The sequence below is a fragment of the Legionella antarctica genome, from assembly GCF_011764505.1.
Classification (GTDB): Bacteria; Pseudomonadota; Gammaproteobacteria; order Legionellales; family Legionellaceae; genus Legionella; species Legionella antarctica.
The window spans coordinates 1,335,414-1,450,756 of record NZ_AP022839.1; the positions used below are offsets into that span (position 1 = coordinate 1,335,414).

The following is a 115,343-nucleotide window of genomic DNA, read 5'->3' on the forward strand; positions in this document are numbered from 1 at the left end:
GGAGAGCGTTACAATTGCAAATGGGGCGAATCAAACCGCTCGTTCGCTTATTGTTGCAGTTTGGTTTGCGTCAAATTGATCCTCATCAACATTTGCAAATTAATAAATATCAATTGATCCTGATGCAAGAGGCGGAATTGGCAATTGCTGCAACTAATGCACGTTGGCAAGGAGCTGAAGATTTTCGTGAAGAATTAACCCAACTAATTAAATTAACTAACCTGCCTGAAATTACTCCTCCAGTGGGCTTAAACGCCAATTTAAGAGACTATCAACAGTATGGATTAAACTGGTTACAATTTTTAAGAGCAAGTCGTTTTAATGGTATTTTGGCAGATGATATGGGCTTAGGTAAAACAATACAAACACTTGCCCATTTACAATATGAAAAAGAACAGGGCAGGCTGCAAAATGCTACCTTGATAGTAGCCCCAACCAGTCTTGTGGGTAATTGGCTGGCTGAGGCAAAACGCTTTACTCCTGAATTAACTGTTCTGATTTATCATGGCAGCGAAAGACATCAGGATAATTTTGATGATTACGATCTCGTGATTTCTACTTACGGATTAATTCATCGGGATAAAGAAAAATTTATTACATATTCTTTTTATTATCTTATTTTGGATGAAGCACAGTTTATAAAAAACGCACGGACTAAAACCACGCAAATTATTCAACAATTGAAGGCATCACATCGTTTATGTCTTACCGGGACACCTTTAGAAAATCATTTAGGTGAGCTGTGGTCGTTATTTCATTTTTTAATCCCCGGCCTCTTAGGTGATGCGAAACAATTCAGGCTCTGGTTTAGAACCCCCATAGAGAAATATGCTGATTTGGATAGAAGAGAATTATTAGCTAAAAGAGTTAAGCCATTCATGCTCCGAAGGACAAAAAATCAAGTGGCCAGTGAATTGCCTCCTAAAACCGAAATGATTCGCTCGATAGACATAGTTGGTCCGCAACGCGATCTGTACGAAGCAATTCGGATGAGTATGGAGAAGAAGGTCCGTGATGCAATCGCCAAACAAGGTTTAGGTAAAAGTCATATTTTATTATTAGATGCCCTGCTAAAATTGCGCCAAGTTTGCTGTGATCCCAGGTTGTTGTCTTTGCCCGAGGCAGCTATAGCTCATGGAACATCAAGTAAACTTGAGGCTTTAATGGAGTTGCTTGATAATCTGGTTGAAGAAGGGCGACGCGTACTGGTGTTTTCTCAATTCACCTCCATGCTGAAACTAATCGAAGAGCAATTAAATGCGAAACAATATGAGTACTTAAAATTAACTGGTCAAACGCAAAACAGACAGGCTTTAGTTGAGCAGTTTCAGGAAGGTAAAACACCTATCTTTTTAATTAGTCTAAAAGCGGGAGGAACGGGGCTTAATTTAACGCGTGCTGATACGGTAATTCATTACGACCCCTGGTGGAATCCGGCAGTTGAAGATCAAGCGACAGATAGAACCCATCGTATAGGTCAAGAAAATCCAGTATTTGTTTATAAATTAATAACATCAGGCACTGTCGAAGAGGCCATTTTAGGAATGCAAGAGAGAAAAAGACAGTTAGTTGATGGAATATTGTCTGCAGATTCCTCCAAGACTATGAGTTTGAGTGAAGAGGATCTTGCCCAATTTTTCATGCCCCTCACCTAAACGGCCAGATTTGGCCCATCCTGAATGATCTCACCCGGTAAAAAATTCTCACATACTTGATGTATGCTGGGCTTTTTAACTGGGTGAGATCGTTTATACTATCTCAGAATTTCCTTGGTTTGTGTCGTTAGATTGTCCAGCCTATGCTTCTAAAAGTTAGGGATGGTATTGGTTACAGAGTTATTTTAATCGTCGCACTGCTATTTTATAACAGGCACCTCTACCTACGTGTCGCGATTCATTTTATTTTTAATAAAAAACAGCATTAAAATTGGTAAATTTACGGATCATAGATTATGATTTAAGAGATTGAAATAATGGAGATAATAATGAAAGCATGGAACGTTATTTGTGGTTTTGTTTTAACAGTGTGTTATTTACCTTTGGTAATGGCAGCAGCGTCACCTGCAGGTACCTGGACTACCATTGATGATAAAACCGGTGCAAAAAGAGCAGTGGTTCGATTGTCCGAATCAGGGGGCACTTTAAATGGCACTATAATGAAAGTATACCCTCAAGCAGGTGATACTGGAATTTGCTCCAAGTGTCCAGGTGCTTTTAAAGGGAAAAAAATTCAAGGCCTGACTTTTGTCTGGGGATTAAAAGACCAAGGAAATGGAGTATGGGGTGGTGGTTCTATACTTGATCCCAAAACTGGTAAGATTTATAAAGCCAAGATGACGCTTAAAGGTAATAAACTTTATGTTAGAGGTTATGTTGGTATATCTATGCTCGGCAGAACTCAAACTTGGGTTAAATAAAATCAAGACTTAAAAATAAGTTACGAAAAGACACACATAGGTGTGTCTTTTTTTTTAAAGACTATTACAATGGTTATTCTTTATTGTGGTGTAATGTCATTACCACCTCCGTTCTCTTTAACTTAACTATTGTGTTGCGCTATGTTAGAACTGCAAAGTCCCAAAAAAACAGTTGATCCCTTGAAACGCCCTCCTCACTCAGCGGAGGCTGAGCAATCCATTATTGGCGGCCTAATGCTGGATAATCAGGTTTGGGATAAAATCAGCACCAAATTATGCGAGGCTGATTTTTATCGTACTGAGCATCGAATTTTATTTAGAGCTATAGGTGCTTTAGTCAAAAAGGACCAGCCCTTTGACGTAGTTACCTTGCTGGATGCCTTGAAAACCCATAATGAATTGGATGATGCAGGTGGTGAAGCTTATTTATTTGAATTGGCTAATAATACTCCTAGTGTAGCTAACGTTACTGCCTATGCGGATATAGTTCGAGAAAAATCAGTCCAACGACAACTTATCTCCGTTGCTACGGAAATTGCAGATTCTGCTTATAATCCAGCTGGTAGGGAAGTGCCTGAATTATTAGATTTTGCAGAAACTAAAGTATTTGCTATAGGTGAGCAAACTGCCGGCGATGGGGGGCCAGAGAACATTAAATCAATTCTTGTCCGCGCCGTAGAAAAGATTGATCAGTTATACCACAATGGGGACGCAATCACAGGCCTTGCTACAGGACTATCTGATTTAGATGAAATGACCTCTGGTTTGCAGCCTTCAGATTTAGTTATTGTTGCGGGCCGTCCCTCCATGGGTAAAACAACTTTAGTCATGAATATGGCAGAGCATGCTGCCATTAAAGCAGGTAAACCAGTACTTGTTTTTTCTATGGAAATGCCTGCTGATTCCTTAGCGATGAGGATGATGTCCTCTTTGGGTCGTATCGATCAGCATCGCATCAGAACGGGTAAATTAGATGATGATGATTGGCCTCGAGTTACTTCGGCGGTTCATATGCTTTCAGAGGCACCTTTATTTATTGATGATACACCCGCATTAAGTCCGGGAGAGATGAGGGCTCGTGCGCGACGCTTGGCAAAGGAGCATGGCTCTTTAGGACTCATCGTAGTGGATTACTTGCAATTAATGAAAGCGCCTGGATTTAGTGCCGATAATCGAACGGCGGAGATCTCCGAGATTTCACGAAGTCTTAAATCTCTTGCGAAAGAATTACAAGTTCCTGTCATTGCATTGTCACAGTTGAATCGAAGTCTTGAACAACGTGCTGATAAGCGTCCGGTAATGTCAGATTTAAGGGAATCAGGTGCTATTGAGCAAGATGCGGATTTGATCTGTTTTATTTATAGGGATGAGGTTTATAATGAAGACAGTCCCGAGAAAGGAACTGCGGAAATTATTATTGCCAAACAAAGAAATGGACCAATAGGTAAAGTGCGTGTGGCATTCATCGGTAAATTTACGCGATTTGAAGATTTAGCTTTTAATGGTTATCAAGGGGTAGATTAAGGTGACAAGACCTACCAAAGTACTTATAGAACCTGGTGCTTTAGTACATAATTTATTACAGATAAAACGCTTTGCTCCAAATAAGAAAGTGGTTGCTATGGTAAAGGCTAACGCATACGGCTGTGGTGTGAGTGCAGTTGTTCCTGTATTAGAAGGACAAGTAGACGCTTTTGGGGTTGCTTGTCTTGAAGAGGCACTGGCTATTCGGGCACTAGGTAGTAAAACGCATTGCATTCTTTTTCAGGGAGTCTTTAGCAATGATGAATATCATACTGCCGTGCAACATCAATTTGGTTGTGCACTACATAACGTACGGCAATTGCAGTGGCTTCTAAATACTCCTTTATCTAGCTCGATTAAGATATGGCTCAAGGTGAATACAGGGATGAATCGCTTGGGCTTTAAAGCTCAAGAGTTGCAGGACGTAATGCATGCTTTGCATACCTGCCCCTGGGTCGACAAGAGTATTACTCTAATGACTCATCTAGCTTGTGCGGATGAGCCTGAAAGGAGAGAAAATGCTCAGCAAATTTCTTCTTTTCAAAATATAGAGTTATCAGGAGTTAGCCAGCGTAGCATGGCAAATTCAGCAGCAATTATTGCTCTTCCTCAAGCTCATGCTGATGTAATTAGAGCAGGTATTATGTTATATGGCGTTTCTCCGTTTACCAATCAGAATGCTGAGCAGTTAGGCTTAATTCCTGTAATGCGTTTTAGGTCTGCAATTACTGCTATTCATCATAATCCTCCTCTTGCTCAAGTAGGCTATGGCGGAACCTGGAAGAGTAATAAACCTTCAGTTATTGGCGTTGTAGCGGCAGGCTATGGTGATGGATATCCCCGGCACATATCAGCAAATACTCCCGTGTGGGTCAAAGAGCGTGAGGTTGCTATTGTCGGCAGGGTATCTATGGACATGTTAACGATTGATTTAACCGATCGACCAGATGTTCAGATCGGTGATGATGTTGAACTTTGGGGAGAGCATATTCCAGTAGAACGTATTGCATCATCCGCGAGTACTATAGGCTATGAGCTACTTTGTAAAATTACTGAACGTGTGCGTCAAAATTAACCTGTGGATAATAACTGAGCGTGATGGTAGAATGGCAACCGGTTTGTAACCCTTAAATCAGGTGATATATGATGAAAAAATTAACTGTTGCATCGTTATCTTTATCGTTTTTGTTAGTCGGCTGTGCTTCAATGAATAATGAAGGTGTAGGTACCATCGGCGGTGGTGTAGTAGGCGGATTGCTGGGTAGTCAATTCGGTAGCGGCTCTGGCAAAGTGATGGCTGCGGCCGGTGGGGCTCTTCTAGGTGCATATTTGGGTGGTCAAATTGGTAAAACTATGGACAGACAAGACCGACTTGAAATGCAACGTGCTTTAGAAACAGCACCAACAGGTAGAGCAGTGGTTTGGTCTAATCCGGACACAGGGTATCGTTATACCGTAAAACCGACTCGGACTTATTATCACGCACAACAACCATGTCGTGAGTATATTACTAAAGCAATGATAGGCGGTAAGAATCAACAAATTTACGGTAAAGCATGTCGTCAAGCTGACGGCTCATGGCGCGTAGTTAATTCATAGCTATCGCGCACTGAATAATAAGCTACCCCATCTCCAAGAATAAAACGAGGCAGTTTGATTACTATTGAAATGCCTCGTTTGTATGTCATCCATTTGAAGTGAGTGCAAGTTTAATGAAACGCCCCACAAATCGTTAATTATGAAATCAAATCAACAACTCGAAACAGACAGTTAAAAATTCTCTCACCTCTAAATTAAGATAGTAATATCTCATTCTAGTCCGGTTATTGTGCTATATTTATACAGTATCTTTTAAATACTAATTTGCTTCATGGAGAGAGAAATGGCTCACTTAATTCATAGTGTGTTACCAAGGCCCCCAAGAAAAATTGTATACATTAAGGCAGATGACTGCGTAAAAAAATGTATTGATATAATGGCAGAGAATAATATCGGTGCCTTAGTCGTACTTGATAACGATGATAAATTGATTGGTATAGTGAGTGAGCGAGATATACTTTTTTCTTGCTTGCATAAGGGTATTGATATTAACAAAGCAAAGGCATCTGACGTAGTTTTTACTAAAGTAACAGTTCTTGCTACACATGATTTGGTTGAGAAAGCGATGCAGGTTATGACTGATACAAAGCGAAGGCATATCTTAATCTGCGAAAAAAATGAATTTATAGCCATTTTATCCATCGGCGATCTGCTCTATCACCTTTTGGAGGATAAGGCGAGAGAAGTAGAACATTTGGAAAACTATATTAATCAATAGTCAGCCCGTTTACTTTTGCTATGACCGGCAGAGAATTTGATTTCTTTATAGATAAGTAGATATAAGATATTGATTTTTATCAATATTATCTCGAGACTACAAGCGCCCAAATGAAATAAAATAAATGAATTAACTCATGCTTGTGTTGATTAAAAAAAATAGTTTTCTAGTCTAATTGTCTACAGCGATATTTCCCGCAATAAAATGATTGATTATTAAATTTGCGGAGAATCTCTCAGGAATTAAATCGCAGTAGGTAGAAAGACCAATTATCAATATGACCTAGATCCTTGAAAAACATAAAATTTCTCAAAATTAAAACGGAATGTTATAGTGTTGTTTTTATTATAAGCGAATATACTTATGTGGGCAGTATTTCGAATTTCATTAGTTCTTTTTATGCTTGGTTCCAGTTTATGGGCAAGTAGCTTATCACCACGCTGGTACATTCAGGAAGCTGATAAAAAGATTGTCATTAATGTAGAGTTGTTTCTTTCATCCACGTGCACTCATTGTCACAAAGCAGATGCTTTTTTTCAAAAAATAGAAAGTAGTTCACCTTGGTTGCATGTAACCCGATACACTATTGATAAAGACAAAAGTGATTTAAAACGGTTTAATCAATTATTAGAAGATCAGCAAATGAGCGATTTCGCAGTCCCTTCTATATTTTTTTGTAATTCCAGATGGGTAGGTTTTGGTACCGATGAAACAACTGGAAAAGATCTTCTTCACGCCCTTAATTACTGCAAGGAACAAATTGAAAAAAAAGGGAAGCTCACTTCAGCTAATGTTAATGTGCTCCGGCGTTGGGCTAATGCTAATTTGTTTGATGCGGGAATGACAGAAAATCCTACGGCAGTTAAATATATTACGGTTATTGCTTTAATGGATGCCTATAATCCTTGCGCCTTGTTTTGTCTCGGCGGTTTTTTTGCTCTTCTTTTTATGCAAGACAGTCGTAAAAGACAGATACTCTCTGGTTGCTTATTTATTTTAGCTTTAGGTGTTGTGCATTTTATCCAGCAGGTTTACACCAGTACTTTTTTTGAATCACTTCCTTGGTTAAGATGGCCTGCAGCCTTGGTTGGTTTATTTACCTTTTATATGGCAGGGCAATATTACAGACACCGATCTACAAGTAATCTCTTTTTCTTATTAGCGTTATTATTAGGCTTGATGTTACAGATTTATCAACAGACCTGTTTAATGAACTGGTCTTATATTTTTCAGCAGTGGTTATATAATCAACATTTATCGAACAAGAATATTGTATTATACCAATTGGCTTATCAAATTATGTATCTTGTTCCTTTAATATTTACCCTTATTTTATATGTGATTTTGATTAAGATTAAATACCTGGAAAAATTGAAGCAGCGATTAAATACTATTGGTCTATTATACATCATGGCTGTTGGTTTGTTTTTAATAATTTATCCTTGGGCTTTATCCAATCTGCTGCTGTCTTTATTCGTAATACTATGCGTGCTTATTGCTGGGTTGTTTTTAAGTAAATTTAACAGTTCTTCGCATACCTGGAAGAGCTGAGTAAAAAATATTTTTTTATGATTAATTTACAAAATAACCTTGATGGTAGAGTATAATAATTACTATAGAGAGAAGGCTTTATATGGATTCCGAGTCAGAATATAAAAATTTATTTCCCATTTCCTTAGAAGTAGAAAAAGGAAAAAAATATATTTGGTGTGGATGTGGGGAAAGCCAAACACCACCACTTTGCGATAAAAGAGATTGTGGTGATAAATCAGTTACCTATCTAGCAGAGCTTACAGAAGAACTCTGTTTTTGTAATTGTAAGTGCACCAAAAAGCCGCCATTATGTGATGGATCACATGCCAGGCTTTTACTTGAAGTCATAAAAAAGAGACAACTTTAGTAAACTGTAAAAGGACTTCTTAAATGATAGATCACGAATTAAAGAAAAAGATTGTTAATACAATTAGTACCTATGAGCTTAAATGCGACAAAATGCAACTGCAAATTAATGCGTTTAAAAATATTATCAATCAGTTAATTATCACTTCTGCAGGTCTGAATTATGAAATGGATGATCATCTTACTCAGCTTCGAAATCAGCTGGATGCTGAGTTTGATTATGACGCCTTAGAGAAAAAAGTAAGTTCTTTAGCCAAGATTCCCGAAAAAGTACAAAAGAAACAAACAGAAAATGCACGAATCCTTACAAACCTGATGAAACAGAGTACTGAATCTATTGGTCGATTGGCTAAAAGATCACATGATAAAAGAGCAGTTAGTAAATTGCAGAGAATGTTGGATGAGGAAATTGAAAGCCAGGTAATTCTTGTTCATTTTAATGAAGTGCTTACTCAATGTGTCTCTTCGGTTATAAGGGACCTGGAAGAAATTCCCCAAATATCAAAGCAGAATGGTTCTCAAGAGAAAGCCACCGAAATTAGCCCCAAAGTTAATGAAAGTTTACAACAACTTATAAATCATTTATCTATTCCTAAAGATTTGGATGCAAAAAGAGAGGATATTAAAATAAGTTTGGAAGAGCAGTTAAATGGAGAGAAGCTTAGTAAAATTATCGATGGATTAACCGAGTTAGTCGTTGATGCATTCAATGTTGAACAGGATCGTTTCAAGGGGTTTCTACAACAGTTAACGAATCAACTGCATGATTTTGATATTTACCTGAAAAATACAGCAGGTATCCATAATCAGGCTTCGAATGAGAGTCGTCAATTGGAGCATGGAATACAAGATCATATTGAGCAAATTAAAAATCATTTCGATAACTCCTGTACTATTGAGGAACTGTCTGTAAAGGTTCACAAAAATCTTAAAATGATATTGGGTAGAATAAAAAACTATCGCGATAGTGAAAAAAATAGAGAAATAGAATATCAAAAACAAGTAGTAGAATTGCAGGAAAAATTGTACGAATCAGAGCAAAATGCGGAAGAGATTAAGAGTATTCTTTCTTTTCAAAAATATAGAATTAATCACGATAGCCTGACTGGGTTACCAAACCGGGAATGTTATGAAGAACATGTGATCGACTCAATCCAGCGTTGGAAACAAAAATCTAAAGTACTATCACTTGCAATAGGTGATATAGACCATTTTAAGTACATCAATGATAACTTTGGTCATTTAGCCGGAGATAAAGTGCTTAAAAAAGTTGCTACGATTTTTAAGTCATCAATTCGCGATGCAGATTTTATTGCGCGAATCGGGGGGGAGGAATTTGTATTCATTTTCGAGAATACCTCCAGCAAGTCAGCTCAACGCATTTTGGAAAAATTACGTAAGCTAATTGAAGATTGCCAGTTTTTTTATCGTAATCAGAAAGTGGATGTTACCGTCTCGTTTGGCTTAACTACCATTATTGCGAACGATGACATGGAGGCGTTATTTATGCGTGCAGACAATGCAATGTATAAAGCAAAAAATGCAGGACGAAACCGCGTTGAAACTCTATAAAGCTTGGCGGATCGCTATAGATTTATGAACGAGTTTCGATGTCTTTTTTTCTCTGAGAAAATTCGACTTGATCTTGTAGCTATGATTTGGGATCATCATTACTCTTTGTTTTTCAGGTGACACCATGAGTAAACTGATAGATATTCCCATTGTTGTAGAAAGTGGCCAGAAATATAAAACCTCATATGGCGTAACGGCAATTAAAGATGGAGTAAAGTCTACAGGCCATGCTCATGAGCGCTTACCTAAACCAAAATGGTTACGAATTGTCAATCATACTACTCCTGCATATAACCAAGTGAAAGAACAAGTCCAAAAGCATCGACTAGCAACTGTATGTGAAGAAGCGAAATGTCCTAATATTGCCGAATGTTGGTCTCACGGTACTGCCACTATTATGCTCATGGGGGCGGTTTGTACTCGTGCTTGCCGTTTCTGCGCAGTAGATACAGGAAATCCCCAAGGTTGGCTTGATGCTCAAGAACCAGAAAATACAGCTAATACTGTTGCCTTAATGAACCTTGATTATGTTGTTTTGACTTCAGTAAATAGAGATGATTTACCTGATGGGGGAGCAAGCCATTATGCTCAAGCGATCAAAGCCATTAAAAGCCGTTCACCAAAAACTAAAGTTGAGGCTTTAACGCCAGACTTTCAAGGGGTAGAGAGGGATGTTGCTTTGCTGTTGGATAGTGGGGTAGATGTATTTGCACAAAATGTAGAGACAGTAGAGCGTTTGACTCATCCAGTAAGAGATAATAGAGCTGGATACCAGCAAACCTTGGATGTCCTGGCTTTTGCCAAACGATATAGACCTGAAGTTTTAACAAAGACCAGTTTAATGTTGGGATTGGGGGAAACAGATGAAGAAATCATCCAAACTATGGATGATTTACGCGCTCATAATGTGGATATTTTAACTCTGGGCCAATACTTACAACCCACTAAAAATCATCTACCTATTGCTCGTTATGTAACTCCAGAGACCTTTGCTGAGTTGAGACAAATCGGTTTGGAAAAAGGATTCTTCGAGGTCGCTTCGGGTCCGCTTGTTCGGTCAAGTTATCGAGCGGACAGAGTATTTAAGCGTGATAATCTGGGTTTGGATATACCCAAGTAGTATTCTCTTTCATTTTGATAAGATAGTGCTTACTAAAAGCATCCCGCTTTTTGACTTTCAGCCTGGTAAGTTATGTCAGGAGCAGACAGGTGTAGATCTCTTCTCCCATCCCAAGTGCCCTTGAGACTAAGCTTTTTTGCTTACCTCTTAAAGATACAAACCCGTATTAGCGCAGTGTAATACGGGAAAAATGTTCATATTAAAAACTAAAACATTTTTTGAAGCCATATCAATTACGCTAACTAATAGAGCGCTATCACAAAAAACTGATTATCTCCAGGCCTAATAGCTAACCCTAAGTCTCTAAGTCCTATTCTCTAAGTCCCTCGGCTTATCCGAGGGAGCCAGTAATCACACAGCCCTACCAGATCTATGGAGCACTTGGACAAGTCACGGGACGTAGGTAAATACCCCAGGGCAGTGCCATTAACCATGCTCAACCCTATTAATCTGCATTTGCTTTGTGACAAGTAGTGTGGCTAAAGTTCGAAAAGATGAAGCATAAAAATTCAAAAAGCTCAGTTTTTGTCTGCCAATGTTCTATTTACGACCCTCATGTGTTATAATTGCGCAAATAATTGTTTGTATAACGAAACACTAAAAATATACCTTTATACCGAGAACTCAATGAATTTTAAAGATTGGTGCCTGCAAGAATTTGGAATTTTAGATTTTACGGAAGGAAAAATTCCAAATAATTTATTTTTTCCTGCTCAATCTGGTATGTGCCTGAGTTACAGTGGAATTGCTCAAATAGACGGAAGTATTATTAACTCCACCTTCCAGCAAGGCATGGTAATTTCTTATAATGTTTATCACCAATTAAAGCAAAAAATGTATGAGTTTTTTCGTGAGCGTCATGGAGAGGATCGGAATGATTTTAAACACTGGTCAAATGGTTTTTTTACCCACTTAGGACTAAACTCAATACAAAAAAAAGAATACAAAGATCCTTCACCGATTCATCTCACTTTTAGAAGTCTGGAAGAGCAGAATAATTTTTTAAACAAATTTCAATGGTACAATCCCATAGACAGTTTTAATGTTTTATCTCAAAAATCTTCGCTGCAATTACCAGCTCATCTTATATCATATTTAATGCAATTGTATTATCAAAGTCCCTATGCAGAAATTAATAATCCTCAGTTGACCCCACTAATGGTAAGTCAAATAAGAAATTTGCAGGCTCTCCTTGAAATAATAGAAAAAAATAACTTGCGAGCACGACTGGATTGTGCGAATTTGTTATCCAAAGATCTCTCTAATTCGAGCAGTAACGGATCTGTTTTATATGATGATCATGCACAAAGTGCTTATGCAATCTCTTTAAGGGTCTATGCTGAATTAAACCGGGATAATTTATCGGAGTCCGAATATCGAAGTGTTAACTTCGTTGCTTCAATCCTCGCCGTATATGATGAACAGGGTAATATAAAACAATGTTTAAAAACTGATTCAAAATTTGTAAGATTCATTATTGATGTATATGATTCAAGCAGAGTGAATCATGTTAATAGTCACACACTAATGGATTTACCTCAGCAGCAACGGGAATATATTTTATCATTAATTAATCAAAATATTATCAATATGCTCTTGGGAAACTCTAGACATTATTATCCTGTATTGCGTTTTCTTCCAGACTCACAAATGCATTCTGAGACTGATGAGATGATTTTCCAAGGTGGAGGCGCGGCATATCATTCAGCAATTTTCAGGATTATTAAGGTAGGTATTTTGCGAAATGGTGAAAAAACAGGTCCTTATGATAAACCTCTTTTTTATGAGTATTATAAAGTAGAAGATAATTTAGGGGATGAGTGTCACGAGGTTGATTCAGTTAATGAGACCTGCACGGGGACTTATATTACCAAATTATCTCCTTTTATAATGAAGTCTGGGCAACTGGTGCCGATTGATATTAATCCATACCTGTATCCACACGACTATCAGCAGGCTATGGTACTTACTCTAAGTATAGTGGACCCCAAAAATGAGACAGTGGTGTAAAATAGAAACCATTGTTAAACGGGGTACCAAGTGGCTAAAAAAAAATTTACATCTGACTTCAAAGCAAAGGTAGCAATTGAGGCATTAAAAAGTCACAAGACGACCAATGAATTGGCATCTGAATTTGAGGTGCATGCAACACAAATCAATCTGTGGAAAAAACAATTACTGGATGGAAGCAAGCAATTGTTTAGCGGCAAGCATGACAAAGACATGGACTCCATCATACAAGAACGAGATCGATTATACACGCAAATAGGCCAGCTAGCGGTTGAGTTAGACTGGCTTAAAAAAAAGACCGGTCATCTAAGTTGAGCGTGCGGGAGAAGCGAGCCATGATTGATGTCAATCACCCTACACTCAGCATCGTACGCCAATGTGCATTGGTTAATTTGTCACGCGCTAGCTACTATCGCACTGCTGGCGAAGGAATATGTACCGAGAGCCCAGAGAATCTGGCTTTGATGGTCTTGATTGATGAGGAATACATGCGCCATCCTTTCTATGGAAGCAGAAAGATGCGTTCTTATTTACGTCGCCTTGGCCATGACGTTAACCGTAAGAGAGTGCAGCGTTTGATGCGGATCATGGGTCTGGTTTCAGTGGCACCAAAGCCGAATACGAGTAAAAAGAACAAGGAACAAAAGGTTTATCCCTACTTGCTACGTGGTTTAGTGATTGATCGACCCAATCAGGTTTGGTGCACCGATATTACCTACGTTAGGATGCAAGGAGGCTTTGTATATTTGGTGGCAATAATGGACTGGTATAGCCGCAAGGTGCTCTCTTGGAAGGTATCAAACAGCATGGATGATGACTTTTGTGTAAGCGCGTTGGAGAGCGCCATCAGGCTCCACGGCAGGCCTGATATTTTTAATACGGATCAAGGCTCCCAGTTTACCAGTAAGGCGTTTACCGATGTTTTAAAAGACCATGACATCAAAATTAGCATGGACGGGAAAGGTCGATGGATGGATAATGTGTTCATTGAACGGCTATGGCGTTCAGTCAAATATGAAGATATTTACATAAAAGAATACGGAACAGTTTTAGCACTACGAAATGGTTTAAGGGTGTATTTCAAGTTTTATAACGACGAAAGACCTCATCAATCATTTGGAATATACACGCCGTCAGAGGTTTATGCTGGCCTATATGAGGCTGCAGCGTAATGGAATGCCTGTGGATATGTGGACGCGTCCTGCGGATCAGCCATCGCCCTTCGGGACATGTGGACAAGCCATGGATAACAAAAAGACGTTATCCACCGCTTGACCACACTCGATGGCTTCGCGCCCACATACCCACAGGCTCAATAACAGGTGTTTCATTAACTGCTATTGTGGTTGACTCGTGTGCTACGCACCCTCGTCAACGAAAGAAAGTAGAATTAAAGTTATATCTTAAATTAAACGGATCGCTGTCTTGACAATGGGGTCCACTGTAAAGTGATTTAATTAATGTAGAGCGCCAAGTACTCTTCTATCCAAATGCATCCGTTTTAAAAAGAAATTCCACGAGTCCAAATCATGAAGAAAAAGAATGGCTTAGACTGAATGAGTTACGAAAAATTTTAAGGGGTCAACCTTATCCACTCCCATTAATTTATTATACGAAAGATCCATTGGATCCTTCAAAATGTTATCAACGCTCAGTTTTTAATCAGAGAAACTTTGTTCAAGAGGGGGGAAGTTGTCCTATTTTTTCTCTTAAAAGTTTAGTCACCAGTATTATTGGTATGGAACTTGCTACACTGCATAATAATTTTATGCAGCTGAATAATGGAGAATTACATATATTCAGGATAATAGAAAAAATAAAACAATTGCAGTTTCAGATAGCTCAATCTTTACCACCTCGTCCAACTCAAACTCCATTTAAAAGTCAAATAGCATTTTTTGGAGGAAACCTGCGCGGGATTGACATGTTGAGAAATACTTCTTTGCAAGGGACTCAGGGGATAAGCTCAATAACCGTAGCAACTGATCCCCTTGATGCTGCTAAGCGGATTTTTAAATTCCGATGTTCCGATCTCCAAATGTGTCGTTTTGTAGCGAATTCAATTACGTCAACTACCCACTATCCTGGGGTATTAATGAAGGGTAAAGAGTTAATTTTAGACGAGAAGCAGGTTAATTTATTGTGCACTAAGCTAAATATCGCATATGAGGTTTTCTTAAACTCATTACCCGTTGAAAAAGAAAATAACATATTCACTTTATCCATGTAACTTATGCTAATTCAATGCCCTTTCTTTTCATTATTCTTTGTAAAAGAAAGGCCAGATAATACATGAGAATACCGATGACCAAAGCACTAACCCCCCATAATTAAATAATCTACGTACCCTGATTATCAATTAAATCAGATTATCATTTCTTGGCAAGGACTACATCAATGATGTGAGTGTCATGATAAGGGAACGTAAAAATTTTACTGAAAAGACGTTTGAGTCTTTGAATTAAAAAGTATTTAGGAAGCATTCGTATGGAGAGACTGTTGAGGAACCAGGTTCCCTCAATCCCAAATAATGCCAGCTCATCAATGTTATTCAAGGTAATGGGAATTTCTAAACGATGATGATCGATTACTTCAAAATGATGTTGCTTAAAAGCCAATATTAATTCATCACGATTTGCGGCAACTGTTGTATTTTTAACTATAGATTTATAATAGTGTCCGACCACACTACTTAATATTGAATCCTGGGCAACAAACTCGGCTAGTTGTTGCTGGGCAACGGGAAATGAATCATATGTTGTGGTAATCATTGAAAAATGACCGTTAGCCCGAGTGAGTATCTTAGCCTCATCAAATAAAGAATTAATAGGGATATATGCATTGATAAAATGAGCAAGAACCAAATCCTGGCTATGAGGAGGTAAGAAACGGCCTGCATCTGTAGCGCTGCCTTCTATAGTTTTCAAAGGAAGTGCCTCACGTGCACGCTTTAACATTTCAGATGAAACATCAATGCCAGTAAAATCTGCTTTTGGCATTACCTGATGAAGTTTTTGCAAAAAGGCACCATCGCCAACCCCAAGATCAAGAACTTTATAATGTGGCTTGGTACCCAAATAAAATTTCTTCATCTGCTCGATAGCAACAAAATGACTCTCACTAATCGCACCAAAGCGATTCGCGCTAGCATAATTCTCAGCGATTTGGTTATACATGGCCTTCAAGGACATGCAAAAATTCCTGTTTTGTTCAATTTTTCAAGTATATCTCTAAATGGGGGCGATTTGCGACTGGTGTTTGAGGAAAAATTTTAAAAAGGTTTTTAAAATAATTACCAGATTTAACTTCCAACCCGACTGGTTTTATCAAGTTCGATTTTATTGTATACTTTCTGTTAATACAGTTAAGGAAAAAATTAGTATTAATTCAAAAATCGATTCTATTTTTTTAAGAACCCTTTCTTCCTATATTGCTATACTGACCGTTATTAATTGAAATTTAAATGCAGAGGTTCCTTCATGAGTTGCTTTATTATCGCAGAAGCAGGGGTAAATCATAATGGTGATATTCAATTAGCTAAAGAACTGGTTTATGCTGCTAAAGAAACTGGAGCAGATGCTGTTAAATTTCAAACCTTTACAGCTGATAATTTGGTTAATAAAACTGCTGAAAAAGCACAATATCAGAAAAATAATACATCTAAGGCTACAACCCAGTATGAAATGCTCAAGGCATTAGAAATATCAAATGAAACACACTATTTGCTAAGTGACCTTGCTCTATCTTTGGGTATCGAATTTATGTCTACTGGTTTTGACGAAGGAACCATCGATTTTTTAGTTACTTTAGGTATCAAGCGTCTTAAAGTTCCCTCTGGAGAAATCACTAATCTCCCATACCTGAAACATATTGCTAAAAAGGGTTTGCCTATTATTCTGTCCACTGGAATGTGTGACCTCACTGAGGTAAGGCAAGCTATCGATGTAATTTCGCCCTTTTATGGGAGTACTTTAAAGGACAATCTGATTTTATTACATTGCACTTCCAATTACCCTGCAGCGTATAAAGATGTTAATTTAAGAGCGATGCAAACTCTTGCTGATGAATTCAACTTGCCTGTCGGTTATTCAGATCATACTTTAGGAATTTTAATACCTACTTTGGCTGTAGGCTTAGGTGCTTGTGTGATAGAAAAACATTTCACCCTGGATAAGGCTTTGCCGGGTCCAGATCATGCTGCTTCGATGACACCTGAAGAAATGAAACAACTGGTGCAAGCAATACGAGATAGCGAGTGTGCATTGGGTAATGGTGAGAAAAAACCTTCTGATAGTGAGCTCCCTGTCAGAGATCTGGTCAGAAGAAGCGTAACATTAAAGCGCGACCTTTCTCAGGGAGCACAAATTGCCTTGGATGATTTGGTTTTGTTAAGACCTGGAAGTGGAATTAGCCCTGCACAATTACATAAAGTAATTGGAGCAAAGTTAAATTTGCATCTACCCGCTGGCAGTACTTTATTATGGGAACACGTTGAAAAACAATGTTAAGAAAAATAATTTATATTACAGGTACAAGAGCCGATTATGGACTCATGCGTGAAGTACTCAGAAGGCTGGAGGCCGCTGACGATATTGAGTTGTCAATTTGTGTTACCGGAATGCATCTCTCCAGTCTTTATGGTAATACTATAAAAGAAATTGAAGCGGATAATTTTAGAATCTGCGGCATTATTCCAGTTGATGCAGAAAATGCAACTCATGCTGCTATGGCTAGATCAATAGGTCATGAAATTATAGGCATGATAGAGGTGTTTGAGCGTGAAAGACCCGATCTGGTTTTATTATTAGGAGATAGGGGAGAAATGTTAGCGGCTGCAATTTCTGCTGTTCATCTAAATATTCCTATAGTACATGTGCATGGTGGAGAGCGATCAGGGACAGTTGATGAAATGATTAGACACTCCATTTCCAAGCTATCTCATTATCACTTTGTTGCAACGGAAAGCTCTAAAGAACGATTAATCAGAATGGGCGAAGTCCAAGCACATGTAATAGTTGTTGGTGCTCCTGGACTTGATGAAATTCATGGTTTTCCTCGAACAAATCGGGAATTATTTTATCAGCGTTTCAGGATTTCTTGTGATAAAAAAACAGTGTTATTGATATATCATCCCGTGGTGCAGGAATATAATGAGATTAAGTCTCAATTTCAGAATGTAATTAATGCGGCTTTGGCTCATAATCTACAGATTGTTTGTTTAGAGCCCAATTCAGATGCTGGTGGTCAATTGATTCGAACAGCATTGCAAGAATATGTTAATCATCAAGACGTACGAATCATTAAGCATCTGCAACGAGCAGAATTTATCAATTGTTTAGCCAACTCAGATCTAATGTTGGGAAATTCCAGCAGTGGAATTATAGAAGCTGCTTCATTTAATCTGGTCGCAGTAAATGTTGGAACGAGACAAAATCTAAGAGAATGTGGTGATAATATCATTCATGTTGAAAATTCTTTTGATTCTGTGTTTATTGGTATAAAAGAAGCATTAACAAGAGAAAAACAGAATTATAAAAATATATATGGGGATGGTCATACCAGCGAGAGATGTTATCAGTTGTTAAAAACCATCAATTTAGACTCTCAAATTTTAAATAAATGTAATGCATACTAATCAATTGAAAATAGTAGGATGTGGCGGACACAGTAAAGTAGTGATTGATGCTCTTTCATTGTGTAAACATTCATTTCAAATTTCTCTATGTGACAGCAATAAAGATTTATTGGGAAAAGAACTAAGTGGGTTATTAATAGATTCTACAATGGAGTCATTGGCTGATTTTGATGGTTTTATTCATGTTGCTATTGGGAATAATCAAGTAAGAAAGTCGATTTATAAATTAATTAATTTAAAGACTGGATTATTTACGGTTATTCATCCTGCGGCTGTAATTTCTAAATTGGCACGAATTGAAAACGGCTCATTTATAGCCGCTCGAGCGATTCTTGGTCCCGAAAGTTATATAGGCGAAGGTTGCATTGTTAATCATGGGGCTGTAGTGGACCATGAGGTTAAAATTGGATCTTACTCTCATATTGCACCCAATAGTACTTTAGGTGGCAATGTTACAGTAGGAGAAGGAGTATTAGTCGGTTCTGGAGCAGTAATATTACCCGGTATTACTATTGGCGATGGAGCAATTATTGCTGCTGGGGCTGTAGTAATTCAAAATGTAAAAGAAAATACCCTGGTTAAGGGTGTCCCTGCGGTATAAAAGGAATAACATGCTAGCCATAAAAGAGTTATATGTATACAAGACTTTTAGTTTAAAAGATGTTTTAAGTAAACTGGACAAAACTGGTCAAGGAGTTTTGTTTTTGGTGGATGCTAATGAGCGCCTGATAAGGACTATCACTGACGGTGATATTAGACGCCTCTTATTAAAAAGCTATTCTCTTGACTCGGATCTTAGTGATATACCGGCTCATACCTCCAAGACATTACCTGTATCGGCTACCATACAGGATGCTTATCATTTAATGCAGGAGTATGAATTGGATCATATTCCTTTAATAGATGAACTCGGTAGACCCATTCGTTTGATTCATAGAAGGGAGTTATCATCCAATATAGTCCTCTCTTCACCGCATATTGGAGAGCATGAACAACAATATGTACAAGAAGCCTTTGCCACCAATTGGGTTGCTCCTTTAGGCCCCAATGTTGACTCTTTTGAAAAAGAAGTTGCCAATTATATTAATATTAAATCAGCAGTAGCCTTAAGTTCCGGAACAGCTGCATTACATTTAGCTTTGGTGTTATTAGATGTTAAAGCAGGGGATGTTGTTTTTGCTTCCAGCTTCACCTTTGTTGCAACAGTAAATCCCATATTGTATCAAAATGCCACGCCTGTGTTTATTGATTCTGATTTAGAGACCTGGAACATGTCTCCTTTAGCATTGGAGCGTGCTTTAAAAGAAGCTAAAGCAAAGAATGAATTACCAAAAGCCGTCATTATCGTCAATTTATATGGACAAAGTGCAAATTACGAGGCTTTGTGTCAGTTATGTAACGCCTATAATGTACCTATTATTGAAGATGCTGCTGAGTCCTTAGGAGCTACACTAAATAATAAACATAGCGGTACCTTTGGTAAATTAGGTGTTTTTTCTTTTAACGGCAATAAAATCATTACTACTTCTGGTGGCGGGATGTTGGTATCAGAAGACGAAGAATTAATAGAAAGAGCCCGTTTTCTAGCCACACAAGCTCGGGATCCTGCTCCGCATTATGAGCACTCTGTAATTGGATACAACTATCGGATGAGTAATGTACTTGCAGGTATAGGACGAGGACAATTAAAAGTTTTAGAAAAACGTGTTGAATCAAGAAGAGCTGTTTTTGATCAGTATAAAGAAGCGTTCAAGTCAAAGGCTTTTATTGAAATGATGCCAGAAATTGCTAACGGATTTACTACTCATTGGCTGTCAACTATGTTGATTAAACCCGAATGTTCTTCTTTAAGACCAGAAAATATCATCGAACAAATGAAGCCATATAATATTGAAGCACGACGAACATGGAAACCTATGCATCGTCAGCCGTTATTTGCTGGCACTGAATATTATCCCCATACTGAGAATTTTAGTGTTTCAGATTATTTATTCGATCAAGGGATTTGTTTGCCTTCAGGATCTAATTTGAATCAACATGATATTGATAGAGTGATACATTGTTTAAATGACATATTTACTTATCATCAAAATAACTCTGTAACACTTTAGAAGATAGATAAATTTTTTAGCAAGAACATTAGGAGTTTTTGACAATTGTACCACAACCCGTCACTCCTAAGTGCCGGGCAAGCCGTGGGACTTAGGGGTACTGCCATTAAGTTAAGGGTTTTACCTCGATCCGTTCGGGCTGAGGAGAGGCGGTAGCCTCGTCTCGAAGCCTTGGTGCATAGGCTTCGAGACGGCGTAAACGCCTCCTCAGCCGGAACGGATCGAGATAAATTTGAACAAAAAATAACTTAATGGCCGCGGAACGTAGGGTATGAATGAATTGTCAATACACCTATTATCAAAATGATATTAATAAGGAATAACCATGTCTAAAGTGCTAGTAACAGGTGGTACAGGCTTTATAGGGAAAAAATTAATCAGTGCCCTTATTTTGGCTGGACATGATGTACGTTGTGCAGTTTCCAGGAAGGTTGAAGAGCTGAATGTAGAGCAGGTGGTTATTAATAAAATAGAACTACAGGATGATTGGAGTGAAGTACTTCAAGGAATAGATACAGTCATTCATTTGGCAGCAAGAGTTCATATAATGGATAAAAATCCCTCATTAGATGAGTATTACAAAGTAAATACAATACCAACTAAAAACTTGGCGGAGCAAGCGGCTCAGCATCAGGTTAAACGATTTATTTTTTTGAGTACAATAAAAGTAAATGGGGAATTTACATTAAATAATGCTCCATTTACTGAAGAGAGTGACATTCATCCTGAAGATCCATACGCTCATAGCAAGCTTTCTGCCGAAAATCATTTAAATTCTATTCGTCAAAATACATCAATGGAAACAGTTATTTTACGCTTTCCTTTAGTTTATGGCCCTGGAGTGAGAGCAAATTTTTTAAAAATGCTAAAATTGGTCAACAAAGGATGGCCGTTGCCCTTTGGCAGGATTAACAATAAGAGAAGTTTTGTCTATATCGATAATTTGATCTCAGCTATATGCAATGTTTTGACAGCCCCTCAAGCAGCTAATCAGACCTACCTGGTTGCTGATGACGAATCATGGTCTCTACCGGCTTTAATGGGACATCTTGCAAAAGAAATGGATGTTAAGGTCCGTTTATTGCCAGTTCCTGCAAGTTTGTTAGCATTCGCATTTAGAGTGTTTGGCTTAAAAGATCTTAATTCGAGATTATTTGGCTCCTTGGAAGTTAGCAATAGTAAGATTAAATCTCAATTAGGTTGGGTTCCTCCAGTCAGCTCTCAAGACGGGCTAGGCAAAACAGCAAAGTGGTTTAAATCAGAATACAGCTCTTCATAGAGTATTTTTCTTATTATGGTACAACAAAAAATATTAATGTTTCATTAATTTGCTAAATTGATAGCCAGCTGAATAAATAATGAAATGTTACGGTGTATCCATAGGGGCGCGCAAAGATAAATGTGGGTGGTTTTAGCTGTTTCTCTTCACTAGATTTTAATACCCCTTGATATGGGTCCGCATGTCTGGAACAAAATTAAGGAAAAATAAGAGCTATTCATCCATCATTTATAGTTAAAAATTCACTCAAATTAACCTATTTAAACCTACTCAATACCGTATGAATAGTGATTGCTACTACGAATTGTCTTAGGTCATTTTACCACAACTCTATCAGAATGACTTATCCACAAGTCCACAGGTCAGGAGAGCTTCACTTTCTCGTATAGGCCTGTGGGCCTTGTGGGTAAGTCATGACGCTCTCATTTAGGGTTTATGGTCTTTTCCGGCCATAATACACCTCTGCGGGCGTTAAATAATTAAAGGACTGGTGAAGCCTTCGGTTATTATAATACTCAAAATACTCCGTTAAGGCCAGCTCAACCTCTTCAATTGTATCAAAATCATACCGGTAGATTTTTTCTTGCTTAACACTACGCCACAATCGCTCGATAAATATATTATCTAAATAACGTCCTCGCCCATCCATGCTGATAGAAATGTGGTGAGATTTTAGCGTATTTATCCAATCTTTTGAGGTAAATTGAGAACCCTGATCCGTGTTAAAGATCTCACAACGCGAATGCAGCAAAGCGTTTCTAAGCGCCTCAATACAAAATTCAGCCTCCATAGTAGGTGAAATAGCCCATCCAATCACATAACGACTATACCAGTCCATAATAGCTACTAAATACACATGCTTTCCTTTCATGCGGATGTAGGTGATATCTGCGGCCCAAACCTGATTTGGTTTGGTGATATCCACCTCTTTTAATAAATAAGGGAACACCTCATGCTCCTTATTGGGAACGCTTGTATTTGGCTTTGGGTAAACAGTCGATAACCCCATCATTTCCATCAACTTTTTTACTCGACGTTTACCAACAGGATAGCCTACTTCTTTTGACAGCCATCTTGCCCGCTTAATTTTACCTTCACATGGATACTGCAGATAGTGCTCATCAAGTAGCGCCATAAGCGCTTCATCTTCGACAGAAATGGGCTTGGCACTATAATAATAACTTGAAACAGGCAAGTCTAATAGCAAGCATTGTTCACGAATGGTGAGCTCGGCAAGAGGATCAATCATGACGCGCTTTTCATCCAGACTAAAGTTCATGCTTTTTTTTTAGCCAAGATAGCTGCGCTTGAAGTCGACCAATTTCTTGATATAATGCCTCAACAAGCTGCTCTTGGGACTTGGCTTCTTTTTCATTAGCCCCAGAGAATAAATCGTTAATGGCTTTGATGGCCGATTGCTTCCAAGTTTTTACCTGCGTTGCGTGAACACCGTATTCACTGGTAATTTGCGCTTGTGTGAGTTTCCCCTCAATCGCAGCTAGCGTTATTTTTGCCTTCTTGGCCGCCGTATAATAAGCTCGCTTTTTAGACATTTTATTCTCCTCTTTGTATTAAGAAGAATAGCTCTTAAAAAACCTTTTTTTGTGTCCAGAAAACCGCGCCTATATTACCTGGGTTTCTAGGGGTATTAAAATCCCATGTATATTTAACTTTGACTGGATACCTTTTCTGCTTCAAAATCAGGTGAATTTAATGTCATTGATAATTTTAGTTCTTTACGTACCTGGAAAATTGTTTGTAGTATGCTGATAGTTAAGGCTAATATAAGTCCTAAGAAAAATCCTAGCATGATGACCAGTTTTTTAGAGATCATGATTGATCCAACTGTAGATAAATTTTTAATCTCATAACTACTAACATTGGGGAGCTTAAAAGATAAGGATTCTAATAATTGCAGTTGCAGTTTTAATTCCACCAGATAATTATTACCTGATTTATGGTTTAAATCAAGAGCGTCAATATTATATTGATGTTTATATAACTCATTTTCTAAATGTAAAAGATATTGTTGGTTTTCTTTATTATTTTTTTTTGTTTTAAGTATGGCTATTTGATTTTTTAATCTATCAATGAAGAAAGTCTGTTGATTTTTTAATGTATCAATTATAACGCTAATCTTCTCTTTTATTTTTTTTATTTTAATATTAACTGCATCATGTTGTTTTTTAATGAACTCACTGAGTGTTTTTTTATTAGTAAAGGAAATATAAGCTTTGTTTAAATCGGCATTTGCATCTAATTGGGGTGAAATAATAGTTAACTCAGCCTCAACAGGATCATTATGATTAATGATTACTTTAGACTTAAGGCTATTATTGATATCAGACGAAATTTGAAAAGTGTTATCAATTTCACTACTTTGTTTTAAGAATGAGTTAAAGTTTTGTATATCAGATAATTTTTTTAAAAAAAGAGTAAATAAGTCGGCCTGCGTAATATCACTACGGGTATTAAGGAATATATCCTTATATGCTTCAATTTTTGGTTCAACTAAAAGTGTTGTTATTTTATAGTGAGGTTTTAGAAAAAAGGTACAACCAATCGCTAGTATAGTGCAAATAGCCGTAATATATATGATGAACCAGCCTTTTGTATATACTAAATTCATTAGATTTATACTTTCATAATTTTCTAATTTGTTATGTACCAAGATATTTGAGGCGTCCATTACTTTTACTTTTGAGGGTCCAGCTTCATCATACATCATTGATTCCTAAATGATACTAATAAAATATAGGTAATTAAATCTAATAGTATTAATTATTTACTGAATTAGTATATTGATATTCACAATCTAATGTCAATTTAAAAATCTAATTGTCTGACCATACAATCCTGAGAGTATTTAGTCAAGCTTATTGTATTTTCCAATAAATTAAGGATAATTGCGGTTAATTAATTCAGAGATAAAATGGATAAACCTTTGGACCATTAATCTAATTAATGTTTATTAATAAATTATCTTATATTTAGATTTACCAAAAGGAAGAGTAATGCAAATTAACAAGCAACTTGTAGCAACCTATCTGTTTCCCATGGTTAACCGAATGCTATCGCCACTTCGATTAAAGCTCCAACCCAAAAGTAGTCCAAATAGAAGCTTTTCTGAATTCATTTCTCATTTGAAAAGAATTAATTTTCACGTTCAAACCGTGATTGATGTTGGAATTGCTTTCGGTACACCCGCTTTTTATAAATCATTACCCGAGGCTAAATTTTATCTTATAGAACCAGTGCCTCAATGCAAGCCATTACTTGAGAAATTGGAACATACAATTGGTGCAACTTGCTTTAACGTGGCTGCAGGGTCAAAAGATGGTGAAATAAAGTTTTTTGTTCATCCTGATATCTCTGGTTCTTCTTCTTTACGTCAATGGGAAGGAGAGGTGTTTGATGGAGAGTCTGTAACAGTTCCATTAAAAAAATTAGACTCCTTAATTCCGAAATCAATTAATCGCCCCAGCTTACTCAAGATAGATACTCAGGGAAACGAGTTAGATGTTCTAGCTGGTGCTAAAGAATTGCTGGAAGTTGTAGATGTTGTGATAATTGAAACTTCATTTCATGAATTTCGTAAGGGAGCTCCTGAAATTCATGAAATTATTTCTACTATGGCCGATTTAGGTTATCGCTGTTATGAAATTTTAGAAGGACATTACAGAGCAATTGATAATGCATTGGCTCAGGTTGATATTGCATTTGTAAAACAAGACTCAACTCTCCGCTCTTCCAAATGTTTTTTTAGTGAACAGCAATTAAGTAAATACATAGCAAAATCGCGCTAGTGACCTGTTTTAAATTTAATATCGTATTATATCCTTGTACTGTAAGGATATAATTAACTTACTATTTGGAGAATAGTCTGGTGATATCGCTTTCTCAGTCGGCTCTGGTCGGACAGATGTCTGCAATGTGTATGGATAAACCCAGAATAAATGGACCAGTGCATCCTGCGGGTTTAATGGTTGCATTTTGGCTTTTTATTTGTGTAGTTTATTTTTGGGGACCAATCCATCTAACACCGGAAGTTTCTTTCTCAACGTATCTTTTCCTGGCTCTCCATATTGTATTTTATATTTTAGGTTCAACCGTTTTTTTACAAATTAGTTTTTTTAGAAAATCGGCCAGCAAAGCAAGTTATCTTAGTTATCTGCCATTACATCATGTCCATAACCTTATTTTTGTAGTTTTATTTATTGGTGTAGCTGGCGGGGTAATTAGTATTTTTTGTAAATTATCCTCCCTAGAGGTTATAAATTTTTCCTCAATTGCCCAACTTCGAACTCTGCGAGCACAAGTCCTTCTTGATGGGGGCGGTCTACAAAGTGGTTATATGTCAGCTATTGCCTTTTTGACTTATCCTGCGGGCTTTGTCGGTATTGTTGCAACCATCATTTGCTATGAAAAGATACCTTTAATATCCAGAATAATGTCTTTTTTATTTTTAATAATTATAGTTTTTTTAGCACTATGTGCTGGAGGACGAAGCCCCATAATGGTTCTTTTTTTATTCATTGGTACATCATGCTATGTAAGAAAAAAAATAGGTAAAACTTATACTCCTAAGTCAGTTCCTCTTCGATTAACAGTGGTTTCACTAATGATTCTGTTTGTTATTTACAGCAGCTTTATATGGGTAATACGCTCAAAAGAGGCCGGACTGTCTTCTGATGCAATGATAAATCATGCAGAACATGTTTGGGGTGCTCACCCCAAAGATGGTTTACTTGCTATGAGTGAGTTCTTAAATAAGCCTGGATTGACCCAGACCGTATTAAGCAGTACCTTTTATTTCATTCAAAATTTGTCTATATCAGAACGTTTATTATCTTCTACTGAAGATATTCCTGCCATGTATGGGGCTTATCAAATAGACCTTTTTGCTGCCGTTTTACGGGCTATTCCTGGAGGAGGGGAGTTTCTGAAACAGGGTTATGGAAAATTATTGAATGCAAATGTTTATGGATTCTTTACTGGGGCTTGGACAGGTTTGTATATTGATTTAGGGTTTTTTAGTCTTCTGGCTGCACTGATCTGGGGGTATTTCTCAGGAAAATCATGGTTAAACTTTAAAAGAAATCCTACTGTTCTTTCAGGAATCACTTATATATTTTGGATTTACTCTATTTTCATCAGTTTCGTTTCTTCACCCTTTGGTTTCTCTAATTCGCTGATGATTTTCTTATGGTTCATCTTCTTTTCTTTAGCGTGCTTGCTGTTTACGCGGTATAAGGCTATTCATAAGGGAAGTGCTTAGTAGGGTCAACTTAATCCACCCTACTAATTTTTTACGCTATTACCTTTTAAAGATCTGTGCTAAAAAATAGGGTAATTAAAAAGATTGTTCTTGGTTATAACCAACTTTTCTGTATTGCTGAACTCTGTCTAGCAATTTATTACAAAACATCTTGAATGATGAGTACTCGTAATTATGGCTATTTAGTGCACGCATAATTGATTTATTTTGATCGATGATATTTTTAATCGACTGGTTTGATGTTCCACCTAATCGCATTTTCACCATAATTTCTGGAATATAAGCTACATTAATTTTATGGGTAAATAGCAGTCTTAACACCACTTCATAATCTGCTGCACTTTTATAATCCAGATTAAAGAGCATACTGTATTTATCATGAACCTCTTTGCGAACATAAAAAGTAGGATGAGCAGGCATCCATCCTTTTCCAAATAACTCAGTCCTATAGGGGCAAGATTTCCAATAACGAACAACTTTATCAATATTATGTTGTTGAACATAAACTAAATCACCATAACAGGCATCAACACGTGGATCTGCTAATTTATTCGCAATAGTACTTAGGACATCTTTATGGGCGAGCATATCATCGGAATTTAATAAGCCTATAATATCCCCTGTTGCTTTTGATATCCCACGATTCATTGCATCATAAAGCCCATTATCTCGCTCTGATGTTAAATGGGCGATGTGAGCTTTATTTTTTTCAAGAATTTCAAGTGTGCCATCCGTAGATCCCCCATCAATAATAATATGTTCCACATCTTGATGGGTTTGCATCTGAATTGTTCTGAGTGTATCACTTATTGTCGCTACACTATTATAACATGCTGTAACAATTGAAATTTTCATAGGGCTCCCTGATTAAGATTGTATGAGTAGAAAAGGACGGATAGTCCTTTGCAGCATAAAGAACGATGAATAACCTAATAAAACTAAGCTGGCTATTGCTGAAGAAATGGCGGCTCCAGTTAAGCCTAATTGCGGTACTAAAAGAGTATTGCCAATGATCATTATAAAAAAAGAGCTTAAATTGATTTTTAAGATTAATTTATCATTGTGCTGGGCATACAGAGTATAAAGAGGTACATCAGCAATACTGCGAGCAGCTGCACTAAGCAATAATATATAAAATATATTGATATGCTCTAAATAAACAGCTTTATTAAGTAGATTAACGAAAGGGTAAACACAAATTAAACTGATGAGGGAAAATGCAATGACAAAAATAACAGTGTACTTAAACATATGCATTGACTCTAGATAAAATTGCTTCGTATCGTTTTGCTTCCATGCGCTCAATAATTGTGCCAGCCTCATTTTTGCTACCCCAGTATTAACCAGACTATGTAAGGTAATACTTAAACCGGCATAAAAAGTATAAATTCCCACAGCCGCTAAACCACAATAATAACTTACAAAAAAGCGTTCGATATACAAAAGACTCAAGGCACAAAAAGCAGAAATTAAAAAAGGTCGCGATACTTTTAAACCCTCCCTCATTAAATTCCAGCGCACAGGGTGTTTCCATATAGTACTCCACGGGTAATGAAATAAAGGAATAAAACCAACAAAAATACTCATAGCAGCACCAATTATCCAGGCAAGAAGAATTATATTAAATTGTCTGCTTGGGGGACAGAAATAGAAAATTGGAAGCAAAATATATATCCAGAGACCTTGCCTCACAAAAAATATAACATTTGCCAGATAAGGATGGGCTAATGCTACAAGAATCCGTAACATTTCGCTTGAAGCGTGTTCGAATATGAGAATAATGAAAAACCAGAAGCACAGGGAAGAGGGGAACAAGTTGAAGTAAAAAATCCCATAAAACAAGGGGGAAAAGAAGGTAAACGTGATTCCATACAGTATAAATTGATCGCGTATAATCAGAACTTTTTCGCTGTTTGAAGCACCTACTAGTGCCCTAGAAGTGTAATTATAAAATTCAAGGCCTAAAAAAAATAGTCCATAGGCTGCCAATGCAGTTATAACCCCATATAATCCCAATTCACTAGGTTGAAAATACTTTACCATACAAAGTACCAGGAGGAATTTTCCTGCAAGACTGAGTGCTCTTATGGCAATTGCAGTTATATTACGGAGCCATGAGAAACTCATAAAGTGAAAATATCCTTTGGATTGATAACCATATTTTAAGTGTGACAATAAATTTTTAAAAAAGAGCTTAAATTATCCAGTAGACTGGCTACTTTAGCAACGACTTTTGTATGCTATTTTAAAGAACTTGCATCACATTAAAGGTAACCTGAAATTTTCGAACTAGATAATAGCAAAGCCTGACATTCTGAGTAAATCGGGAATATAGATCTTTTTTATAACAAGACGTAGAACCCTTTAACTAATAGTATGCCTAAATGTTTAGTTCATTTATGTGGTAAAAGCCTTCTGCAAAGGCAAATAGATACTTTAAACTCATGTGGTATTGAAAATATTCAAATTGTTACTGGATATTGCTCACAAAATATTGAAACGCTCGGTTATTTGACTTCTAAAAACTGTCAATACGATACAATTAACATGGTATACAGTTTGTTTACTGCGCGTGATTTTTTTAATACTGCTGAGGATTTAATTATATCCTATGGAGATATAGTTTACGATAAAGAGAACTTACTCCGCTTAATCGATTGCTCTGGCGAGCTGGCAATTATGAATGACAGAGGTTGGTTTGATTTATGGTCTTTAAGAATGGAGAATCCTTTAGAAGATGCCGAGACTTTCATTTTTGATGATGATGGTTATGTAAAATCCCTTGGACAAAAACCAGTTAGTTATACTCAGATTGAGGGTCAGTATACCGGATTAATAAAAGTCAGTGCTGATAAATTAGAAGAAGTAGTGGAATTTTATAATGGCTTAAATAAAGAAATTTTCAACGATAGAAAAGATTTTAATAATATGTACATGACTACATTTTTGCAACTACTAATAAATGAAGGATGGAAAGCAAAATCTGTTGATGTTAAAAATAGATGGTTAGAGGTTGATTCCATTCATGATTTATCTATGTACGAAGCATTGGCGATGGAAGGTAATTTAGGCAAATATTATAAAATAGAACTATAACCTACATTCCCGTGAAATTTTAGCACAGCTAGGGCGTGTTTTTAAAGTTTCAGCCATAGAAAAATACTTATCACAGTTAATGCACCTAAAAACATGGCGGCAGTTTTATCATACCGCGTTGCAATTCTTCTGAACCCTTTGATTCTGTTAAAAAATCGCTCGATATGATTCCTTTCTTTATAAATATGAGCATCATGCTCAATAAAAAGGATTCGGTTTTTTTTACTTGGAATAACGGCCTCAACTCCGCGCTTTGCCAACTCTTCCCTAAATTCATTGCTATCGTAGGCACGATCAGCCAATAAATATTCACTTTTATCTCCACCCAATAAAGCTTTTGCTACCTTTAGTTCATGCTCTTGACCGCCTGTTAATAAAAACCCTAAAGATAAGCCAAATGAGTCTACTTTGCATGAATTTTCGAGCTAAATCCGCCGCGACAACGTCCAAGTGCTTGATATTTTTGACCACCTATCGCACCTGCTGATGTGCTCGAACGATACCACCATCCATCATATGCCATTCGTGATCGCCATCTTTTTTTTAAAATTTCAAGTATTCCATTGGAATTTCCCTTTTTTACCCACTGATTGTAACGACCATAAACACTTTGCCATAATCTGGCGGTAAATCTCTCCAAGGCGCCTCCGTCCTGATTATCCAACAAACTGCTTCAATAAATAATCGGTCATTTTCCCCATGGCGACCTTTCGGAGCAGCCAGTAATTCTTCTAATTTGCTCCACATCTTGTCATCAGTAACAAATCTTGACATCCATTTACTCCATTTTCACTATGGAGTTTTTTTATCAGATTTTTAAGCATTTGAAAACTTTAAAAACAAGCCCTAGTTAATCCTACACTGATGATAGGGTGTATATTTTAACCAAGATATATTGAATATATGAAAGATTAATTGATGCTAACAGGCGCTGTTGAATAAATCAAACAAGTTAAATCCCCTTCAATCAGACAGTTTTATAAGATATGGTACACTTCAAGGGGAGTTACTTGGTCGCGGGTTTGCCAGGGTAGATACTAGAACACATCAAAGCCTTTTGGAAGCGAGTATGTTTGTTCAAACTATTAAGTACCGTGAGGGTTTAAAATGGCATGTTTAGAAGAAATTGTTTATCATGATGGGAGTGGATCACTGCTGGAATGACTGAGGAATTTACCAAGAAATTAAATGGCTATGGTACTGATTTACCTCAAATAAAAAAGTAAATGAGACAAATGATAGGATTTTGTAACTACTTTGTATAAAATTAACCAGTAGTTATTTGTCAGGTATAAAAATGATTAATCAAAAGAAAGTTCTCGCAATAATACCAGCCAGAGGTGGTAGTAAGGGTCTACCAGGGAAAAACATTCGACCATTAAACGGCATGCCCTTAGTCGCGTGGCCGATACAAACGGCTTTAAACTCTAAATATATTGATCGTGTTATTGTAACAACAGATGACCCGGAAATTGCAAAAATAGCACAGGAATATGGTGCTGAAGTACCCTTTATACGTCCTGCGGAATTTGCAAAAGATACTTCACCTTCCTCAGAAGCAATAATTCATGCCATCCAATTCTGTACAGAAACAGACGGTACTTACGACTATACCGTATTGTTGGAACCTACTTCACCTTTAACAGAATCTTCCGATGTTGATAGGGCCCTGGAAACTTTAGTTTCAAGTAAAGGATTGGCCATTGTAGGTACATGTAAAGTAGAAGCGACCCATCCAGTTTATTGTGCCACTATTGGTGAGGATAGTTTATTAAAGCCATTTAACAGAGATAACTTTGCAAAACCGATTCGAAGACAAGATGTAGACGAGCTTTTTTTCTTTGAAGGTTCGCTTTATATTTCTGAAGTCAAAAAATATTTGGAAACACAGACCTTTTATCACGAACTTACTCTACCCTATGTAGTTCCTGCCTGGAAAGCACTCGAGATTGATACCCTCCTGGATTTCTTTAAAGTTGAAGCGGTGATGAAGAATAAAGAATTATTGAATTTAATTAATTAAAATGGAATAAAAATGTCAACTGAATTCACATCACGTTTATTAAATGTAATACCTGGTGGAGCCCATACTTATTCAAGAGGATATGATCAATATCCTGAAAATGCACCGCAAATTATGGAGCGAGGTAAGGGTGCTTATACATATGATGATAAAGGAAATGAATATTTAGATTATGGAATGGCTTTACGTGCAGTAAACATTGGTTATGCTGAGGATGAAATTGATCAGGCAGCATTTGAGCAAATTAGAAAAGGTAATAATCTAACCAGACCTTCAATGATTGAATTGGAAGCGGCAGAACTGTTAGTTAGTTTGATTGATAGCGTGGATATGGTGAAATTTACCAAAAATGGTTCCACTGCTGTTTCAGCAGCTGTTAAATTGGCAAGAGCTTATACTGGCAGGACTTTGATCGCACGATGCGCTGAGCAGCCATTTTTTTCTTATGATGATTGGTTTATTGGTTCTACTCCAATAAAACGAGGCATTCCAGATAACATTATTGAACAAACCAAATTGTTTCATTATAACAATCTTACCTCTTTAGAAGAATTGATTGAACAGTATCCTGATCAAATTGCATGTGTCATTCTTGAGCCTTCCAGTTTGGAACATCCTGCGCCTTCTCAATCGGTACCAGGAGAAACTTATCTTCATGACGTTCAGCGATTATGTAAAAAGCATGGTATTGTTTTTGTGCTGGATGAAATGATTACCGGATTTCGCTGGGACTTAAAAGGAGCCCAGCATTATTATAGCATTCAAGCCGATCTATGTACTTTTGGTAAGGCTATGGCTAATGGTTTTGCTGTTGCTGCAGTTGCGGGAAAAAGAGAAATCATGGAGTTGGGCTCAATTGAATTTGCTGGACGGGAGCGCTTGTTTTTGTTGTCTACCACTCACGGTGCAGAGATGTGTGGACTTGGGGCTTTTGTAAAAACCATGGAGTTAATGCAACGATATAATGTTGTGGAACATATGTGGGATTATGGGAAAAAATTGATATCATTAATGAATAAACAAGCCTCTTTGGCAGGTATATCCGATTACTTTAAAGCGGGAGGAGTCGAATGTTCTCCATGGTATGCCACCTATAATCATATAGGGGAAGCGTCATTGCCATTTCGCACTTTATTTTCCCAGGAAATGATAAAAAATGGTGTTTTAATGCCCTGGATTGCGTTAAGTTACAGACACAGTGATAAAGAGTTGGAAAAAACTTCGATTGCTCTGGAAAAAGCATTTAAAGTGTATGCATTTGCTTTGGAGCAAGGTTCAACCGAAGGCTATTTGCAAGGTGATGTAATTAAACCAGTATTCCGACCTACTAATTAGAATGAAAGATAAATCTCCTATGAATAATCTATTAAAAGAAAAAGTTATTGTAATAACAGGAGGAGCAGGTCTTCTCGGGGCGGAATTTGTATCTGCTGTTGCCGCACAAGGTGGTATTGCGATTATTGCTGATTTTAATAAAGAAGCAGGCCTTAATATCAGGGAAAAAATAAGTCAGAAAGAGAGTAGGGGGCAAGTGGATTTTGTTCCAATTAATATTACTGACAAGTCTTCCATACTCCAGGCCATTAAATTCGTCTCAGAGAAATATGGAAAAATAGATGCTGTAGTTAATAATGCTTATCCACGAAATAAAAACTACGGTCGAGCATTGATGGATGTTGAATATACTGATTTTTGTGACAATATGAATCTTAACCTGGGAGGATATTTTCTTACCTCACAACAGTTTGCTGCTTATTTTATTCAGCAGGGTTTTGGAAATATTGTAAATATTGCTTCGGTTTATGGTGTAATAGCACCCAAATTTGAGATTTACGAAAATACCCAAATGACTATGCCCGTTGAATATTCTGTAATAAAATCGGGACTCATTCATCTCACTAAGTATTTTGCAAAATCATTTAAGGGAAAAAATATAAGGGTTAATTCTTTAAGCCCTGGCGGTATTTTGGATTCTCAACCTAACTCTTTTGTTAATGCCTATCGTGATGAGTGCATTAATAAAGGAATGTTAGATAAAAGTGACTTATCAGGCTCATTAATCTATTTATTATCTGATATGTCAAGTTGTGTTAATGGCCAGAATCTTATTGTGGATGATGGATTTACAATATAAGTAGGTGATTTATGAGCGAAAAACTTAAACGATGTTCAAACTGTCTGCTTCCAGAAACCTATGAAACAATTGAATTTGATAAAAATGGATGTTGTAACATTTGTAATTCTGCAAAGATAAAAAAAGAGAATATTGACTGGGAAGCGAGGAAGAGACTGCTTGATCAATTGATAGAAAAATATCGTGGTAAAGGGGATTATGATTGTATCATTCCTTTTAGCGGTGGAAAAGACAGTACCTTCCAGCTTTTATATCTCATGAAAGAATATAAAATAAAACCCTTGGTTGTGCGCTTTAATCATGGATTTATGCGTTCAGTTATTGCCGAAAATAATGAGCGGACATTTAAAAAACTAGGGGTTGATGTAATAGAATTCACTCCCAGTTGGAAAATTGTTAAAAAACTAATGCTTGAGTCCTTTATTCGTAAAACGGATTTTTGTTGGCATTGTCACACTGGGATATATTCTTATCCAATGCAAATTGCGCTTAAATTTAATGTGCCTCTCATATTCTGGGGTGAGCCTCAAGCTGAATTAACAGCCTATTATGATTATCTTAATGATGAGATTGAATACGAAGATGAGAAAAAATTTAATATGATTAGAAACCTGGGCATTTCTGCTGATGATATGTATGGCATGATTAATACTCCAGAAGATCCAATAGATAGAAGAGATTTAAATCCGTTTACTTACCCTAAACTCAGTGAGTTAAAAAAACTGGGTTATGCTTCTGTATGTTTAGGTAGTTTTATCCCTTGGGATTATGAGGCTAATACTAAATGGATAAAAGAAGAACTCGGCTGGAAGGCTGATGAATTGGAAGGTGTACCTAATGAGGTCAACTCAACAGGTGAAAAAATAGAGTGCTTTATGCAAGGAACTCGAGATTATATTAAGTTTATAAAAAGAGGATACAGTCGCATCACCCAAATCAATTCTATTAAATTACGCAATGGCATTATTAGCAAAAAAGAAGCAGAGCAGTGGAATGCTATGGAAGGACATCGACCTGAGTCATTAGATGTTTTTTTAAGTTATGTGGGACTTACTGAAGACGAGTTTAATATTATTGTCAAAGAAATGGCCATACCTCCTTATGAACATGATTTTGCAAATAATAAAAAAGCGAAGCCGGTGTGGGATACGATCAAGTGGTATAGAGAAGGTGAATGGAAAAAATAATTGGTATAGTAGATTACGGAATGGGGAATATTAATTCAGTTTATAATGCCCTTACTTATCTTGGCTATGAAGCAGAAATAGTCACAACTGTTCAGGAAATTGAACGGTGTTCTCATCTTATTGTTCCCGGAGTGGGTTCCTATGCAAAAGCAATGGCGAATATTGCTGAATTGGGTGTTGATGTTGCAATAGTGAATCATGCGAAGATGGGAAAACCATTGCTGGGCATATGCTTGGGAATGCAAATTCTTTCAGAAGTAGGGGAAGAGGGAGGAAATATAAAAGGTTTAGGACTTATTCCTGGCAGGGTTCAATTGCTGGATTTAGTTGATTTACCTGTTCCTCATGTGGGTTGGAATTCACTTAATTTTAATGCTGATCATCCCATGTTTGCCAGTTTAAAAAAACATGTTGATTTTTATTTTGTTCATTCGTATTTCTTCGATGTTGAGAGCCCTGAAAATGTGCTTGCCTCTTCTGACTATGGGAATCAATTTGCCGCAATTGTCGGTAAAAAGAATATTGTAGGAATACAATTTCATCCTGAAAAAAGTCAAGATAATGGCTTATTGTTAATTGAGAATTTTTGTGAGTGGAATGGCGAATGTTAAAAAAACGAATAATTCCAACTTTGTTATTAAGCAAGGGAAGAATGGTTAAAGGCAAGCAGTTTGGTAATTTTCGTGATACAGGTGATCCTGTTTCTGCTGCCAGAATTTATAATGCTCAAAATGCTGATGAATTATTTTTCCTGGATATTGATGCACACCGAACTGGAAGTGCTTTTGAAATCTTAGAGAAAACAATTAAAGAAGTGGCAAAAGAATGTTTTATGCCATTGTCTGTCGGTGGGGGGATTAATTCCGTAGATAAAATAAGACGTTTACTTCTTGCCGGCGCGGATAAAATTTCGATTACCACTGCTGCACATACTTATCCCGACTTAATTAATCAAGCGGCAAATTTATATGGACGACAATGTATTGTTGTTGGTTTAGATGTAAAATTAGAAGAGGGTAATTACGTACTTTATAGTCATTGTGGCACTCAAAAAACACAAAGAACCTTACGCGACTTTATCTTGGAAATGACGGAAAGAGGAGCTGGCGAATTTGTTATTAATTCTATTGATAATGATGGGATGATGACCGGGTACGACTTTCAATGCGCTAAAGAAGTTAAGAGTTATACTGACCGACCGATTATTATTTCTGGCGGTGCGGGAACATTTATGCATTTAGTTGATGCATTTAATGAAGCACAGGTCGATGCCGTAGCTTGTGCCAGCATTTTCCATTTTGGTGATAATAATCCTATTCGTGCCCGTTCTTATTTATTGAATCAAGGTATACCAATGAAGCTAACAAAATGAAGCTTTCACTTGATCACAAGTCGCTTACTTATTATTTAGTCAGACAATTAGAACATTTCTACCCTGATCAGATTGATGTCAAGGAAGGAGTTGTCAAAGTAATGCCTTATGTACTTGAACGAATGGATTACTGTTTTAGGCAAATTCATAAAAAATATTATTTTGAAAATGGACAGGCCTTGTTTAATCATCTTAATTCAGATCATTACTCTATGTTTTTATATCTTATTGCTAATGAAGCATATAAGCATCAATTTATTAATGTTGCTGAAAAGGCTTTTTTATTAAATAAGGCACTTCACGGTATAGATGCGTTTTACTCTATAGCTTTGCCTGAGGTATTTTTATTTGTTCATCCGATAGGCACTGTTCTGGGCAATGCACATTATAGTGATTTTTTTGTTGTATATCAGAATGTTACCATTGGAACAGACGTAAATGGCGTATATCCCATTTTTGGAAAAGCTAATATTTTATATTCGAAATCCTCAGTGATAGGACATTGTACTATTGGAAATAATGTATGTATTGCTGCAAATGCTTTTATAAGGAATAGTAATATCCCTGATGATGCAATCGTGTTGGGTTTACATCCAGATGTTAAGATTAAAAAAAATAACAAAGACAACAAAAAAGATTTTTTTTCATAACATCACAAAAACCTTAGTTTGAGATTTTAGGGGGTGAAAAAGGATGCCCCCCTAACCCTTTGATTTAGGCGGTTTTCTTCTTTTCTTCTAAAAAATGATTAACCGATAATTGTAACTCTTCTTGCAAAGAATAAGGAGGAGTCCAATTAAGCAGCTTGTTTGCTTTGCTGAAATCAATTTCGATGTTGTAGAACAACTGATCTGATAATTTGGATAGACCCGTTAATTTAAAAATGAGTTTTAAAATTTTAGATGGGATAGGGATTAAGATGCTTTTTTTATGCATCGCCCTGCCAATTTGATTAATAAGTTCAGTGGTTGATAAAGCTTCTTTATCAGCAATAATGAATGTTTCATTTTTTGCTTTGTCTGCTGCAATACAGACAATAATGAAATCAATAAGATTATTTATACCTATAAAATGACGTTTATTTTTAATTGCTCCCAAGGGTAGGGGTAGACCTTTGTTCACTAATGTAAATAATTTTTTAAAATTATTTTTGACGTTAGGACCATATACTAAAGGGGGTCTTATAATTACTAGTTCTATTTTATCAGCAATCTCTCTTAATCCTTGTTCTGCTTTCAATTTTGATAGTCCATATGCATCAATAGGTGTTAGCGAAGTTTCCTCTGTAAAGGGAGTATGTTGCTTCATATTTCCAAAAACACTCATACTGCTTAAAAATATAAAACGTCGCACACCATGATGGGCTGCTCTGTTCGCTAAATTTAGAGTGACGTCATAATTAGAGGTCATAAACTGTTGTTGCGATTCATCAGTATGAGTTGGGTGTAATTGCGCTCCACAATGAATGACGGTATCTATATCTTCAAATAGAGTTTCCCATTGCTCAGACTTAACTAAGTCATTCATCGAATAGATACTTAATGTACCGGAGACTTCATCTTTTAATCGTTGAGCCGAATGAGTCGAGTGGGTTAAAATTCGGATTGAAAAATTTCTTTTTAGTAAAGTATAAATTAAAGCTCTTCCAACAAACCCATTAGCTCCAGTAACTAAAACTCTATCTTTCTTCATATAAATCCTTTAAATAAGCTAAATATGATGTGTTAAAATTAATCATTATCCAATCACACAAGTGAGGACTACTCGTTCATCATTGAGGACCATTCCGCCTCTATGTATTCCTTTTGAATCAAATACTACTGCATGACCTTTGCCAGCCGTAATTTTCCATTCTGCTGCTAATATTTGCTTGGCTGCTTCGCTATTTGTTTGCAGATCATTTCCAAACGCACATTTTTTTTGTAAAAAAACGGGTAAAGCAGAAAAGATTTGACGAGTTTTTTGATCAGTAGCGGAACAACCAGAAGTGTCATTTACTTCCTGAATTAAATTGTCAACCCAATTTGGTTTATTGCGATGAGATCCAACAGTAAAGGAGAAAGGGCCATTATCGGCATTTACATCACTAAGATAAATGATTACTTTAACATCTCCCCCAGACGCATCGCGATGACAATAAGCAGTACTGGTGGGATCAACTTCTAAATCAGAGAAAAAGTTTCGCCAAAAATCATCACTTTTATCATTAATCTGTGGATTAATATCAACTATTTTAACCGGACGTTTAAGATATTTGGCAGTAGCTTCTAAAATACCACTTTCAGTAAGAGATAATTCAACGGCCTTGAATAGATCGACATTACTGGGGCGAGGAACTGTACAACGAGATTCTGAAAATTCACGACTTCCATTAAGCTTTTGATTGCGAATAGTACGTAAATTGTTAATTAAGGGAACAGTTAATTGATTTATCTTATCAAATTGATAAGGATTGAGATTTACAACACATATGCCTTGAGTATCGAGTGTTTTGAAAATCGGTGTTCCTTTTTGTCCGATAGTCATTTCTTTTCTATAAAACGTTTTATTGTAATTATTAACAAGAACTTTCTTTAGGAAACCTATGAAATTATTTATCGAGTTTGGTTTACGTAGATGTGCTGGTATTAGCTCATAAGAAATAATACGTTTAATTGATACAAATAAAAAATATTTAGTAAAAATAATTAATGATATTATTTTGCTTCTCAAATTAGCTGATTGCACAAAAGCACTATAAGCGGGGTGTTGTGCATAGTAAATTGTATCTGGAACCATTTTGGGGGTTTGATTGAATAAAACCTTTATTGACTGAGGAGGTAAAACGAGATTTGAGGCATGATTATCCATGCTTTCCTCTAGATTCTGATGCATACCAATTCCTGTAAATTAAAATATAAATATATCTTATATAACCCCAAAGTATCGTAATATTACCTAATTCTAAAAAGGAAATACATATTTAGAAATTTTATTGCTTTTGAAACTAAGAGAATAGAATAAAAAAACGAATTGGTTTTTAACAAGCAACCGGGATGAAAAATGCAAGATAAAATTGATTGGGCAAAACAATCTTCAGTGGCTTGACTTAGGCCGTGGATTATTTTAATAGTTGGTTGCTCATTGACACGGGCATGACAGAAAGTTATGTAGAGTAAAACACAGATGAATTGTTGTGGCTTTGATTCAGAGAGAGTACAAAGAAAATTGACAATCATCCCATTATTTATAATAATTCGTTTTTTTTATCGGCACAACTTTCATCAAGCAAAGTCAATATAACAATTTTAAATATCTTATATTTAACTTAAAAGTAAATGAGTAACATATTGATATGGGTCCGCATGTCTGGAACAAAATTAAGGAAAAATAAGAGCTATTCATCCATCATTTATAGTTAAAAATTCACTCAAATTAACCTATTTAAACCTACTCAATACCGTATGAATAGTGATTGCTACTACGAATTGTCTTAGGTCATTTTACCACAACTCTATCAGAATGACTTATCCACAAGTCCACAGGTCAGGAGAGCTTCACTTTCTCGTATAGGCCTGTGGGCCTTGTGGGTAAGTCATGACGCTCTCATTTAGGGTTTATGGTCTTTTCCGGCCATAATACACCTCTGCGGGCGTTAAATAATTAAAGGACTGGTGAAGCCTTCGGTTATTATAATACTCAAAATACTCCGTTAAGGCCAGCTCAACCTCTTCAATTGTATCAAAATCATACCGGTAGATTTTTTCTTGCTTAACACTACGCCACAATCGCTCGATAAATATATTATCTAAATAACGTCCTCGCCCATCCATGCTGATAGAAATGTGGTGAGATTTTAGCGTATTTATCCAATCTTTTGAGGTAAATTGAGAACCCTGATCCGTGTTAAAGATCTCACAACGCGAATGCAGCAAAGCGTTTCTAAGCGCCTCAATACAAAATTCAGCCTCCATAGTAGGTGAAATAGCCCATCCAATCACATAACGACTATACCAGTCCATAATAGCTACTAAATACACATGCTTTCCTTTCATGCGGATGTAGGTGATATCTGCGGCCCAAACCTGATTTGGTTTGGTGATATCCACCTCTTTTAATAAATAAGGGAACACCTCATGCTCCTTATTGGGAACGCTTGTATTTGGCTTTGGGTAAACAGTCGATAACCCCATCATTTCCATCAACTTTTTTACTCGACGTTTACCAACAGGATAGCCTACTTCTTTTGACAGCCATCTTGCCCGCTTAATTTTACCTTCACATGGATACTGCAGATAGTGCTCATCAAGTAGCGCCATAAGCGCTTCATCTTCGACAGAAATGGGCTTGGCACTATAATAATAACTTGAAACAGGCAAGTCTAATAGCAAGCATTGTTCACGAATGGTGAGCTCGGCAAGAGGATCAATCATGACGCGCTTTTCATCCAGACTAAAGTTCATGCTTTTTTTTTAGCCAAGATAGCTGCGCTTGAAGTCGACCAATTTCTTGATATAATGCCTCAACAAGCTGCTCTTGGGACTTGGCTTCTTTTTCATTAGCCCCAGAGAATAAATCGTTAATGGCTTTGATGGCCGATTGCTTCCAAGTTTTTACCTGCGTTGCGTGAACACCGTATTCACTGGTAATTTGCGCTTGTGTGAGTTTCCCCTCAATCGCAGCTAGCGTTATTTTTGCCTTCTTGGCCGCCGTATAATAAGCTCGCTTTTTAGACATTTTATTCTCCTCTTTGTATTAAGAAGAATAGCTCTTAAAAAACCTTTTTTTGTGTCCAGAAAACCGCGCCTATATTATATTGATTAGATAAAGAGCTGTAACAAGGAACGTCAATGAATTTGATACCGACAATTTTGTGTGGTGGGGCGGGTTCTAGACTTTGGCCTCTCTCTCGGGAACTGCATCCTAAACCATTTATTCGACTGGCCGGTGGGAATAGTCTATTGCAAAAGACTTTTTTACGAAGCGCTCAATTGTCTGGAGTTGAAGAAATTCTCACCGTCACTAATCGCGATTTTTTTTTTAAAACTGAAGAAGAGTATCGTGAGGTAAATGACACTGATTTAAAGATGACGTATATTCTCGAGCCTTTTGGTCGGAATACTGCTGCAGCTATTGCTGTTGCTGCTCTCCATGTAGAACAAATCTATGGCGAAAATGCGATGATGCTTATTTTGCCGGCTGATCATGTCATATCTGATCAAGAAGCCTTTTCTGAGGCTGTGTCAAAAGCAATTGATCTTGCTCAAGAAGGAAAATTAGTCGTATTTGGGATACAGCCTGAGCGAGCTGAGACAGGTTATGGATATATCGAAACTGATGGTCACAATGTACAGGGGTTTGTTGAGAAACCCTCATTAGAAAAAGCGATAGAATACTGCGACTCTGGAAAGTTCTTGTGGAATTCAGGTATGTTCTGCTTTTCAATTAGAACGATATTACGAGAAATGAAACATTATTCACCCGAGATCTTTCTTGCTTCTCAAGCATGTATAGAACAATCCCATCATTCTATCGGTAAGGATTTTACCCAAATCGATTTAGATGAAAAAAGTTTTAAATTGGTTCCAGAAGACTCAATTGACTATGCTTTAATTGAAAAATCCAAATCTATGGCTGTTGTACCTTGTAGTATTGGATGGAGTGATATTGGTTCTTGGAATGCTTTGGGAGATTTGACTGAACCTGATGCTCAAGGTAATCGTATTGAAGGTGAAGCATTGGTTCATGATGTAACAAATTGTTATATTCTGAGTAAAGAGCGGATGGTTGGAGCTGTAGGTCTTGATAATCTGATTATCATTGATACACCTGATGCTTTATTAGTTGCAGATAAGTCTCGTGTTCAGGATGTGAAGCGTATTTATTCTGAATTGAAAGAACAGGAACATGATACTTATAAGTTACATCGAACTGTGCACCGTCCCTGGGGTACATATACAGTGTTGGAAAAGGGACCCAGGTTCAAAATAAAGCGTATTGAAGTAAAGCCTGGTGCAAGTCTTAGTTTGCAAATGCACCATCATCGAAGTGAACATTGGATTGTAGTTAGTGGAATGGCCAAAGTTATAAATGGTGAAAAAGAAATGTATGTGAATACCAATGAGTCTACTTTTATTCCTGCTGGCCATAAACATCGATTGGAAAATCCAGGATTGATGGACCTTGTCATGATTGAGGTACAGAGTGGTGAATATATGGGTGAAGATGATATAGTTCGTTTTGAAGATGTATATGGACGGGTTTAAAAAGCAAACTAAAGAGAGCTTCACCATTGAAGACGTGTAGCTATAAGTTAAGGTGTCGAGAAATACAAATCAATTTCTGTAAAGCGGACCAAATCTGTAGTATGTTTATATTTTTCGTAAAATTAAGGGGTATTGGGTGAAAACTGCATTAATTACCGGGGTTACTGGTCAAGATGGAGCCTATCTAGCAGAGTTTCTTATTAACAAAGGATATGTTGTACATGGTATTAAGCGACGTTCCTCGCTGCTCAATACAGACCGAATAGACCATTTGTACCAAGATCCTCATGAAAAAGACTTAAATTTAATTTTACATTATGGAGATATGACAGACAGCAGTAGCTTAATTCATATTATCCAGAAAACAAAACCTGACGAAATTTATAATCTTGCAGCACAGAGTCATGTATCCGTTTCATTTGAAGAACCTGAATATACTGCAAATTCCGATGCTTTAGGGGCATTACGTGTTCTAGAAGCTATTCGAATATTGGGTTTTGAAAACAAAACTAAATTTTACCAAGCATCTACCTCAGAGCTGTATGGTTTAGTTCAGGAAACTCCTCAAAAAGAAACCACACCATTTTATCCTCGCTCCCCTTATGCAGTCTCCAAATTATATGCTTATTGGATTACTGTAAATTATCGTGAGGCATATAATATGTTTGCCTGTAATGGTATTTTATTTAATCATGAATCGCCAATTCGTGGAGAAACTTTCGTAACTAGAAAGATCACTCGAGGTTTAGCTCGTATTAAATGTGGTTTAGAGGAATGCTTGTATTTAGGAAATATTAATGCCAAGAGGGACTGGGGCCACGCCAAAGATTATGTTGAGATGCAATGGTTAATGTTGCAGCAGGATAAACCGGAAGACTTTGTTATTGCTACTGGAGTACAGCACAGTGTTCGTGAGTTTATTAGTATATCTGCTCAGGAGATTGGCTTGGATTTACATTGGGAAGGTGAAGGTCTTGAAGAGAAAGCATATACTAGTGATGGTGTTTGTCGTATAGCTATCGACCCACGTTATTTTCGACCTACCGAAGTGGATACTTTATTAGGTGATGCCAGTAAAGCACGCACCCAACTAGGTTGGGAGCCTAAAATCACTTTTCATGAGTTAGTGAAAGAAATGATTAATTCGGATTATCAAATTGCGTGTAAAGATAAATTTGTTAAGGAAAATGGATACAAGGATTAATGTAAGTTAATCAATATCTATCGATTCAGAAGTCTTTTCCAAATGAATTAGGATTTTAATAAATGATAAAATTTATGCATGAGAATGCAAGAATATTTGTTGCTGGACACTCTGGCTTGGTTGGATCAGCTATTGTCAGATCCTTGAAAAAACAAGGTTATACTAACTTGATTCTTAAATCCAAAAATCAATTGGATTTAAGAGAACAAAGCAGTGTGCGGGTTTTTTTTGAAAAAGAGCAACCTGAATTTGTTTTTATGGCTGCAGCAAAAGTTGGTGGTATCGTTGCAAACAATACATATCCAGCTGATTTTGGCTATGAAAATCAAGTTATTCAAAATAATATTATTCATGCTTCATGGGTAAATAAAGTGCAGCGTTTATTGTTTTTAGGTTCTTCTTGTCTTTATCCTCGGGAATGTCCTCAGCCTATGCGCGAAGAATATTTATTAACTGGACCTCTTGAGTCAACAAATAAGGCCTATGCATTAGCTAAAATTTCAGGGATTTCTATGTGTGATTCCTTTAATAAGCAATATAAAACCAAATATTTAGTTGGTATGCCAACTAATCTGTATGGTCCAAATGATAATTACGATCTGCAAGCATCACATGTCATACCTGCATTGATGAGAAAAATTCATGAAGCCAAAGTATCGAATAGCTCGTTCGTTGAGGTGTGGGGTACCGGGGTGGCAAAACGAGAATTCATGCATAGTGATGATATGGGGGATGCAGCGCTTTTTTTATTAAATTTACCGGAATCTCAATACGATGATCTAATTAATTGTCCCGTAAGTGGGCCTTTGGTAAATATTGGCTATGGAAAGGACATATCTATTAAAGAGCTTGTTGAATTGCTTTGTATTATTGTGGACTATAAAGGCGAACTTAAATGGGATACAACCAAGCCGGACGGTACGCCCAAAAAGCTGTTAAATACAGAAAAAATTAATAGCGCTGGATGGCAACCAAGATTGTCGCTAGTAGACGAATTAAAGAGAATTTACATGGATAAATTTTCTAATGGAATTAATTAATATTATCTAAAAATATAGGGTAAATTTATAAATGAAAGATGTCATTTTTTTTTCGCATCATAATACTACCCCATGGTGGCAATTTTTAGCAGATAATTTAAGTTTTACAAATTCTGCCAGTTTGGCCAGCGATTTCCGTGAGAAAGTAGATATTTCTATTGTTGATGATTTTTATCATCATCTTAATACAAAAGATTGCTGCGAATTTGCTATTCAACATTTATCATCAGAAGTTTGTGATGAAATAATCAGAAGGTGTCGTGTTTTAAGAAATTTAAAAAAATCTACTGCTCTATCAATGATAGGCTCAATGTGGTTGACCTTTGATAATGTAATAAAAAAAGAAAGTCCTAAATTAGTAATAAGTTTCATTATCGATCGTTACGTGTTGGACGTATTAAATCGAGTGCTTCAATCTTATAATATTCCTTTTATTGGCATGACCGCCTCAATTATACCTGATTATGTGATGTTTATGACTGGGGGTAAGCTACTTCCTCTTCGAGAGCCAGAAATTTCAGAAGTTGAGCACTCTAGAAAACAGCTGATGAATGAATCATTTGCTCCGTCTTATGTAAATAAAAGTAAAAAATACAGCTTGTTTTTGTTCTGGCGGACTTTTGTATACTTTAAAACAAGAGGAATGTTTTTTAACCTAATTCGTCATTTGAAGCGGAACAAATTAAATCTACACTACCTTGATAGTTTAAATTGTTTGGAACATAAACCTCGTTTGAATGACTATAAAGCGCTCCGCTATTTAGATAAAAATTGGGAAAATAAGTTAAGAGAAACTCCAAGTGAAAAACGAGTTTTTTTAGCATTGCAGTTATTACCTGAAGCCTCGTTAGATTATTGGCTTGATGATTTGACGTTACTTAATAATGAACAAATTGTATTTGAAATATGCACGGTTCTAGGAAATGCAGGTTATGTTCTGTTTGTTAAAGATCATCCACTGCAGTTTGGCTTTAGGAAAAAAGAAATAATTGAGAAACTCGCTACCCTTCCCTCTGTTATCATTGTACCTTACGACGCTCCTGCTACTCAATTAATTAAGGAATGCAGCATTTCAGTAACCTGTACAGGTACTATAGGCTTTCAAAGTGTATTAGCAGGTGCATGCTCCATAGTTAGTGGAGCCTATTATTCAGACGAAGAACATTTTATTCACTTTCATAGTCTAGCAGATATAGCATTACTTCCCGACAAAATTAGGGCATTTCAAAAAAATAAACCGGAAAAAATCACCGAGCAGTCGATAGATGATTTATTAACTAAAGTTTTGGCGGCAAGTATTCCCGGCGATCTGTTTAGTTTTAAACGATTTGATAAAAATAATCCAAGTCATATTAGTCGAGTAAAACCTTTAATAGAATCATTAAATAAATATTTACCACAATTCTTAAATGCGGAAATGTAGCTATTATTATGATAATTTTAAGTATTTTTGCATTACTTTCTACGATAATGACGAAGTTGTTTTACATACTGGCTCAAAATACCAGGCTTGTAGATAAACCAAATGAACGATCTCTTCATCTCAAGCCTACGGTAAGAGGAGGTGGCGTTGTATTCATTGGATTATCCTTAATTTCTTTAACTTTTCTTAGTTATTTTACCGGAGCGTCTTTAGCTCAACAGATCGTCTTAATTTTCAGTATTTTTTTACTTGCTACTATTAGTTTTATTGATGACTTATATCAATTATCGGCTAAATCCAGATTTTTGGTTCAATGTATCGTTGCATTATCAGTTTCATTATTTCTTAGACCTGAAATCCTGGATTTTGGAGTATTTATTATAAATACCCGTTTTTTAATAGTCCCTTTTCTATTTTTTGCGGTTATATGGGCTATTAATCATTTTAATTTTATGGATGGTCTTGATGGGCTGTGTGCTTTACAGGCCATATTTTTATTCGCATCTTATGCACTGTTATTCAGTATCCACGACGCACTATTATACCAGGAGTTTTGTTTTGTTCTTATCGGTAGTCTGTTTGGTTTTTTAATTTTTAATTTTCCACCTGCGAAATTATTTATGGGAGATATAGGAAGTGCTACTTTAGGATTCATTACTTTTTGTTTAGCAGTAATTGCCCAACAAAAATTTCAAATTCCAATAATATACTGGTTCATATTAAATGGGTTGTTTCTTTTTGATGCGACAATTACCTTAATACGCAGAGTTATTAATAAAGAAAAATTTTCTGTTGCTCATCGGAAACACGCATATCAACGATTAAAGCAATATGGTTTGGACACCCGGTTAATTTTATTGGGACAAATATTCATTAATGCTTCCTTTCTGTTGGGCATTCTACTGTTACATAACAATAATTTGAGCCTGAGTATATTATTGTTCTTTATGGTAGGGCTTATGTCTCTTATTTATTATTTCATTGAAAAGCTTTTTCCTATGTTTCAAACAATAAAATTATAAAAATTTTTCAATATTTCTATTTCATTACCTTGCTTAGTTAAAATAATTCTAAACCATAGACTGAAGGTAAGGTAATAAGAAGTTACTGTTTTGAATAGACTAATTATTTATAATTCCTTTCTCTGGTATTTTTCTTGTTTTATAAATAGATTATACTCGTGATAATACAAATATTATTATCTCAAGACCCCTAAAGTTTCAGCTTTATATTTTAATTAATGTTTGTATTTTTTAAAATAATAACTATAAAATGCCCGTCACTCTTAATACTCCGTTAATAATCAAGGTGTAAAATAGATTACGAAGAACAATAGTGTGTAACTTAGTCATTTAGTAGCTACGAAGAACACCATGGAAGCGTTCTATGGAGAAATAAGTAGTTACATCGTTAGGGAGATTTAGTCATGTTAATTTTGACTCGGCGTATAGGTGAGACCTTGATCATTGGTGATGATGTGAATATCACTGTGTTGGGTGTAAAAGGTAACCAGGTTCGCTTAGGTATTAATGCACCAAAAGATGTTTCTGTCCACCGTGAAGAAATTTATTTACGTATACAACAAGAAAAAGAATCTGGTGATTCTGAAGAAGCTGTATAAGTCGATTTCCTCGCAGTTCATCCAGTCCCGAGCGCCTAACAATGCTTGGGACGAACCCCTCATACTGTAAAGATAAATTTAATACTCCATCAAGCTTGATCCTGAAATATATTCAGGGTGTATTTATCAATCAATTATTAAGCATTAGTGTTTCCACGAACAAATACTCGTATCTCCTGCTTCAATGATTAAGCGCGAAATGTATTCCAGACTATTCAAAGGATTTTATAGCTAGCCTATTTAGATAATTAAATATCAATTAAACAGCTCCAACACCTTCTCTGGCGGTCTTCCGATTATTGCTTTGCCGTTAAAGGTAATAATTGGGCGTTGCATTAATAGAGGCTCTGTTAGCATGGCCTGTAACACACTGGTTTCATCATTAAGAGATAATCCTGATTCTTTAAAAAAGCGTTCGTTTGTTCGAACAAATTCCGAAAGAGCAAAGTGGGACCGTAAAACAATTAATTGTTCCATACTAAGTGGAGTTTTAAGATATTCAATAATAGTGACATTACAGTGGACCCCATTGTCAAGACAGCGATCCGTTTAATTTAAGATATAACTTTAATTCTACTTTCTTTCGTTGACGAGGGTGCGTAGCACACGAGTCAACCACAATAGCAGTTAATGAAACACCTGTTATTGAGCCTGTGGGTATGTGGGCGCGAAGCCATCGAGTGTGGTCAAGCGGTGGATAACGTCTTTTTGTTATCCATGGCTTGTCCACATGTCCCGAAGGGCGATGGCTGATCCGCAGGACGCGTCCACATATCCACAGGCATTCCATTACGCTGCAGCCTCATATAGGCCAGCATAAACCTCTGACGGCGTGTATATTCCAAATGATTGATGAGGTCTTTCGTCGTTATAAAACTTGAAATACACCCTTAAACCATTTCGTAGTGCTAAAACTGTTCCGTATTCTTTTATGTAAATATCTTCATATTTGACTGAACGCCATAGCCGTTCAATGAACACATTATCCATCCATCGACCTTTCCCGTCCATGCTAATTTTGATGTCATGGTCTTTTAAAACATCGGTAAACGCCTTACTGGTAAACTGGGAGCCTTGATCCGTATTAAAAATATCAGGCCTGCCGTGGAGCCTGATGGCGCTCTCCAACGCGCTTACACAAAAGTCATCATCCATGCTGTTTGATACCTTCCAAGAGAGCACCTTGCGGCTATACCAGTCCATTATTGCCACCAAATATACAAAGCCTCCTTGCATCCTAACGTAGGTAATATCGGTGCACCAAACCTGATTGGGTCGATCAATCACTAAACCACGTAGCAAGTAGGGATAAACCTTTTGTTCCTTGTTCTTTTTACTCGTATTCGGCTTTGGTGCCACTGAAACCAGACCCATGATCCGCATCAAACGCTGCACTCTCTTACGGTTAACGTCATGGCCAAGGCGACGTAAATAAGAACGCATCTTTCTGCTTCCATAGAAAGGATGGCGCATGTATTCCTCATCAATCAAGACCATCAAAGCCAGATTCTCTGGGCTCTCGGTACATATTCCTTCGCCAGCAGTGCGATAGTAGCTAGCGCGTGACAAATTAACCAATGCACATTGGCGTACGATGCTGAGTGTAGGGTGATTGACATCAATCATGGCTCGCTTCTCCCGCACGCTCAACTTAGATGACCGGTCTTTTTTTTAAGCCAGTCTAACTCAACCGCTAGCTGGCCTATTTGCGTGTATAATCGATCTCGTTCTTGTATGATGGAGTCCATGTCTTTGTCATGCTTGCCGCTAAACAATTGCTTGCTTCCATCCAGTAATTGTTTTTTCCACAGATTGATTTGTGTTGCATGCACCTCAAATTCAGATGCCAATTCATTGGTCGTCTTGTGACTTTTTAATGCCTCAATTGCTACCTTTGCTTTGAAGTCAGATGTAAATTTTTTTTTAGCCACTTGGTACCCCGTTTAACAATGGTTTCTATTTTACACCACTGTCTCATTTTTGGGGTCCACTATAATATAGGCGCGGTTTTCTGGACACAAAAAAAGGTTTTTTAAGAGCTATTCTTCTTAATACAAAGAGGAGAATAAAATGTCTAAAAAGCGAGCTTATTATACGGCGGCCAAGAAGGCAAAAATAACGCTAGCTGCGATTGAGGGGAAACTCACACAAGCGCAAATTACCAGTGAATACGGTGTTCACGCAACGCAGGTAAAAACTTGGAAGCAATCGGCCATCAAAGCCATTAACGATTTATTCTCTGGGGCTAATGAAAAAGAAGCCAAGTCCCAAGAGCAGCTTGTTGAGGCATTATATCAAGAAATTGGTCGACTTCAAGCGCAGCTATCTTGGCTAAAAAAAAAGCATGAACTTTAGTCTGGATGAAAAGCGCGTCATGATTGATCCTCTTGCCGAGCTCACCATTCGTGAACAATGCTTGCTATTAGACTTGCCTGTTTCAAGTTATTATTATAGTGCCAAGCCCATTTCTGTCGAAGATGAAGCGCTTATGGCGCTACTTGATGAGCACTATCTGCAGTATCCATGTGAAGGTAAAATTAAGCGGGCAAGATGGCTGTCAAAAGAAGTAGGCTATCCTGTTGGTAAACGTCGAGTAAAAAAGTTGATGGAAATGATGGGGTTATCGACTGTTTACCCAAAGCCAAATACAAGCGTTCCCAATAAGGAGCATGAGGTGTTCCCTTATTTATTAAAAGAGGTGGATATCACCAAACCAAATCAGGTTTGGGCCGCAGATATCACCTACATCCGCATGAAAGGAAAGCATGTGTATTTAGTAGCTATTATGGACTGGTATAGTCGTTATGTGATTGGATGGGCTATTTCACCTACTATGGAGGCTGAATTTTGTATTGAGGCGCTTAGAAACGCTTTGCTGCATTCGCGTTGTGAGATCTTTAACACGGATCAGGGTTCTCAATTTACCTCAAAAGATTGGATAAATACGCTAAAATCTCACCACATTTCTATCAGCATGGATGGGCGAGGACGTTATTTAGATAATATATTTATCGAGCGATTGTGGCGTAGTGTTAAGCAAGAAAAAATCTACCGGTATGATTTTGATACAATTGAAGAGGTTGAGCTGGCCTTAACGGAGTATTTTGAGTATTATAATAACCGAAGGCTTCACCAGTCCTTTAATTATTTAACGCCCGCAGAGGTGTATTATGGCCGGAAAAGACCATAAACCCTAAATGAGAGCGTCATGACTTACCCACAAGGCCCACAGGCCTATACGAGAAAGTGAAGCTCTCCTGACCTGTGGACTTGTGGATAAGTCATTCTGATAGAGTTGTGGTAAAATGACCTAAGACAATTCGTAGTAGCAATCACTATTCATACGGTATTGAGTAGGTTTAAATAGGTTAATTTGAGTGAATTTTTAACTATAAATGATGGATGAATAGCTCTTATTTTTCCTTAATTTTGTTCCAGACATGCGGACCCATATCACTATACATCCCAGCTTTTACTTTGAAGTATTTCCAGTGTTTTTCTAGACTTAGAACAATGGGGGTTATGATATAGAGTGATTTTTTGCATGCGGTTTTTTAACATTTCCTGAGAATGAATCAGACTTTATCATGTTTTTTTAATTTTATCTTGTTCAATACGGAGATCAATCCAGGGTAGGCTAATGTTTTCATACATGACCCTCTTGTCCAGTAATTTTTTCTTTGTGCCGGACAATTTTTTAAAAGACAGTCTCTATTGGATTAAACAAGATCCAATTTGAGAGTTTACGAAACATTTTTATATTTATTTTGGAATTCATGAGTAGATCTCTGAGATGATCAAGACCATATCGAAAGAAGCTGTTTTTTGGTTTTTTTTGGTTTCGTAATTTTTTAAGGACAATAGGTTTAACAGAGGCCTTCCATTCACCGATGCGATGGGTCCAAACAAAACCTAGAGCGAGTAACACCAAGAATTTTTCGATGCGTTTAGGTTCAATAACTCGTGTATCTTCAAAGCGCCATCCCTTGGTTTTTAATGCAGAAAAAAGACATTTGATTTCCCATCGACGCAGATAGCAAGCGATAGCATTTTTAGGATGTTGGTTGGTCACAACAATCATCAGGTCTTCACGCGAGTTTTTGCTGCCCGCCAAGTAAAGTGTTTGACAAAAAAAAAAGACCTTCATGCCAAATACGTGTTGCTGATACGGAGCTAAATGATCGAATAACTGAGCTGAAGTTTTAAATCTATTCCTTCCAATACACACATCTACATTTCCTTTAATGCGTAAATAAAAAGGAATATTGACAGCATGAACACATTAATTTTAGCTTTGCCCCAATACCAATTGGTCCTATCTATAGCGATGTAAACCTTCGTTTTATCATCAAAAAATAAAGAATATATCCAGCGCGCAATCCATATAAAATATAACTCAAACTTTGCAAAAAAACGATATACTCTTTTGTACCGCGAATCAATGCTGGCTTTACTCCCATCCATAGCCACTGCTATTTCACTTAAATTAACACTTCGTACCATAAATAAGCCTAACAACATTTGTGCGAAACAGTCTATTCGTGACTTGTGCCAATTTAATTGTTCGCTTAAAAATCCCACTCAACTCGCTGATATACTTCATTTATGCTCCTTTTTTGTCGAAGCTGAGTATAAAAAAATGGGTAAATCAGCGATTTTCTTCTCTTAATTCTTCTTTATATACCTTTTTTTCCGGCACAAGGGTTTTAAGTTCAAACAACACAAGATGATCATCCCGACTTAATATTTTAAATGTATTATGATTTTTCAAAACCAATGGTACAATAATTTCAAAAAATAATATGGATAGTTTTACATAATACAACTTACTTCAACAAACGCATGGAAAGCATTACAGCAGCATGCTGATGACCATAAATATAGGACATCAATTGATTTTAATTCGGATGATCGTAAACATTGCTTTGTATCAAAAGCCTGTGGTATCCAAATTGATTATTCATGTCAACACATCACTGAAGAAACTTTATCTTTACTCTTTGACTTAGCCGAAGCAAGCGGCTTACGCACAAAAATCAAAGGTCTGTTTCAAGGAGAAAAAATAAATATAAGCGAAAATAGGCCTGCTTTGCACACAGCGCTTCGAGCACCGGTAGATACACATATTTGTGGATTATCAGGATATTATGCCTGAGATACTAAGAACACGCCAAACCATACAGCTTATCTCAGAACAAATAAGAACGAAACAATGGCTTGGCAGGGCAAGATCATGATTGCCTAGTAATTAATCCAATAATATGATCTTATATCTCCTTTGAAATAAAAGGAACAAACGAGATGACAACGCCATCATTAGTAGACTGTCTATCAGTGATTCGAGCCCCCCGTCAGGAAAGAAAAACTGAGCATGAATTAATTGATATCCTTATATTGTGTGTTTTTGGATTAATTTGTGGTGCGGAAGGTTGGCAAGATATAGAAGAAGTTGGTCATTCGCGCCTAAATTGGCTTCAGGCGCGTGGTTTTTGTAAAAATGGAATCATCCGTTGATGATACGATTGCGCGCATTGTATCAAACCTTTGCCCAGAAGAGTTACAACGTTGTTTTATTGCATGATGGCCGCTGCCGAAGAAGCCTCTGCTGGAAAAATTGTGGCCATTGATGGAGAAACCATACGCCATTCCTATGACAGGAAAAAGTGTAAAGCAGCCATTCATATGGTGAGTGCCTTTGCTGCTGAAAATGGTGTTGTTCTTGGTCAAAAAAAGACAGATGCTAAATCAAACGAAATTACAGCAATCGCGGCTCTGCTGGATTTATTGGATGTAAAGGGCTGTATTGTTACCATTGATGCCATGGCTTATCAGGAAAAAATTGCTGAGAAAATAATCAGTAAAGAAGCCGATTATGTTTTAGCAGTAAAGGACAACCGAAAGCAATTACATGAGGAAATAATCGATTTTTTTCAAACGGCACAGAAATATGATTTTCGAGATGTCAGATATGATTATTTTGAAGAGGCTCACAAAGGTCACGGGCGCGTAGAGCAGATCGGCGACATGCTTAATACAATTAGCAATCCAGAGCGTTGGTCGTCTTTATGCAGCATTGGGATGGTTGAATCAGAGCGATATATTGATGGTAAAGTTACATCTGAGATACGTTATTTCATCAATTCTATAAATCCAAATGCCATGATTTTTGCTAACGCAGTTAGAAAGCACTGGGCTATCGAAAATCAGTTGCATTGGGTACTCGATGTTTCTTTCAGAGAAGATAAATCGAGGATAAGACGAGATAATGAACCTGAAAATTTTGGTGTATTTAGACATGCGGCTATTAATGGCTTACGTAATGAGAAAATATGTAAAAAAGGGATAAAAGCTAAGCAATTTAAAGCAACGTTACAATCAGAGTATGCGCAAAAGGTGCTAAATGGTATTTTTTGATCACTCATGCGTTTGCCCTGAATGGCTTGATTTTACTGGGGAGCCTATAAAGGATATCGTTAATATAGGCATTGGAGGATCCGATTTAGGACCCCGATTTTGCGTAAATGCGTTAATAGATTATATTAGCCCTTGCCAGAGCTTACATTTTATATCAGATGCTGATCCCTCTAATTTTCAACGAACAGATTAATAATCTAAAACCAGAAACCACCTTATTTATTATCCCATCAAAATCGTTTAGTACTGAAGAAACACTTTATAATGAAAAAAAAGCTATCGCTTGGTTAGGAAACAAAAATTGTATTACGCAACATATCATTGCCGTAACAGCTAATCGAAAAAAAGCAATGCAATATGGTATTAAGATTGTTCTTCCTATTTGGGAATGGGTAGGTGGTCGCTATTCCTTGTGCTCTGCGATTAATTTAATTACAGCTATTGGAATTGGTTTTGAAAAGTTTAGTGAGCTTCTTCAAGGAGCACACGCTATGGATAACCATTTTCAATACAGTGATTTTTCTAAAAATTTGCCTATACTTCTTGCGCTTCTCGGTATTTGGAATAATAATTTTTTACATATTAGCAATCTATTTTTTTTGGTTTACTCAAAAAACCTTGAGCTTTTTGTACCACATATCCAACAACTGGATATGGAGAGCAAAGGCAAATCTATTGATACACTTGGACGGGCAGTTAATTACAAAACGGGTTCTATTATTTGGGGTGGATTAGGTTCATAGCTACTATCAATTGCTTTACCAGGGCACACATAAAATTAGATCAAACTTTATTTCAATCAAACAAAATGATGGAGAAATTATTAATAAATTTTGTAAGTTGAAAATGCGACTATTGGCTAAAGGAAGTAAAATAAGCCAAGATAATCACAATAATTTTATCTCTGGTAATATGCCCTTGAACCACCTCGAACTAGATTTTTGTTCGCCTTACTCAATCGGTGCATTGATTGCATTGTACGAACATAAAATTTTTACTCAAAGTGTCATTTGGGGCATTAATCCATGTGATCAACCAGGAGTTGCTAATAAAAAACAGAATATGAATGCAACTCCGATTTAATGGTCCGAAAAAATCGGATATTTAATTATTAAATATCTTATTTGGTCATAAAAGCATAAGCATTTTGATTCTAAAATTTTAATGACATGAATAATAGCCTTAATTTGATACGCTCACTTTTAACTGTTCTATTTTTGATCTCCGAAACAAAGGCCCCAGATGTGTCATTTAACCCTTAATTATTATGGTTTAATAAACCCAATAAATAATTTCCATAACTGTTCTTACTTAATTTAAGAGCAATATTCTCGATCATTTCTTTTGAAATCCAACCATTAAAGTAAGCAATCTCCTCTAAACAAGCGATTTTTAATCCTTGTCTATGTTCAATAGTTTGTACGAACATACCTGCCTCTAATAGACTTTCATGAGTTCCAGTATCTAACCAAGCAAAACCACGGCCGAGTAGCTCTACGTGAAGAGTCTCATTTTCCAAATATGCCTGGTTAATAGAGGTAATTTCCAATTCCCCTCGATGGGAGGGTTTAACTTGTTTGGCAATATCAATAACATGATTGTCATAAAAGTAAAGCCCTGTAACCGCGTAGTTGGATTTAGGTTCAGACGGTTTTTCTTCGATAGATATAGCCTTTAGTTGTTTATTAAAAGCGACAACACCGAATCTTCTTGGGTCCTTTACCTGATATGCAAAAACTGTAGCTCCAGATTCTCGCATGGCAACTTCGCGTAGTTTTGGCGTGAAGCCTTGACCATAAAATATATTATCGCCTAGCACCAAGCATACTCGGTCATTACCTATAAATTGTTCACCGATGATAAAAGCTTGAGCTAATCCATCTGGAGAGGGCTGTATTGCATATTCTAATTCGATACCAAATTGGTGTCCCTTACCTAAAAGTCGTAAATAGGCCCTGTGATCTTCAGGTGTGGTAATAATCAGAATATTACGAATGCCTGCTAACATGAGAACAGATAATGGGTAATAAATCATAGGCTTATCATAAATAGGCAATAATTGTTTGGATACGCCTTTGGTAATCGGATGAAGTCGTGATCCTGAGCCACCGGCTAGAATAATGCCTTTCATAATACTACTTCCTTAAGTTGAATCTTTTGTTTTTTATTAGAAATTGCATGGCACCAAGCGTTGTTATCAAGATACCATTGCACGGTTTTTTTCATGCCAGTTTCAAAGGTTTCTTTGGGTGTCCAACCTAATTCTTGCTGAATTTTTTTTGCATCGATAGCATAGCGTTGATCATGACCTGGTCTGTCGGAAACATGAGTTATTAACTCGTGATAATGAGCTATGCCAGTTGGTTTGGAGGGAATCATATCGTCTAAGAGTGCACAAATGGTATGAACCACTTCAATATTTTTCTTTTCATTGTGCCCTCCGATAACGTAGGTTGAACCCGTTGATCCATTTAGCAGGACATGATAAAGCGCTTGAACATGATCATGAACATATAGCCAATCTCGTATTTGGGTACCAGAACCATAGATTGGTAACGGCTTACCATGAATTGCATTAAGAATAATTAGTGGAATTAATTTTTCAGGATATTGATAGGGTCCATAATTATTGGAGCAATTAGTTATTACTATTGGTAATCCATAGGTTTTATGCCAGGCATTGACGAGATGATCAGCACTGGCCTTACTTGCTGAGTAAGGTGAGCTGGGGGCATAGGGTGTGGTTTCAGTAAAAAACTCTGTGGAATTTTCCAGATCACCAAAAACTTCATCTGTTGAGATATGGTGAAAGCGAAACTTTTCCTTTAAATCGTGTGGTAACAATTGCCAATAGTTTCTCGCTGCCTCAAGTAAGATATAAGTTCCGATAATATTGGTTTCAATAAATCCTGCAGGCCTCGTTATTGAGCGATCAACATGACTCTCAGCTGCTAAATGCATCACTGCATCAGGTTGAAACGATGTAAAAACATAAGCCATACTTTCTTGTGAGCATATGTCCATTTTTTGAAAAACATAACGAGGATTATTAGCAATGCTAGTAAGTGATTCTAAATTGCCAGCATAAGTCAGTTTATCAATATTTATAACGGAATGTGATGTTTGCTCAATAATGTGCCGAATCAATGCTGAACCAATAAAACCTGCACCACCAGTAATCAAAATTTTCATAGATTAACTTATTATTTTCGTTAAATAACTAAATTCAATGCATTCTCAAGCTGAACCACTACTCGCTCTTGTTGACTTTGAGTCAATCCAATCCATAGCGGCAAACGAATTATTCGTTCCGAAAGCGAATTCGTCAAGGACAAATCACCATAAGCTCTACCAAAACGCAAACCGGCTGGTGATGAATGCAAAGGAACATAATGAGATACGGCTTGAATATTATTACGTTTAAGCTCATCCAACACGATTTGCCTTTCTATTTCAGGTGACAAAATAATAAAATACATGTGAGCATTGTGCTCAGAATACTCGGGAAGATAGGGGCGACAAATAAAACCCGTTTCTTCTAGTGGTTGTAATAACTGATGATAGTAATTCCAGATAACAATACGCGCTTGCGTAATTTCTTTAGCTTTTTCAAGTTGTGCTAAAAGAAACGCAGCAATCATCTCGCTAGGTAGAAAAGAAGAGCCAATATCACACCAGGTATATTTATCAACTTCTCCGCGAATAAATCGAGTTCGGTTAGTCCCTTTTTCACGAATGATTTCAGCTCGGGAAATTAGTTCGGAGTTGTTGATCAGTAATGCGCCACCTTCACCTGAGATTATATTTTTTGTTTCATGAAAACTATAAGCACCGAAATCGCCAATACTTCCTAAATCACGATCTTTGTAACGAGCCATTACACCTTGCGCTGCGTCCTCAACCACCTTTAAACCATATTGGCACGCAATCTCAGTAATCTTATCCATATCACAAGCCACTCCAGCATAGTGCACAGGTACTATTGCTCTAGTTCGAGAGGTAATGGCTTCCTCGATCAGATGGGCATCGATATTGAGTGTGTCGCGACAAACATCCACAAACACTGGTACCGCTCCTCGCAAAACAAAGGCATTTGCAGTGGAGACAAAGGTGTAGGATGGCATGATGATTTCATCACCGGGTTGAATATTGAGCAGTAAAGCGGCCATTTCTAAAGCAGCAGTACATGAATGGGTTAATAATACTTTACTGGGATGAATGCGATTTTCAAACCAGGCATGACAACGCTGAGTAAATGAACCATCCCCAGATAAACGTTTATTTGAATGAGCTTCAGCAATATAACGTGATTCATTTCCACTCAGATAAGGATTATTAAATCTAATTAACTCATTATTCATTTTGTTCCCACTAATGGTTTGTTCCTATCTAGTTGTATTTTTAGGGGTGTAGAAGGATGAAATCTAAAATAAGGGCGAATTTTATCATAATGAATGATTGGTTGTAAGCGCCAAACTACCCATAAATTAAATGGGTCTCAGGAGTATTAGGTAGCAGCAATTTAAATTGTTAACAACTCAACTTCTTTTGCTCACTGAATATTAAAATATTTAAACTGAGGTTCAGTTCTGGAAATGCAGAATAGATTGTCTTATAATGTTCTTTTTCTTCAGATTAGTGAAGTGAGAAGTAATTGTAGATAATTAATTATCATTATAATCGACCTGTTTGACACAAAGGACATTAAAATGTTGCAGAAGGATGTTATCAACGTACTACTTAAAAAAATGCGATTTAAGATTGGGGAATCATGGTCAACAATGTTAGATACGCTTTCTAAATATCGTGCCTTTTTGCATGCTTTTACTGTTCTTTCTAGCATTGCACTTGTGTTCTGCTCGTTGTTTTTTTCAAGTGTATTTTCTCCTAATACCTATTTGATTTTTTTATTTCTTGTGCTGGTTTGTATTGGTCTTACAACAGCAGAGTATGATGCTCGAAACCAATTGTCATTACGTCAAGAAAAAGATCTGCTCTTTAAGATTCAACCTAGTAAGTACATACCCGAATTAGATGGTATTCGGGGTTATGCTTGTCTTTCCGTGTTTTTTGCACATTGTTGTATGGGCTTAATAAAACCAAATTTAAAATTTCTGTATAATATTGAACAATTTACAAATGCTTTATTATTAGGAGGGGTAGATTTATTTTTTGTGCTTTCTGGATTTCTAATCGGTGGAATATTGATTGACTCTCGTGGTTCATCGCATTATTTTAAGCGATTCTGGATACGTCGTATTGCTCGTATTTTCCCTGTTTTATACGCGCTACTTGCATCATATTGTATTGCATTAATCGTAAGCGCAAATTTTGATCTACCAATACTGAATAAGTGGTTACTTGCTGATCCCAAGCCACCACTTTGGACCTACGCCACTTTTCTACAAAGCTTTCATATTGCTGCTGGTGGGTATGGTGGTCCACGTTGGGTTGGTATTACATGGTCCCTTGCTATTGAAGAGCAGTTTTATTTTCTTTTTCCTCTAGCGGTTTATTTTTTATCAAAACGATCATTATTATTCATTGTTTTTGCTGGTATTATTATTGCACCTATATTGCGCGATGTTTTTGAGCGTTTATATGGTTATTGGTATGCGCCATATGTTTTGCTGCCATCACGAGTAGATGGTCTAATGTTTGGTGTATTGGTTGCAATTATAATTAGGAATGCATCTGCATTAGAACAAGCGTTTAAATTCCGTCGTTTACTTGATGTTGTAGCTATTGCAATTGTTTATTTAATTGCTACGTCACATCCCATATTGCGACAGATTTGGACTCCTCCTTTAGGAGGAGATTTCCCCCCTCTAAAGCAGACATGTTTAGCTATATTATCGTCTATTCTTATTTTGCGAGTTTTTCTCTACCGAAAAAATACGGCTAATTTTATATGGCGATGGAGATTATTGGCGCTATTTGGATTAATTTCATACCCTCTTTATATGTATCATCAAGCTATTAATGGATTGATTCATGGATATTTCTTTGGTGACGAGCCAGTTATCTCTTCCTATAGCCAATTACTCGCCTCAATTCCAGTTATGGTACTATCCATACTATTAGCTACAATATCTTATATCTGGATGGAAAAGCCCATACGACGCTGGGGGCACCAGATAAGTAACAAATGGGCCCCTAAAAACCAAATGTCGCTTAACCAGGTGCTTGGTTAGATATGGCGCTGTTCACTAACTTTCTAATGGGGGGGCACCTTATTCACAGGGTGACCCACCAGATCTATTCAAACCATTAGGTCCAATAAAATATTACTATTGTACTCACTCTAGCGAAGTCAGAGTTTTAAGCGTAAAATGCCTTCTCGAAACGACTTTTTACGCATCATATTTTAACATGGGCAAAAATAATACGTGAGCATCTGAATTATTATGAGTGAAATAACCGATATAACGAACAGTTGGCGAGAGAAGTATCCCAACACTTTGTTCCTTCTGTATTCTTACTTTTCAACTGTGTGTGCTTTTGCATTAGATTTTCTTCCTCCTTTTGTAAGGAATTTAATATTTAAAACCTGTCTTGGTAAATTTGGGGAAAAAACCTTAATTGACTATAAGGTTTATATGAGATATTTCAAAAACATTGAAATTGGCCATCATGTTGCAATAAATCGTGGTTGTGAGTTTTACACTTCCTACCATTTATCAAAAAAAATTGTTATAGGCAATCATGTGACCATATCGCCTAATGTTACGTTTTATGGTGCTGCCCAGGATTATCATTATAAAACTATGCCTGATATTGCTGGCGACATTATTGTTGAAGATAATTGTTGGATATGTGCCAATTCTACTATTTTACCTGGGGTCACTATTGGAAGTGGAAGTGTCATTGGCGCAGGGAGTGTCGTTACAAAAAACATTCCTCCAAACTCAGTAGCTGTAGGAAATCCCGCGCGAGTAATAAAAGAAAGGGTCTATTATGAACACTAGATGGATAATTTTTTTTTCCGGCATGTATGCAGTACTTAATTCTATTGCAGCGTTAATTGTAAAAAACAAACTGCTAACACATAAAATAAATCAATTTCAGGATTTTATCATATTCTTATTCGATCCCTGGATTGCGGGAGCTTTCGTTCTCATTCTTTTTTCGATGTTTTTTTCCATGAAAGCCTTGTCTCTCTCTGATTTCTCTTTTGTCATTCCCATAACCGTGTCAATTAATTTTATTCTCACTATTCTTATCGGAGTTTTCTTTTTTAAAGATGAGTTCTCTTCTGCAAGCTATCTGGGAGTCATTTTAATTTTTATAGGTATTTCTTTATTAGCAAAATCATATGGAAGATAAAATATATGAAGCTCACTATTCCTCGCGGTATTATCTATCATACGTTATGTCAAGACTTGTGGTCACTTGCATCTTCATTGTTTGTGACGCTTGATAACAAACCAGTTATAAATAACTTTGAACAACAGTTCGCTTCTTATATTGGTTGCCAACATGGTCTGTCCTTTCCTTATGCTCGAATTGCCATTTATTTTACATTGAAGCTAAAGCAATTCTCTCCTGGCTCAGAAATTATCATGCCTCCAATAACGATTAAAGCGATTTTAGATGTTGTTTTGGATTTGGGCTTGAAACCTGTTTTTGTTGATATTGATCCTGATACCTTAGGCTTTGATCTGAATAAACTTCAGAAAAGCATCACCCCGTATACAAAGGCTATTTTAATCACTTATCTTTACGGTATGGTTCCTAATATGGAGTCCATGCTGACCATTTGTAATGATTATCATCTTTTTATCATCGAGGATTTTTCTCAATGTCTGAATGGTGAGTATAAAAATAAGAAAGTGGGTGGTTTTGGTCATGTGGGCATATATAGTGCATCATCTATTAAAACACTCGATACTTATGGTGGCGGGTTACTGGTGACGGATGATACTGCTTTATATGAACAATTGCGTGAGTGTCAATCAACACTGGAAAAACCTTCTCGCAAATTTCTAATTCAAAAGATTTTTACAAGTATTGTTAGAAATTTTGCAACAACACGCATTATTTTCCATACACTCGTTTTTCCTTTATTAAAAACCATCAATTTCTTTAAGCCGGATACATATATAAAAAATACAGGTGAACGCGCTAAAACCCCGTTGCACAGTTTACCCACGGAGTGGTTTACTTCTTATACTTCTTTTCAAGCGCATATTGGACAAAAACTCTTATCTAAGGTTCAAGAGGGGGATAGTCAACGTATCAAGAATGCAGAGATAATTCGCGCTAACAAATCAATACATTTCCCACGAGGAGTAGATGATACTCAAAATGTTTATTGGCAAACAATTGCTTATTTTTCTGAGCCATTAGAAATCCTTAAACTATTGCGAGATAATCATATTGACAGCGCAACAACAAGTCTTGAAAAAATATCAACTTTATCTAATTACCCTATTCAGGGAAATACCCCTAACGCAGATATGATCTATGCATGTGCTTTATTTGTTCCTACCTATCCAGGTTTAAAAGCAAAAGATTTAACTCATATCATGAATACTCTTAACGTTATTCCTGCCCATTTCTCAGCAACCGAAACACTGCAATGGAACAAATAGCGATAATAGGCTCGGGATTAGCTGCTGTTTCAGCAGCTAAAGCCCTTATTAAACGTGGAGTTAAGCCCGTTATTCTGGACTATGGCGATACACTTCCCTCTGATGTGCAAACTATTGTTGAACGAATGTCCAAAATAGAATCTCATCTATGGTCAAATACTGATAAGGAAAAAATCAGTGCTAATACAACAATTGGAAACAAAGAGGATTTACCTAAAAAATTAGCTTTTAGCTCTGATTTTTTCTATGGAAGCATTAATAAACTATTTAATAATGTCGTTCAAAAAAATAATCCGTTACCCCCTTTTAGTTTGGCCTATGGCGGCTTTGCTAATGGTTGGGGAGGTGCTGCATTACCCGCTGATGACTGCGATCTTCAATCATGGCCAATAACCAGCAATGATCTTCAAGCGTATTATGAGGAAACTTTGGTTGACGTGCCTTTTTCAGCAGTCGATGATGGGTTAACACATCATTTTCCTTTACATAGTGCCCATTATAATCCTTTAAAATTAACTCCAGGGAATAAAGCATTACTATCTGCCTTTAAGAAAAAGGCTAATGCATTGGAACAAATGAATGCTGTTGCCGGCCAGGCTCGTTTATTAACTCAAGCGGCTAAGAAAGACACTTCTTCCTGCAAATATTGTGGTTACTGCATGAGTGGGTGTGTATATGACAGTATCTATAAGCCCACCAACGATTTGGAAGATCTTATCCATAAGAACTTGGTCGAATACAGAGCAGGTATTTTTGTTGATTCATTAACAGAAAAAAAGGATTATGTCTCGGTTCATTACACCAATAAGAATAAACAACAGGGTACCCTAAATTTTAAACGAGTGCTTGTTGCCGCGGGAGCGATTGGAAGTACCCGTATCATATTACAGTCAAAAAACAGATATGATACGGAAGTGCCCTTATTAACTACAGGCTCCTTTATTGCACCTTTGTTGAAATTAAAAGGGCACAAATTAGATTGGCCAAATAGTAATACGCAGCCTGGAATCTTTTTAGAGTATAAAGTTCCTGATCTTTCCATGCATTGGGTGCATGTACAATTATCGACTCCCAATGAATTGGTTCTGCAAAAGCTTAATTTGTTGCATCAAAAAAATACGGTTTTTTACAAATTTAAAAAATATGCTGCCGAACACCTTTTCATCGCACAATGTAATATGCACTCCAATCATGGAGTAGGCCATACTTTAAAACTACAAAAAAATAATTTGTTAACTTCTCAATATAAAGATACAGAACATGCTCATCAAGCCGTACGTTTAGCGAGAAAAGGATTATCTCGGATCGCCAGGCGCGTGAGGTGTCATGTATTATCTCCCTTTGTACAATCAGGGGTAGGTTTTAGTTCAAATCATTTAGGTGGTTCTTTACCTATGAAGCACCAGCCTGAAGAAGAAACAGATACCAATGTTTTAGGAAATCCCAAGGGGTGGACACGAATTCATGTTATTGATAGTAGTATTTTTCCAACAATTCCAGGTACTACAATTGGCTTGCTTGCAATGGCTAACGCTAAGCGTATTGTTTCTCACTTAGCAACTGATTAGATGGTCGATTGATTTTCTTTCCCTGAGCTATTGTTCCACTGTTTGGGCAAGAAGTTGCTGACGATCTACTTTCCCATTTGCATTTTTACTGAGTTCCTGTCTCATAAAAATACGACTTGGAATCATGTATTCAGGCAGCAATTTGGCTAAATCAGCCAATAAAATTGGCTCAACTGTTGTTTCCAAACACGCTACAAAACCAATAAGTTTTCCGTGCGTAGTATTAGTTCGTTGATATATTACTGCTGCTTGATTGACGTATGGGAGCTTTACCAATGCCTGTTCAATTTCTTCCAATTCAATCCGGTAGCCCATATGTTTGATTTGATTGTCTTTGCGACCGATAAAATAAAGCATGCCCTCTTTCTCTTGCACCAGATCCCCTGTTCTATACATACGTTTCATAAAACGTGAGGGCTCAGTTAGCATAAAAAAAGAGATAGTGCTGCGCTCTATATCATTAAAATACCCAGCAGCGACATTGGGGCCTATAAGGCAAAGCTCACCCTCTGTGGAATCCTTATTTTCATTATCGATAATGTAATCAAAATTTGGATTAAGTTTTCCTAAGGGAGGCAGACCATCCAGATCATCGAAATCATATGCGCTAAGGTTGTAAGCACTGCAGATACACGTACATTCAGTGGGGCCATATACATTCACTAAAGTTGCTTGTGGGGAAAACAGGGTATACAGCTTTTTTAACTCCGGCTTTGGATAACCTTCTCCACCAAATATAATGTAGCGTAGCGTGGATAGTGTTGCTCTGGTCATTGCCTTCATGGTCATTAAATAGATAAGAAGTGAAGGAACAGAAAACCAAATGGTACATTGGGATTTTTGTAGATGAATAACCAGGTCATAAGGTTTAGTCAGCAACTCGCGGTTTACAGGGCTTAATGAGGCGCCTGAAAATAATCCTACGTAGAAATCAAATACGGAGTTATCAAAATACATAGGACTTAAATTAGCAAAATTATCGTCTTTCGTAATTTGAAAATAGTGCTGTCCCCAAGATATAAAATGCAGAATATTCTGATGCGTTACAGCAACACCTTTAGGGATTCCAGTAGATCCCGAAGTAAACATAACATAAGCAATGCAAGAACCATCCACTTCCTGTAACAAGTGCTGTTGTAAATCCCTGTCATTTTGTGAGACGGCAGGTAAGTCGCTGAGTTTAAGGTATAACGCGAGACATTGATGTTCCTTAGCCAGCTTTTGCATTTCCAAGTCATCGGACAGATTGTCATAGAAGAGTAAGGATGCATTACATATATTCAGAATATGCGTATTTCTAATTAAAGGTGAGGCAACATCAATATTGACATACACAATGCCCAATCTTAATGCCGCTATCATTAATGCATAGGAAAGGGGGCTTTTCGTATTGCCAATGGCAATGACATCACCACGTTTAAGGCCATGAGAAAGAAGCACACTTCCTAAGCTTTCAGCCCATTGGAACAGCTCGGAATAGAGGTAACTTTTTTCAGAATAGCGAAGAGCGGTTTCTGCTGCGTATTCTTCTGTGATTTCAGAAAATGCCTGTCCTAAATTGTAATGATATGTATTCATAATTTCTTATTAATGGTAAAAAATGGGTAAGGATCTGTAATGGGATAAAACCCAATAGACTTACAGAGCATCATTGAGCCAGAGTTATTGGTGAAACAATCCCAAAGAGGTATTAATGATAAATCAAAACAGCGTAGAACAAAATGATTAACTGCCTGTTTACCAAGCCCCAAATTTCTATATTCAGGGAGGGTTAGTACATCTATTTCTACCCGATTGGATGCCTGAGCTGCTGAATAGCATATTGAGGCAGGTTTCCCTTCGTAAAAAATCACCACTGCATTTGAGCGTACAATAAAATCTTCTGCATTTCGCCAAAAGTGCCTTACTACACCAAATGCTTCGGAAATTAAACCGATATTCATTTCATTGACCTGCTCTACCTTTATTTTTTCCTGATGAAGGGAGGGGGATTGTTCTCTGGTGAAATGATTGGTATCGATAGCAAAGCGTTGTCTGTAGGAGCGCCAGGATTCATCTTGAGATAAATTAAGCCATTTAGGAGGTGACGGTGCGTATAAGCGAATTTTATCCGCATGAAAACACATATTTACCAGCAAATAATACGATAAGTTTTTTTCAAAAAGTTCATGACTATCACCAAAGAGCTGAGCAAAACCGAAACTATGTTCCACGTATATTTGTGAAGGAGAGTCCGCGTCATCAACATATACCACTCCATCTTGCTCATTGAGTAATACAGCGGCAATCAATGGGAAAAAAAATGGATGAGTTAGATATATGGGGTAAATGTATTCATATCTGTTTTTATCTAATCGTATCACTTTATATTGTTAACCCCCCATTTACTGGCAATATGGCTCCATTTATAAAATCATTGGCGATCAGTGATGCTACAGCTTGGGCTACATTATGTGAATGACCGAGGCTGCGAAGCGGAGTATTGGATTTAATATGTTTGAGTATGGATTCATCAAGAGCATTATGCGTGGATTCCGTTGCTATAAAACCAGGAGCGACCGCATTGCATCGAATACCTAGTCGTCCTAATTCCTTAGACCATGTGACTGTCATTGCATTTACTCCAGCCTTTGCGGCTGAGTAGGCGGTTTGTCCCTCATTACCACAAGCACTAATGGAGCTAATATTGATGATAACTCCTTTAACACGTTGTCTTACCATTTGTTCTATAACAGCCGAGCTCATAATGAATACGGAATCAAGATTAACGGTGATGGACTGACGAAAGGTGTCATAATCATGCATCATTTTTTCTGGGTTCATTATGTTTAGAAGGGGCTCGCTATAAATAGCTCCAGCATTGTTGACTAAGATATCAATTCGGCCATGGTTATTAATAATATTTTGGATGGTCGCCTTAACTTCAGCAGGGTGTGTCACATCAAGGTAATAAGAGTGGATTGTTTTGGGTAATAATTCCATAGCCTGAACATCACGATCAACAACAATTACGGTTGCTCCTTGTTCCTGCAAATGATGAGCAATGGCCAAACCTAAACCTTTGGCGCCACCCGTTATCAATGCTGTTGCCCCTTTAAACTCCAAGTTCAACTCCTTTACCATTCAACACCTCAATAATATTTTTTACGGAGTTCATTTTAACTATATCCTGAATGTCTAAAAGGATATTAAATTCGCGCTCAAGGGAAACCACTAAGTCCATTTGCTTTAAAGAGTCCCAACTTCCCAGATTTTCTTTCGTGAGATCAATAGCGATTTGATCTCCCCGTACTCCAAATACATCCGCTAAAACCGAAACCAAATGTTTATTCATAATTAAATTCCAAAAAATTTTACATAATCTTGTGCCGAATAGCGAAACTCTTCACCGGAACGGGCGAGATGGACACTGGATGCTTTGGTATTTTTAGTAATCAAGGCACCTGCGCCAATAAGGCAATACTCATCAATAATCACTTCATTAACAATTGTGGCATTAACCCCTATAAATACATTTCGTTTTATTTGGACTTGTCCCGAAATAACCGCACCAGATGCAAGCCAACAATGTTCTGCGACGCTGGAATGATGGGCTACGGTGACATTAGCCCATATGAGAGTATTTGCCCCTATGCGTACATGTGGTTCAATTACTGCAGAAGGGAGAATAATACAACCCTCACCTAATGGGTATTGCGTGTAAACTTTTGCGTCTGGATGAATGTACGACTCAATGTGATAACCCATCTCTTTCAGACGCTGAAACATGGATTCACGGCTTCGATTAATGTCATTATAACCCATCGCCATAATTACGACACAGTCTTGGGGGGAGTGGAACTCTTTAAGACGGGATAGGGGAACACAATCGTAATCAGCGATTTTATTTTGTTCCATGTAGTCATCATCAACGGTCAATCCTACTATTTTATAGCGAGGATCTCTCTGGATATAATGATTCAAAATATCAGCAGTAATAGCATTTCCAGCTAAAATAACGTTTTTCATTCAACATGTCCTAACACGGCCAAACCAAATCCGGTTTTGCCATAATCATTGCCATTATAAAGCATGTACAGTTGATCTTGATGCTCAAAAATATAAGGGTAACAAATCATTTCACTATCCCAGCCGGTAGGCGAAACATCAATTCCGGATAATTTATCTTTTCGATCCCAGTTTAAACCGTTCGAGGAGGAGGCAAAACCTATCCGATAGCTGGCCGTTTCCTTGGTTGCACGATGGGCAAACCACATATAATAAATATCATCCTTAAAATAAACGCTAGGGCGACCAAAGGCATATTCATACTCATCAGCAAAAGGAATACACATTCCAGGATCACATGTCCAATCCACTCCATTGGTAGATTGAGCATGATGAATGCCGTAATGATGGTGCCATCCCTGTTCACGTTTTTCCCACTTCACTCCAGAATTATACCAGGTATGCCAAACATCATCTTTAATATGAAAGGCTGTTGCAGCAGCAAAAAGGGGGTTATTTTTATCTCGGCCGAGAACAGGCCCGGGAAATTCTTTCTCTAATGTCAATTCATCTGGGTTTAAAACGGCTCTACCGGTATCGCAAAGCCATAAACTATCAGGAAGATTTTGCCATCCTACGTAGTATAAATAATGTTGATTATTATTTTTCACCAAGCAAACACTAATCACCCCATCACAATCGAAATAGCCGGCGTCTCCGGGAGCTAATGCCAATTTAGGTGTGCCTATCATGGTCAAATTACCCTGAGAGACTGTAGCGTATGATAAAAAGATATGGGAACGGCGTTTGGCGTCTCGGCAGGTAAATGCCACGATAAACACATCATCTTTATAGTGAATGGCGCAAGGGTGCGATCCATGGGTGTAATGAGGCATATTAGGTTGAAAAACCAAGCCCTTTTTGTTCCACTTAAAGGGCTTGTCCTGATCTAGGTGATACTTGATTTTTTCTGCGACACTCATAGTTTACTCACTATCTTAATTACAACCCGCTTTGAGCAAGCGTTCTAAATATTCTACTCGACTGATACCTTGTTTTTCTGCTGCAGCATAAACTTCATCGCGCAAATCCGGATCTATTCCTTCGAGCGTACCCAGGTAACGAGTTCGGATACTCCCACCGCGTTTACCAATATGAGGAACATCGATATTTACCGATAAAGGCGAATTGGAAACAATAAATCCTATAACGAAAAAACAGTGATTTAATTCCCATGATAATTGAACTGATTGGGCATTCTGAGGCAACAGTGTTAAAGGCGCCTCGTACGCATAAAGAGGATTATTAGTGATCAGCATTTTACCTAAATCGGTTTCTCTGAGCCAAGGTGCAATTCCTTCATCACAAATTAGTACTTGCCCACCTGATTTAACCACCCGATTCATTTCAGAAATACCTTTTTGCACATCAGGAAATAAATTGAGTCCACCAAAATGATAAGCGACATCAAAAAAGTTATCATCAAAGGGCAGATTGGTTGCATCACTTACTGAAAAGAATACATCAACTCCCCAAGTATCTTTAGCGGAAGCGTATTTTTGAACACCGGTCATTAACATCTGTTTGGAAATATCTTGTGCATAGATAGTTCCTTGTCCTTCTAACTGTTGCGCTAGAAAGGGGATATCATTACCACTACCGGCGCCTGTCACAAGAATGGTTTGGCCTTTTGATAAAGTAAGTCGCGCCACAAGACTTTTTCTTAATTCTGCTTCATTGGTTCCAAATGTTTTGAAAACCCACTGAAAAGAATTGTCATGAATGGCAACTGCATCTGCTTGGGAATAATCATTCGCGTTTTCAGATTCACACGCAAAAAGAGGCACGTTCGTTTCTGGAAGATAAGAGTATACATGGCCGTTGGGGCAATGTAATCCATCATCATATGCTGTTAAAGACACCTGGTTGCAATTAGCTTCTGTGCAACAATACTGCATATTATTTCTCATGTACTACCCCTTTTGGCAAACAATCCAAAATACTTGTTCCGTAATTCCATAATAATTATTATCAGCAGAACCAAAAGAAAAATTTTTAAATAAAGAAGAACAATATTTTTCAATATCTGCTGTATTGGCGAACGCCTGAAGACGATACCCATTACGATTATTGTAGGGATCGTTTGCTATTAGATACGTGCCATCGTCTAAGGCTTTTGCTTTATCAAATATGTAGGACGCGCGATTAGCTACAGAGGCAATCAGGTAGCCGTCTGGTTTCAAAACCCTGGAGTATTCCTGTAAATTATCCAGCAAGGTCTGACCTTCATCACAATAATAGCAACAATGGCAGGCTAATATATAATCAAAAGTTTCGGTCTCATATGGGATGCTGCTATTTCTGCCGACACGCAAATCAGGTGTATGTCCTAATTCCAAAAGACGGTTACGTGTTTGATTTACGATACCTTCAGTAATCTCAATTCCACTAACGGACAACTCTAAATCGCATAAAAAAGAAGTATTGCGCCCATCACCAAAACCCACATCAAGAATGGTATCTCCACGTACGGGTTTCTTAAATTCCAATTGGGGGTAACTTGCTAATAGAGTTCTCACAACAAATTCCGTGGGATAAACTTTAGCGCGCGCGCGATTAGCGTAATGCTGCTCGTAACTCGAATTAATATTACTCGTCTGATTTCCCATATATGTTCCTAATAATTGCATAAGGTCTTTGCTTTGTTTCTAAAAATATCTTTGCTAAATACATTCCTATAATACCAATAAAGGAAATAATCATGCCACCCAACATCCACACTGAAACCATGATGGACGTCCATCCTTCTACTGGTTTGGACATAAAGAGTCGACCAATAATTAAATGCGAGGCGAATAAAACGGAAATTAAAAAAACCAAAGTACCGCAAAAGAAGATCATTCTCAATGGGGCTGCGCTAAAGGACGTAACGGCATTCACCAAATGATTAAATTTTTTGAATAATCCATAAGTTGAGGGACTATTGCTGTATTTTTTTATAAGTTGAGGACTTTGTTTAAAACCGGTAATAACCCATAAACACGAAATAACGGTTTCCACTTCTTTATGGCTTAAAAGTGCATTGACATAACGGCGCGTCATTAAACGTGTTGTAGTAATATTGCGCGGATGATTAATATTTAATAGCCAATTTAAGATAGTGTAATATAAAGCACCACTCCAACGTTCAAAACGCTTACCCTTTCTTTCTTTTTGTATCCCATAGATTACATCAGCATCTTCAGTAGCCATTTGTTCCGCAAAGGATAACAGCCACTCTGGCTCTTCTTCTAAATCACTATCAATAAGAAAAACCTGGTCGCCTTTGGATTGTTCCAAGCCAGCTCTCATGGCATGGTGATGACCAAAATTGCGTGATAGATCGACCACAACAACATGAGAGTCTTTCTCAACTAACTCTACTGCAATTTCAAGACTGTTATCAGGAGAACCATCATTCACTAAAACGATTTCATAATCATCACCCGCCAACTGTTGAGCCACAGCGGTCATACGATTATAAAATTCAACCACATAATCTTTAGAATGATATAGGGTTGCAACAATAGATAATTTCATAATGATACGTATCTCATATAATTATAGGTATCCTTACCGCAATTAAATAACAAATCGAGAATGCTAACTCCGTGAACGAAATCACCCCAAAGTTGGGGGTATTCGGGGTAACCTGTATAGTCGAACCAGGATAGTGTAATATTATTTTTTTCAAATACCTCCTCATCAATATAGTCTTTAGCAGAAGGTCCTGAAATATATTCACTAGCTTCTGCTTGAAGACATAAATCAGCCAAGCGCTCTGTTTTCCCTTCAATTAAAATGTAATCAGCGGAGGTACTAATGATGGTTTTAATTCCTAAATAACCACAGACTGCTTTGATAAAGTTTTTATTTAACTCGGATAAGCAGGAAGAGGGATGAGTGTAAAGTGGCTCTAGCCAGTCAGCTATCTCGTTAAAATACTCTGAACGACGATAATTTTGTATCAGGGATTTCCAATGCATCATTGCCCATATGTCACCATCAATCATGGTTTCTTTAATGGCCTGATAATATCGTCCTTTCGCGATTACTGGCACCGTTAGCCATTGAATGCCTTGCGGCGTTTTTATTTGATTTCGGTTACGCCAATCTCTACGTGTATATTGCATGCAATCATACAAAATAAACTCATCAACCGCAGCTATCATGTCAAAATAGCCTTTCCAGGGAATATAATTGGATTGACTGATTGCAATTCTTTTCATGTACAGAATCTATGGCAAATATCTTATAGAGCAGTATACTATCGCTTTTTAACTTGAGAATACACCCCTAATAAAATGAATCTATTAAACCAATTTAAAAATACCAGCATCCATCGTTTGTTTATGTTGTATTTTCTGACCTATATCTTTTTATTGCTCAATTATAATGGTGTGTATTGGGATGATTGGGTTTTTGTTTTTCAAAAGCCGCAAACTTTAAAAGTCATGTATGCGCAAAGCGGTTATCCTTGGATGGCCTATGTACAACTATTTTTACAAAAAATGGGTAATAGCATTTATATTTATCGAATATTAACGTTTGTTACTTATTTTCTTTCCGGTATATTTTTACTGTATATTTTACAAAAAACTAAATTATTTAATAAATCAACGGCATTACTTTTGACCTTATTATTTCTGCTGGCTCCCTTGGATGATGCGCGAGCTGCATTGGTAAGCACTGCGTCAATTGTTACGTTTTTTCTCTTTTTTGCTGCATTTTTTCTCTTATCTCTATACCTGGATAACAAGAAAAAACATTATTATCGCGCCCTGAGTTTAGCCCTGTTTCTTATCTCTTTTTCCCTAGAGTCACTGCTTGTTTTTTATGCTACTGTATTATTTTATATTCTTTGGAATATTTATCAAAAAAATATAGGCTCGACTAGAGGCTTTCAAACGCAGCAATTGTCTATGATAAAAAGGATTACGCTGCTTATTAAACCCTTTTTTATTCAATATCCTGATTTTATTTGTTTACCGATATTATTTTTTATCTTAAAACATTCTTTTTTACAGCCTTACGGTTTATATGCAAATTATAACTCAATTGGTTTTAATTTTTTCCAAATCTTGGATTTAATTCTTAAAAGCTTTTTGACCTCCTTTTATGTGCCTATAGTTCATGCTCTAACCACAGCAGTTCGTCTACCTATACTTACGATAGCTGTGTTTTATTTAGTGATGCACATTTTGAAAAAAATGGGTGTCTCATCAATGCTAGAAAAATCAAACGAACGTTCTTGGCGAGAAATCAAAACAGTCCTCATTATGGGTTTAGTATTGTTTTTTTTAGCCGTGTTTCCTTATTGCGTTGTTGGAAAGTTGCCCCAAAACCTTTCTTGGGATTCTCGAAGCCAAATTCTTATCCCTCTTGGTATGTCCTTTCTTATCTATTACTTGGTAATGATGAGTGCAAAAATTAATAAAAGAATCCCTGTGCTTGCCGTACCGTTGCTCATCTCATCGTTTATTGTTCAAGCTCTTCATACTTATTATCTTTATGATTTGGATTGGTTCTACCAACAGTCATTATCAGAACAATTTAAACAATCCAAAATAATTCGAGAAAACTCTACCTTTATTGTTCAAGATAATCTTGAAATGGACATTTGGGTCAATAAAAGAGGATTGTCATTTTATGAAGTAAATGGATTACTGAAACAAGCCCTAAAAGATGATTCACGACTAGTAGTTCATGATATCCATTCAATTAATGATTTTGCGCAATATAAAGAATATCCTCAATATAATTTTTCTAAATGGATAAATAAGCCGCCAGTATATCTAGCCTTTTCGAAAAATGAAAATTACACGTTTTCGTGGAATAAAAAATTCTTACTTTTTTTCTATAGTATTTTTGATCGCAAAGCGTTTGAAAAAAATGTTGCTTATTTAACTGAAATTACTTCAACTCCCGGAAGAGACGGATTTTAAACATAATGTATGTATGCGTTTCACAATTATGTAAAGCCCTATAAAGCAGTTGGTATCTCAATGTGCTAGCAACTAGGTCATTATCTGGTTTTTTTCAAGTCTTTCACCCATCCAATTAGATGAGTTAGTTACACCCCACATAAATTAATTCAATCTAACCGCTCCTTAATTATCTGGAGCTGTCATGTCGCAACGAAACAAATATTGGGATGGTGTTATTGAGCCGATATTCCGTAGCAAATTCTCAATAATTTTGAATTAATCCTACATTGGTGCGAAATATAGGATTGAGCAATATAAAACGAGTGGTTCGTCACAGCCCTCTTTTGGCAATTTCCCACCGGGTAATAATAAGTCCATAAAGTGTATCCAGATTTTCTTCATCGGCGGTGACTGTAATATCGCTATCCAATGCTCTTTCAAGTGAATAAATGGAACACTTGTCCCTTAGTAGTAAATGAGCCATCAGAGTTTTTTACCCAATCATCATGGGTTTTATGGAATTCATCCTTAATGCGCTCAATTAAAATATGTAACAAATTATCTAGAGTAATGAATCCAAGCAAGCTGTCTTTACTTTTGTAAACAAGGGCAAAATGGGGCATTCCTTCCTGGAATTTACGCAAAAGATCCATTGCAGGTAATTTATGAGAAATTTTTAACACGGGACGAATATAAGGAGCTAAACTGCCAATTTCTTTTTTTAATAATAAATCTGCAAACAGATCTTTTATATGGATGACACCAATCACTTTTTTTATATTTGAGTCGTATACTGGATAGCGGCTGTAACCATAGATGAGGCAATGGGGAATATACTAAAAAATATGTCTATGGATTAGTGGGAAATGCAATATACCTTTTTTGTCCGACACAAAGTAATTTTTTCTTTAAAATTTATTTGTTAATCAATCCTTAAGCTTAAGTGTTTTACACTGATAAAAAGCCTGGAGGAGACTATCATGTCAAACAAAAAACTAACTGAGCGTTTGAACAGTGAGCTTGATGAACTTGGTGTACCTACTTTAATGACCGATCGCGTCCAAGTGTGTTCTAAACTTTTTAGATTACCCAAATTTAAAATTGAAGCTTTACTTCATGGTGTTATTGCTTTTGACTCCAGCTCGATGCAAAAAATTGCTGATGAGCTGGATGTATGTAAGGAGTGGCTTTTGGGCAATTCAGGAAAAACAAAACACTAGAATATTGGGTGAAAGTCCGTACGACCTTCACCCAGTCTCACTTCTGCTCACTAGGCTAATACCAGCCCAGTGATATAAAGGACTCATAAACTACAGCAGCCTGGTTAGCCACTTTCTGACACATTATAAAACTTCAGCCCGGTTTATCACTCTAAACGTGATTGTAAAGAGGTATCTCCTGAAGAAAGGTAATGCCTTATACCCTGTTCATTTTCTAAAATTAACATCCCTGCCTGATTAATACCTCGGGCAATTCCTGAAATAGCTCCTGATGATTGTGTAACGGTAATGTGTTTACCTTGCAGATAGTCAAATTTACTCCACTCGTCAATAAAAGCATCAAGCCCTTTGTTTATGAATTTAATTAAATAGCGCTCAAGGTTGCCAATAAGGTTCGCAATTAATATATTACGATTAAATTTCTGGTTTAATAGTTCATATAAGGAACACCAGGGTTTATCCGATAGTGGGTAGTTTTTAGTATCGGTATTAACATTTAACCCTATGCCAATGATTACCTGCGCATTACTATTTGATTCTGCAAGAATCTCAATCAGGATGCCACATAATTTTTTATCTCCCCATAAAATATCATTTGGCCATTTTATCTTGATGTCCGGTAATGAGCTGAGCTGGTGGATGGATGCCAGTATGGCCAAACTGGTTATGAGGCTTAAACCTGATAGCCTGCTGAGATCACAATTTAAACTCCAACGACTGGAGCAATAAATATTTTCTCCAAATGGAGAGTGCCAAACTCTGCCAAATCGTCCTCTCCCCTGAGTTTGTATTTCAGCGCAACACACATCAAGGTTCGAACTAATGGGTAAATCTTTTAAATAACGATTTGTTGAATCTATAGAGGTAAATAAATGAAGGTTAAAAAGTGACGAAAGATGGTTAGCATTCAAATGGCTGGAGATTTCCTCAACATTTAATAAGACGAGTTTGTTTGGCAATTGGTAACCTTGGTGTGGCAATCGTGTAATTGGCACTCCTAAATCAATCAATTGATTTATTTGTTTCCAAATTGCAGAGCGAGTAATTCCTAATACGTCCCCTAATTCATTACCGCTATGACAGTAACCGTCCCCAAGGATTTGAAGCAGGATAAGTTGAGAGTGTGTAAATTGGATCATATAAATTAGTATCTCAGGATGAAATTCGGTTGGAGTTGCAGCAATCCGTGACGAAGCTCCCTTATTGTGGGATGGTAGCATAGAGCGCCACTGCAGGCCACTCCTGGCATGAAGGAGCGTAATTGCCAAGTGATCTTGTGAAGAGGATCTTTGACTAATTGTTTCGTGGGCATTGTGGTAGGGACAGTAAATTCTTTGGTGGGATAAGAAAGACCAAGTCCGCAGGCTTTAATAAATGCTTCTTTTTGTGCCCATACATGAAAAAAAACAGCAGGTTTTAATTTTGTAGGCACTTTTTTAAACTCTTCAAATTCCTGAACCGAGAATAGAGTTTTTGCTATGCCTTCGTAGGGGCGCGCAGAGTAATGCTCTACATCTACACCTAGAGGGTGGCCTTTGCCTATAGCTAACAGGGCAAGGTCCCCAGTATGACTTATATTAAACTGCAGTTTTTGTGAGTTTATTACAGCTGGTTTACCATGAGAACTGTAGGTAAATTCCAAGCGTTCTGGGGCGGTATTCAGATATCGCCCCAGAATAATTCTCAAAGCAGTCCTTGCGGTAGTAAAACGCCGCCTATGCCGGCTAAAGTAAAATCGGTCGCCTCGAGCTTTCTCATCTACACTTAACAGTTGATAGGAAACGTTTAATTCATGCTGCAGGGAAAATTGCCATAGATCAACGCGTGATTCATTTAAAATACAGTTTTGTGTGTTTAAAGGGGTAAATCCTGTAATTGTCATATGATGTGCTTTGAATCTGGCGTCAGTTAACGGTTAAGAGTATCATATACCATGAATTTTAATTTACCAAAGAGTAATCAATGAGCCGACAATTTTTGGATTTTGAGCAACCTATAGAAGAGTTGAATCAGAAAATTGAAGCACTTCGTATGATAGGTACTGATAACGAAGTAAATTTAAGTGATGAAATAGCGAAACTTGAAGCTAAATGTTCTGATTTGACCTCCCATGTTTTTTCTAATTTAGAACCTTGGCAGATCGCACAAATGGCCAGACATCCCCTCAGACCCCAGACTACTGATTATATTGAACGTATTTTTACCGACTTTCAGGAGCTGCACGGCGATAGAAGTCATTCTTCTGCCCCTGCAATTATTGGTGGACTGGCGCGCTTGAATGGTGAGCCTGTTATGGTTCTAGGTCATCAGAAAGGAAAACGTACTAAAGAAAAAGTATACCGCAATTTTGGGATGGCTCGTCCTGAAGAGTATAGAAAGGCATTGCGCTTGATGAGAATGGCTGAGAAATTCAATGTTCCTATATTTACTTTTATCGATACGGCGGGAGCCTATCCTGGTATTGGTGCTGAAGAAAGAAACCAATCTGAGGCTATTGCGCGAAACCTTTTTGCCATGTCACGATTTAAAACACCAATTATTTGCACTGTAACTGGTGAGGCAGGTTCTGGGGGAGCATTAGCCATTGGAGTAGGGGATAGAGTATTAATGCTGCAGTTTGGTATTTATTCTGTAATTTCTCCTGAAGGTTGTGCATCGATATTATGGAAAGACGCCGCAAAGGCCTGTGAAGCTGCCCGAGCTATGGGGATTACCGCAAATAAAATAGCTGAAAATAAACTAGTGGATATGGTTGTCCCTGAGCCTTTAGGAGGTGCTCATCGTGATGTTGATGATATGGCTCGCCGCTTGAAAATAATATTAACTACTGAACTACATGAATTGCAAAAATTGCCAGCAGATAAATTGATAGAGCTTAGGTATCAGAAATTTATGGCTATGGGGGCCTGTGACTAAGTCCTTACTTAATGCAGAATGGATAGCTCGCCTTAGAGAGTTCAATAAATTAATTATAGGGTTTAGTGGCGGACTGGACTCTACAGTATTACTGCACGTACTTGCTACCCACTCTTTATTACGTCATAAATTAATCGCTGTACACATCAATCACGGCATTAGCTCAAATGCTGAGTATTGGCAAAATCATTGTGAACAATTTTGTCTGAATTCAGGGATTGATTTTCTTGCTCGTTCGGTACAGTTTGATCGTTCTGCAAATGTAGAGGAACAGGCGAGAATTGCGCGCTATACAGTTTTCTCATCTTTATTAGAGGCACAGCGGGATTGCTTGGTTTTAGCCCATCACCAGGATGATCAGGCTGAAACCGTGCTTTTGCAACTTTTTAGAGGAGCGGGTGTAGATGGTTTAGCTGCTATGAGTGAGTTGAGTGCTTTGGGACTGGGAGCATTAGCCAGACCATTGTTAATCTATTCTAGAGAACAGCTTGAACACTATGCGGCCAGTCATCAATTAAAATGGATTGAGGACGAAAGCAATCTAGAGATTAACTATTCGCGTAATTATTTACGTCATCAAATAATGCCTCTTCTGTTAAAAAAATGGCCTGGAGTAGCAGGGAATATAGCCAGGACTTCGATTCATTGTCAGCAAGCCAAAGCTAATTTGGATGATCTGGCTATTGGTGATAATAAAGAGTTATTGGTTCCCAGGAATTCGTTATTTATTGAGCCTTTAAAAAAATTAAGTACAGAGCGATTGACGAATGTGTTACGTGTTTGGTTGAAAAAAAATCAAATTCAGTTGCCTTCTACAGCTACATTCCAACGATTGATTCATGAGTTGATATGTGCTGGTTTAGATGCGACCCCTATAGTAAGCTGGGGTGAGATTCAAGTACGTCGTTACCAACAGCATCTTTATTTGGACAAAAAAAAAGAACTTAGTTTACCGAATTGTATTGAGTGGACAGAGTTTCCATTACCTTTGGCTCTAACAGAATATAATTTTTATGTAACTGCAAAAAAAACAAAGCAGGGTTTAATAGTTCCTCCAAAAGCTAAAGTTGTGCTTAGGTTTCGAGAGGGGGGAGAGCACTTCTGTTGGCATGGTCAGACCAAGCAGTTAAAAAAATTATTTCAGGAGTGGGCTATCCCTCCTTGGCTAAGAGCTAAAATTCCGTTACTTTTCATCAATGATGAGCTAGCAGCAGTAGTGGGATATGCTGTTAGCGATTTATTTTTTTCTAGTAATTCTTCTAAAGCCTGGCTATTAGTAACCAATAGTTAACTATATATGACCATTTATCCTATTTATTAAATAATAGTTAATTATTATAATCGGTTAAATGGTACTAATTGATCGGTGGATTTGGTTTCGTTTATTGCCCCGCCTTCTAATAACAGAGGTTATCAATGATCCGACTTAAATTCGAGACGTGTCGCAATTGCTTGCCATATTCAGAAAGCCAGCCATCTTTAAGTATCTTATGTTTGCTGACGTATAACTATACTCATGGAGCAAGTCGCGATACCTCGAAGACTAATTGACAGCGGCTTTATAGCGAAATAAAAATCCTCCTACAATTTATGGAGAATCGTAATGCCCTTTTTTAACGTGTTTTGGCTATTAAGTTATATTTCTATTGCTTCTTTTTCTGCAGCAATCATTACTCCTGCCTTACCAGAAATTCAGCATCAGTATGCTTTACCTCAAGGTCAGGTTGAGTGGGTAGTCTCTGCTTTTTTAGTTGGTTATGTATTTGGTCAGCTGATTTATGGACCTCTTGCAAATCGGTTTGGGCGCATCATTGCTCTACGTACCGGTTTAGTTATAAATCTTATCGGTATTCTAATTTGTTTTTCTGCCTTTTTCCTACGTTCATACCCGATATTAATCATGGGAAGGTTTATTAATGCCTTGGGTGCTGCAAGTGGCTTAGCATGTACCTTTATGTTAATTAACGAATGGTTACCTGCTGAGCAAAGAAGAGCAGCAATGGCCTACACCATATTATCCTTTACACTCGGTATTGGATTAGCGGTAATTATAGGGGGAGTAATTACTCAATACAGCCATTGGGAGAATTGTTTTATACTTCTGTTAGGGCATGGATTGCTGATGCTTTATGGAACAAAAATATTTGATGAAACATTAACTACACCCGAAGCAATTAATTTAGGCTCCATAATTAACGACTACCGGAGCGTTTTAACTTCAGGCTCCTTAGTAGTCTATTCTCTGGTGGTTGGTCTTTGTTCTGCAATAGGATATTGCTATTCAGCGGCTGGACCACAAATAGTGATGGAATGTTTTCATTTATCACCGGCAGAATATGGCTATTGGAATCTTATTAATATGGTGGGAATGTTAGTGGGGGGATTATTGGCCAAGGAGCTATTACAAAGGTATGGGGCTGATAAAGTAGTTTTCTTGGGTTTGAGTGGCACTGCATCAGGTTTAATGTGTATGATTTGGATGGTCTATTCAGGAAATGACTCTGTCCTTTGGTTTTTCACCAGCACTTTATTAATGTATTTATTTAGTGGTTTATTGTTTGCCGGTGGTTCTTATATTGCTTCGAACGCAGTTGATGATAAAGCCAGCAGTGCTGCTATGATGAGTTTTATCAATATGATCAGTGCGACCCTTGCGGTAATAGCTATGGGTTATATAAGTAGTTCGCCTTTGTATGCCTTTATAGGAGTGTTGGGAGGTTTCTGGCTGCTTGTTTTTGTGGTTTTATTCGTTCATAAAGCATTAACTATCAATATTCGAGGTGTGAAGGTTGATTTATAGGAGTCATTAACCCTCTCTTGTTGCCCATAGTTACTTTGGGGAAACAAGAGAGTTGTTAACTAGATATTTAGAGCTAATCAAAAGTGAATTAATTGATACTTGTAGAAACCGTAGGCCATCAGAAGGACGCCTATAATAGCGGATATTATTGGTATAACATAATATCCCCATCCAGAATTCATTTTTTTGGTAACATGTACCATGTATTCTGGTAAAGACAGCCACAGTATCGATTTAATCAATAAAAACCAGGCTATAAATGTAATTAATATTTCTGTATCCCATACCCAGATATTATGAATAATAATGAGAATAACACCCAAAATTAATCCTAAAGAAGCAGCCAAAACGATAACAGAACTATCTCCTTTATAATGGCTTAATAGATTTTGATAATAACTACCGCGAGCAACCATAATAATGGCAATAATAACCAGATACAGCCCTATGGCTTGTGCTAAAAATAAAGAATGTAATGAGTCCATAAAAAAATCCTTTTTAATTGTTTTCTATGCTAAGTCTAGTATAGAAATATAGAAATTAATTCCATTGAAATAATTGTACCCCAAAAATTCTTTTCTTAATAGCCAGGTCGTAACTTGCGAGCCTGGCTTGTTAATCATTCTTTAATAAACAGAGTAACTAGCATTCTGGCAAATTGACAGCCAAACCACCCATTGATGTTTCTTTGTAGATACTTTGCATGTCCATTCCAGTCTGTTTCATCGTTTTAATAACTTTATCCAGTGAAATATGATGTTGCCCATCACCTATGAGAGCCATTCGCGTAGCATTAACTGCTTTTACAGCCCCCATTGCATTACGTTCAATACAGGGGATTTGTACTAGTCCCAAGACGGGATCACAGGTCATTCCCAAATGATGTTCCATGGCAATTTCAGCTGCATTTTCTACCTGCTCGATAGTACCGCCAAGTACCGCGGTGAGACCTGCTGCGGCCATAGAGGAGGCAACGCCTACTTCCCCTTGACAACCAACTTCAGCACCAGAAATAGAGGCGCCTTTTTTATAGAGGATTCCAATAGCGGCTGCGGTAAGAAAATAAGTGTAGATGTCCTCATTATTCATTTTATCATGAGCCATTTGGCAATATTTTAGTACCGCTGGAATAATTCCAGCGGCGCCATTGGTCGGTGCTGTGACGATGCGTCCTCCAGCGGCGTTTTCTTCATTGACCGCCATAGCATACAGATTCAAATGGTTCATGATGTCTGATTGTTCAAAAATACTTTTAATCCCTTTTTGATCCACTAATTTTCTATAGAGATCGGGAGCTCGTCTTTTCAGATTAAGGCCGCCAGGTAAGATTCCATCGTGCTTGCATCCGCTCACAATGCAGTCATCCATTACTTTCGCTATAGCCATAATTTCGCGCTGAATTTCTTCTGGAGTGCGCCAGGTCTGTTCATTTATCATCATTAATTCAGCAATGGTGATTTTATTTTCCTTACACAATTTTAATAACTGTTCTCCAGTTGAGAAGGGATAGGGTGGCGGATTAGAGTCTTCGGTGGCTTTATTAAAATCTTCTTCGGTGGTGATGAAGCCCCCACCAATTGAATAATAAACTTGATCAACTAACAAACTACCTTGATCGTCGAAGGCAGAAAAGTGCATCCCGTTAGTATGCTTAGGTAACAGTTCTTTCTGCAAAAATAGAAAGTCAGTGGCTTCGTTAAACGTGATATTTTTTCTGCCAGCCAAATTAAGCGTATGCGTGTCACGTATTTCGTGCATCCGAGGCACCATGGATTCAGGAAGAACGGTTTCAGGAGCTTTATTCTCAAGGCCGTTTAAAATTGCTTTATCCGTACCATGTCCTTTACCAGTTAGGGCTAAGGAGCCATAGAGTTCTACTTTTATACGCTGAGTTTTTTCAAAAAGATGATGTGATTCAAGTAACTTTAAAAAAGCATTAGCAGATAGCATTGGACCAACAGTATGTGAACTCGAAGGGCCAATACCAATAGAAAATAAATCAAATACACTAATGTTCATACGATTAAATCCCATGTCTATTTAAAGGCAAGTGTAGAAGGATAAACGGTATTTGTCTATTTGTAATTAAATAGTGGTTTTGGCTGGTAATTTTATGGGAATTTAGGCAGAATGAATGGGCATTTTTACAATGTTCTATCTTTCTGGTTGTACAGTAGGGAAGATAAGTAATCAAAGAAAGACTAAAAGGGGATTGTTTATGAAGATGAAATTGGTCACTGCGGCCGTCATGGGGCTGGCAATGTCAACAGCAATGGCTGCACCCGATGCAACATCATTAGCTACAGACAAAGATAAATTGTCATATAGTATTGGTGCTGATTTAGGTAAAAACTTCAAAACTCAAGGTATTGATATCAATCCAGAAGCATTAGCTAAGGGAATGCAAGATGGTATGAGTGGTACTCAATTGATTTTGACTGAACAACAAATGAAAGATGTTCTGAATAAATTCCAGAAAGATTTAATGGCAAAACGCTCTGCTGAATTCAATAAAAAATCTGATGAAAACAAATCAAGAGGTGAAGCGTTTTTAAAGGAAAATAAAAGTAAAACTGGTGTAATTGTATTACCAAGTGGTTTGCAATACAAAATTATTGACTCTGGTACTGGCGCAAAACCTGGTAAAACAGATACAGTAACTGTTGAATATACTGGTCATTTGATTGATGGAACTGTATTTGACAGTACAGAAAAGACCGGTAAACCGGCAACATTCCAGGTATCACAAGTTATTCCTGGTTGGACTGAAGCGTTACAATTAATGCCTGCTGGTTCTACCTGGGAAATCTATGTTCCTGCAAACCTTGCCTATGGTTCACGTAGTGTCGGTGGCCCAATCGGTCCAAATGAAACCTTAATCTTTAAGATTCATTTAATTTCAGTAAAAAAACCTGCTTAATGTTTCTTTTATTCACCCTGAACTCCGTTTTCAGGGTGAAGTCTTTTTTATAGGTAATTCAATTGAGCGGTTTTAAAAAATGAATAAACGTTTGTTTATCGTTTTCATTTTAGGTTTTTCTTCTGGTTTGCCAATGGCTTTAATCAGCAGCACCCTTCAAGCATGGTTTTCCAGTAATGGCATGTCCATACTTGCTACCGGTGCGTTAAGTTTAGTTAGTTTACCTTATGCCTATCGTATTTTCTGGGGTCCCATTTTAGATCGCTACTCGTTGTTTGAGATGGGTAAAAGACGGAGTTGGATCATTACTATGCAAATACTCTTGCTAGTAGGATTTAATCTAATGGCATGGTTTACTCCTGAACAATACCCTAAATTTATAGCTTTTATAGCTTTAATCCTTGCTTGCTTTTCAGCTACACAAGATGTGGCAATTGATGCACACAGAGCAGAATATCTTCCTCCTAATCAACATGCGCTAGGAGCCTCTTTGGCCGTATTTGGCTATAGATTAGCTTTGTTGTTATCTGGTGGTCTGGCCTTAATTATGGCTGAAAAACTAGGATGGGCTTTTACCTATCGTTTCATGGGCTTCGCTATGCTAATCGGGAGTTTTGCTGTCTTGCTTAGTCAGGAACCTTCGATAAAAATTAAAGAAAAAAATAGTTTTGCTTTCTCGTTTATCGCTCCAGTCAAAGAATTATTAACTCGTCCGGGAGTTATCCCTCTTCTTTTATTTATTTTTTGTTACAAATTAGGTGAGGCCTTTACTACCACGACCAGCGGTATTGTGATGCCATTTTTGATTCAGGGACTAGGATTTTCTCTGGAGACTATTGGTTATGTTAATAAAATGTTGGGTATAGCTTCTATTTTATTAGGAGGATTGACTGCAGGGTTTTTATTGCTACGCTATAGTTTATATCGAGCTTTGTTTCTCTTTGGATTCTTACAGGCACTGACAAATTTATTATTCGTGGCCTTGGCAATACAGGGTAAAAACATTACTTTATTATCTATTGCAGTTTTTTCAGATAATTTTGCCGCAGGTTTGGCCTCCACTGCTTTAGTTACTTTATTTATGCGTTTGGTTAATAAGCAGTTTACCGGAACCCAATTTTCTATGTTAGTTGCCTTATCAACATTACCCCGAATTCTTTCTGGCCCTATTGCTGCCAGTATTCAGATGAGTTTAGGATGGGTGGGTTTGTATGAGCTATCTATCCTGCTTGCGTTGGCTTTTATTCCTTTTTTAATTATGATTAAAGATCAAACTAAAGGGAATTCACCACTTGAAATTCAATCACAGGAGAACTTAAACTCCAAGGTGAAACAAGCAACTTTTTGATTTTATCCCTTTGTAACTGGTAGCAAATAAAAAATATTTATATTACTCATCATAAATGAATTTCTGCTGATTTTTATATGAAGCTGTTTCGCGTGTATTTTTCTACCAACAGAACCGTTTATGTGACCACAAAACGACCCTTAGTAACATTTCAACCATGAAACTCAAAAGGTGTGTTCCAATTCCATATACTGGCATATTAAGTGGTTTTATAGAGAGAAATAAAAACCACTTACGAGCATTGAAAAATGCGAGTATAAAAATCAGCACTTACAGCAAAATCAAAAATGCTTGGTAGTCTGGCGTATAAGCGGTGAGCTATCTCATGATAAACTTTTAACTCATGAGGTTGGACAATGTGTAAGAGATCTGCTTTTGTTATTTCATCCATGGGCTTTTCACCTATCAGGGGATAAACATCACGTACAAGACTTTTATAATGACGATCGCGTGATATAGCTTTCCAACGATGAAGATTTTTAGATGCCAAAGTTTGGCAATTCCTCGGAAGCATAATTGCTTTTGTTTGTTGAAAGAAGGATAAAAAACCTTACCCAAAGTGCTCGCGGTTATATGCGAAAAATAACGAATAGTTGAGAAAGGTTTGAGAAGTAGAAGTCAGTGTTATTACAATAAGAATCAAGGAGTTATGTGCCGTTTTGAACCATTGAGAACTGTTACAAAATGTCTCAATGGTACCGAGGGTCGGACTCGAACCGACACGATGTCACCATCACCGGATTTTGAATCCGGCGCGTCTACCAATTCCGCCACCCCGGCACGCGCGGTCATTATAACAAAGTTACGGAATCTAACAATGCCCTGAACGAATTATTATTTAATAAATATTTAAGCAGGTCTTGAGTTAATGCTGTAACTCCGAGGCAGGTCTTCTCAAACTGATGTAATTAGACTAAATTGGTATCCATCCATCCATCCATCAGCTCTAATCTAATTTGATCCTTATTAAAACTTAGGTCTAATTTGACTTTTATCCCAGGCTTACCAAATAATAGGATAGTAAATAGTGTCAGGCATATTGATGTTAAAGAAGTTAATGAGGTACTTATGATAAAGACTAATGCTCTATTTATTGGATTATTTTTTGTAAAGTTTAGTACCGTAACCCTAGCCACTAGTTGTCCTGATCCTCAAACTACTTCTTTAAGATGGGGCGTTCCCCCAGCTCCATGGCTTGAGAATCCATTTTCACCTAATCGCCCTCAAGGTGAAGAGAATACTCGATTTATAGGTGCTAATATTCTGGTGGCAGGGTATGGTCAAGGAGTTGTTTGTACCTATACCAACTCAGTTGGTGACTATTCTATATGGTGGCAAGTCCGTACCAAAATACCAGCTCGTATAGATTATAATTGGATAGATACCCCTGGGGGTTTTATTTGTACTCAGGGTTTGACCGCGTGTCAGTTTTATACGGCTGGATAATGGTGTTAGGAAATAGCCAAAATTTGGGTTTTTTACTTCCAGAGCCTATAATTTATATACAGGGTTAGAAACACACCGTGGCTGAAATGGCTTATCATTTTAAACAAAATATTCTGCCATTAACTGATTCATCATATAAGGGTTATCAATCATGAAACAAATAGATAATTCCCCAACGCATTCAGGATCAGATGTACCATTAAGTGACGATACACCGCAGGCTATAATCTTTAAGCAGGTTATACTAAATAAACTATCGACGATGAGACAGAATATACAGCGTCTTTTATATGATAAAGCTTATCCGGAACGAGCTGAATACGTTCAAAGAGCTAACTTTATATATGCTTTGATGTTTAAGATTAAAGAAGGCTACACGTCTAATGATAATCTTCTGGCTTTTATTAATTCAATTGAAAAAGAATATCCACTTGCTGGAAAAACAATTTCCGATGTTAAAAATATGCCAGAAATGCAAAAGGAATAAGAGCCCCCAACAATAAAGAAATTAGTTGAGGGTTGTTATAAGGCTAATCAAGTATTAAATCCTATCTTCAGTAATATTAATCATCATTTCTAATGATTTTTTAGCATTGTCAATAACCCACTGCTGATTGTTTAAGGTAAGCCTGTTTCTGGTTCCAGTAAATTCATTGATCACATCTCCAGCTTTTACTTCGTTATAAGCCATACTTTTACCTTGGCGCAATAGATCAATGAGGGCGACGAGATGAGGTGGATCATTACGTGACATGGTCGCGCAGCCACAGCCTACCCCTTTTTCCTCACTATTTTTTGGTGCTTCAGCCAAATTAGTTACTTTAATACCTAAATTTTTACAGTATTGCTTTAGATTTTCTACCATATGGTTTTCAGTACCAATGGCATATTGCTTTGTTCCAGCACGATCATGAACCACATAATCCCAGATAAATGCAGTAGAACCTGAGTGTTGAGCCACTTTGATAACCTCGTTACGGCATTCAGGATGAACTATAGTGGTATAGTTTTGACTGTGCCAGTAGTCACACATTTCAGGCTGGTACACTGTATGGACAGCACATTGACTTGCAAACAGAATTAACTCAGCTTTATCAAATTGGTTTAGAGTTTGTTGATCCTGGTCTGGGAGGGAGTAGTGAGCTCCTGCAGTTCCTCCTGGCCAATAGGCGAGATTTTTTATTCCTAACCAATAAGCTACATTTTCCCCCATATGCTGATCAGGAATGAACAGAATTTTTTTATTTTTTTTCTGCGCCCACTGAACTATTTTTTTTACATTAGAACTGGTGCACACTGCTCCACCTTGTGCTCCAGTCATTGCTTTAACCCGTCCAGAAGTGTTCATATAACAGACGGGTAAAATATTGTCAGCGCCATAACGTTCATTTAAATCCAGGAAGGCGGGCTCAACCATAAAGTCTTTAGCGAGCATCTCCATCGTGCATCCTGACTTTGGGTTTGTTATATAGACTTGTTGATCAGAACTTGCCAAGATGCTGATTGATTCAGCCATAAAATGAACGGCTGATTCAATAATCACTGATTTTTCGGGATGATTTGCTGCCATTAAAGCTAATTGGTAGGAGTCGCCAATTTTACCGCCAAATTGTTCAATCAATCTCACAATATCACCACCCATATAATAATGGGCCAGTAATAATAATTTATCGCCAAAATGATTTTGTGCTTTTTTAAGATAGGGCTTCATCCATTCCAACACGGTAGTGAGTTTACGATCGGGTAAAGCCTGATACTCCTGTGCATAAGGAATAAAATCTTCTTGATACCAGTCGATAGGGTAATCACTTTGACAAATGCTCATATCATTGTGGATATGCATTAAAGTGGTTTCTGGTTGGTAATCGGTAGAATGTTCAAACATCACGTGTACCTCTGGTAATTGGGTAGGTGGTTAATTGGTGATTAAATTAATTCTTATTCCAAGGAATCCATTGGCCCCAGTTTAGCAATACTCTCTTGTGCCTTGGCATTTTTCTTGGGGAAGTCTTCGCGAAAATGCCCTCCCCGTGACTCCCTTCTGGATAAGGCAGCTCTAACAATCAACTCCGCATTAAGGATGATGTTTCTTAGCTCAATAAAGTCTCGGGTAATGCAATGTTTCCAGTAGTACTCATCGATTATTTTTTTACGTTTCATTATTAATTGTAGCAAATCCTGGAGCCCCGCTTCAGTTCGAACGATTCCTGCATAAGAGGTCATTTCTCCCCTTAAACCTCGCCATTGGGCATTAATCTGGCTGGCGCGCCTTGCATTAACCTCCCCAGGGGAACTCCAGTTAGATATTTTATCTCCAGATTTTATTGGAGTAGAGATGTCTTTGAGAGTGCAACGAGCTGCATTGGCACCCATAACCAATGCTTCAAGCAACGAGTTACTAGCCAGTCGATTGGCACCATGTAAACCTGTAAAGGCCACTTCTCCTATAGCATATAAACGCTTTAAGTCCGTTCGGCCATCGATGTCAGTAAGTACACCACCACATTGATAATGTGCTGCAGGGACAACGGGTATCATATCCTGGCTCATATCAATGCCGATAGATTGAAGCGTGTTATAAATTTGAGGAAAACGTTTTTTTAGAAAATTTTTACCTTGATGAGTAATATCCAGATGCACATATCCTGTCTGACTTCGTTCTATTTCACTAAAAATAGCTCTTGCAACTATGTCTCGAGTAGCCAGTTCAAGCTGCTCAGGTGCGTACTGCTTCATAAAGCGCTCACCTGTTTCAGGGTTTCTGAGCAATGCACCTTCTCCTCGGACTGCCTCAGAAATCAAAAAATTATTCAGGGAGTGGTGATGTAGAAGGGTAGGGTGGAATTGATAGAATTCCATATTTCCAACTCGTGCCCCGGCCCTGTATGCCATAGCAACCCCATCGCCCGTTGCAACCATGGGATTCGTGGTGTACCGATAAGTTTTACCAGCTCCTCCAGTTGCCAAAACCACACAGTTTGCCAAAAAAGTATGAATGCGATTAAGCTCACAATCTAATATGTAGGCTCCTACTACTTCACCTTGATTGTCAGTTCTATGCGGGTGGTACTGAGTGATTAAATTAACAGCTATGTGGTGTTCAAAAAAATGTATTTGGGGTTGTTGTTGAGCTAGATGGTTCAGCGTTTGAGTCAGAGTTAAACCCGTTTGATCACCACAGTTAAAAATACGGCGATGCGAGTGTCCACCTTCTTGAGCCAGGTTAAAGCTGCCATTGCTATTATGCTTGAATTGAACAGCATACTCACCCAATTGTTTGATAATTTCTGGACCTTGGCGAATGATAAATTCTACTGCGGGTAAATAGCAAAGACCGTCGCCAGCAGTAATGGTATCAGCAATATGTGACTCCAGCGAATCTTCAGGGGAAAACACTGCAGCAATCCCACCCTGAGCGTAGCGACTATTGCATTCTATAGACTCTGCTTTACTAATTAAGGCAATTTTAAGGTGCGGTTGGAGGGCTAGTATTTGTAAGCAATATTGTAACCCGGCCAATCCGGTGCCTATAACCAGGACATCAAACTCAAAACTCTGTCCTTGTTGTGACAGGTTATTCATGAGAATGCCTTGACCAATTGAGTAGCCAGACCGGTGTAAGTTGCTGGTTTCAAAGCAGTTAACTGTGCTTTTGCCTCATCAGGGATGGATAAATTCTGAATAAAGTTTTTGAGACTGTCCGCATCAATACCCTGCCCACGGGTTAGGGCTTTTAATTGCTCGTAAGCCTCTGGAACGTTATAGCGACGCATCACGGTTTGTACTGCTTCAGCTAGTACTTCCCAGTTATCCTCTAAGTCTTCTGCAAGTACGCGTTTATTGATTTGTAACTTGTCATTTCCTTTGGTTATGGAATAGTACGCGATCAAACTGTAAGAAAAGGCCACCCCTATATTACGCAGCACGGTAGAGTCTGATAAATCTCGTTGTAAACGTGACTGAGTTAACTTATTGGCAAAATGAATAAATAAAGCATTAGACAGCCCTAAATTTCCTTCGGCATTCTCAAAATCGATAGGATTCACCTTATGAGGCATAGTCGATGAACCTACTTCAGCAGCAACTGTTTTTTGTTTGAAATATCCCAAAGATATATAGCTCCATATATCTTGAGTATAATCCAGTAGGATATTATTAATTCTCACCATAATTTGCGATACCTCAGCAATGCCATCATGAGGTTCAATTTGAGTTGTATAGGGATTGAATGATAATCCCAGCGAAGTAACAAAATTAGCGCAATGTTTACGCCAGTCAACTTCAGGATAAGCAACAACATGAGCGTTGTAATTGCCAACAGCTCCATTAAATTTAGCAGGGATCAGAACCTCTGCTAATTGCTGTTGTGGTCTTTTAAGGCGAGCGACAAAATTGACCAATTCTTTACCCATGGTTGTCGGAGTAGCTGGTTGACCATGGGTTCTTCCCAACATGGCAACATCACAATGTTGTTTACCAAGCAGGGTGATTCCACCCATAATTTCAGCCAGGGTAGGCTGAATTACCTGAGCAATGGCTTGTTTAACCATCAAGGCATATGCCAGGTTATTAATATCTTCAGAAGTACAGGCGAAGTGAATGAAGCCTACGATTTCTTTCAGTGCTTTATTGTTCTGAAATTTATCCTTAAGATAATATTCTATGGCTTTAACATCATGATTCGTTTGTCTTTCAAACTCCTTTATTTTTTCAGCCTCTGCTTCATCAAAATTAGCAATGAGATCAGATAAAAATTTCTTGGATTGAGTATTTAATGAAGGTACCTCGCTAATCGCTGTATTGGCGGCCAATGACTCAAGCCAGCGGATCTCAACCATTAAGCGATAATAAGTCAGGGCAAATTCACTAAAATAGGGGCTTAAAGTTCTGGTTTTTTTAATATAACGACCATCTATGGGAGAGATTGCGTTTAAAGCTGTAAGTGTCATAGGTAGCTTGCCCAAATGATAAAGCACATATGATATTAGAAGCGAGGCAAGATGTGAATTAAACTGAGAAATTATATAGCAAAATTAACATATTTTTGTTCCATGTGCGTATAATACCCTCAAACGCTAACAAGTTAGGTCATTATTTATGAAAACGATAATTGAATCATACCAGGCTGGATTGTTTCAAAAAAAATATTGGCTGCAGAATATTATTTCTGGAGTGATTGTTGGGGTGGTTGCATTACCTTTGGCTATGGCATTCGCTATCGCTTCAGGAGCCAAACCTGAGCAGGGATTGTATACGGCAATTGTTGCTGGCTTGATTGTCTCTATCATGGGTGGAAGTCGTTTACAAATTGCAGGACCCACAGGTGCTTTTATCGTAGTATTATCTGGTATCACTGCCCAATATGGTATTTCCGGGTTACAAATTGCTAGCCTGATGGCAGGGGTTATGTTGCTCTTTTTTGGTCTGGCTCGTTTTGGGGGGATTATCAAATTTATTCCCAATCCTGTGATTATTGGCTTTACCTCAGGAATTGCTGTAGTTATCTGGGTAGGACAATGGCAATATTTTTTTGGTTTACCTGCCGTCAGCGGTCATCATTTTCATGAAAAACTGTGGCATTTAATTCAGTCATATCCTCAGTTGAATGTACCAACTACTGTTTTTGGTTTATTTGCATTATTGTTAGTTCTCTTTTCTAATAAATTGCCTGGGTTGAAACGTGTACCTGGCCCACTGACTGCCTTGACTGTTGCTACTCTTTTGCAATCCGTATTTCATTTTGAAGGGGTTGCTACCATAGGCAGTATGTTTGGAGGGGTTCCACAGGGTCTACCCTCTTTTGAAATACCTGATATATCATTTGACCGAGTGATCGAATTAATGGGGCCTGCCTTTACTATTGCGATGTTGGGCGCTATAGAGTCCCTATTATCTGCGGTAGTTGCAGATGGAATGGCAGGAACGCAACATGATTCTAATCGGGAGTTGGTAGGACAAGGGGTTGCCAATATATTAGCTCCTTTATTTGGTGGGTTTGCCGCAACAGGTGCAATTGCCAGAACAGCCACCAATATTCGAAATGGTGGGAACAGCCCTCTATCGGGTATTATCCATTCGGTAACATTGATTTTAATTGTTTTATTCCTGGCGCCTTTAGCTGTTAATGTTCCTTTGGCCTCGCTTGCAGCCATTTTGTTTGTAGTTGCATGGAATATGAGTGAAGTAAAGCATTTTATTAAATTGCTCCAAGTGGCTCCAAGAGCGGATATAGTTGTTTTAATAGTAACTTTTTTCTTAACTGTATTTGTTGATTTGGTTATTGCAGTGAACATAGGTGTAATCATCGCTATTTTACATTTCATACGTCGAATGGCATCCAGTGTTGAAGTACAGCAAATGACTGAGCAACAGCTCGCTCAGGAATTGCAACAACAAAACATACCTGCTTTACCAAAAGAAGTATTGGTTTACTCAATTGAAGGTCCATTTTTTTTCGGTGCGGTAGAAGTGTTTCAACGTGTTTTGGCAGTGACACATACTGATCCAAAAATCCTGATTCTAAGAATGCGCTGGGTTCCTTTTAGCGATATTACAGGATTACAAACTTTGGAAGAAGTTATAAAAGGCCTACATAAACGGGGAGTAAGAGTTATAATGAGTGGAGCCAACTCCCTGGTAGAAAGTAAACTACGGAAGATGGGTATGATTATGCTCATTGGAGAAAACAATTTTTATAAAGAGTTTTCTCAAGCTCTTGCAGCATGTCATATTGCGCTTTCTGACAATAGCAATAAAGATGGCTTTAGCGAAATCTCTGTATCTCATTTACTCATTTAATTATTGAGATCTATTAACATAGAATATGAAGTGGTACTGAGACAACTTAAAATCATTTTCTGTATAAATCCCCTACGTCCCGCGACTTGTTCGCGGGATCCAGTTAGATCCCATAAAACAAAAAACTCTTATGTTTTGTGGGGATTTCTGGATGCCGCGAACAAGTCGCGGCACGTTGGAATTTTAAAGACGCATTGTCAAGCCTCCAAAATATCTCATTTTAAATTCTCTAATGCTCATCATTTTAAATCATTTAGATAGACATCAAAGGTTCTAATTCCAATAGACTAACAATTTAAGTAGAATGACTATCATTTTAAGGATTTGGGGTAGTTATGACAGTCAAAACACATACTATTAATCTTGCACAGCTAGGTATGCGAGATCTGGAGCAGGTTGGTGGTAAGAACTCTTCTCTTGGTGAAATGATCAGTCATTTGTCATCAGCAGGCGTTGCTGTCCCCGGTGGCTTTGCAACTACTGCAGATTCATTCAGGGAGTTTTTATCATGTGAGGGTCTTGATGAGAAGATCTATGAACAATTGATTGCTTTAGATACGGAAGATGTTTGTAAGTTAGCAGTAGTTGGAAAAAATATCAGAGACATGATCGTCAACACTCCTTTTACCCCTGAATTTGAAAACGCGGTTCGTGCAGCCTATGAAACCCTTGCTCAGCAAATTGGACATGATAACTTTAGTGTTGCTGTCCGCTCCTCGGCGACAGCAGAAGATTTGCCAGACGCTTCTTTTGCTGGGCAACAAGAAACTTTTTTAAATATTAAAGGGGTTGACTCAGTATTAATTTCAATAAAACACGTTTTTGCCTCTTTGTTTAACGACAGAGCCATTGCTTATCGGGTTCATCATAATTTTTCCCATAATGAAGTAGCTATATCCGCAGGCATTCAACAAATGATCCGCAGTGATTTGGCAGTCAGTGGTGTCATGTTTACGATGGATACAGAGTCTGGTTTTGATCAAGTCGTATTTATTACCTCTTCCTATGGATTAGGAGAAATGGTGGTGCAAGGAGCGGTGAATCCTGATGAGTTTTATGTGCATAAACTAGGAGTAAAAGCAGGCAGGCCTGCTGTGATTCGTAGAAATCTTGGTTCTAAAGCACTGAAAATGATTTATTGTGATGATCCCAATCTTGATAGACGAGTTAAGACAGTCGAGGTAGATACCGCAGAACGATTATTATTTTCCCTAAATACTGAAGAAATAGAGCAATTGGCACGTCAGGCATTAATAATAGAAAAACACTATGGCCGCCCTATGGATATCGAGTGGGCTAAAGACGGCATCAATGGGAACTTGTATATCCTGCAAGCTCGTCCAGAAACAGTAAAAAGTAGAGATAACAAACAAGTTTTAGAACGGTACACCTTATCTAAAAGAGGTAATGTATTAGCTGAAGGACGCAGCATTGGACAACGGATTGGTCAAGGTAAAGCCCGAATTATAAAAGACATCAGTGAAATGCATAAAGTGCAACCGGGAGATGTATTAGTCTCTGATATGACTGATCCAGACTGGGAACCCGTTATGAAACGTGCTTCTGCTATTGTTACTAATCGAGGAGGAAGAACCTGTCATGCTGCAATTATTGCTCGTGAATTAGGTATCCCCGCTGTTGTGGGATGTGGTGATGCTACCAAAACCATAAGAGATGGAGATGATGTGACTGTAAGTTGCGCTGAAGGGGATGCAGGCTTCGTTTATGCGGATATATTACCATTCGAACGAGTGAGTCTTGACGTAGATACGATGCCAGAATTACCGATGAAAGTGATGTTGAATGTAGGAAATCCTGAAAGAGCGTTTGCGTTTCAGTCTTTTCCTAATGCGGGGGTAGGCTTGGCGCGTTTGGAGTTTTTGATATCCAATACTATAGGTATTCATCCGAGGGCATTGCTTGATTTCGATATCCTGGAGGACCTTGAGGTTAAAAAATTTATCACTGAGAAAACTGCAGCTTATGCTTCGCCTGTTGAATATTACATTGAGCGATTGAAAGAAGGAATTGCAACCATAGCTGCTGCCTTTTATCCAAAACCAGTTATTGTAAGATTGTCAGATTTTAAATCTAATGAATATGCAAATCTTGTTGGCGGAACGTTATACGAACCACACGAAGAAAATCCTATGCTGGGTTTTAGAGGAGCTTCCCGCTATGTTTCCTCATCATTTGCTAAGTGTTTTGCTCTTGAATGTAGCGCCGTAAGACGAGTTCGTGAACAGATGGGATTGACTAATGTCGAAGTGATGATTCCTTTTGTGCGGACTGTCTCTGAAGCCAGTAATGTCATCCAGGTATTAAAAAAAGAGGGACTTGAACGTGGTAAACATGGTTTGAGGATCATCATGATGTGTGAATTACCTTCCAATGCCTTGCTTGCAAGTCAATTTTTAGAGTATTTTGATGGTTTTTCTATCGGGTCCAATGATTTGACTCAGTTGACGTTAGGGTTAGATAGGGATTCCGGTCTGGTGGCTGCACAATTTGATGAGCGTGATGAGGCGGTAAAAGCTTTATTACATATGGCTATTTCAGCTTGTAAAAAAGCAAATAAATATATAGGAATTTGTGGACAGGGGCCTTCAGATCATCAGGATTTTGCGCGATGGTTGATGAAGGAAGGGATAGATAGTGTCTCTTTAAATCCTGACTCAGTATTACAAACTTGCTTATTTCTAGCGAAACAATAAATTTATTTTGCGTAAGGGATAGAGTCATGCGTATTTCAAAATGGTGGATAATTTTACTAGGTCTATGTCCTGTGCTCGCATTTGCCTCTGAGAATGGGGATCATGCGGACCCGGTCGCTTCGGTAATTTTGAGCGTGACCACTATTTTTTTCTTTGCAATTATTGGTCGTTACCTTGCCAGACGTTTTAATCAACCCGGAGTTTTAGGTGAATTATTAATGGGCGTTTTGGTTGGTAATCTATGTTATTTTTTTGGATCTCAACTGGTAGTGATTCTGCGGGAAGGATCCTCAATTTTTAATATAATGAAAGAAGTACTGCTTGGGAATTCGTTAACTCAGGCAGTGACTTCCGCAATACCCAATCCGTTTTATGCTCAACAAGTCACTCAGGCTTTGAGTTCCACGGATGGCACAGAGTACCTGAAGATCGCGTATACTGTGGATGTATTTTCACGTTATGGGGTAATTTTTCTTTTATTTATGGTGGGTCTGGAAAGCTCTGTTGAAGAAATAAAAAAAACAGGTCGGGAGTCGATACTGGTAGCAATAATTGGCGTTATTGCACCCATGCTCCTTGGTTTTGGAGTGGCATATCTGTTGATTCCCCATATTTCCCATCAATCCGCATTATTTATTGCTGCTACTTTGAGTGCTACGAGTATAGGAATTACTGCACGAGTGTTGTCTGAGTTAAAAAAACTGCGTACTCGTGAAGCAAGAACTATTCTTGGTGCAGCAATGCTCGATGATATCCTGGGTTTAATTATACTGGCAGTTGTAAGTAGTATTGTTATTAATGGCGCCGTTGATTTCATGATTGTAGCCCGAATTGTAATTAATTCGTTACTCTTCTTTATCGGTGCTCTAACTTTAGGGCCAATAATATTACGAAAAGCCGTGCATTTTTTTCGTTTTCTTGAACCATGGGAAGCAAAATTATTTATCTCTTTTGTATTTATTATGACTTTGGCCTGGTTGGCTTCATTTATTCAATTGGCTGCTATCATTGGCGCTTTTGCTGCAGGAATTATTCTTCACGATGGTTATTTTAAATCCACTAGTTCGTTTCAAGAAGAGGAACGAAGTATTCATCATTTGGTATCACCCCTGGAATCTATTTTGGCCCCCATGTTTTTTATTGTCATAGGTATTCAGGTAAAGTTAGAAACTTTTTGTCATTGGAATGTTATTATTTTAGCCAGTGGTTTGGTGGTGGCTGCAATTATTGGAAAATTAATGAGTGGCTTTGGGGCAAATCGTAAGGATGATCGTTTGCTTATTGGCATAGGAATGTTACCTCGGGGAGAGGTTGGTCTTATTTTTGCCTCTATTGGGCGAACTTTAGGAGTGATTTCGGATAATTTATTTTCGGCAATTGTTTTAATGGTGATTATAACTACCTTTATTGCCCCGCCTTTATTAAAAGCTCGTTATGCCACGAAGAAGGAAATTAAAGCATGAATATCAATTCCTTACAGGTTTGCTCAGATGTCAAAAATGCTTTATTTGAAGATGTTGGCAATGAAGACGTTACTGCGGCTTTATTACCCTCTCATCTTGTTATTGCCGCTGAAATAATTTCTCGGGAACCCATGTTAGTTTGTGGACAACCTTGGGTTAATGAAGTACTCAGGCAGATTGATAATAAAATTGAGGTTGAATGGTTGGTTTCAGAAGGTGATTGGTTAAGTACTTCTGCTACTTTATGTAGGCTTCATGGAACGGCAAGCAGCATTTTGACTGCAGAACGTACTGCATTGAACTTTTTACAAACCCTTTCAGCCACTGCAACGCAAACTTATAATTACACTCAAAACCTTAAAGACAGCCAGACTCGACTACTCGATACACGCAAGACCATACCAGGCTTAAGAATGGCTCAAAAATATGCAGTTCGATGTGGTGGTGGTGTAAATCATCGCATGGGACTATATGATGCTTTTCTAATTAAAGAAAATCATATAAAAGCTTGCGGATCAATAGCCCATGCTATTGCTTTAGCCAGACAAACTAACAAGCATCTTTTGGTTGAAATAGAAGTTGAAAATTTAACTGAGTTACGGGAGGCTTTGGATGCCCATCCAGATAGAATATTACTGGATAATTTTAGCCAATCAATGCTGGAACAGGCAGTTAGAATGAACCAACCTAAATACTGTGAATTAGAAGCTTCAGGTGGAATTCACATTGAGAACATTGCTGAAATAGCTAAATCAGGAGTCGATTTTATTTCGGTAGGCGCAATTACTAAATCAATTAAAGCCATTGATTTAAGTCTATTGGTTAGGGAAGTATTATGAAGCCAAGTATCGTCTTTACCGGAGGTGGCACTGCTGGCCATGTGACCCCTAATGTGGCATTAATTAACGAGTTTAAGCAAGAAGGCTGGAATATAGATTATGTAGGTTCTGATAACGGAATTGAAAAAGGGATGATTCAAAATCTGGGTATCCCATTTCATGCGGTTAGAAGCGGCAAATTAAGACGGTATTTTAGCGTCAAGAATTTACTAGACCCCTTTAAAATTATTGTCGGTATTATCCAGTCTTGTTGGTTATTTTATAAGCTAAGACCGGATGTGGTTTTTTCTAAAGGAGGCTTTGTCGCATTTCCAGTGGTGGTCGGTGCCTGGTTAAACCGTATTCCTATTATTGCTCATGAATCAGATATGAGCCCGGGTCTTGCTAATCGCTTGTCTTTTCCCTTTGTAAACAAAATATGCCTTACTTTTGAAGCAGCTAAAAAGCATTTTAAAAGTCAGGATAAAATTGAAGTCACAGGCACTCCAATACGTCAACAGTTGTTTGCTGGAAATAAGGCTACAGGACTCGAGTTATGTGGATTTGATGACAAGAAACCTTGTTTGCTCGCTATTGGCGGCAGCTTAGGGGCAGGTTCAATTAATCAAAGCATAAGAACAGCACTTCCCCAGTTAACACATGACTATCAGGTGATCCATATCTGTGGTAAGGGAAAACACGATCATTCTCTGGAAGGTTTGGACGGCTATTGTCAATTTGAATATGTTAACGAAGAATTAGCTCATTTTTTTGCTGCTTCTATAGTGGTGATATCAAGAGCAGGTGCAAACTCTCTTTATGAAATACTAGCACTAGGAAAAGCTCATATTTTAATTCCTATTTCTTCCCAGGTTAGTCGCGGTGATCAAATTCAAAATGCACGCTTTTTTCAGGGATTAGGTATTAGTGTCGTGATTCAGGATAAATTGTTGAATGCAGAAACCTTATTACATGCTTTGCAGGAAGTGATGCAAAATAAAAGTGACATTGATAAAAAAATCAAAGCATTAAAAATTGAATCTGCCTCTGATAAAATTGTGGCAATTATCAAGGAGCAAGCCCATGTTCAATCTCCAAGGACTGTATGAGTATATAGACCATCAGTGGCAAGAAGAAATACTGCCCAGTTTATTTGAATATATAAAAATACCTAATAAATCACCTCATTTTGATGCTCACTGGCAGGAACACGGATATATGGATCAGGCAGTGAATCATATTGCTAAATGGTGCAAAGCCTATGGTCCTAAAGGGTTGAAACTGGAGACTTTAAAATTAGAGGGGCGTACACCCTTGATCTTTATGGAAGTACCCGGTCAGGTTGATGAGACTGTTTTACTTTATGGTCATCTGGATAAACAACCTGAGATGAGTGGGTGGGATGACGATCTACATCCTTGGAAACCAGTATTAAAAGATGGTCGCCTATATGGACGTGGTGGTGCTGATGATGGATATTCAGCCTATGCTTCATTAACTGCGATTTGTGCCCTTGAAGCCCAGGGGCTACCTCATCCACGGTGCGTATTATTAATTGAGGCATGTGAAGAAAGTGGTAGTTATGACTTACCTTACTATATCGAATTGTTGAAAGAGCGAATAGGAAAACCTGCGTTAGTTATTTGTCTGGACTCAGGTGCTGGAAATTATGAGCAATTGTGGATGACCACATCTTTGCGAGGGAATGTAGTTGGTGAATTGTCGGTTGAGTTGATAAGCGAAGGAGTTCACTCAGGGAATGCCAGTGGCATAGTCGCTGATAGTTTTAGAGTGGCGAGACAATTGCTCAGTCGTATTGAAGATGAGGTTTCTGGTGAAGTAAAATTGCCGGAACTTTACTGCGAAATTCCACAGGAGCGAATAAAGCAAGCTCATCAGTGTGCTGAAACTCTAAGTGAACAAGTCTATAGTGAGTTTCCATGGCAGATGGGCGCTCAACCTGTTGTTGAAGATAAAGTGCAACTCATCCTGAATAGGACATGGCGTCCTGCTCTGACCGTCACTGGAGCAGATGGATTTCCGGCTATAGCAGATGCAGGAAATGTCATGCGTCCAAGGACAACGCTTAAACTATCCATGCGCCTTCCTCCTTTGGTAAATCCTAAAAAGGCTGCTTCTGCGATTCGAAACGCATTGACTTCAAATCCGCCTTATAACGCAAAAATAAGTTTTAAAGTAGATGATGGATCTAAAGGGTGGAATGCTCCCTTGCTGTCCAATTGGTTAGCAAAAGCTGCCGATGATGCCTCGCAAGCTTACTATAGTAAACCAGCCGCCTTCATGGGGGAAGGGGGAACTATTCCCTTTATGGGGATGTTAGGAGAACAATTTCCAGATGCTCAGTTTATGATAACGGGAGTGTTAGGTCCTCAATCGAATGCTCATGGGCCGAATGAATTTCTTCATCTGGATATGGTAAAGAAATTAACATCTTGTGTTTCTTACGTTCTGTATAGTTTTTCACAACAAAAATAATTAAAAATTTTCTCGACAGTGCCTGGAATTATTGGGATACTTCTGAGCGACTCTGGAACGAGTCGCTTAGTCCAACAATTAGGAGAAAATTATGAAAGTAAAATACATTGCTATGTATTTGTCATTAGTTGCAGTAACTATTCCTGCACAAGCTGTTAGTTCTGAAAAAAATCCCCATATAAAACAATCCACGGTTGTAAGTACCAAAATAGATTTGAATAAGGCAGATTTATCCATTCTTATGGGTTCGATTAAAGGGATAGGAAAAAAACGTGCTGAAGCAATTATTTCTTATCGCGAGACCCATCACGGTTTTAAAGCGATTGAGGAGCTTGCTGAAGTCAAAGGCTTTGGACAAAGGTTTATTGAGGCGAATCGCGATAAACTTAAGGAAGTATTCGTTATTAATTAAACTAATTTCGATATAAGACGAAATGCTGACAGTCCTGATGAATTAGCAGTACTTTCAATCAGCCCGGAAATTCGTTTTCCTCAATAAGGGATCTTTAGACAGCATCCACTAGTACAACGTTTCACTGATTCTGTCCTGTTGCATTAAGGACAGGATACAGCTTTTTTAATTTAATTCTGGCATCCGCAGTTGTAAATTGCCAATCAATTGTTGCTTCCTCTGCGTTTCTTTGCTGGTTCCATTCGGATATTTCACGAACAAAGGTCTCTTTATCAGGAATCCGTCGATCAAGACATTGCCTGCTTAAATGGCTTAGTTCAATCTCAGCCATATTTAACCAGCTTCCATGCTTTGGCGTATAATGAATTTCAAGTTTATCCAAAATTCTTTTGGCTTCCACCGGCTCAAAAGCTTCATATAAGGATGAACCAGCATGAGTGTTCAAATTATCCATGATCAATATAATGATATCCGCTGAGGAGTAATGGGTATCGAGCAACTCTCTGATAAAGTGCGCCCAGTCAATTTTTTTACGCTGCTCCGTTACCTTTGTTGTTCGTTTTCCCTTTAAAGGCTCACAACTTAAAAAAATATTACACGTACCATTTCTTTCATATTCTGCATCATAACGTAAACTCTCACCTGGGCTTGCTGGAATTGGTGTTCTTGTTTCTTTGATCAACTGTTTACTTGTTTCATCCATACAAACAACGGGACGTTTTGAATCATAGGGTCGTTTATAAATATCCAAAACATCTTCCATTTTACAAACAAATTCAGCATTAGCCTCAGGGATACACCATTCTCTCTTTTGCCATGGCTTTATTTCGTTTTTTTTAAAACCCTACAAATTGTTGAAGGTGAAACACTGTCAATAATTTCCAACGCCACTAATTTATGTGCTAACAATTTTAGCGTCCACCGACTCCTACCCTCTGGTGGTGTTGAGCAGCATAATGCAACCAAATGAGCCTCTTGTTCGCCGTCAATTTTACGAGATTTTGGATTGGCATGTGGCCTACGTGATAGTGCTGATTCCATACCTTCCTCAACAAATCGTTGGCGTATCCGAGCAACCGTTTTACTACTCACATGCATTTCAGTAGCTATTTCTTCATCCGTTTTTTGTTTTAATTTTGTATCATTTGCATCTGCAGACAATAACACTCGCGCATGCATTAATTTATTTGCCGCTTTTTTCCCAACTCGAATCAAAATCAACAATTCTTCTCGTTCTTCTAATGTTAATTTTACGATATACTTTTCCATGTGTGCTGCTTTCCAATGCGCCTCAAGAACGCGGAAGGTTAGCACACCTTGCCATAACAGGACAGAATCAGTGAAACGTTGTACTAGGCTAGTTGTGAAGATCCCTCACTGTATTCGCGATTGGAGGTTCCACGAATTATTTGGATTAGGAGTAGCTTTAAAGCCTCTAACATGATGAATTCCATGAGCAACCTAATTTTTATTCAAAATGATTGAAAATCATGAGATATCTGTTTTGCTATAACAATTACCAGGTTAAATATTTACTGGATTACATGGATGCAATCACTCGATTCGTTTTTATTAGCTTATTTATAATTCTTGTAATACAACTGTCGATTTTTACTCAAATATAGGATAAAGTACCTACAAAAAGAAGAACGAGGTAGTGCTTGTTATGTTCAGAAAATTAAGGGGCGTATTTTCTAATGATTTATCTATAGATCTTGGAACCGCTAACACATTGATTTATGTAAGAGATAAAGGGATTGTTCTCAACGAGCCTTCTGTCGTTGCTTTGCGCAATGAATCAGGTCAGAAACGAGTTGCTGCTGTTGGTATTGAAGCCAAACGCATGTTAGGAAGAACACCTGGCAATATTAATGCGATCAGACCGATGAAAGATGGCGTAATCGCTGACTTCTTTGTCACTGAAAAAATGTTACAACACTTTATTCACAAAGTGCATGAAAATAAATTTCTACGACCTAGCCCACGGGTTCTTGTCTGCGTTCCGTGCGGTTCGACTCAGGTTGAGCGTCGTGCGATTCGTGAGTCTGCAATGGGTGCTGGTGCACGTGAAGTATTTCTCATTGAAGAGCCTATGGCCGCTGCATTAGGTTCGGGTATGCCAGTCGAGGAAGCCAGTGGATCAATGGTTGTTGATATTGGTGGTGGTACCACAGAGGTAGCAATCATTTCTTTGAGTGGCATTGTCTATCATCAATCCGTGCGTATTGGTGGTGATAAATTTGATGATGCTATTGTTTCTTATGTTCGTCGTAACTATGGAACGTTAATTGGTGAAACCACTGCAGAGCGTATCAAGCATGAAATTGGTTCTGCTTTCCCAAGTCGCGACTTATTTGAAATAGAAGTACGAGGAAGAAACCTTGCAGAAGGAGTGCCTCGCAGTTTTACTTTAACCAGTGCCGAAATTTTAGAAGCGTTGCAAGAGCCTTTATCAGGTATTGTAGGTGCTGTTAGAGCAGCCTTGGAGTTGGCGCCCCCTGAATTAGCAGCGGATATTGCTGAGAGGGGTATGGTCTTGACCGGTGGCGGTGCGTTGTTGAAGAACATTGACACATTGCTAATGGAAGAAACCGGGCTACCTGTATTAATTGCTGAAGATCCATTAACCTGTGTTGCACGTGGTGGTGGTAAGGCTTTAGAAACCATGGACTTGCGTGGCGGTGATTTCCTCTCAACAGAATAATGCACATAACAGATTATTTAGAAAAGGCGGGCACAGTTCTATAGGATTTGTGCTCGGTCTTGTCCTTTCTATTTTTTTGATGTTTTGTGATTATCACTATAAATATTTGGACATGTTCCGAAGTGGTTTTTCTTTAATCGTTTCTCCTTTGCAATATGCCGTAGACTATCCTGTACGAGTAGTGGGATGGGTACAATCTCTGGTAAGCGCTAAAAAATCATTAATAGACGAGAACATGAGGCTGCGTTACCAGCAGACTATGCTGGAAGCCGAATTACAAAAATTATTAGCTATTCAAAACGAAAATTCACAACTCAAAAAATTATTACTTACTTCATCAAAAGCAGACATACGGGCGATGGCAGCACAAATCCTTGCAGTTGATACCAGTAATGCACGGCAAATTGTCGTCTTAAATAAAGGCAAACGTGATGGAGTTTATGCTGGACAGCCTGTGCTTGATGCTAAAGGTGTTATGGGACAAGTTATAGATGTTGGTCCAATGACCAGTACTGTGTTGTTAATTTCTGATTCGAAAAGCGCTGTTCCAGTGCGCAATAATCGCACAGGTGAACGTGCAATTCTTGTAGGTACTAATCGCCTGGAACAGTTATCTTTAATTAATTTACCTAAAACCTCATCGATTCATCCAGGCGATATATTAGTTACTTCAGGCCTCGGCGGGAGATATCCAGAGGGTTATCCAGTAGGACGAATATTGGTAGTGAACAGTATTCCGGGTGAGGATTTTGTTAAAGTAACCGTGAGTCCTATAGCCTTGCTTAATCGTAACAGGTTAGTACTATTAATCTGGCCTGATAGTGAGCAAGAGCAATTAACAACTCAGATTAATGAGCGTTTGAATGCAGAGGAGATTGGCTAGATGAATCTTCATTTACGTTTAGGAATCGGATTTATCTGCGCACTTATTTTATCTATATTGCCCATACCTGAATTAATTTCCGATTTTCGTCCAGCCTGGATCTTGCTTTTGGTTCTTTATATTGAATATTTTTTACCAGTCAATTTTAAGTTAACTACTTTATTAATTGTTGGTCTGCTTTTAGATGTATTGCTTTCCACAGTAATAGGAGAGCACTCATTTGCATTGCTGTTGGTAACCTGGATAGCCTCGACTAAATCAAGACGGTTTCAATTTTTTTCAATGATACAGCAAATTTTGCTAATCGGATTCTTTTGTCTTTGTTACCAGGCAGTTATTTGTTTTATTGATGCATTGCTAGGCTTTAATTACAGCTTATTCATGCCTTTTGCCTGTGCCTTACTAGGAATGTTTATTTGGCCGTGGATTCGTTTATTGGGTGATGGCTCATTAGCAACGCGATTGGTTTACCGTTGATTTATATCGAGCAGCTCATACTCTCCAGGTTGCAGTTTATCTAACTCCCATTCGCCAATTTTGTGTCGTACCAATCGTAACGTTGGGAATCCAATTGCTGCTGTCATTTTTCTTACCTGATGATTTTTCCCTTCTTTTAATATGATTTCTATCCAACTGGTTGGAATGGTTTGTCTTATTCGTATGGGAGGATTGCGTGGCCAGAGTAATGGCTCATCGATTAAATGAGCTTCGGCGGGAAGAAAAGAAACATCTTTAAGATTCAAGCCTTTTCTTAAGATTTGAAGATGATCTTCAGAAGGAACCCCTTCAACCTGAACCCAATAATATTTTTTCTTATTAAATTTGGGATGACTTAACCGATGTTGAAATGCTCCATCGTTAGTAAGTAATAATAATCCCTCGCTGTTTTTATCCAGGCGCCCAGCTGGATAAAAATCAGGTATCTTAATATACTCCGCGAGAGTTTGCTCTTGAACTTCTCCTGAGAATTGGGTAAGAACACCATAAGGTTTATTAAACAAAATCAATTGAGTCATATACTTCGGTTAATAAAAAATTTAGAGTGTTAATAGTAGAATGAATAGTTATTTTGAGCAAATATAAGGGAAGGGATTAGGTATATTTGTTTTTTAAAGTCGACCACTATACAATGGCACAAATTTACTCTTTATGTTGAAATTTATTCATGAAACATCTGGTGCTTCTCTTATTATGTTTAACTCAAGTGAGTTGTGCGTTAAACCATAAAGTAATGGTTGGCGATGAGCAGGTAGTAATTCAACAAATAACTGGAAAAGGTAAAAACTTTGTCCATGTGCACCATAACGAACAAACGGCTTTAAAGGCTGCGAAAGCAGTAATCCGCAAGGAAGGGGGAAGTCTTATAACTCTAGTCCATTCTGGTGGTCGGAATATAGTGTTTCATTTAAATAATATACGTTATGAATTTGATCCTAATCGAATTTATACGGATAAAGGAATTAAAAAAACACTAACCCAATTTGGTTCATACTCCCCTGAGGCACATCGAGAAGTGAAAAAATTAGCTAATAAAATGAAACAGCTATTACCAAAAGGAAAAATAATTGCTGTTCATAACAACTCATCCTACTCTCTAAAAGATTATTTGCCTGGACATGAATTGGCTCATGACGCTAAAGCGCTTCATATGAATCCAGATAATTACTTTAGGAATTTTTATCTGGTTACTAAAATCAGTGATTATCTGCGTTTAAAAACGGAAGGTTTTAACGGTGTATTACAAAAACAAAACGCTACCGATGACGGATCGTTATCTGTTCTACTGGCTAAAAGTGAATATATTAACGTAGAAGCGGGTTTTGATCAGTTGATTGAACAAATAAAAATGTTGCAACGTGCTTAGAATTACTAGTGCAATAAATAGTTTTGTCTTTATGATGAAGTGGAGAATTAAGAGTACAGCGTTTGGGTGAAGTACGGAGGGAGACTCTGAGGGTTGGGAGTGATCGTTGTAAAAAATCGATATTTGACTGAGTTAGATATTTCCTATTGCGATTGGTCTGATTTTAATGATGTATCCTCCATTAGCCAGGGTGAAATATGAAAAATTGCCACTGATATTCAAAGACTGGCGAATTCTTCTGTTGTCATGTTTTTTGTAGGTTTTGCTATGGGAAAACTTATTGGTGCCAGTTACAAAAAAACAACAGCGGCATCATTTACCGCAGCCAGTAATAATTTTGAATTGGCTATTGCTATTGCTATTGCTATTGCAGCCTTTGGACTTAATTCTGCTACTACCTTTACAACGGTCATTGGGCCTCTTGTTGAAGTACCGGTTCTGATTTTACTTGTTAACGTTGCTTTCTGGTTAAGAAAGAGATGGTTTTCACAAACAAGTTCTGATTGAGATTTTAAGGAAAATTAGTTTATCACGGACAGTTCTGGGTGAATGCTTTTTCGTTAGAATTACGAGCGACTATTAAGTTGCCTTGTTCGGTAATTGAATAGTAAATCTGGCTCCTGTATCAACTCCCTCAGAATCAACCTCTAGTGAACCCTTCATCTCATGTATTGCAATAATGCTCGAGTGCAGTCCAAAACCATGTCCTGAATTTTTTGTGGTAAACCCATAAGAAAAAATTTGCGGAAGATGAACACTGTTGATCCCAATACCGTTATCGATTACTTGTATAAAAAAACGACTCTCATCTATAGGGCCTGCTTTAATCAGGATAAATTTTTCTTTATTCTTCGATTCCAGACAAGCCTCTTTGGAATTTTTTATTAAATTGATCAGTATTTGAGTTAATTTTAATTTATCCACATAGATGTTTTTAAGTTTTGCATATTCTCTCTTTGATATGGGTCCGCATGTCTGGAACAAAATTAAGGAAAAATAAGAGCTATTCATCCATCATTTATAGTTAAAAATTCACTCAAATTAACCTATTTAAACCTACTCAATACCGTATGAATAGTGATTGCTACTACGAATTGTCTTAGGTCATTTTACCACAACTCTATCAGAATGACTTATCCACAAGTCCACAGGTCAGGAGAGCTTCACTTTCTCGTATAGGCCTGTGGGCCTTGTGGGTAAGTCATGACGCTCTCATTTAGGGTTTATGGTCTTTTCCGGCCATAATACACCTCTGCGGGCGTTAAATAATTAAAGGACTGGTGAAGCCTTCGGTTATTATAATACTCAAAATACTCCGTTAAGGCCAGCTCAACCTCTTCAATTGTATCAAAATCATACCGGTAGATTTTTTCTTGCTTAACACTACGCCACAATCGCTCGATAAATATATTATCTAAATAACGTCCTCGCCCATCCATGCTGATAGAAATGTGGTGAGATTTTAGCGTATTTATCCAATCTTTTGAGGTAAATTGAGAACCCTGATCCGTGTTAAAGATCTCACAACGCGAATGCAGCAAAGCGTTTCTAAGCGCCTCAATACAAAATTCAGCCTCCATAGTAGGTGAAATAGCCCATCCAATCACATAACGACTATACCAGTCCATAATAGCTACTAAATACACATGCTTTCCTTTCATGCGGATGTAGGTGATATCTGCGGCCCAAACCTGATTTGGTTTGGTGATATCCACCTCTTTTAATAAATAAGGGAACACCTCATGCTCCTTATTGGGAACGCTTGTATTTGGCTTTGGGTAAACAGTCGATAACCCCATCATTTCCATCAACTTTTTTACTCGACGTTTACCAACAGGATAGCCTACTTCTTTTGACAGCCATCTTGCCCGCTTAATTTTACCTTCACATGGATACTGCAGATAGTGCTCATCAAGTAGCGCCATAAGCGCTTCATCTTCGACAGAAATGGGCTTGGCACTATAATAATAACTTGAAACAGGCAAGTCTAATAGCAAGCATTGTTCACGAATGGTGAGCTCGGCAAGAGGATCAATCATGACGCGCTTTTCATCCAGACTAAAGTTCATGCTTTTTTTTTAGCCAAGATAGCTGCGCTTGAAGTCGACCAATTTCTTGATATAATGCCTCAACAAGCTGCTCTTGGGACTTGGCTTCTTTTTCATTAGCCCCAGAGAATAAATCGTTAATGGCTTTGATGGCCGATTGCTTCCAAGTTTTTACCTGCGTTGCGTGAACACCGTATTCACTGGTAATTTGCGCTTGTGTGAGTTTCCCCTCAATCGCAGCTAGCGTTATTTTTGCCTTCTTGGCCGCCGTATAATAAGCTCGCTTTTTAGACATTTTATTCTCCTCTTTGTATTAAGAAGAATAGCTCTTAAAAAACCTTTTTTTGTGTCCAGAAAACCGCGCCTATATTAAAAACCAATCGGTGTCCTAATCTGTATTATAAATGAAAAAAAAAGGATGATTGTGAGCCAGATAAAACAGAAGCGAATTTTGCTGGTTGATGATAATGCAGAAATCCATAAGGATTTCTGTAAAATTCTTTCCAAAAATGACGATTTAGCTCTGGACAGTGATGAAGAAATTCTATTCGGGCAAGTCAGAAATACTAAAAAATATACAGCACCTGAGTATAAAATTGATTCGGCTTATCAAGGCAAAGAAGCGTTTGAGTTAGTTAGGACCTCGTTGTTGAGTGGAGAACCTTACGCACTGGCTTTTATTGATATGCGAATGCCTCCTGGCTGGGATGGTATCGAGACTATTAAAAGAATTTGGGAACTTGATCCCTACATTCAAATGGTCATTTGCACCGCTTATTCTGATCATTCCTGGGAAGATATTACAAACGAATTAGAAAACTCTGATAATCTCTTAATTTTAAAAAAACCGTTTGAAGTGATTGAAATTAATCAATTGGCGGCGGCATTAACCAGAAAATGGGAGTTAATCGCTAATTTACATACTTTAATTAAAAACCGTACCAGTGAATTAGAGCGTTTACACTCTTTAACCCAAACTACACTCGAATCCGTCCAGGAAGGGATTCTTGGTGTTGGATTAAATGAACAAATTTTAGTCTATAACGAAAATTTTTTAAAACAATGGAATATCCCGGAAGAGTTACTTAAATCAGAAAAATCTAAATTAATTTTTCAGCGCTTAGCGGATCAAGTCGAAGACTCAGTGATTTTTTTAAAAGTGATGAACGATTTACAAAAAGAGCCGCAGCAGAAAAAAACCAAGGAATGGAAGTTAAATACAGGGATTATATTGGAACTTTTTGCTAAACCGCAATATCTGCACGATGAAGTTAAGGGTATTGTTTATAGTTTTCGTGACACCACTGAACGAAAGGAGTTAGAACAGCAATTACTCCATCAAGCCACTCATGATAATTTAACCGGATTACCTAATAGAGCTTTATTAACCGATAGAATAAACCAGGCGATATCTCATGCCAAACGTTATGGAATGTATGTAGGTATTTTGGTGGTGGATTTAGATTTTTTTAAAGAGATCAATGATTCCTACGGTCATAAAGTTGGTGATTTAGTGTTAAAAGAACAAGCCAAAAAGTTATTAAATTTCGTGCGTGAAAATGATACTGTTGCCCGTATGGGGGGCGATGAGTTTGTTGTAATTTTAGGTTCGCAGACGGATGAAAATAATCTTATTGGGCTTCTTAACCAATTTATAGAGTTATTTTCAACTCCCTTTGAAGTGGAGAAACGTGAGATCATTGCTACCGTAAGTATTGGGGTGAGTATTTATCCTCAAGATGGTATGGATGCAGATACCTTGTTAAAAAATGCAGATGCAGCCTTGTACCATGCAAAAGATCTCGGTCGTAACAGGTTTCAATTTTACATGGAAGAGTTTAATAAACACATCTTACAACGAAACGAGCTGACGGTAGCCCTCACTCATGCCCTGCAAAATAATCAACTTTCATTAAATTATCAGCCATTGATTGACTTAAAAACAGGTAACATAATGGGCGTAGAAGCTTTATTGCGCTGGATCCATCCTACTCTGGGTCTAATCCCACCATCTACTTTTATTCCCATCGCCGAAGAAACAGGGCTTATTACTGCCATTGGAGAATGGGTTTTAAGGACCGCATGCACTCAAGCTGAAAAATGGAACCAATCATCTATTTTTCATAACTTGAAAATGTCAGTTAATATTTCTTCGAAGCAATTTCGACAACAAAATTTCTTGTTTATACTCAATAAGATAATCGAAGAAACCGGACTTGATCCAGACTGTTTAGAACTGGAAATAACTGAAAGCCTTATCTTAGGGAATATTTCTGAAATAATACAAAAAATGATTGAATTAAAGTCATTGGGTTTTCATTTTGCGATCGATGATTTTGGCACCGGATACTCAAATTTAAGTTATCTTAAACATTTTCCATTTGATACGATTAAAATCGATAAAACGTTTATTGATAATATTACAACGGATTCTTATAGTGCATCAATTGTACAAGCAATTATTGGCATGTCAAAAAATATGGGCATAAAAGTCCTGGCAGAAGGAGTGGAACATAAAGAACAAGTCGACTTTTTAAAAAAAAATCACAGTAATCAAGTTCAGGGCTACTATTTCAGTAAACCCTTGAATGAAGAAGATTGTGCTCAACTACTTGCTCTTAAACAGGGTAAAAAATGGGATGAAAATCTTGGTTGATCCAGTTAGAGCTATTCAAACAACAATCACTCTGTTTTGTTCGAGACTTTGGGTGCCGCGAACAAGTCCGGGCAGGTTATATTTTAAATGCATAAAATATTCATAATTGGGTTGCACCTTGGACAGTAATTAAGTTTAGCTTTCTACTGTATTTTGGTAATGTCTGATAATTCATATTTAGTAATTCATATTGGGATTCCTTAGTATCACATGCTATCATTGATCTCTCTAAATTTATGGAGTTGTCAATGACATACGATAAAATCAAAGTGCCTTCACAAGGCGAAGCCATTACAGTTGCTGCTGATCTTTCTCTTAATGTACCTAATAACCCGATTATTCCTTTTATTGAAGGGGATGGTATTGGCGTTGATGTGACTCCTCCAATGCTTCGTGTTGTTGATGCTGCAGTTGAAAAAGCCTATGGCAATAACAGAAAAATTGCCTGGATGGAGGTTTATGCTGGGGAAAAAGCAACTAAAGTGTATGGAAATGATCAATGGTTACCTAAAGAATCTATTGATGCGATGAAAAAATTTGTTGTTTCCATCAAAGGCCCTTTAACAACTCCAGTAGGTGGTGGTATTCGTTCATTGAATGTTGCTATTCGTCAGGATATGGATCTGTATACATGTTTGCGACCAATTCGTTATTTTAGTGGTGTTCCAAGTCCTGTTAAAGAGCCTTGGAAAACCGATATGGTAATTTTCAGAGAAAATTCCGAGGATATTTATGCAGGTATTGAGTGGCAAGCTGATACTGCTGAAGTAAAAAAAGTAATTCAATTTCTGACGAACGATATGGGTGTTAAGAAAATTCGTTTTTCCGAGCATTGTGGTATCGGTATTAAACCGGTTTCAAAAGAAGGTACTACCCGTTTAGTAAAAGCTGCGATTCAGTATGCAATTGATAATGATCGAGAAACGGTCACTTTGGTTCATAAAGGTAATATTATGAAATTTACCGAAGGTGCCTTTAAAGATTGGGGATATCAGGTGGCTCGTGATTCTTTTGGAGCAAAAGAATATCAAGGTGGTCCCTGGATGGAATTTAAAAACCCTAAAACAGGTAAACAGATTATCATAAATGACGTGATTGCCGATGCATTTTTGCAACAAATCCTCTTAAGGCCTGAAGAATACAGTGTGATTGCTACATTAAATTTAAACGGTGATTACATTTCGGATGCTTTAGCTGCACAGGTAGGGGGTATTGGTATCGCCCCTGGCGCAAACATGAGCGATGAGGTTGCAGTATTTGAGGCTACTCATGGAACAGCACCAAAGTACGCAGGTCAAAATAAAGTGAATCCAGGCTCCATTATTCTTTCAGCTGAAATGATGTTGCGACATATGGGTTGGACTGAGGCTGCAGATCTTATCATCCAAGGCATGGAAGGTGCTATTGAAGCGAAGACAGTGACATATGATTTTGAACGTGGTATGACAGGCGCTACCCTGGTTAGCAGCTCAGGTTTTGCTGACGCGATGATCAAACACATGTAACTATACAAGAGCAATTCACAACAACGTTAACCTGAATTCTGCCAATGAACTCAGGTTAACGTTGCTAGTGATTAGTTTATATTAATAAATATGCCATACTTAAAGTGAAAAGAATTTTAATACGTCCAGTAAAATTGCTATTAATTTACAATTGGCTGAGTTCTATATAATCAATATGCTGCTGATTATTTCAATAGCCAAATATTTCCTGAAAAATAGCTGATTTTACTGGCCAAATGTGTGTAGGGAGTCTATAAAAATAGTAAGAGGTTGTAAGTTATGAGTGGGCAAAATATAGAAGAAATTGTAAGACATGTAATATCTGAAACGAAAACTCGTGCTGATATTAAAGTCCCAAGAAAGTATAAAGTTGTATTGCTCAATGATGACTATACACCAATGGATTTTGTGGTAGAGGTGCTGAGGCATTTTTTTCATTTAAGTGAGGAGAGTGCAGTTCAGGTGATGTTGCAAGTTCATCTTCAAGGGAAAGGCGTGTGTGGGGTATTTACACGAGACATAGCAGAAACAAAAATTGCCCTAGTTAATGAATACGCCAGAATGAATCAACATCCATTGCTATCTAGCATGGAACCCGAATAACTGGTGGTGGGCTGGAAAGGAGCAACGACAATGTTAAATAAAGAACTTGAATTCACCTTGAATCTAGCCTTCAAGGAAGCAAAAGAAAAGCGTCATGAATTTATGACCGTAGAACATTTGCTGTTGTCCTTGCTTGATAATCCGGCAGCAGGTAATGTATTACAGGCTTGTGATGCTAATATTGAATCATTACGCCGCGATCTGATGGAGTTTATAGATGAAACAACTCCCAGGATTCCGGACGATGAATTGGATAGAGAAACTCAACCTACCCTTGGTTTTCAACGGGTATTACAACGTGCAGTTTTTCATGTGCAATCTGCAGGAAAAACTGAAGTAACAGGAGCGAATGTCCTTGCAGCTATTTTTAGCGAACAAGAAAGTCAGGCTGTATACTTCTTACGGCGTGAAAATATTACTCGTCTTGACGTAATCAATTATATTTCTCATGGTGTTTCCAAATATCAAAATAATGACATGCATGATCATATGAACTCCTCTATGGACGAAGATATGATGTCTTCAGAGGGTAATGAATCTCCACTTGATAGTTATTGCATGAACCTTAATCGACGCGCAAAACAAGGCAAGATTGATCCTTTAATCGGTCGGCATGAAGAAATACAACGTACAATTCAAGTACTGTGTAGACGTCGAAAAAACAATCCATTACTTGTTGGAGAGGCCGGAGTAG

113 protein-coding genes, 1 tRNA gene and 5 pseudogenes (2 of these 119 cut by a window edge) are annotated in these 115,343 nt (G+C 37.6%); 73 read left to right on the forward strand and 46 right to left on the reverse strand.

Annotated elements, in window-relative coordinates:
* The 13 genes and pseudogenes from HRS36_RS06360 to HRS36_RS06420 form a co-directional block, all read left to right on the forward strand.
* Positions 1-1,655 carry the 3' portion of a DEAD/DEAH box helicase gene (locus tag HRS36_RS06360; RefSeq protein ID WP_173236642.1) on the forward strand. The gene continues 1,624 nt to the left of window position 1, outside the view, so 1,655 of the gene's 3,279 nt are visible here — the last part of the coding sequence; its start codon lies off the left edge, out of view; the stop codon is at positions 1,653-1,655.
* Positions 1,656-1,984: 329 nt separating this feature from the next.
* Positions 1,985-2,416, forward strand: a complete 432-nt coding sequence (locus HRS36_RS06365; RefSeq protein WP_173236643.1) for a DUF2147 domain-containing protein — start codon at positions 1,985-1,987, stop codon at positions 2,414-2,416.
* Positions 2,417-2,557: 141 nt separating this feature from the next.
* Entirely contained in the window at positions 2,558-3,940 is a 1,383-nt protein-coding gene (gene dnaB, locus HRS36_RS06370) for a replicative DNA helicase (RefSeq protein ID WP_173236644.1), read from the forward strand.
* Between the two features lies 1 nt (position 3,941).
* A complete protein-coding gene (alr, locus tag HRS36_RS06375) occupies positions 3,942-5,015 on the forward strand; it encodes an alanine racemase (RefSeq protein WP_173236645.1) in 1,074 nt (357 codons plus the stop codon).
* Between the two features lie 71 nt (positions 5,016-5,086).
* Positions 5,087-5,539: an RT0821/Lpp0805 family surface protein gene (locus tag HRS36_RS06380; protein WP_173238479.1), complete on the forward strand. Its 453-nt coding sequence runs from the start codon at positions 5,087-5,089 to the stop codon at positions 5,537-5,539.
* 283 nt (positions 5,540-5,822) lie between these two features.
* On the forward strand, positions 5,823-6,257 hold the full coding sequence (locus HRS36_RS06385; RefSeq protein ID WP_173236646.1) for a CBS domain-containing protein: 435 nt from the start codon (positions 5,823-5,825) through the stop codon (positions 6,255-6,257).
* 363 nt (positions 6,258-6,620) lie between these two features.
* Positions 6,621-7,808 carry a hypothetical protein gene (locus tag HRS36_RS06390; protein ID WP_173236647.1) on the forward strand — a complete coding sequence of 396 codons (1,188 nt, stop codon included), beginning with the start codon at positions 6,621-6,623 and terminating at the stop codon, positions 7,806-7,808.
* An 82-nt stretch (positions 7,809-7,890) separates the two neighbouring features.
* Positions 7,891-8,157 carry a CDGSH iron-sulfur domain-containing protein gene (locus tag HRS36_RS06395; RefSeq protein WP_173236648.1) on the forward strand — a complete coding sequence of 89 codons (267 nt, stop codon included), beginning with the start codon at positions 7,891-7,893 and terminating at the stop codon, positions 8,155-8,157.
* Positions 8,158-8,180: 23 nt separating this feature from the next.
* Complete coding sequence (locus tag HRS36_RS06400; RefSeq protein WP_173236649.1) at positions 8,181-9,728, forward strand: GGDEF domain-containing protein; 1,548 nt, start codon at positions 8,181-8,183, stop codon at positions 9,726-9,728.
* A 124-nt stretch (positions 9,729-9,852) separates the two neighbouring features.
* On the forward strand, positions 9,853-10,848 hold the full coding sequence (gene lipA / locus HRS36_RS06405; RefSeq protein ID WP_173236650.1) for a lipoyl synthase: 996 nt from the start codon (positions 9,853-9,855) through the stop codon (positions 10,846-10,848).
* A gap of 627 nt (positions 10,849-11,475) precedes the next feature.
* Positions 11,476-12,858, forward strand: a complete 1,383-nt coding sequence (locus tag HRS36_RS06410; RefSeq protein ID WP_173236651.1) for a hypothetical protein — start codon at positions 11,476-11,478, stop codon at positions 12,856-12,858.
* A gap of 30 nt (positions 12,859-12,888) precedes the next feature.
* Positions 12,889-14,030: pseudogene (locus HRS36_RS06415) on the forward strand (IS3 family transposase).
* Positions 14,031-14,782: 752 nt separating this feature from the next.
* A complete protein-coding gene (locus HRS36_RS06420; protein WP_173236652.1) occupies positions 14,783-15,088 on the forward strand; it encodes a hypothetical protein in 306 nt (101 codons plus the stop codon).
* 142 nt (positions 15,089-15,230) lie between these two features.
* Here the strand turns inward: HRS36_RS06420 and HRS36_RS06425 are convergent, their stop codons facing one another.
* Positions 15,231-16,049 (reverse strand): class I SAM-dependent methyltransferase, encoded by an 819-nt coding sequence (locus tag HRS36_RS06425; protein ID WP_173236653.1) that lies wholly within the window; start codon positions 16,047-16,049, stop codon positions 15,231-15,233.
* 288 nt (positions 16,050-16,337) lie between these two features.
* On the opposite strand from HRS36_RS06425, the gene neuB reads away from it, so the two are divergent.
* The 5 genes from neuB (at position 16,338) to HRS36_RS06450 (ending at position 21,883) form a co-directional block, all read left to right on the forward strand.
* Positions 16,338-17,366: an N-acetylneuraminate synthase gene (gene neuB, locus HRS36_RS06430; protein ID WP_173236654.1), complete on the forward strand. Its 1,029-nt coding sequence runs from the start codon at positions 16,338-16,340 to the stop codon at positions 17,364-17,366.
* Positions 17,360-18,493, forward strand: a complete 1,134-nt coding sequence (gene neuC, locus HRS36_RS06435; protein WP_173236655.1) for a UDP-N-acetylglucosamine 2-epimerase — start codon at positions 17,360-17,362, stop codon at positions 18,491-18,493. Before neuB ends, neuC begins: the two co-directional genes overlap by 7 nt.
* On the forward strand, positions 18,483-19,094 hold the full coding sequence (locus tag HRS36_RS06440; protein ID WP_173236656.1) for an acetyltransferase: 612 nt from the start codon (positions 18,483-18,485) through the stop codon (positions 19,092-19,094). Before neuC ends, HRS36_RS06440 begins: the two co-directional genes overlap by 11 nt.
* A gap of 10 nt (positions 19,095-19,104) precedes the next feature.
* Positions 19,105-20,604, forward strand: coding sequence for an aminotransferase class I/II-fold pyridoxal phosphate-dependent enzyme (locus HRS36_RS06445; RefSeq protein WP_173236657.1), 1,500 nt, complete (start codon positions 19,105-19,107; stop codon positions 20,602-20,604).
* 325 nt (positions 20,605-20,929) lie between these two features.
* Positions 20,930-21,883 (forward strand): NAD-dependent epimerase/dehydratase family protein, encoded by a 954-nt coding sequence (locus HRS36_RS06450; protein ID WP_173236658.1) that lies wholly within the window; start codon positions 20,930-20,932, stop codon positions 21,881-21,883.
* 433 nt (positions 21,884-22,316) lie between these two features.
* Here the strand turns inward: HRS36_RS06450 and HRS36_RS06455 are convergent, their stop codons facing one another.
* The 3 genes from HRS36_RS06455 to HRS36_RS06465 form a co-directional block, all read right to left on the reverse strand.
* A complete protein-coding gene (locus HRS36_RS06455; protein WP_173235473.1) occupies positions 22,317-23,162 on the reverse strand; it encodes an IS3 family transposase in 846 nt (281 codons plus the stop codon).
* On the reverse strand, positions 23,152-23,436 hold the full coding sequence (locus HRS36_RS06460; RefSeq protein ID WP_173235475.1) for a transposase: 285 nt from the start codon (positions 23,434-23,436) through the stop codon (positions 23,152-23,154). Before HRS36_RS06460 ends, HRS36_RS06455 begins: the two co-directional genes overlap by 11 nt.
* Positions 23,437-23,549: 113 nt before the next feature.
* Positions 23,550-24,611, reverse strand: coding sequence for a Wzz/FepE/Etk N-terminal domain-containing protein (locus HRS36_RS06465; RefSeq protein WP_173236659.1), 1,062 nt, complete (start codon positions 24,609-24,611; stop codon positions 23,550-23,552).
* A 286-nt stretch (positions 24,612-24,897) separates the two neighbouring features.
* Between HRS36_RS06465 and HRS36_RS06470 the strand changes: the two genes are divergently transcribed.
* Together HRS36_RS06470 and HRS36_RS06475 are read left to right on the forward strand one after the other, a co-directional pair.
* Positions 24,898-25,689 carry an FkbM family methyltransferase gene (locus HRS36_RS06470; RefSeq protein ID WP_173236660.1) on the forward strand — a complete coding sequence of 264 codons (792 nt, stop codon included), beginning with the start codon at positions 24,898-24,900 and terminating at the stop codon, positions 25,687-25,689.
* Positions 25,690-25,820: 131 nt separating this feature from the next.
* The gene (locus tag HRS36_RS06475; RefSeq protein ID WP_173236661.1) at positions 25,821-27,161 is read left to right on the forward strand and encodes an O-antigen polymerase; all 1,341 of its coding nucleotides are present in this window, start codon (positions 25,821-25,823) and stop codon (positions 27,159-27,161) included.
* A gap of 75 nt (positions 27,162-27,236) precedes the next feature.
* Here the strand turns inward: HRS36_RS06475 and HRS36_RS06480 are convergent, their stop codons facing one another.
* Both HRS36_RS06480 and HRS36_RS06485 read right to left on the reverse strand, forming a co-directional pair.
* A complete protein-coding gene (locus HRS36_RS06480; protein WP_173236662.1) occupies positions 27,237-28,016 on the reverse strand; it encodes a glycosyltransferase family 2 protein in 780 nt (259 codons plus the stop codon).
* A 12-nt stretch (positions 28,017-28,028) separates the two neighbouring features.
* Positions 28,029-29,288 (reverse strand): MATE family efflux transporter, encoded by a 1,260-nt coding sequence (locus tag HRS36_RS06485; RefSeq protein ID WP_173236663.1) that lies wholly within the window; start codon positions 29,286-29,288, stop codon positions 28,029-28,031.
* A 249-nt stretch (positions 29,289-29,537) separates the two neighbouring features.
* Between HRS36_RS06485 and HRS36_RS06490 the strand changes: the two genes are divergently transcribed.
* A complete protein-coding gene (locus HRS36_RS06490; RefSeq protein WP_173236664.1) occupies positions 29,538-30,257 on the forward strand; it encodes a phosphocholine cytidylyltransferase family protein in 720 nt (239 codons plus the stop codon).
* A 41-nt stretch (positions 30,258-30,298) separates the two neighbouring features.
* On the opposite strand, the pseudogene HRS36_RS06495 reads toward HRS36_RS06490, so the two are convergent.
* From HRS36_RS06495 to HRS36_RS19030, 3 genes and pseudogenes are all read right to left on the reverse strand, one after another.
* Positions 30,299-30,604 (reverse strand): annotated as a pseudogene (locus tag HRS36_RS06495) (transposase); the annotation flags it as partial.
* A gap of 56 nt (positions 30,605-30,660) precedes the next feature.
* Positions 30,661-30,897: a hypothetical protein gene (locus HRS36_RS06500; protein ID WP_173235392.1), complete on the reverse strand. Its 237-nt coding sequence runs from the start codon at positions 30,895-30,897 to the stop codon at positions 30,661-30,663.
* The gene (locus HRS36_RS19030; RefSeq protein WP_173236665.1) at positions 30,837-31,031 is read right to left on the reverse strand and encodes a transposase; all 195 of its coding nucleotides are present in this window, start codon (positions 31,029-31,031) and stop codon (positions 30,837-30,839) included. Before HRS36_RS19030 ends, HRS36_RS06500 begins: the two co-directional genes overlap by 61 nt.
* A 523-nt stretch (positions 31,032-31,554) precedes the next feature.
* Between HRS36_RS19030 and HRS36_RS06510 the strand changes: the two genes are divergently transcribed.
* From HRS36_RS06510 to HRS36_RS06540, 7 genes are read left to right on the forward strand one after another with little or no spacing between them, the layout of a single operon-like run.
* On the forward strand, positions 31,555-32,280 hold the full coding sequence (locus HRS36_RS06510) for an acylneuraminate cytidylyltransferase family protein (RefSeq protein ID WP_173236666.1): 726 nt from the start codon (positions 31,555-31,557) through the stop codon (positions 32,278-32,280).
* A gap of 12 nt (positions 32,281-32,292) precedes the next feature.
* Positions 32,293-33,615 (forward strand): glutamate-1-semialdehyde 2,1-aminomutase, encoded by a 1,323-nt coding sequence (locus HRS36_RS06515; RefSeq protein WP_173236667.1) that lies wholly within the window; start codon positions 32,293-32,295, stop codon positions 33,613-33,615.
* A 19-nt stretch (positions 33,616-33,634) separates the two neighbouring features.
* Positions 33,635-34,414 (forward strand): oxidoreductase, encoded by a 780-nt coding sequence (locus HRS36_RS06520; RefSeq protein ID WP_173236668.1) that lies wholly within the window; start codon positions 33,635-33,637, stop codon positions 34,412-34,414.
* 11 nt (positions 34,415-34,425) lie between these two features.
* Positions 34,426-35,601 carry an N-acetyl sugar amidotransferase gene (locus tag HRS36_RS06525; protein ID WP_173236669.1) on the forward strand — a complete coding sequence of 392 codons (1,176 nt, stop codon included), beginning with the start codon at positions 34,426-34,428 and terminating at the stop codon, positions 35,599-35,601.
* Positions 35,589-36,212, forward strand: a complete 624-nt coding sequence (gene hisH, locus HRS36_RS06530) for an imidazole glycerol phosphate synthase subunit HisH (RefSeq protein WP_173236670.1) — start codon at positions 35,589-35,591, stop codon at positions 36,210-36,212. Before HRS36_RS06525 ends, hisH begins: the two co-directional genes overlap by 13 nt.
* Positions 36,206-36,973: an imidazole glycerol phosphate synthase subunit HisF gene (hisF, locus tag HRS36_RS06535; RefSeq protein ID WP_173236671.1), complete on the forward strand. Its 768-nt coding sequence runs from the start codon at positions 36,206-36,208 to the stop codon at positions 36,971-36,973. The genes hisH and hisF overlap by 7 nt, the downstream gene beginning before the upstream one ends.
* Positions 36,970-37,623, forward strand: a complete 654-nt coding sequence (locus HRS36_RS06540) for an LbetaH domain-containing protein (RefSeq protein WP_173236672.1) — start codon at positions 36,970-36,972, stop codon at positions 37,621-37,623. The genes hisF and HRS36_RS06540 overlap by 4 nt, the downstream gene beginning before the upstream one ends.
* A 64-nt stretch (positions 37,624-37,687) precedes the next feature.
* Here HRS36_RS06540 and HRS36_RS06545 read toward each other — a convergent pair whose 3' ends face one another.
* The 4 genes from HRS36_RS06545 to HRS36_RS06560 all read right to left on the reverse strand — a co-directional run bounded on the left by HRS36_RS06545 (position 37,688) and on the right by HRS36_RS06560 (position 41,689).
* Positions 37,688-38,665 (reverse strand): NAD-dependent epimerase/dehydratase family protein, encoded by a 978-nt coding sequence (locus HRS36_RS06545; RefSeq protein WP_173236673.1) that lies wholly within the window; start codon positions 38,663-38,665, stop codon positions 37,688-37,690.
* A 45-nt stretch (positions 38,666-38,710) separates the two neighbouring features.
* Entirely contained in the window at positions 38,711-39,847 is a 1,137-nt protein-coding gene (locus tag HRS36_RS06550) for a phytanoyl-CoA dioxygenase family protein (RefSeq protein WP_173236674.1), read from the reverse strand.
* Positions 39,848-40,569: 722 nt separating this feature from the next.
* On the reverse strand, positions 40,570-41,415 hold the full coding sequence (locus tag HRS36_RS06555; protein ID WP_173235473.1) for an IS3 family transposase: 846 nt from the start codon (positions 41,413-41,415) through the stop codon (positions 40,570-40,572).
* Positions 41,405-41,689 carry a transposase gene (locus HRS36_RS06560; RefSeq protein WP_173235475.1) on the reverse strand — a complete coding sequence of 95 codons (285 nt, stop codon included), beginning with the start codon at positions 41,687-41,689 and terminating at the stop codon, positions 41,405-41,407. Before HRS36_RS06560 ends, HRS36_RS06555 begins: the two co-directional genes overlap by 11 nt.
* Positions 41,690-41,802: 113 nt before the next feature.
* On the opposite strand from HRS36_RS06560, the gene HRS36_RS06565 reads away from it, so the two are divergent.
* The 6 genes from HRS36_RS06565 (at position 41,803) to csrA (ending at position 48,506) form a co-directional block, all read left to right on the forward strand.
* Entirely contained in the window at positions 41,803-43,218 is a 1,416-nt protein-coding gene (locus tag HRS36_RS06565; protein ID WP_173236675.1) for a mannose-1-phosphate guanylyltransferase/mannose-6-phosphate isomerase, read from the forward strand.
* A gap of 136 nt (positions 43,219-43,354) precedes the next feature.
* On the forward strand, positions 43,355-44,422 hold the full coding sequence (gene gmd, locus HRS36_RS06570; RefSeq protein ID WP_173236676.1) for a GDP-mannose 4,6-dehydratase: 1,068 nt from the start codon (positions 43,355-43,357) through the stop codon (positions 44,420-44,422).
* A 62-nt stretch (positions 44,423-44,484) separates the two neighbouring features.
* A complete protein-coding gene (locus HRS36_RS06575) occupies positions 44,485-45,462 on the forward strand; it encodes a GDP-L-fucose synthase family protein (protein ID WP_267313937.1) in 978 nt (325 codons plus the stop codon).
* A 31-nt stretch (positions 45,463-45,493) separates the two neighbouring features.
* Complete coding sequence (locus HRS36_RS06580; protein ID WP_173236677.1) at positions 45,494-46,885, forward strand: capsular polysaccharide export protein, LipB/KpsS family; 1,392 nt, start codon at positions 45,494-45,496, stop codon at positions 46,883-46,885.
* Positions 46,886-46,893: 8 nt separating this feature from the next.
* On the forward strand, positions 46,894-47,907 hold the full coding sequence (locus HRS36_RS06585; protein ID WP_420814317.1) for an MraY family glycosyltransferase: 1,014 nt from the start codon (positions 46,894-46,896) through the stop codon (positions 47,905-47,907).
* A 404-nt stretch (positions 47,908-48,311) separates the two neighbouring features.
* The gene (gene csrA, locus HRS36_RS06590; protein ID WP_173236678.1) at positions 48,312-48,506 is read left to right on the forward strand and encodes a carbon storage regulator CsrA; all 195 of its coding nucleotides are present in this window, start codon (positions 48,312-48,314) and stop codon (positions 48,504-48,506) included.
* Positions 48,507-48,761: 255 nt separating this feature from the next.
* On the opposite strand, the pseudogene HRS36_RS06595 reads toward csrA, so the two are convergent.
* Together HRS36_RS06595 and HRS36_RS06600 are read right to left on the reverse strand one after the other, a co-directional pair.
* Positions 48,762-49,013, reverse strand: a pseudogene (locus HRS36_RS06595) (ArsC/Spx/MgsR family protein); the annotation flags it as partial.
* Positions 49,014-49,295: 282 nt separating this feature from the next.
* Positions 49,296-50,437, reverse strand: a pseudogene (locus HRS36_RS06600) (IS3 family transposase).
* 139 nt (positions 50,438-50,576) lie between these two features.
* Between HRS36_RS06600 and HRS36_RS06605 the strand changes: the two are divergent.
* Positions 50,577-50,861: a transposase gene (locus HRS36_RS06605; RefSeq protein WP_173235475.1), complete on the forward strand. Its 285-nt coding sequence runs from the start codon at positions 50,577-50,579 to the stop codon at positions 50,859-50,861.
* A complete protein-coding gene (locus HRS36_RS06610) occupies positions 50,851-51,696 on the forward strand; it encodes an IS3 family transposase (RefSeq protein ID WP_173235473.1) in 846 nt (281 codons plus the stop codon). Before HRS36_RS06605 ends, HRS36_RS06610 begins: the two co-directional genes overlap by 11 nt.
* Positions 51,697-52,203: 507 nt before the next feature.
* On the opposite strand, the gene HRS36_RS18635 is transcribed toward HRS36_RS06610, so the two are convergent.
* Together HRS36_RS18635 and HRS36_RS18640 are read right to left on the reverse strand one after the other, a co-directional pair.
* Positions 52,204-52,734, reverse strand: coding sequence for a hypothetical protein (locus HRS36_RS18635; RefSeq protein WP_226905594.1), 531 nt, complete (start codon positions 52,732-52,734; stop codon positions 52,204-52,206).
* A gap of 2 nt (positions 52,735-52,736) precedes the next feature.
* Positions 52,737-53,087 (reverse strand): hypothetical protein, encoded by a 351-nt coding sequence (locus tag HRS36_RS18640; protein ID WP_226905595.1) that lies wholly within the window; start codon positions 53,085-53,087, stop codon positions 52,737-52,739.
* A gap of 391 nt (positions 53,088-53,478) precedes the next feature.
* Between HRS36_RS18640 and HRS36_RS18645 the strand changes: the two genes are divergently transcribed.
* The 6 genes from HRS36_RS18645 (at position 53,479) to HRS36_RS18850 (ending at position 56,003) form a co-directional block, all read left to right on the forward strand.
* The gene (locus HRS36_RS18645) at positions 53,479-53,661 is read left to right on the forward strand and encodes a hypothetical protein (protein WP_267313961.1); all 183 of its coding nucleotides are present in this window, start codon (positions 53,479-53,481) and stop codon (positions 53,659-53,661) included.
* Positions 53,662-53,807: 146 nt separating this feature from the next.
* Entirely contained in the window at positions 53,808-54,020 is a 213-nt protein-coding gene (locus tag HRS36_RS06625; protein ID WP_173236680.1) for a transposase family protein, read from the forward strand.
* A gap of 63 nt (positions 54,021-54,083) precedes the next feature.
* Positions 54,084-54,920, forward strand: coding sequence for an ISAs1 family transposase (locus HRS36_RS06630; protein WP_173236681.1), 837 nt, complete (start codon positions 54,084-54,086; stop codon positions 54,918-54,920).
* Positions 54,907-55,113: a hypothetical protein gene (locus HRS36_RS18840; RefSeq protein ID WP_267313938.1), complete on the forward strand. Its 207-nt coding sequence runs from the start codon at positions 54,907-54,909 to the stop codon at positions 55,111-55,113. The genes HRS36_RS06630 and HRS36_RS18840 overlap by 14 nt, the downstream gene beginning before the upstream one ends.
* Positions 55,079-55,663: a glucose-6-phosphate isomerase gene (locus HRS36_RS18845; RefSeq protein WP_267313939.1), complete on the forward strand. Its 585-nt coding sequence runs from the start codon at positions 55,079-55,081 to the stop codon at positions 55,661-55,663. Before HRS36_RS18840 ends, HRS36_RS18845 begins: the two co-directional genes overlap by 35 nt.
* A 10-nt stretch (positions 55,664-55,673) precedes the next feature.
* Positions 55,674-56,003, forward strand: a complete 330-nt coding sequence (locus tag HRS36_RS18850) for a glucose-6-phosphate isomerase (RefSeq protein ID WP_267313940.1) — start codon at positions 55,674-55,676, stop codon at positions 56,001-56,003.
* Positions 56,004-56,178: 175 nt separating this feature from the next.
* On the opposite strand, the gene rfbA is transcribed toward HRS36_RS18850, so the two are convergent.
* Genes rfbA through rffA form a run of 3 tightly spaced genes read right to left on the reverse strand, consistent with a single transcriptional unit; the run spans position 56,179 to position 59,281 of the window.
* Complete coding sequence (gene rfbA / locus HRS36_RS06640; RefSeq protein WP_173236682.1) at positions 56,179-57,051, reverse strand: glucose-1-phosphate thymidylyltransferase RfbA; 873 nt, start codon at positions 57,049-57,051, stop codon at positions 56,179-56,181.
* A complete protein-coding gene (rfbB, locus tag HRS36_RS06645; protein WP_173236683.1) occupies positions 57,048-58,112 on the reverse strand; it encodes a dTDP-glucose 4,6-dehydratase in 1,065 nt (354 codons plus the stop codon). The genes rfbA and rfbB overlap by 4 nt, the downstream gene beginning before the upstream one ends.
* A 20-nt stretch (positions 58,113-58,132) precedes the next feature.
* The gene (rffA, locus tag HRS36_RS06650) at positions 58,133-59,281 is read right to left on the reverse strand and encodes a dTDP-4-amino-4,6-dideoxygalactose transaminase (protein WP_173236684.1); all 1,149 of its coding nucleotides are present in this window, start codon (positions 59,279-59,281) and stop codon (positions 58,133-58,135) included.
* Between the two features lie 348 nt (positions 59,282-59,629).
* On the opposite strand from rffA, the gene HRS36_RS06655 reads away from it, so the two are divergent.
* The 5 genes from HRS36_RS06655 (at position 59,630) to HRS36_RS06675 (ending at position 65,082) form a co-directional block, all read left to right on the forward strand.
* Positions 59,630-61,114, forward strand: coding sequence for an acyltransferase family protein (locus HRS36_RS06655; RefSeq protein WP_173236685.1), 1,485 nt, complete (start codon positions 59,630-59,632; stop codon positions 61,112-61,114).
* A gap of 213 nt (positions 61,115-61,327) precedes the next feature.
* The gene (locus HRS36_RS06660; protein ID WP_197933215.1) at positions 61,328-61,888 is read left to right on the forward strand and encodes an acyltransferase; all 561 of its coding nucleotides are present in this window, start codon (positions 61,328-61,330) and stop codon (positions 61,886-61,888) included.
* The gene (locus HRS36_RS06665) at positions 61,878-62,246 is read left to right on the forward strand and encodes a DMT family transporter (protein WP_173236686.1); all 369 of its coding nucleotides are present in this window, start codon (positions 61,878-61,880) and stop codon (positions 62,244-62,246) included. Before HRS36_RS06660 ends, HRS36_RS06665 begins: the two co-directional genes overlap by 11 nt.
* Before the next feature lie 5 nt (positions 62,247-62,251).
* Positions 62,252-63,514, forward strand: coding sequence for a DegT/DnrJ/EryC1/StrS family aminotransferase (locus HRS36_RS06670; protein ID WP_173236687.1), 1,263 nt, complete (start codon positions 62,252-62,254; stop codon positions 63,512-63,514).
* Positions 63,502-65,082, forward strand: a complete 1,581-nt coding sequence (locus HRS36_RS06675) for a GMC oxidoreductase (protein WP_173236688.1) — start codon at positions 63,502-63,504, stop codon at positions 65,080-65,082. Before HRS36_RS06670 ends, HRS36_RS06675 begins: the two co-directional genes overlap by 13 nt.
* Positions 65,083-65,109: 27 nt before the next feature.
* Here HRS36_RS06675 and HRS36_RS06680 read toward each other — a convergent pair whose 3' ends face one another.
* From HRS36_RS06680 to HRS36_RS06725, 10 genes are all read right to left on the reverse strand, one after another.
* Positions 65,110-66,660, reverse strand: coding sequence for an AMP-binding protein (locus HRS36_RS06680; protein ID WP_173236689.1), 1,551 nt, complete (start codon positions 66,658-66,660; stop codon positions 65,110-65,112).
* Positions 66,657-67,445, reverse strand: a complete 789-nt coding sequence (locus HRS36_RS06685; protein WP_173236690.1) for a GNAT family N-acetyltransferase — start codon at positions 67,443-67,445, stop codon at positions 66,657-66,659. Before HRS36_RS06685 ends, HRS36_RS06680 begins: the two co-directional genes overlap by 4 nt.
* Position 67,446: 1 nt before the next feature.
* A complete protein-coding gene (locus HRS36_RS06690) occupies positions 67,447-68,187 on the reverse strand; it encodes an SDR family NAD(P)-dependent oxidoreductase (RefSeq protein WP_173236691.1) in 741 nt (246 codons plus the stop codon).
* A complete protein-coding gene (locus HRS36_RS06695) occupies positions 68,177-68,416 on the reverse strand; it encodes an acyl carrier protein (RefSeq protein ID WP_173236692.1) in 240 nt (79 codons plus the stop codon). The genes HRS36_RS06690 and HRS36_RS06695 overlap by 11 nt, the downstream gene beginning before the upstream one ends.
* A 2-nt stretch (positions 68,417-68,418) precedes the next feature.
* On the reverse strand, positions 68,419-69,090 hold the full coding sequence (locus HRS36_RS06700; protein ID WP_173236693.1) for an acetyltransferase: 672 nt from the start codon (positions 69,088-69,090) through the stop codon (positions 68,419-68,421).
* Entirely contained in the window at positions 69,087-70,052 is a 966-nt protein-coding gene (locus HRS36_RS06705; RefSeq protein ID WP_173236694.1) for a glycoside hydrolase family protein, read from the reverse strand. Before HRS36_RS06705 ends, HRS36_RS06700 begins: the two co-directional genes overlap by 4 nt.
* A gap of 15 nt (positions 70,053-70,067) precedes the next feature.
* The gene (locus HRS36_RS06710) at positions 70,068-71,039 is read right to left on the reverse strand and encodes a class I SAM-dependent methyltransferase (RefSeq protein WP_173236695.1); all 972 of its coding nucleotides are present in this window, start codon (positions 71,037-71,039) and stop codon (positions 70,068-70,070) included.
* Positions 71,040-71,042: 3 nt separating this feature from the next.
* Complete coding sequence (locus tag HRS36_RS06715; RefSeq protein WP_173236696.1) at positions 71,043-71,648, reverse strand: class I SAM-dependent methyltransferase; 606 nt, start codon at positions 71,646-71,648, stop codon at positions 71,043-71,045.
* 70 nt (positions 71,649-71,718) lie between these two features.
* A complete protein-coding gene (locus tag HRS36_RS06720; RefSeq protein WP_173236697.1) occupies positions 71,719-72,648 on the reverse strand; it encodes a glycosyltransferase family 2 protein in 930 nt (309 codons plus the stop codon).
* Positions 72,645-73,337 (reverse strand): WbqC family protein, encoded by a 693-nt coding sequence (locus HRS36_RS06725; RefSeq protein ID WP_173236698.1) that lies wholly within the window; start codon positions 73,335-73,337, stop codon positions 72,645-72,647. Before HRS36_RS06725 ends, HRS36_RS06720 begins: the two co-directional genes overlap by 4 nt.
* Positions 73,338-73,508: 171 nt before the next feature.
* On the opposite strand from HRS36_RS06725, the gene HRS36_RS06730 reads away from it, so the two are divergent.
* A complete protein-coding gene (locus tag HRS36_RS06730; RefSeq protein ID WP_173236699.1) occupies positions 73,509-75,053 on the forward strand; it encodes a hypothetical protein in 1,545 nt (514 codons plus the stop codon).
* A 419-nt stretch (positions 75,054-75,472) separates the two neighbouring features.
* On the opposite strand, the gene HRS36_RS18650 is transcribed toward HRS36_RS06730, so the two are convergent.
* Both HRS36_RS18650 and HRS36_RS18950 read right to left on the reverse strand, forming a co-directional pair.
* Positions 75,473-75,805, reverse strand: coding sequence for a CBS domain-containing protein (locus HRS36_RS18650; RefSeq protein WP_226905597.1), 333 nt, complete (start codon positions 75,803-75,805; stop codon positions 75,473-75,475).
* A gap of 3 nt (positions 75,806-75,808) precedes the next feature.
* Positions 75,809-75,868, reverse strand: a pseudogene (locus HRS36_RS18950) (hypothetical protein); the annotation flags it as partial.
* A gap of 147 nt (positions 75,869-76,015) precedes the next feature.
* Between HRS36_RS18950 and HRS36_RS06740 the strand changes: the two are divergent.
* Positions 76,016-76,255: a hypothetical protein gene (locus tag HRS36_RS06740; protein WP_173236700.1), complete on the forward strand. Its 240-nt coding sequence runs from the start codon at positions 76,016-76,018 to the stop codon at positions 76,253-76,255.
* Positions 76,256-76,401: 146 nt separating this feature from the next.
* Here the strand turns inward: HRS36_RS06740 and HRS36_RS06745 are convergent, their stop codons facing one another.
* Together HRS36_RS06745 and HRS36_RS06750 are read right to left on the reverse strand one after the other, a co-directional pair.
* A complete protein-coding gene (locus tag HRS36_RS06745) occupies positions 76,402-77,394 on the reverse strand; it encodes a biotin--[acetyl-CoA-carboxylase] ligase (RefSeq protein WP_173236701.1) in 993 nt (330 codons plus the stop codon).
* Between the two features lie 5 nt (positions 77,395-77,399).
* The gene (locus HRS36_RS06750; RefSeq protein ID WP_173236702.1) at positions 77,400-78,137 is read right to left on the reverse strand and encodes a 4'-phosphopantetheinyl transferase family protein; all 738 of its coding nucleotides are present in this window, start codon (positions 78,135-78,137) and stop codon (positions 77,400-77,402) included.
* An 80-nt stretch (positions 78,138-78,217) separates the two neighbouring features.
* On the opposite strand from HRS36_RS06750, the gene HRS36_RS06755 reads away from it, so the two are divergent.
* The 3 genes from HRS36_RS06755 to HRS36_RS06765 all read left to right on the forward strand — a co-directional run bounded on the left by HRS36_RS06755 (position 78,218) and on the right by HRS36_RS06765 (position 81,971).
* Positions 78,218-79,171, forward strand: coding sequence for an acetyl-CoA carboxylase carboxyltransferase subunit alpha (locus tag HRS36_RS06755; protein WP_173236703.1), 954 nt, complete (start codon positions 78,218-78,220; stop codon positions 79,169-79,171).
* On the forward strand, positions 79,164-80,462 hold the full coding sequence (tilS, locus tag HRS36_RS06760) for a tRNA lysidine(34) synthetase TilS (protein WP_173236704.1): 1,299 nt from the start codon (positions 79,164-79,166) through the stop codon (positions 80,460-80,462). Before HRS36_RS06755 ends, tilS begins: the two co-directional genes overlap by 8 nt.
* 312 nt (positions 80,463-80,774) lie before the next feature.
* Positions 80,775-81,971: an MFS transporter gene (locus HRS36_RS06765; protein WP_173236705.1), complete on the forward strand. Its 1,197-nt coding sequence runs from the start codon at positions 80,775-80,777 to the stop codon at positions 81,969-81,971.
* A 77-nt stretch (positions 81,972-82,048) separates the two neighbouring features.
* Here the strand turns inward: HRS36_RS06765 and HRS36_RS06770 are convergent, their stop codons facing one another.
* Entirely contained in the window at positions 82,049-82,456 is a 408-nt protein-coding gene (locus HRS36_RS06770) for a hypothetical protein (protein ID WP_173236706.1), read from the reverse strand.
* Positions 82,457-82,613: 157 nt separating this feature from the next.
* Entirely contained in the window at positions 82,614-83,990 is a 1,377-nt protein-coding gene (locus HRS36_RS06775; protein WP_173236707.1) for an L-serine ammonia-lyase, read from the reverse strand.
* Between the two features lie 199 nt (positions 83,991-84,189).
* Between HRS36_RS06775 and HRS36_RS06780 the strand changes: the two genes are divergently transcribed.
* Together HRS36_RS06780 and HRS36_RS06785 are read left to right on the forward strand one after the other, a co-directional pair.
* Positions 84,190-84,891, forward strand: coding sequence for a BamJ family beta-barrel-assembly machinery protein (locus tag HRS36_RS06780; RefSeq protein WP_173238484.1), 702 nt, complete (start codon positions 84,190-84,192; stop codon positions 84,889-84,891).
* Between the two features lie 79 nt (positions 84,892-84,970).
* Positions 84,971-86,239 (forward strand): AmpG family muropeptide MFS transporter, encoded by a 1,269-nt coding sequence (locus tag HRS36_RS06785; RefSeq protein WP_173236708.1) that lies wholly within the window; start codon positions 84,971-84,973, stop codon positions 86,237-86,239.
* 232 nt (positions 86,240-86,471) lie between these two features.
* Here the strand turns inward: HRS36_RS06785 and HRS36_RS06790 are convergent, their stop codons facing one another.
* Both HRS36_RS06790 and HRS36_RS06795 read right to left on the reverse strand, forming a co-directional pair.
* Positions 86,472-86,729: a phage integrase central domain-containing protein gene (locus HRS36_RS06790; RefSeq protein WP_173236709.1), complete on the reverse strand. Its 258-nt coding sequence runs from the start codon at positions 86,727-86,729 to the stop codon at positions 86,472-86,474.
* A 203-nt stretch (positions 86,730-86,932) separates the two neighbouring features.
* Positions 86,933-87,019, reverse strand: a tRNA-Leu gene (locus HRS36_RS06795).
* A 288-nt stretch (positions 87,020-87,307) separates the two neighbouring features.
* On the opposite strand from HRS36_RS06795, the gene HRS36_RS06800 reads away from it, so the two are divergent.
* A complete protein-coding gene (locus tag HRS36_RS06800; RefSeq protein WP_173236710.1) occupies positions 87,308-87,685 on the forward strand; it encodes a DUF3757 domain-containing protein in 378 nt (125 codons plus the stop codon).
* Positions 87,686-87,836: 151 nt separating this feature from the next.
* Positions 87,837-88,172, forward strand: coding sequence for a hypothetical protein (locus HRS36_RS06805; RefSeq protein WP_173236711.1), 336 nt, complete (start codon positions 87,837-87,839; stop codon positions 88,170-88,172).
* Between the two features lie 54 nt (positions 88,173-88,226).
* Here HRS36_RS06805 and nadA read toward each other — a convergent pair whose 3' ends face one another.
* Genes nadA through purB form a run of 3 tightly spaced genes read right to left on the reverse strand, consistent with a single transcriptional unit; the run spans position 88,227 to position 92,634 of the window.
* Positions 88,227-89,570 (reverse strand): quinolinate synthase NadA, encoded by a 1,344-nt coding sequence (gene nadA / locus HRS36_RS06810; RefSeq protein WP_173236712.1) that lies wholly within the window; start codon positions 89,568-89,570, stop codon positions 88,227-88,229.
* Between the two features lie 53 nt (positions 89,571-89,623).
* Positions 89,624-91,267 carry an L-aspartate oxidase gene (gene nadB / locus HRS36_RS06815; RefSeq protein ID WP_173236713.1) on the reverse strand — a complete coding sequence of 548 codons (1,644 nt, stop codon included), beginning with the start codon at positions 91,265-91,267 and terminating at the stop codon, positions 89,624-89,626.
* Complete coding sequence (purB, locus tag HRS36_RS06820) at positions 91,264-92,634, reverse strand: adenylosuccinate lyase (RefSeq protein ID WP_173236714.1); 1,371 nt, start codon at positions 92,632-92,634, stop codon at positions 91,264-91,266. Before purB ends, nadB begins: the two co-directional genes overlap by 4 nt.
* Positions 92,635-92,782: 148 nt before the next feature.
* On the opposite strand from purB, the gene HRS36_RS06825 reads away from it, so the two are divergent.
* From HRS36_RS06825 to HRS36_RS06855, 7 genes are all read left to right on the forward strand, one after another.
* Entirely contained in the window at positions 92,783-94,483 is a 1,701-nt protein-coding gene (locus tag HRS36_RS06825; RefSeq protein ID WP_173236715.1) for a SulP family inorganic anion transporter, read from the forward strand.
* Positions 94,484-94,818: 335 nt separating this feature from the next.
* The gene (ppsA, locus tag HRS36_RS06830; RefSeq protein WP_173236716.1) at positions 94,819-97,197 is read left to right on the forward strand and encodes a phosphoenolpyruvate synthase; all 2,379 of its coding nucleotides are present in this window, start codon (positions 94,819-94,821) and stop codon (positions 97,195-97,197) included.
* Between the two features lie 26 nt (positions 97,198-97,223).
* Positions 97,224-98,660, forward strand: coding sequence for a cation:proton antiporter (locus HRS36_RS06835; protein WP_173236717.1), 1,437 nt, complete (start codon positions 97,224-97,226; stop codon positions 98,658-98,660).
* Positions 98,657-99,499, forward strand: a complete 843-nt coding sequence (nadC, locus tag HRS36_RS06840; RefSeq protein WP_173236718.1) for a carboxylating nicotinate-nucleotide diphosphorylase — start codon at positions 98,657-98,659, stop codon at positions 99,497-99,499. The genes HRS36_RS06835 and nadC overlap by 4 nt, the downstream gene beginning before the upstream one ends.
* Positions 99,496-100,587, forward strand: a complete 1,092-nt coding sequence (locus HRS36_RS06845; protein ID WP_173236719.1) for an undecaprenyldiphospho-muramoylpentapeptide beta-N-acetylglucosaminyltransferase — start codon at positions 99,496-99,498, stop codon at positions 100,585-100,587. The genes nadC and HRS36_RS06845 overlap by 4 nt, the downstream gene beginning before the upstream one ends.
* On the forward strand, positions 100,562-101,974 hold the full coding sequence (locus HRS36_RS06850) for a M20 family metallopeptidase (protein ID WP_173236720.1): 1,413 nt from the start codon (positions 100,562-100,564) through the stop codon (positions 101,972-101,974). Before HRS36_RS06845 ends, HRS36_RS06850 begins: the two co-directional genes overlap by 26 nt.
* A 91-nt stretch (positions 101,975-102,065) precedes the next feature.
* Positions 102,066-102,386 (forward strand): ComEA family DNA-binding protein, encoded by a 321-nt coding sequence (locus tag HRS36_RS06855; RefSeq protein WP_173236721.1) that lies wholly within the window; start codon positions 102,066-102,068, stop codon positions 102,384-102,386.
* A 121-nt stretch (positions 102,387-102,507) separates the two neighbouring features.
* Here the strand turns inward: HRS36_RS06855 and HRS36_RS06860 are convergent.
* A protein-coding gene (locus HRS36_RS06860; RefSeq protein WP_173236722.1) for an IS630 family transposase occupies positions 102,508-103,655 on the reverse strand; the annotation gives its coding sequence in 2 pieces (ribosomal slippage) (positions 102,508-103,229 and positions 103,229-103,655; 1,149 coding nt in all).
* Between the two features lie 397 nt (positions 103,656-104,052).
* On the opposite strand from HRS36_RS06860, the gene HRS36_RS06865 reads away from it, so the two are divergent.
* The 3 genes from HRS36_RS06865 to mreD are packed head-to-tail and all read left to right on the forward strand — an operon-like array spanning position 104,053 to position 106,450.
* Complete coding sequence (locus HRS36_RS06865) at positions 104,053-105,090, forward strand: rod shape-determining protein (RefSeq protein WP_018577556.1); 1,038 nt, start codon at positions 104,053-104,055, stop codon at positions 105,088-105,090.
* Positions 105,068-105,973, forward strand: coding sequence for a rod shape-determining protein MreC (gene mreC / locus HRS36_RS06870; protein WP_173236723.1), 906 nt, complete (start codon positions 105,068-105,070; stop codon positions 105,971-105,973). Before HRS36_RS06865 ends, mreC begins: the two co-directional genes overlap by 23 nt.
* On the forward strand, positions 105,974-106,450 hold the full coding sequence (gene mreD, locus HRS36_RS06875) for a rod shape-determining protein MreD (RefSeq protein WP_173236724.1): 477 nt from the start codon (positions 105,974-105,976) through the stop codon (positions 106,448-106,450). It begins immediately after the preceding gene.
* On the opposite strand, the gene HRS36_RS06880 is transcribed toward mreD, so the two are convergent.
* Positions 106,441-106,989: a pseudouridine synthase gene (locus tag HRS36_RS06880; RefSeq protein WP_173236725.1), complete on the reverse strand. Its 549-nt coding sequence runs from the start codon at positions 106,987-106,989 to the stop codon at positions 106,441-106,443. The genes mreD and HRS36_RS06880 overlap by 10 nt on opposite strands.
* A 149-nt stretch (positions 106,990-107,138) precedes the next feature.
* Between HRS36_RS06880 and HRS36_RS06885 the strand changes: the two genes are divergently transcribed.
* The 3 genes from HRS36_RS06885 (at position 107,139) to HRS36_RS06895 (ending at position 108,344) form a co-directional block, all read left to right on the forward strand.
* Positions 107,139-107,837: a protein tyrosine phosphatase gene (locus HRS36_RS06885; RefSeq protein ID WP_173236726.1), complete on the forward strand. Its 699-nt coding sequence runs from the start codon at positions 107,139-107,141 to the stop codon at positions 107,835-107,837.
* Positions 107,838-108,006: 169 nt separating this feature from the next.
* A complete protein-coding gene (locus HRS36_RS19035) occupies positions 108,007-108,096 on the forward strand; it encodes a hypothetical protein (RefSeq protein WP_420814325.1) in 90 nt (29 codons plus the stop codon).
* Between the two features lie 8 nt (positions 108,097-108,104).
* Complete coding sequence (locus HRS36_RS06895; RefSeq protein ID WP_275941001.1) at positions 108,105-108,344, forward strand: arsenic resistance protein; 240 nt, start codon at positions 108,105-108,107, stop codon at positions 108,342-108,344.
* A gap of 72 nt (positions 108,345-108,416) precedes the next feature.
* On the opposite strand, the gene HRS36_RS06900 is transcribed toward HRS36_RS06895, so the two are convergent.
* The 3 genes from HRS36_RS06900 to HRS36_RS06910 form a co-directional block, all read right to left on the reverse strand.
* Positions 108,417-108,848: an ATP-binding protein gene (locus HRS36_RS06900; protein ID WP_173236728.1), complete on the reverse strand. Its 432-nt coding sequence runs from the start codon at positions 108,846-108,848 to the stop codon at positions 108,417-108,419.
* A gap of 212 nt (positions 108,849-109,060) precedes the next feature.
* Entirely contained in the window at positions 109,061-109,906 is an 846-nt protein-coding gene (locus HRS36_RS06905; RefSeq protein WP_173235473.1) for an IS3 family transposase, read from the reverse strand.
* Complete coding sequence (locus tag HRS36_RS06910) at positions 109,896-110,180, reverse strand: transposase (protein WP_173235475.1); 285 nt, start codon at positions 110,178-110,180, stop codon at positions 109,896-109,898. The genes HRS36_RS06905 and HRS36_RS06910 overlap by 11 nt, the downstream gene beginning before the upstream one ends.
* A gap of 129 nt (positions 110,181-110,309) precedes the next feature.
* On the opposite strand from HRS36_RS06910, the gene HRS36_RS06915 reads away from it, so the two are divergent.
* The 4 genes from HRS36_RS06915 to clpA form a co-directional block, all read left to right on the forward strand.
* Positions 110,310-112,541, forward strand: a complete 2,232-nt coding sequence (locus HRS36_RS06915) for an EAL domain-containing protein (RefSeq protein WP_173236729.1) — start codon at positions 110,310-110,312, stop codon at positions 112,539-112,541.
* A 248-nt stretch (positions 112,542-112,789) separates the two neighbouring features.
* Complete coding sequence (gene icd / locus HRS36_RS06920) at positions 112,790-114,046, forward strand: NADP-dependent isocitrate dehydrogenase (protein WP_173236730.1); 1,257 nt, start codon at positions 112,790-112,792, stop codon at positions 114,044-114,046.
* 279 nt (positions 114,047-114,325) lie between these two features.
* Complete coding sequence (gene clpS / locus HRS36_RS06925; RefSeq protein ID WP_173236731.1) at positions 114,326-114,649, forward strand: ATP-dependent Clp protease adapter ClpS; 324 nt, start codon at positions 114,326-114,328, stop codon at positions 114,647-114,649.
* A 30-nt stretch (positions 114,650-114,679) separates the two neighbouring features.
* Positions 114,680-115,343: the beginning of an ATP-dependent Clp protease ATP-binding subunit ClpA gene (gene clpA, locus HRS36_RS06930; protein WP_173236732.1), read on the forward strand. It continues 1,604 nt past the right edge of the window; 664 of the gene's 2,268 nt are visible here — the first part of the coding sequence; the start codon lies at positions 114,680-114,682; its stop codon lies off the right edge, out of view.

Bases quoted from the DNA above. Each gene is read 5' to 3' on its own strand.
- HRS36_RS06580 (WP_173236677.1), top strand. From the start codon at position 45,494: ATGAAAGATGTCATTTTTTTTTCGCATCATAATACTACCCCATGGTGG.
- HRS36_RS06365 (WP_173236643.1), top strand. From the start codon at position 1,985: ATGAAAGCATGGAACGTTATTTGTGGTTTTGTTTTAACAGTGTGTTAT.
- HRS36_RS06680 (WP_173236689.1), bottom strand. From the start codon at position 66,660: ATGAATACATATCATTACAATTTAGGACAGGCATTTTCTGAAATCACA.
- HRS36_RS06895 (WP_275941001.1), top strand. From the start codon at position 108,105: ATGGGAAAACTTATTGGTGCCAGTTACAAAAAAACAACAGCGGCATCA.
- HRS36_RS06420 (WP_173236652.1), top strand. From the start codon at position 14,783: ATGTTGAGAAATACTTCTTTGCAAGGGACTCAGGGGATAAGCTCAATA.
- HRS36_RS06520 (WP_173236668.1), top strand. From the start codon at position 33,635: ATGAATAATCTATTAAAAGAAAAAGTTATTGTAATAACAGGAGGAGCA.
- HRS36_RS06565 (WP_173236675.1), top strand. From the start codon at position 41,803: ATGAATTTGATACCGACAATTTTGTGTGGTGGGGCGGGTTCTAGACTT.
- HRS36_RS06765 (WP_173236705.1), top strand. From the start codon at position 80,775: ATGCCCTTTTTTAACGTGTTTTGGCTATTAAGTTATATTTCTATTGCT.
- HRS36_RS06825 (WP_173236715.1), top strand. From the start codon at position 92,783: ATGAAAACGATAATTGAATCATACCAGGCTGGATTGTTTCAAAAAAAA.
- HRS36_RS06775 (WP_173236707.1), bottom strand. From the start codon at position 83,990: ATGAACATTAGTGTATTTGATTTATTTTCTATTGGTATTGGCCCTTCG.
- purB (WP_173236714.1), bottom strand. From the start codon at position 92,634: ATGACACTTACAGCTTTAAACGCAATCTCTCCCATAGATGGTCGTTAT.
- rffA (WP_173236684.1), bottom strand. From the start codon at position 59,281: ATGAATAATGAGTTAATTAGATTTAATAATCCTTATCTGAGTGGAAAT.
- hisF (WP_173236671.1), top strand. From the start codon at position 36,206: ATGTTAAAAAAACGAATAATTCCAACTTTGTTATTAAGCAAGGGAAGA.
- HRS36_RS06410 (WP_173236651.1), top strand. From the start codon at position 11,476: ATGAATTTTAAAGATTGGTGCCTGCAAGAATTTGGAATTTTAGATTTT.
- nadB (WP_173236713.1), bottom strand. From the start codon at position 91,267: ATGAATAACCTGTCACAACAAGGACAGAGTTTTGAGTTTGATGTCCTG.
- rfbB (WP_173236683.1), bottom strand. From the start codon at position 58,112: ATGAAAATTTTGATTACTGGTGGTGCAGGTTTTATTGGTTCAGCATTG.
- HRS36_RS06540 (WP_173236672.1), top strand. From the start codon at position 36,970: ATGAAGCTTTCACTTGATCACAAGTCGCTTACTTATTATTTAGTCAGA.
- HRS36_RS06575 (WP_267313937.1), top strand. From the start codon at position 44,485: ATGATAAAATTTATGCATGAGAATGCAAGAATATTTGTTGCTGGACAC.
- HRS36_RS06880 (WP_173236725.1), bottom strand. From the start codon at position 106,989: ATGACTCAATTGATTTTGTTTAATAAACCTTATGGTGTTCTTACCCAA.
- clpS (WP_173236731.1), top strand. From the start codon at position 114,326: ATGAGTGGGCAAAATATAGAAGAAATTGTAAGACATGTAATATCTGAA.
- HRS36_RS06425 (WP_173236653.1), bottom strand. From the start codon at position 16,049: ATGTCCTTGAAGGCCATGTATAACCAAATCGCTGAGAATTATGCTAGC.
- HRS36_RS06630 (WP_173236681.1), top strand. From the start codon at position 54,084: ATGATGGCCGCTGCCGAAGAAGCCTCTGCTGGAAAAATTGTGGCCATT.
- HRS36_RS19030 (WP_173236665.1), bottom strand. From the start codon at position 31,031: ATGTCAAGATTTGTTACTGATGACAAGATGTGGAGCAAATTAGAAGAA.
- HRS36_RS19035 (WP_420814325.1), top strand. From the start codon at position 108,007: ATGTATCCTCCATTAGCCAGGGTGAAATATGAAAAATTGCCACTGATA.
- mreD (WP_173236724.1), top strand. From the start codon at position 105,974: ATGAATCTTCATTTACGTTTAGGAATCGGATTTATCTGCGCACTTATT.
- HRS36_RS06450 (WP_173236658.1), top strand. From the start codon at position 20,930: ATGTCTAAAGTGCTAGTAACAGGTGGTACAGGCTTTATAGGGAAAAAA.
- HRS36_RS06525 (WP_173236669.1), top strand. From the start codon at position 34,426: ATGAGCGAAAAACTTAAACGATGTTCAAACTGTCTGCTTCCAGAAACC.
- HRS36_RS06510 (WP_173236666.1), top strand. From the start codon at position 31,555: ATGATTAATCAAAAGAAAGTTCTCGCAATAATACCAGCCAGAGGTGGT.
- HRS36_RS06555 (WP_173235473.1), bottom strand. From the start codon at position 41,415: ATGAACTTTAGTCTGGATGAAAAGCGCGTCATGATTGATCCTCTTGCC.
- HRS36_RS06855 (WP_173236721.1), top strand. From the start codon at position 102,066: ATGAAAGTAAAATACATTGCTATGTATTTGTCATTAGTTGCAGTAACT.
- HRS36_RS06475 (WP_173236661.1), top strand. From the start codon at position 25,821: ATGGATAAACCCAGAATAAATGGACCAGTGCATCCTGCGGGTTTAATG.
- HRS36_RS06515 (WP_173236667.1), top strand. From the start codon at position 32,293: ATGTCAACTGAATTCACATCACGTTTATTAAATGTAATACCTGGTGGA.
- HRS36_RS06585 (WP_420814317.1), top strand. From the start codon at position 46,894: ATGATAATTTTAAGTATTTTTGCATTACTTTCTACGATAATGACGAAG.
- HRS36_RS06440 (WP_173236656.1), top strand. From the start codon at position 18,483: ATGCATACTAATCAATTGAAAATAGTAGGATGTGGCGGACACAGTAAA.
- HRS36_RS06710 (WP_173236695.1), bottom strand. From the start codon at position 71,039: ATGAGAAATAATATGCAGTATTGTTGCACAGAAGCTAATTGCAACCAG.
- hisH (WP_173236670.1), top strand. From the start codon at position 35,589: ATGGAAAAAATAATTGGTATAGTAGATTACGGAATGGGGAATATTAAT.
- HRS36_RS06750 (WP_173236702.1), bottom strand. From the start codon at position 78,137: ATGACAATTACAGGATTTACCCCTTTAAACACACAAAACTGTATTTTA.
- icd (WP_173236730.1), top strand. From the start codon at position 112,790: ATGACATACGATAAAATCAAAGTGCCTTCACAAGGCGAAGCCATTACA.
- HRS36_RS18845 (WP_267313939.1), top strand. From the start codon at position 55,079: ATGCTGATCCCTCTAATTTTCAACGAACAGATTAATAATCTAAAACCA.
- HRS36_RS06560 (WP_173235475.1), bottom strand. From the start codon at position 41,689: ATGTCTAAAAAGCGAGCTTATTATACGGCGGCCAAGAAGGCAAAAATA.
- HRS36_RS06485 (WP_173236663.1), bottom strand. From the start codon at position 29,288: ATGAGTTTCTCATGGCTCCGTAATATAACTGCAATTGCCATAAGAGCA.
- HRS36_RS06785 (WP_173236708.1), top strand. From the start codon at position 84,971: ATGAATAAACGTTTGTTTATCGTTTTCATTTTAGGTTTTTCTTCTGGT.
- HRS36_RS06625 (WP_173236680.1), top strand. From the start codon at position 53,808: ATGACAACGCCATCATTAGTAGACTGTCTATCAGTGATTCGAGCCCCC.
- HRS36_RS06660 (WP_197933215.1), top strand. From the start codon at position 61,328: ATGAGTGAAATAACCGATATAACGAACAGTTGGCGAGAGAAGTATCCC.
- nadC (WP_173236718.1), top strand. From the start codon at position 98,657: ATGAATATCAATTCCTTACAGGTTTGCTCAGATGTCAAAAATGCTTTA.
- HRS36_RS06725 (WP_173236698.1), bottom strand. From the start codon at position 73,337: ATGAAAAGAATTGCAATCAGTCAATCCAATTATATTCCCTGGAAAGGC.
- HRS36_RS06910 (WP_173235475.1), bottom strand. From the start codon at position 110,180: ATGTCTAAAAAGCGAGCTTATTATACGGCGGCCAAGAAGGCAAAAATA.
- HRS36_RS06545 (WP_173236673.1), bottom strand. From the start codon at position 38,665: ATGAAGAAAGATAGAGTTTTAGTTACTGGAGCTAATGGGTTTGTTGGA.
- nadA (WP_173236712.1), bottom strand. From the start codon at position 89,570: ATGTTTGAACATTCTACCGATTACCAACCAGAAACCACTTTAATGCAT.
- HRS36_RS18840 (WP_267313938.1), top strand. From the start codon at position 54,907: ATGGTATTTTTTGATCACTCATGCGTTTGCCCTGAATGGCTTGATTTT.
- neuB (WP_173236654.1), top strand. From the start codon at position 16,338: ATGAGTTGCTTTATTATCGCAGAAGCAGGGGTAAATCATAATGGTGAT.
- HRS36_RS06905 (WP_173235473.1), bottom strand. From the start codon at position 109,906: ATGAACTTTAGTCTGGATGAAAAGCGCGTCATGATTGATCCTCTTGCC.
- HRS36_RS06610 (WP_173235473.1), top strand. From the start codon at position 50,851: ATGAACTTTAGTCTGGATGAAAAGCGCGTCATGATTGATCCTCTTGCC.
- HRS36_RS06465 (WP_173236659.1), bottom strand. From the start codon at position 24,611: ATGATGTATGATGAAGCTGGACCCTCAAAAGTAAAAGTAATGGACGCC.
- HRS36_RS06865 (WP_018577556.1), top strand. From the start codon at position 104,053: ATGTTCAGAAAATTAAGGGGCGTATTTTCTAATGATTTATCTATAGAT.
- HRS36_RS06770 (WP_173236706.1), bottom strand. From the start codon at position 82,456: ATGGACTCATTACATTCTTTATTTTTAGCACAAGCCATAGGGCTGTAT.
- HRS36_RS06460 (WP_173235475.1), bottom strand. From the start codon at position 23,436: ATGTCTAAAAAGCGAGCTTATTATACGGCGGCCAAGAAGGCAAAAATA.
- HRS36_RS06385 (WP_173236646.1), top strand. From the start codon at position 5,823: ATGGCTCACTTAATTCATAGTGTGTTACCAAGGCCCCCAAGAAAAATT.
- HRS36_RS06700 (WP_173236693.1), bottom strand. From the start codon at position 69,090: ATGAAAAACGTTATTTTAGCTGGAAATGCTATTACTGCTGATATTTTG.
- HRS36_RS06675 (WP_173236688.1), top strand. From the start codon at position 63,502: ATGGAACAAATAGCGATAATAGGCTCGGGATTAGCTGCTGTTTCAGCA.
- HRS36_RS06845 (WP_173236719.1), top strand. From the start codon at position 99,496: ATGAAGCCAAGTATCGTCTTTACCGGAGGTGGCACTGCTGGCCATGTG.
- HRS36_RS06605 (WP_173235475.1), top strand. From the start codon at position 50,577: ATGTCTAAAAAGCGAGCTTATTATACGGCGGCCAAGAAGGCAAAAATA.
- HRS36_RS06395 (WP_173236648.1), top strand. From the start codon at position 7,891: ATGGATTCCGAGTCAGAATATAAAAATTTATTTCCCATTTCCTTAGAA.
- dnaB (WP_173236644.1), top strand. From the start codon at position 2,558: ATGTTAGAACTGCAAAGTCCCAAAAAAACAGTTGATCCCTTGAAACGC.
- HRS36_RS06470 (WP_173236660.1), top strand. From the start codon at position 24,898: ATGCAAATTAACAAGCAACTTGTAGCAACCTATCTGTTTCCCATGGTT.
- HRS36_RS06400 (WP_173236649.1), top strand. From the start codon at position 8,181: ATGATAGATCACGAATTAAAGAAAAAGATTGTTAATACAATTAGTACC.
- HRS36_RS06390 (WP_173236647.1), top strand. From the start codon at position 6,621: ATGTGGGCAGTATTTCGAATTTCATTAGTTCTTTTTATGCTTGGTTCC.
- ppsA (WP_173236716.1), top strand. From the start codon at position 94,819: ATGACAGTCAAAACACATACTATTAATCTTGCACAGCTAGGTATGCGA.
- HRS36_RS06550 (WP_173236674.1), bottom strand. From the start codon at position 39,847: ATGCATCAGAATCTAGAGGAAAGCATGGATAATCATGCCTCAAATCTC.
- HRS36_RS06755 (WP_173236703.1), top strand. From the start codon at position 78,218: ATGAGCCGACAATTTTTGGATTTTGAGCAACCTATAGAAGAGTTGAAT.
- HRS36_RS06885 (WP_173236726.1), top strand. From the start codon at position 107,139: ATGAAACATCTGGTGCTTCTCTTATTATGTTTAACTCAAGTGAGTTGT.
- HRS36_RS06800 (WP_173236710.1), top strand. From the start codon at position 87,308: ATGATAAAGACTAATGCTCTATTTATTGGATTATTTTTTGTAAAGTTT.
- HRS36_RS06780 (WP_173238484.1), top strand. From the start codon at position 84,190: ATGAAGATGAAATTGGTCACTGCGGCCGTCATGGGGCTGGCAATGTCA.
- HRS36_RS06850 (WP_173236720.1), top strand. From the start codon at position 100,562: ATGTTCAATCTCCAAGGACTGTATGAGTATATAGACCATCAGTGGCAA.
- HRS36_RS06455 (WP_173235473.1), bottom strand. From the start codon at position 23,162: ATGAACTTTAGTCTGGATGAAAAGCGCGTCATGATTGATCCTCTTGCC.
- HRS36_RS06805 (WP_173236711.1), top strand. From the start codon at position 87,837: ATGAAACAAATAGATAATTCCCCAACGCATTCAGGATCAGATGTACCA.
- rfbA (WP_173236682.1), bottom strand. From the start codon at position 57,051: ATGAAAGGCATTATTCTAGCCGGTGGCTCAGGATCACGACTTCATCCG.
- HRS36_RS06665 (WP_173236686.1), top strand. From the start codon at position 61,878: ATGAACACTAGATGGATAATTTTTTTTTCCGGCATGTATGCAGTACTT.
- HRS36_RS06480 (WP_173236662.1), bottom strand. From the start codon at position 28,016: ATGAAAATTTCAATTGTTACAGCATGTTATAATAGTGTAGCGACAATA.
- lipA (WP_173236650.1), top strand. From the start codon at position 9,853: ATGAGTAAACTGATAGATATTCCCATTGTTGTAGAAAGTGGCCAGAAA.
- HRS36_RS06740 (WP_173236700.1), top strand. From the start codon at position 76,016: ATGTCAAACAAAAAACTAACTGAGCGTTTGAACAGTGAGCTTGATGAA.
- HRS36_RS06695 (WP_173236692.1), bottom strand. From the start codon at position 68,416: ATGAATAAACATTTGGTTTCGGTTTTAGCGGATGTATTTGGAGTACGG.
- neuC (WP_173236655.1), top strand. From the start codon at position 17,360: ATGTTAAGAAAAATAATTTATATTACAGGTACAAGAGCCGATTATGGA.
- HRS36_RS06705 (WP_173236694.1), bottom strand. From the start codon at position 70,052: ATGAGTGTCGCAGAAAAAATCAAGTATCACCTAGATCAGGACAAGCCC.
- HRS36_RS06835 (WP_173236717.1), top strand. From the start codon at position 97,224: ATGCGTATTTCAAAATGGTGGATAATTTTACTAGGTCTATGTCCTGTG.
- HRS36_RS06655 (WP_173236685.1), top strand. From the start codon at position 59,630: ATGTTGCAGAAGGATGTTATCAACGTACTACTTAAAAAAATGCGATTT.
- HRS36_RS06745 (WP_173236701.1), bottom strand. From the start codon at position 77,394: ATGATCCAATTTACACACTCTCAACTTATCCTGCTTCAAATCCTTGGG.
- HRS36_RS06720 (WP_173236697.1), bottom strand. From the start codon at position 72,648: ATGAAATTATCTATTGTTGCAACCCTATATCATTCTAAAGATTATGTG.
- HRS36_RS06380 (WP_173238479.1), top strand. From the start codon at position 5,087: ATGAAAAAATTAACTGTTGCATCGTTATCTTTATCGTTTTTGTTAGTC.
- HRS36_RS06490 (WP_173236664.1), top strand. From the start codon at position 29,538: ATGCCTAAATGTTTAGTTCATTTATGTGGTAAAAGCCTTCTGCAAAGG.
- csrA (WP_173236678.1), top strand. From the start codon at position 48,312: ATGTTAATTTTGACTCGGCGTATAGGTGAGACCTTGATCATTGGTGAT.
- HRS36_RS06445 (WP_173236657.1), top strand. From the start codon at position 19,105: ATGCTAGCCATAAAAGAGTTATATGTATACAAGACTTTTAGTTTAAAA.
- HRS36_RS06900 (WP_173236728.1), bottom strand. From the start codon at position 108,848: ATGAATAGCTCTTATTTTTCCTTAATTTTGTTCCAGACATGCGGACCC.
- HRS36_RS06670 (WP_173236687.1), top strand. From the start codon at position 62,252: ATGAAGCTCACTATTCCTCGCGGTATTATCTATCATACGTTATGTCAA.